Genomic DNA, 114127 nt, shown 5'->3' with positions numbered 1-114127 from the left:
CGGCGTAGGTGCGGCGGGCCCGCTCCGCGCCGCCGGGCGTGGCCAGCAGGGCTCGGTACAGCGGCACCAGAAACTTACGCCGGCCTACCCGCGTCAGGAACTGATGCAGGGCCGCCTCAGCCGGCGCGTATCCGGCCGCAATGGTTAGCGGAAACCAGGCCGCCAAAATTTCGGCATTGCCCGAGTGCGTAAACCCAAAAGCGCCGTCTAGCTCGGTTAGTTGCTCCGGTGTTAGCTTTGCAGGCAGGCCGTGCAGGAAGTGTACCCACTCGTGGCTGGTCCAGGCGGAGGTAGTGAGAGCCGAGGCCAGCGTGCCGGCTTGCCACTGCCGGAGGGCCACATCCACGGCCTCGAAGCGGCTGGCTGAAACCGGCGGGGCTACCGCCGGAATGCCCGGGCCGTTAATCCAAGCATCGAGCTGCATCTGTTCTTCAAGCCCCGGATGTCGGTCTAGCAGCTCCTGGCGCAGGTAGCTCACAAAGGAAGCCGTGTCCATGCTGCGGAAGCTATGGCGGGCAAAGTAGTCCTTAATAAAGGAGTCCAGAATTTCGCGGCCTACCAGCTGTTCGAGGGTAAGTAGGAGGTAGTCGCCTTTTTCGTAGGCAATTTCATTGAGCCCTTCGTCGGGGTCCCGGCCGGCTAGGTTTAGGTGCAGGTGGGTATCGGGGCTGGTGGCACCCAGCTCCTGCACGGTCTGGAGCAGGGCCGTGTGGCCAAGCACCTGCAGCATGTCGGCGTAGGGGCGGCCGTAGAGCTTCTCCATGATGCGCCGCTCAAAGTAAACGGTGAAGCCTTCGTTCAGCCAGAAGTCGTTCCAGGTGGCGTTGGTTACGAGGTTGCCGCTCCAGGAGTGAGCCAACTCGTGGGCCACCAAGCTGGTCAGGCTTCGGTCGCCTGCCAGAATGGTGGGGGTAACAAATGTTAGACGCGGATTTTCCATGCCGCCGAACGGAAAGGAGGGCGGCAGTACCAGCAAATCATACCGGTCCCAGCGGTAGGGCCCGTACAGGTCCTCGGCCGCGGCTACCATGTTTTCCAGATCGGCAAACTCTTCGGCTGCTCCGGGCAGGGTAGCTGGCTCCGCGTACACGCCCGTGCGCGGACTCAGGGCCCGGAATTCCACGTCACCGACGGCCAAGGCCATGAGGTAGGCCGGAATGGGCTGGCTCATTCGGAAGCTGTATTCCCCACTAGCCTCACGCTGCTGGGGGTTCTCGGCGCTCATCAGCGGAAGCAAGTGGGCCGGTACCCGCACCTGGGCTTCATACGTAAAGCGCACCCCCGGCGAGTCCTGGCACGGAATCCAGGTGCGAGCCAGAATGGCCTGTGATTGGGTAAACAGGAACGGTTGCTGCCGGCCGGCGGTCTGCTCCGGCGTCAGCCACTGCAGCGCCGCGGCCCCAGGTGTGGTGCGGTAGCGAATGGTAACGGCGGCTGTAGCGGGGGTAATCGTAATGCGCAGGGCCTGGCCTAGCACGGCGTCTTCCGGTCCGAGCGCAAAGACAGTTGGGGAGCCAGTAGGGCCGTCCAGCAGCACGGCTTCGATAAGGAGGGCGCGCGCATCTAGCACCAGCTCCGTTGCGCCGTGGTGGTTGCTGAGCTGCCAGGTGGCAACGCCCACCAGCGTGCGGGAGGCAAAGTCTACGGTTAGCTCAAGCGCCAAGTGATGCACGCTGACTTCCGCGGGGCGGGCGTAACTGTGCGGATCGGGAACGAAGGAGGCAGCAGGCAAGGAAGTATGCATAGAGAATAGGAGGTACTACCGACAGGGGTAGCGGAAAAGAAGAACACAAAAGTAGCCAAACTAAAAAAGCGGGTGGCGTAAGGCGGCCGCTCTAGCTTGAGGATTCGCCTACCACTGAAGAGGGAAGCGGGCCCGTTATTTCTACGTTTTGTAGTGTTCGGGAGTCAGGGTAAATGCGTTAACTTGCAGCAGCAGGAGAATGACAGTTCCGACAACTCAACGCTGTCGAAACCAGTACAACGTCCTGAATCAAATTTCTGCCGGACTTGGCGCGAAATATGTTTCAGTGCTGTTCTATTTTCTCTTGACTATTCGCATGAACGAAACGCATCGTCCCTTTTTTACTACCGTTTGCTGCTGGCTGCTGGGCCTGCTGCTGCTCACGTCTACCGTGTCGTGCAGCCAGGACCAGAAGGCGCAGCTGCGGGAGGCGTTACCCGCCGGCCTAACCAAGGCCGGGGGCGCTCAGCCCACGCTCGACAGCGTGTACATTGTGAAATACATGTCGGCCGAGCCTAAGTTTAAGGACCAAATTGAGTGGGCTAAGAAGTTCTACCGGGAGCGGAATTTCCGCTTGGGGTGGTTCCGCAACCACGAAATCGTGCCTCAGGCGAAGACGCTGATTTCCGTTATTAATAAAGCCGCCGACGAGGGCCTCGATCCGAAAGACTACAAAACCAAGGACTTCGATAAGCTTTTTGCCAGTCTGGAAGCGGCTCAGTCTGATTCTACCAAGCGTAATGCGCTGGAAAAAGAAATTGATGTAGCCCTTTCCGGGACGTACTTCAATTACGCGTCCGACTTCTACCGGGGTACGGTTGACCCGCGCGCCGTAAAGGCTATTGACTGGAAGGTAAAGCGGAACAAAATCAAGCTGCACAAGGCCCTGATGACCATTCTCCGGGAGCGGGAAAGCATCTACGGTTACTACGATTTCGAGCCCTTGCACCCCGAGTACGACCGGCTTAAAAAAGCCCTAGCTGACTACCGGGAGATGCAACGCAACGGTGGCTGGCCTACTATTCCGGCGGGTACTCGCCTGACGCCCGGTGCTTCGTCACCGGCCGTAGCAGCCCTGAGCACCCGTCTGCTCGGGCGGGAAGCAACCCCGGCTCCGGCCGCTACGCCGGCAGTTGTCGTAGCCAATAAACCCGGTCAGCCCGCCGCTGCACCGGCTCCAGCTGCCCAGCAATACGGCCCGGAATTGGTAGCTGCCGTGAAGGAATTTCAGCAGCAGAACGGCCTGAAAGCGGACGGTATAGTGGCTGGGGAAACCCTCCGCCTGCTCAATATTCCTGTCTCTCAGCGCATCGACCAGATCATGCTGAACATGGAGCGGTGGCGTTGGATTCCTAAAAAGTTTGAGCCCAATTACCTGTTGGTAAACATTCCTGAGTACACCCTGCACGTGGTAGAAGAAGGTAAGGAAGCCTTCAGCATGCCCGTGATTGTGGGCAAGACACTTAACGCTACCCCGGTCTTCAGCGACAAGATGGAGTTCGTAGTGTTGGCGCCGTACTGGAATGTACCCTACAGCATCATCGACAAAGAGCTGCGCTACAAGCTGGCTTCTGATCCGCACGGCACCCTCAACCGTCTCGATATGGAGGTTGTGAAAGGGTGGGGTGCTAAGGCTACGCCCGTTGACCCAAGCAGCATCGACTGGAGCAACCTCACGGAAAAGACCTGGAAGTACACCTTACGCCGTCGTCCAGGCCCGAAGAACGACCTGGGAGATGTGAAATTTATCTTCCCGAACTCCCAGGATATTTACCTGCATGATACGCCCCACGACGAACTGTTCAGCCAAACGAAGCGCGGCTTTAGCCACGGCTGCGTACGGGTAGCTGAGCCCATCAAGCTGGCGGAGTACCTCCTCCGTGACAAAGCCGGCTGGGACAGAACGGCTATTATGGATACTATTGCCAATCGTCGGGAAAAGTATGTTACCCTTCCCGAGAAGCTACCGGTGTACCTAGTATATTTCACCACCTGGGTTGACGAAGCTGGCAAGGTGCATTTCCGCGACGACATCTACGGGCATGATAAGGCCTTGGCCAGAGAGTACTTCGATTAACTCAAATTAGCAATTAGTTAGGCAGAGGTAGCATCAGCGAGTAGCTGAGCGTCTGCCTGCCATTTCCTGCATAGAACCTCAACGGGCCGGGCCGTGTCATCTTGCTGATGGCACGGCCCGCGTGCGTTAGGGCCCGTGTAAGCTTGAGCGCTCGTACTCACCAGCAGGCAGACATCATGAGGCAAAGCTATGATAGGGTAGAAGTAGCCATCGTTGATCATTCCCAAGGACTCATACAAGAGCAACGCGCTACACATTCTACCAGTGATGTTATTCCTGTAAAGTAACGCACCTGATTAATAATGGCAATTCACCCAGCTAGGAAAACGATTACTAACAACTAGACAACGCTAGCTCACGCGTTATGTAGTTGTTAGTAACAAAAGTAATTATAAATGTTATCAATGAGGTATGATTGCAATGTGTGTTTACATTTATATTAAACCCGTGAACCTTGTTTACCTTTGTATAGTATGTAGAGCATTTACCAATCTGAAAGTAGTATCAAGTACATTTGTAAACCATCTTGATCCTGCTCATGATTGAACAACGAATTAGGGAATTACTAGCAACACGGCAGCTAACTCCTACCCAACTTGCGGATACCATTGGAATTTCGCGCCCAATTGTAAGCCACATCCTAAGTGGGCGTAATAAACCCAGCTTGGAGGTAGTGCAGAAGATTATTGCTGCCTTTCCCGAGTTGTCTTTGCCCTGGCTACTGAGTGGTACGGGACCGATGACTGCAAGTGCACCTAGCCCGGCTCCAGAAGCGCCCCGTGTAAGGCCTGCTAAGGGTCAAGTGGAGCGAGTACCTGCTTCGCGGCCAGAAGATGCTGTAAAAGCAACAAAGCCAGTTGATGCGGCACCTGTAGTTAGCGTGCCTGTTCCCGCTGCCCCTGAGGAGACGCCACCGTCACCGCCCGTAGTGTCGGCCCAGCCCGTTACGACTCCTGGCTTACGAGAGCAAAATCCATCTGCTTTACCGTCTAGCAGTAACACCAGTGAAATGCTGCTCGGTAATGTTGGGAAAGAGAAGAGCATTCGACGTATCGTCATCTTTTATCAAGACGGCACCTTCGCTGATTTTCAACCCGAATCTCCAGCCCGATGAGTCATAAGGGCCAGGTAGTATAAAATTGTGAGAAGCGAAATAGGACAGATGCAATTTGTCAGGTCGATTTGAGGTGTGTAAACTAACAAACACTAGCCCTTAGCTAGTCATGGCCTATATGGACAAAAAATACAGCCATATGAATTTTATTTATTATAAGCTATACGCTGCTAAATACATTGTGAATTACACCATTGTTGATTTTATAAACAACTGTTTTTCAAAGGAATAAATATAGCAAAGTGAACTATGTGATAAGGTAATAACTTTTAGTCTGCGCCTATTAATATTAACGGTATCGTTATAATATGGATTAATATATTCTTGCTTAGAAAACAAGCGCGGTTCCTTCCTGCGAATGCTAAATAGATTACATCGTACCTAACTCCATAAAGTTAAAATCAAGATTTTGTGTAGCGCACTAATCTGATTAGCTCTAAGGTAGCACTGTACGTCGTCCAGCTTATGGCCCGAGTAAGCCTGCTGAACGCTTGGGCAAAGGGCTATAAAGAGTGGTTTACATTTTTTTGCGGGTAATAACTGATAGGTTTTTATCGATAGACTATCGTTGTGATAAGTACAATTGTAACGTATAGACTAAGCGCATTAACTGTGCTGAGTGCAGCCTTGCGGCGGTTACATATGTTGCCTAGTAAGTGGTTAGCCGTGTAGCTGCTACAGAAATAAGTGGCCCGAAAGTTACTTGCCCGTTTTCGGGGTGGTGCTTACCTTTGGGGTATGAAAAATTTCCGTCTGCCCTTCTTGTTCGCCGCCTGCGCTTCGCTATTCCTGTCGTCCTGCTCGCAAGCTCCCGATGCGGAGAAAGATCCGAACGCGGATGCTGCCTACAAGCGCAGCCACCGGACTGAACAATACCGCGAGGCCCAGCGCAGCGACGTTAACTACTAACGCAACTTGTTAGCTGAGCACCCGAGAATATATTTCGGCGTTTGAATAGCGCCTTCTTCCTATTGGGTAGCCCTTATACAGAAAGCCCCGCTGATACGTCAGCGGGGCTTTCTGCGTGTGATGACAATATGGTTTGCAGGCGTTGTTAGTTTAGGGCTACTACGGAACGACTAGGTGCCAGTTCCGGCAGCTGGATATCGGCCAGCAACTCATTTTCCAATAGGTCAGCCCAGGTGCGTAGGTAAAGTACCACATCATCGCGCTGATTATGACGCATGGCATTGCGCCGCTCGAACGGAATGGCCGCCAGAATAGCCGAATCGGAGAGCCGTTCCAGGTGGGTTAAATCCTGGCGGCTGAACCCGAGGGCTAGCATCTCATCAATCGTGGTGTCAATGGGGAGGCCACTGGTTGGGCAGTACTCAATGAGCTGCCGCTCCCAGTCGCCGTAGCGTTGCATAGCGCGGGCGTGGATTTCGCCTTTGGTAAGCTTAGTGATGGTTTGGGCCAGATGGCCGCAGTTGCAGCTACCCATGTGGCCCCATTGGTACGGAGCTTGGGCGGCCAGGCGCTGCGCCGTATCACGCAAAGCCTGAATGACGGGAAGGGTGCGATGAGCCATAACAAAACAAAAAGGGTGTTTTTACAAGAAGGCGTTAGCTGTCAGATAAGTTGCCGCCACGTCATTTTGTTTTGCCTCATGCCCTACTTCAGCCGTAACGATAAACCCCTCCGCTAAACCAAGCGGGTAGGCTCGGCTTAACAGAGGGGAAACAACCCGTTTAATATCAATGGGCCCTATGGTGGTGCCAGTGTCCAGCTTAGCGGCTACCGCCGCCATTGCCCCGGAAGCGGCGCTGACCGCTACCGCTCCGGCCGGCACCGCCAGCATTGGCGGTGCCCTCAGGGCGCGGGCCCGTTGCGTGGTTCCCACCACGTGGGCGCTGCTCGCCGCCGCGGTTCTGCTGCCGGCCACCTCCTTCGGAGCGGTTCTGGCCGCCCGCCTGGGGGGCGCGGGGGGGGCGCCCGGCCGGGCCTTTAGGCCGCTTGATGGCCGGACCGCCGGAAAGCGGAACCGGTGCCACTTGGCTGGAAGTATAAGGGTGCGACTGAACTACGGGCACCTGCCGACGAATCAGCTTCTGAATATCCTGCAGGTACGCGCGCTCCTCGTCGTCGCAGAACGACAGGGCGGTGCCGTCGGCGCCAGCGCGGCCGGTGCGGCCAATGCGGTGCACGTAGGTTTCGGGCTCGTTCGGAATTTCGTAGTTGATAACGTGGGTCAGCTCGTCCACATCAATGCCCCGGGCCGCAATGTCGGTGGCAACCAGCACGCGGGTAGTACCGGCCTTAAAGTTGCTCAAGGCCCGCTGGCGGTGGTTCTGCGACTTGTTACCGTGAATGGCTTCGGCCGGAATTTCGGCTTTGGCTAGCGTGCGCACTACCTTATCGGCCCCGTGCTTGGTGCGGGTAAACACCAGCACGCGCCGAATGTTCTTATCGGATAGCACATGCTCGAGCAGGGCGGGCTTGTCGTTTTTCTCGACCATGTACACAGCTTGAGTTACTGTATCGGCCGTGCTGGAAACGGGCGTTACGGTCACTTTCACTGGGTTAGGCCGCAGGATGCTGTTGGCCAGCTCCTGAATTTGGCCAGGCATGGTTGCCGAAAAAAACAGGGTTTGTCGGCGGGCCGGCAGCTTGGGCAGGATGCGCTTGATGTCATGGATGAAGCCCATGTCGAGCATGCGGTCCGCCTCATCAAGCACGAATATTTCAATGTTGCGCAGGTCGATGAAGCCCTGGTTCATCAGGTCGAGCAGGCGACCGGGGTAGCAATGAGTACCTCCACGCCCCGCTTCAGGGCCTGGACCTGCGGGTGCTGGCCTACGCCCCCAAAAATAACCGTAGAGCGTAATTTAGGCAGGTGGCGGCCATACGCGGCAAAGCTTTCCCCAATCTGAATAGCCAGCTCCCGGGTAGGGGTTAGCACCAGGCAACGAATCCGGCCGGGCGCGTGGCGCTCCACCTGGGCCGTTTGGTGCAGAATCTGGAGAATGGGAACGGTGAAGGCGGCCGTTTTGCCGGTACCGGTTTGGGCAATGCCCAGCAGATCGTGACCTTCCAGCACCTGCGGAATAGCCTGCTGCTGAATAGGGGTAGGGGTAGTGTACCCTTCCTCGCGCAAAGCGCCCAGGATGGGGTCAATCAGGTTTAGTTCGTCGAACGACATCAAAGAAAAAAAAGCAGCTGCCAACGGGCAGCGAAAATGGCACGGGAGATAATGAGCCCGCAAAGGTCGGGTTTTTATACGGATGCGCGTGCAGCGCGTAAAAGGAGCGGCTCAGAGGGCCTGGAAGTAGCTGCCAGGGCTCAGCGAGGCGCTTTACTAGCCTAGTAACACAGAGCCTGGGTAAAACCGTTTACTTTTCACGTATCCATTCAAAAACTTCCTTGCGCCCCATGCACATTACCGACCGCAAAATTGCTTACGACGGCCACTACAAGCTTAGCTTGCTGCAGGTGCAGGATGGCGACAACACGTTACGGCGGGAGCGGTTCGAACCCGGCACTGCCGTGGCCGCGCTGGTGTACGACACCCAAACCCACCAGTACATCCTTACCCGCCAGTACCGCATCGGCCCCGAAAAAGACATAGTAGAAGTGGCCGCCGGCATGGTAGACGGGCAGGAAGAGCCTGCGGCCGCTATTCGCCGGGAAATTCACGAGGAACTGGGCTACGAAGTAGACTATCTGGAGCAGATTGCCCGCCTGCTGCCCTCGCCCGGAACCAGTGCCGAGGTTATCACCGTCTTTTACGCGGAGGTAAGCCAACAAACCGGGCAGGGGGGCGGACTGGCAGCAGAAAACGAGCAGATTGAGCCTGTGTTCTTCCGGCCCGAGGAGCTGTGGCAAACCTCGTTTGAGGACGCCAAAACGCTAGTGGCCGTGCAGTGGGCCCAGCTACGAAAAAAGTAGTAGCGTGTATAACGTATTAAAAAGCCTGCTCCAGCACCCGGAGCAGGCTTTTTAAGAATGGCAGCAACCGGCGTAGTTACTGGGCTTTGATGATGTACTCGAAGTTCTGCTTGGTTTTCGCATCGTTAATTGTGAGGAAAACATCCTGCGGAACCTCGGCTTTGGTAAAAGGCACGGCGCGCTTGCTCATATATAGGTCGCGGTTCCAGAATCGGCCCTGACCGGCGGGTAGCTCCGCCAGATTCAGTACTTCCTTGCCGTCCTTGGTTTTGGCTACCAGGCTCAGGTAAGCCGGATCAGCGTTCTGGGCTCCCCGGCGGTACATGGTGATGGTAAGCAAGCCCCCAGCCGGTAGCTGCTGAAACCGGCGCTGATACGTGGTGTCGGCCCAGTTGTTCATGCGCTTAAGCTCATTGATTTCGGTGAGCATTTCGGCGTAGGGGCGGTAGGCTACGCGGGTTACGCAGGCATCTACTTCGGCGTCCTCGTCGGTGTTCTTGGTGACGTTGAGCACGTAAGGGCTCTCTTCGTCTTTCTTGGGGAAGGCGTATTTTTTGCGGGGCTTGCCGGGCATGTACTGCGCCGAGGCGGCCAGCGTACCAAGTAGAAGAGCCGAGAGGAGGAAAAATTTCTTCATAGAAGGAATAGCAAGCGGGTGAGAAGAGGGGCCGGAGTTCGGCAAGACAAAGATAGAGAATAGCCCGGCCCGTTTGGACATGATTTCGGCCAGCCGAGGCTAGGGCCCGGCAAACCCCGCACGCGAACAGGCTAACGCTAGTTCTCCCAGTAACTCCCGCTCACGCCAAGGTGGAAAGCTAGGCCAGTTGAAACGTTTCTAGTCAGAATATTAGGTACTCGAAGCACTTTAAAAATGGGTGTTGCAAGGGTGTATTCTCTGAATATTATATTAACAAATGGATATTACTGTTTTATTCTATTCATTTATCATATGTTAAAAATACCAGCTGTACATAGTTGGCAGCGGGTTAGTTAAGAATAAATATGCTTCATTTGATGTGTTAAAGCATTTTCAACCATTTGTATATAATGCATACCGTCTTCACAATTAGTCTCTTGGATTTCTCAAATGTTAAAGCACAACGTAATGCTAGTATCAGAAGGTTGCAAAGCGGGCGGCCAGAATGGCTTTGCAACCTCCCGCTGAAGCATAATCTATGACCTGAGCAAACGCGCGCTTCTTACTGCCCTTCGTGGTGTTGTCCCTGATTCTTTGTGACTCTTTATCTTGCTGGTCGCCTGTAAAGGTGTAGTGTACTATACATACTACCTAAGTCGATACGCCCATGCTGCTAACCATTACGACTACTCATCAGCCCGCCACTGACCTGGGCTACCTGCTGCACAAGAACCCGGCCCGCCTCCAAACCCTGGATGTGGCAGCTGGCCAGGCCCACGTTTTCTATCCCGAAGCCACTGCTGAACGCTGCACCGCAGCCCTGCTGCTTAGCATTGACCCAGTAGCCCTGGTGCGCAACCACCGCGGTCCGGCCGGGGAAGGCTTTGCCCTGGAACAGTACGTAAACGACCGTCCCTACGTGGCCTCGTCCTTCCTGAGTGCGGCGCTGGCCAAGGCCTTCAACACGGCCATGAACGGGACTTGCAAGGACCGCCCCGAGCTACCCGACGTCTTATTGCCCCTGGCTGCTACCATTGCCGTAATGCCCGCCGCTAGCGCCGAGCAGTTGCAGCGCCTGTTCGCCCCCCTCGGTTATGAGGTAGAAACGGAAGCCCACCTCCTGGACCCTACAGTGCCAGAATGGGGCAATAGCCGCTACTTCACGCTGCATTTGCGCCACGCCGGCGTGCGCTTACAAGATCTGCTGTCCCACCTCTACGTGCTGATTCCGGTGCTGGATAACAACAAGCACTACTGGATTGGCAGGGCCGAAGCGGAGAAGCTTCTGCACCGCGGCGGCGAGTGGCTACCCCGCCACCCCGAGCGGGAGTTTATTACGCGGCGCTACCTGCGGTTTAGCGCCTACGTAAACCCGACGCTGGAGCGCTTACTACGGAGTGAGGAAGATGTGACCGACGATACGGCCGAGCTGCCTATGCCACTGGCAGAAAATGCCACCCAGACGACTGAATTTGAGGAAAAGGTAGCCGCCGACAAGCACAGCCTGCACAATCTGCGCCTGGACCGCGTAGCCGAGGAAATCCGGCGCCTCGGGCTAAGCGCGTCCTCGACCTGGGGTGCGGGGAAGGCAAGCTAGTACGCCGGCTGCTGCAGATTCCGCACGTCGAGCACATTCTGGCCCTGGATGTATCGTGGCGGGAGTTGGAGCGGGCCCAGCAGCGCCTGCATGTGGCCGAAATGCCCCCGCGCCAGCGGGAGCGGCTGACTTTGGCCCAGGGTTCCGTGCTCTACCACGACCCCCGCCTGGCTGGCTACGATGCGGCCGCCGTGGTGGAAGTCATTGAACACCTGGACGAAAGTCGGCTGGTTACCTTTGAGCAGGTTGTGTTTGCCCGCGCCCGGCCCGGCGTCGTGCTCATCACTACCCCAACGCCGACTACAACCAGCAGTACGACACCCTGGCCGCCGGCCAATTCCGCCACCTCGACCACCGCTTCGAGTGGACCCAGGCGCAGTTTGCCGGGTGGGCCGCCGGCGTAGCAGAACGCCACGGCTACCGGGTGCGCGTGGAGCCGCTGGGCCCCGTGGTGGCCGAGGTGGGCGCGCCCTCACAGCTGGCCGTGTTTGAGCGGTAAGCCCAGGAAGCGGGCGTTCTGGTTGTGGGCGGCCCATGGCTGCTGGGATAGGGGCCATGAGCCGCGGCTTTTTTACCTTTGGGGCGGTGCTCTTCGCTTACTAATTGGCTTATGAAGGTTTTGCTGACGCTGGCCCTGGTGCTCTGCTGGCTGCAGCTCTACGCTCAGGAGCCGGCGGCGCGGCAGCTTTATACTGATACGGTGGCCCGCTACCAGCTCACTTACCCCGCATCCTGGCAGCTACAACCCGCCAGCCACCCGGCTGAAATACGGTTCGTTGCCCCCGGAGCGCCCGGGCTGGCCCGGGTAACAATTACCCGCCATTCCCTACCCGCTGAAGCGCACCCCGGCCTGAGTAGCCACCCGGCCCCCAACCCCCAGACTCGGTGTGGCAGGCCTTGCAACAACTGCCGCAGGGCCACGTTCAGCAGCTGCGCCGGCGCGCGGCCACTGGGTATCCGGAAGTGCAGTACCAGTATACCTACGCCGCGGCGCCGGCCCGGCGCCGCGCATTCGCGTGGTGGGCCGCCGCATCAGGCGCGCCGATGTTGAGTTTCGGCTGGAATATCAGGCCCCAGTTACCCAGGATGCCCGTCACCTTGCGGAAGGCGAGCAGGTGCTAAAGTCGTTTCGCTTCACTGCCGATGCTCCCGGCCACCCCGGCGCTACCCCTCAGCCCTGCGACGATAAAATGTACGGTATTGCCGCCCTGCGCTATACTAACGACATCTGGGAAGATGACTGCCAGACCATTCACGAGTTTGCGGGCGCCGATCTTTCCGCCCGGCCTAAGGTGCACCGGCGGGTATTGCCTTTCCAGTCGTACGCCCTGGCCAAGGGTTTCGATAACTGCCTCTACTCGGTCACCAAGTCGCCTACCAACGCGCCTGAGCGGGTGTACCGCTACAACCCCGCTACCGGCCAGGGCGAGTACACCCGCTGGCAACTACCGGCCCAGGGCCCCGAAAACGTCTGGATTTCGGCCGCCACCGACGAGCAGGGACACCTCTATTTCATGACTTCGGATGCCAGCAAGCTGGTGAAGGTAAACCCCACCGATGGGCTGGTAACGGTGCTCTGGACCGCGGACCCGCAGCGGCAGGCGCCGTTTTATCCCAAAATAGGCTTTGCTGGGGCGGGCTCTCACGGTAATTTCTGCCTCGACGAGGCCCAAGTTCTTTACCAAGTGTATAGCACCGACGGCTCCCTGATGAGCGTTGACCTTGCCACCCGCCAGCCCGGCCCCCAGCTGATTGTTCCCACGGGGCTACCGGAGCGGGGCGGCTACAGCGACCTGCTGTTCCAGAAAGACGAACGGGGCCGGCGCTGGCTGTATATGGCCGGCCCGAAAGCCCTGTACCGGGTGAATATGAGTCGGGGCGAGGCGGAGTTAGTGCGCCGGGGCATTTACACGGACCTGGCCGGCTGTAACGTGTTTCGCCGGGAGCCCCCGCTGGTCGGAGCAGCGCCGCCGTCAGCTGGCTTGCCTGCTACCGGCGTCTGGCGGGGCCGGGTGTTAGATGCCACTACGTATCAGCCCTTGCCCCAGGCCCGGTTGCGCCTCGGGCCGGCCGGGGCCGAAACGACGGTGCCGCTCACGGCCCAGGGCGCATTTTCGTATCTAGTGGAGCCTGGCCGCCCGGCCGCGGCCCAGGTGCGCCTGCCCGGCTACCTACCCCTCGACAGCACCTATGCCACCTACGCCGGCCCTACGGGCAGGACGTACTGCTGCAGCCGCTCACTGTTGGCACCACCCTGGGGCTGGATAAAGTCCGCTTTGAGCAGGGGAGTGCCCGGCTGCTCTCGTCCTCGTATCCGGCCCTGAAAAAGCTGCTGCAGCTGCTCACGGAAACTCCCAGCCTCACCATTGAGCTGCGCGGCCACACCGACAACGTAGGCTCTGCGGAGAAAAACGTGCAGCTCAGCGAGCGGCGGGTAGCTACCGTAAAAGCCTACCTCGTGCGCCACGGCATAGCGGCGACCCGTATTACGGGCCAGGGTCTGGGCGGGGCCGAGCCCCGGGCCAGCAACGAGCGGGAAGCTACCCGCCAACTCAACCGCCGCGTGGAGTTTCGGGTAACGGGGAGGTAGCAACTAGTGCCCACGAAAAGCTAGTTTAGGCTTCCCGTTTAGAAATTCAGTAGGATATTTCTCGGTTCACGCCCTTTTGTTCGATTTGGATATAGTTTCAGTATGCCAATAACAGATTGATGGTGAATGTGTTTGTGCTTGAATATATCCTTTTGTTAAATAGGCTTTCGATAGTCCATATGCTGCTAGTCTTCTCGGGCGCTGGCTCCAAGTTCGTATATCGTTCGTAGTTGCTTTATTCGGGCGTCTATTGATTACTATGCGCAGATATATCAGTCTAGGCTGCATTTAGTAAGCCGTAATTCCGTTTTCGCCATTGTATGCCCCTGACCTCCCTTAAACTTCCCGAACTCTCCCTGGTGTTGCTCATTGGCACTTCGGGCGCGGGCAAATCTACGTTTGCTCGTCGCCTGTTTCAGGCCACCGAAATTGTGTCGTCGGACTACTGCCGGGCCCTGGTGGCCGATGATGAAAACGACCAGTCGGCCACGCCGGAGGCCTTTGCCCTGCTGCACTACCTAGTGGGCCTGCGCCTAAAGCGTGGCCTCTTAACGGTAGTAGATGCCACCAACGTGCAGCCCGAGGCCCGCAAAACCCTCGTGCAGCTTGCCCGCGACTACCACGTGCTGCCCACGGCCATCATCCTCGACGTGCCCGACCGGGTGGCCGAGGACCGCAACCAAGCCCGCCCGAACGCCGGCACCTGGGCCGCCATGTAGTGCCCCAGCAGCGCCAGCAGCTACGCCGTAGCCTCAAAACCCTCAAGCAGGAGGGCTTCCGCCACGTTTACCACCTGCATGGTCCCGAAGAAGTGGACGCCGTACAAACCATCGTCCGCGACCCGCTGTACAGCAACCGCAAGCAAGACACGGGGCCCTTCGACATCATCGGGGACGTGCACGGCTGCTACGATGAGTTGGTGCAGCTGCTTACCCAAATGGGTTACGTCGTGCAGACCGAGCCCGCTCAGGACCCCGCGACTTGGGTGTGCGTGTAACGGCCCCCGCCGGCCGTCGCGCCCTGTTCCTGGGCGATTTGGTAGACCGGGGTCCCGCCTCGCCCCAGGTGCTACGGCTGGTCATGAGCATGGTGCAGGGCGGCCAGGCCCTGTGCGTGCCCGGCAACCACGACATCAAGCTGCTGCGCTACCTGAACGGCAAGCAAGTAGCCGAAAAGCACGGTTTTGCCGAAACGGTGGCCCAGCTGGCTCCCGAGTCGGAGGCGTTTAAAAGTCAGGTGCGACAGTTCCTAGATGGCCTCGTGAGCCATTATGTGCTCGATGGGGGCAAGCTGGTCGTCGCCCACGCCGGCATGCGCGAGGAAATGCAGGGTAGGGGCTCGGGTGCCGTGCGGGCCTTTGCGTTGTTCGGCGAAACCACCGGCGAAATCGACGAGTTTGGCTTGCCCGTGCGCTACAACTGGGCCTCGGAGTACCGCGGCCGCGCCATGGTGGTATACGGCCACACGCCCGTGCCCGACCCCGAATGGCTCAATAACACTATTGACATTGATACCGGCTGTGTGTTCGGCGGCCGCCTCACGGCCCTGCGCTACCCCGAGCGGGAGCTGGTAGCCGTGCCCGCCGCCCAGGTGTACTGCGAGCCGGTGCGGCCGCTACGCCCGGCCGAGGTAACTGCCGACGTGGCCCAGCTCACCGCCCAGCAGCAGCACGACGATTTATTGGACATCCGCGACGTGACGGGTAAACAGATTATTAAAACCCGCCTGCTGCCCTCGGTAACTATTCGGGAGGAAAACGCGGCGGCCGCCCTGGAGGTGATGTCGCGCTTTGCTCTGAACCCCAAGTGGCTACTCTACCTGCCGCCCACCATGAGCCCTTCGGAAACCTCGGCCCTGCCCGACTTGCTAGAGCACCCCGCCGAAGCCTTCGACTACTTCCGGCGTCAGGGCCTGGAGCGGGTAGTCTGCGAGGAAAAGCACATGGGCAGCCGCGTGGTAGTGGTGCTGGCCCGCGACGAGGCCGCGGCTCGCCGCCGTTTTGGGGTGGTGGGCGAGGGGCCGGGCAAGTGCTACACCCGCACTGGCCTCAACTTCTTCACCGATGCCGCCCTGGAAGCCGCTTTTCTCACCCGCTTGCAAGAGGCGCTGACCACTGCCGGGTTTTGGGAGCGGTTCCAGACCGACTGGCTCTGCCTGGATGCGGAGCTACTGCCCTGGTCGGCCAAGGCTCAGGAACTCATCAAGAGCCAGTACGCGGCCGTGGCCGCCGCGGCTACGGCTGCGCTACCCGAAACCGTAGCCGTGCTTAGTCAGGCCAGTTCTCGGGGCCTTGACGGGGTCGAAGCCTTGCTGGCCCGCGCCACGGCTCGCCAAACTGCCGCCGAGCACTACGCCCAGGCCTACCGCCGCTACTGCTGGCCCGTGGAAAGCCTCGCCGACCTGCGCCTAGCGCCCTTCCACCTGCTAGCCACCGAGGGCCACACCTATTTCGACAAGGACCACGCCTGGCACATGGAAACCCTACGCAGCATCTGTCTCGCCGACGAGGCGCTACTCCGTGCCACTCCCTACCGCGTGGTGAACCTTCAGAATATTGCCGACGTGGAAGCTGCTACCCAATGGTGGACCGACCTCACCGGGGCCGGGGGCGAAGGCATGGTAGTCAAGCCCTACGACTTCATCCCCGGCGGCCGCCAGCACTTGGTGCAGCCGGCCCTCAAGTGCCGCGGCCGCGAGTACCTGCGCATCATCTACGGCCCCGACTACCTGCTGCCCGGCAACCTGGAGCGCCTGCGCGAGCGGGCCGTCAAAGCCAAGCGCAACCTGGCCCTGCGCGAATTCGCCCTGGGAGTAGAAGGCCTGGAGCGCTTCGTGGCCGGCGCCCCGCTCCGGGAGGTACACCAGTGCGTGTTCGGGGTGCTGGCCCTGGAAAGTGAGGCCGTAGACCCACGGCTGTAGCATCATGCTGGAACCTGTGAAGCCCATTGCAGAGGAGTTTTCTTTACCCCGCCGACTGCTGTGCCCCCGTAGCCTGAGCGGCGTTCTGGCGCGGGCGTGGCTGCTGTGCCTGCTGCTGAGTTTGCTAGAATGGCTCACACCGCTAGCATTCAACAACCGTGGCATGAGCAGTGGGCTGCACTGCGGTATCTGGCTCCTTTCCCCATTTGTGGCGCAGCGGCTACCCAAGCTGAAGTGGCTTCCCCAGGTGCTTTGGGGTAGTTTACTACTGTCCTTGACGCTGGGCCTGCTGTTGTGCCTGTGGCTGTTCGGCTTGGGTATCATCTCCTTATCACATCAATACCACTTTTTCTTCGGTACCAATGACAGCCATGCTACCTGGAAAACCGAATACATCTACGCTCGCCGGAACGGGGCCGTGGTGGCAAGACAAGGCTGTCAATACTGGAGCTTGCAGGGAATAAACGCTCGGCACAGCCGTACCGTTAGGATTCGGCCCCTCACGCCCCTGATGAACTGGATAACGCCTGCCGAAGAAGACCATCCTACGGGCTGGACAGTGGTAGATAAAAAGGCGGTTTATTTCAGCCCCGACTCTACCCGGCAGTATCAGGCCGATGCTCAGCAAGCCGGGCAGCAACGGTGCTGGCAGGAGCAGCAGCGCCTTGATAGCACCGCCGGGCCTGCCCCACGACTTGAGCTGCCTGCTGCCACTCAACGCGGCGCAGGTACCCTGGGCTTTGAGCTGGCCGGTAAAGTGTGGCGCAATTTCGGCCACTGCTTCGATGGAAAAGTGTGTGCAGACTATTGCCCCGCTCGAGTCTCGGGCGTGCTTGAAAATGGTGACCCCGCTAACCCAATTTACTCGTTTCGAATCATGACGGAACTGCGTGCGGGCCCAGCCAGGCGCCAGCGGCTGTCCCTCTGGCTTACCCACGTGAAGGGCCCAGGCGTGTACGAGGCGAATTCACCCTCTGACGCGCGAAAAGATTACAACCTGGAGCTGTACGACGAAATTACCGACAGCTTGTATAGTCAAGCCAGCGCCTTGGGCAACCCTGAGCAATGGACAGGCCCCACTGCTCAGCCTAGCCAACTGCCCGATGTCGCCCGGGTAACCATCACCCGATTAGATGCCGACGCGCAGATTCTTTCCGGTACGTTCGAGGGACAACTGCGCACTACCGACCCACGAGCCAAGCCACTGCCGGTTCGTAAGGGCCGCTTCGATGTGCAGTACCACCTGTTTCGGTAGCTTGGCTGTGACGTGGTTCGGGGTGTGCTTGCGCATTCCTCTCTATGGTAGCACGAACACCTCATTGTTCAGTCTCTTTTACTTCTTTCGTGTATGAAACAGCTTCACTTCCTGCTGATTACCGTTCTACTGGGCCTCGGAATGAGTAGGAGCCAGGTGGCCGCTCGGGCCGTAGCAACGCGGCCCGCCTACATGGAACTCAAGGTGTACCACCTGAAAACCAGCCGGCAGGAGGCGGTAATTGACAGTTTCCTCCAGCATCAGTACATGCCAGTACTGCGCGCCGCCGGCATCACTACCATTGGCGTGTTTAAACCACTGGGTAACGACACGGCCGCTGACAGAAAAATCTATGTGTTGACTCCGTACGCATCCTTGAAGCAGTGGGAGAAAGTGAGTCAGGAAGCCACCACCAAACTGCTGGCTACCGGAGGCGCCTACGTGAATGCGGTTCACACTGCCCCGGCGTACAGCCGCTTGGAAACGGTTTTTATCAAGCCCTTTGAGCAAATGACGAGCCTGGCGGCTCCGCAGCTCACCGGGCCCAAAAACGAACGGGTGTATGAACTGCGGAGCTACGAGGGCGCCAGCGAGAAGCTATTCCGCAACAAAGTGCAGATGTTTAACGCCGGCGGAGAAATCAAGCTGTTCTCCCAATTAGGCTTCAATGCCATTTTCTACGGAGAAGTAGTTTTCGGCTCGAAAATGCCAAACCTGCTGTACATGACCTCTTTCGAGAACATGCAAGCCCGGGAAGCCCACTGGAAAGCCTTCGGCAACGACCCCGAGTGGAAGAAACTTTCCAGCCTGCCAGAGTACCAAAACAACGTGTCACACATTGATATCTTATTCCTGCGCCCGACTGCGTATTCGGGGCTCTGAACAAGGTAGGGCGCAACTAGAATTAAGAGTTCTGATTACTTGCCCATGCTCTTGTCCCGCGCGCCTTTGAACTCCGAGCCGGCCCGCCACTGCGGGAACGTAGTTTCGGCGGCTAGGCGCTGGCCCACGCGGAAGTAAAGCTGGGCGTCCTGGGCAATGCCTGCGAGGTCCCAGTTGGGGTCGAACTGGTCGGCGGGCTTGTGGTACATGTTCGTGGTGTAGTTCTGGCGCTGCTGGGCAATGTAGTCCTTGCCGCGGGTGCGGCTCTCGAAGCCGCCGCTGGCGTAGAGGGAGGGCACGCCCACGTGGGCGAAGTTGAAGTGGTCGGAGCGGTAGAACATACCGGTTTCGGGCTGTTGGTCAGGGAGGATGTAGCGGTCCTGCTCCCGGGCAGCGGCGCGGGCGTAGTCCTCCAGCTCCGACTGCCCGTAGCCGATAACCGTGAGGTCTTTCATCTGGCCATAGGGCCAGAGCATGTCCATGTTCAGGTCGGCTACGGTTTTGTTTAAGGGGTAGGGCGGGTGCTGGGCGTAGTAGGCCGAGCCCAGCAGGCCCTGTTCCTCGGCCGTGACGGCCAGAAACACGATGCTGCGCTCCGGCTTCTGCGGCGCTTTCTGGAACGCTTCGGCAATGCTGAGCAGGGCCGCCAAACCAGTGCCGTCGTCCACCGCTCCGTTGTATATGGAGTCGCCGGCAATGGCTTTGCCTACCCCAAAATGGTCCCAGTGGGCCGAGTAGATGATGTACTCATCGGGCGGGTGGTGCCGGGCAGCACGGCCAGCACGTTGCGCGAGGTCTGGCGGCGGAGCTTGTTCTGGATGCTACCCGAAAGGGTAAGCCCACCCAGCGGCAGGGGCCGGAAGCCTTTGGTATTGGCAGCGGCATAGAGCTGCTCGTAGCTCTGGCCGGCGGCCTGGAACAGCTTTTTGGCCGCGTCTAGGCTCAGCCAGCCTTCCAGGGCGCACTTGTCGGCGCCGTTGTTGGCGGTTTGGGCGCGCAGCTTGGGGCTGACGGCCCCGCTTAGTACCACCGACCAGGGGTAGGCCGCCGGCTTGGTGTCGTGCACGATGAGCACGCCGGCGGCGCCGTGGCGGGCCGCTTCCTCGTATTTGTAGGTCCAGCGGCCGTAGTAGGTCATGGCCTTGCCTTGAACAAGGTGGTGTCGTTGCCCGCATTGCCGGGGTCATTCACCAGCACCACCACCGTTTTGCCCTTCACGTCGAGGCCGGCGTAATCGTCCCAGCCGTACTCGGGCGCCACCACGCCGTAGCCGGCAAACACCAGCGCGGAGTTGCTGACGCTCACCTGCGGCTGCTCGCGCTGAGTAAACGTCACGAAATCAGTTTTGTACTGGAAGCTCAGGGGCTGACCTTTGCCCTTGATGTGGAGGGTAGGCGCGGGCGTACCGGTAATTTCGACCAGGGGTACGGGCTGGAAGTAGGAGCCACCCGGGCCGGGCTGCAACCCCAGGCGCTTGAACTCGTCGGCCAGATACTGGGTGCTGCGCTGCTCACCCAGGGTGAACGGCTTGCGGCCCAGCATCTCATCCGAGGAAACGGCCTGCAAATACCGGCCAATCGTGGCGGCGCTGATGGCTTCAGCGGGAGTAGCGGGGTAGTCGCGCCAGCTTCCGCCGTAGCCACTGCTGGCGTTGAGGAAGTGGTAGAGGCGTTCTGAGACTGACAGGCCGCCAGAACGAGGCCAAGCAGCAGGCCAGCCGGTAGGAGAGAAAAAGTAGAGAAGGGCATCATCGTTAGGGTGCTGGGAAGGCAGCAGTGGGAAATATAAAACATTGTTCGGGGAAGCATCACAAACGATTAGTCGGGTACCCGAACCAAATGGTGGCGCTAGTACACAGCCGACCCATTGTATGGCAGCAGAGAATTTGGTGATGGGTTTTCAGGTTAGCCGGAAGATTAAAACGAGTTGAATCGGCAAAATAGAACGGAAGCAGCGCCGAGCTTCCACTGGTAGCACCGTTCTTTGCGCACCCTGCTTACACCCCGGTAATTATCTTCCGATTATGCTCTCTCGCATCCAAAAAGCTATTACCCAGCTCGAAACCACCCACGGTATCCGCGTCCTCTACGCCTGCGAGTCGGGTAGCCGGGCCTGGGGATTTCCCTCGCCAGACTCTGACTACGACGTGCGCTTTATCTACAGCCACCCCGCCGAGTGGTACCAAACCTTGGATGAGGAACCCGATACGCTCAACTTTCCAGTGGATGAGGAGTTGGACCTAGCCGGCTGGGAGCTACGCAAAACCCTGAAGCTGCTGCGCGGCTCCAACGCGGCCCTGTTCGAGTGGCTTCAATCGCCGGTGGTGTACCGGGAGGCAACCGGGTTTCGAGCGGCGCTGGCGCCGCTGCTGCCGTCCTGCTGGAATGCGCGCGCTGGCTTTAACCACTACATCGGCCTGATGCGACGTGGGGTAGAAGAAGATCTACCTGCGGAAGACGTACGCCTGAAGCGGTTATTTTACGCCTTACGCTCCACACTGGCCGCCCGCTGGATTCAGCAGCGCCCCGCCGAAGTGCCCCCGATGGAATTTGGGCAGCTGCGGCAACTGCTGCCCTCCGCCCTAAACAGCACCGTGGAGGAACTGCTGGCTCGGAAAGCTACCGCCAACGAAAAAACTACCGTGGAGCGGCCTGCCGCGCTGGTCGCCTTCCTCCAAGCCGAGTACACCGTAGCCCTGGCGGCCCGCGAACAGTTGCCCATTAGTCGGCCGGCCAACCCTACGCCCTCCCTGAACGACCTGTTTCGGGCCTGGCTGTAGAACCCTGAAACGGCCGTAGAAACGCGGCATTTCACGTCTCGGTATCAGATTAATGCTTATCAGAGAAGGGCGCTGCTTACGCAAATTTCGCAACCAAGAGAAGTAGTAGTAGCGCATCTATATGACGCACAATACCACCAGTCCCGCCCCGCCTATTTATGACCATTGCCGACCTGCGCCAACGCGGCCTGATTTTATTTGAAGCCATTAGTGGCAGCCGCGCCTATGGCACCAACCTGCCCCACTCCGATACTGACCTGAAAGGCGTGTTTATTTTGCCCGAAGCGGAGTTTTACGGCCTCACGTACGTGCCTCAGGTAGCCAATGACACCAACGACGAAGTATTCTATGAGCTGCGCCGCTTCGTGGGGTTACTGCTCAAAAGCAACCCTACAGTACTAGAGCTGCTGGGTACTCCTGCGGATTGCGTAGTGTACCGGCACCCCCTTTTCGAGGCATTCCGGGCCGAGGACTTCCTGTCCAAGCTGTGCCGCCAGAGCTTCGCCGAGTACGCCGTGGCGCAGATCCGGAAGGCGCGGGGCCTGAACAAAAAAATCAACCACCCCGAGCCGCCCAGCGCAAGTCGGTGCTGGATTTTTGCTACGTAACGGTAGGCGCTGGGGCCCAACTAGTAGCTGCGTGGCTTAGCCGGCGCGGCTACGCTGCCAGCCAGTGTGGACTGGCCAACGTAAACCACCTCAACGATTTATACGCCCTGTTCGTGGATGAAACGCCCGACCAGCGCCACGGCTACCGGGGCCTGGTGCGCGACCCGGAAACTTCCCAGGATGTGCAGCTCTCGGCCGTGCCGAAAGGGGAAATGCCAGTCGCCTACCTCAGCTTTAATCGCAACGGCTACAGCACCTACTGCCGCGTGTACCGCGACTACCAAGAATGGGAGCAGAAGCGTAATCCGGAGCGCTACCAGAATACCGTGCAGCACGGCAAAAATTACGACGCTAAAAATATGCTCCACGTGTTTAGGCTGCTACGCATGGCCGAGGAAATTGCCACCACGGGCCAACTGCACGTGCGCCGCCCCGACCGTGCGTTTCTGCTGCAAATCCGCCGCGGCGAGTTTGCCTACGATGAGTTGGTAGCCGAAGCTGAGGCCCTGGTAGATCGGGTGGAGGCCGCTTTTGCCACCTCTGCGCTGCCCGACGCCCCCAACCAGGCCGCGGCCGAGCACCTGCTGCGCCAGGTGCGGCGAACCTGGTATGCCCAGGCCAGCCGCTAGCTCCAACGCCACGGCCCGTTTTCCGGTACCTCCGTTGCGGTAAGCATTGGGAAGTAGTGCCGGAAAACGGGCCGTGGCGTTGGGAGTGAAAAGTTACCGCGTCGAGTGCCGGCCTACTTTATAAGTGGATTGGGAGCGGGATTTCTGCCGCAGCAGCGAGAAACGCTTCTTACTGGTTTTGCGGCCCTTATAGCGCTTGTAGAAGGGGCGGTGGGTATAGGTTTTGCCGCGCATCTTAGCCCGGGCGTACCGGGTAGGGCGGGCGGCATCAACGGGTTCGGCCACGCCAATCATCAACAGCGCAACCAACAAAAGCACGATCCGGGTCATAGGCCAAACAGGTTAGGTCCAGCCTACTAACTCAGGCATCGGCAAAAAATTGTGCGGGCCGCCGGGCCGAACTAATGTTCTAGACCCCAGGTTACAAGAATCGGCCTTTCCCATCACGAAGATGAGAAAGGCCGGTTACTAGTGACTTATAACAGCTTGCCGCTAGCCTCCACCAATGGTTTGGTTGCGCGAGGGCTGCTTGGGGGCCGGAGTTGTAGTTCTTTTCCGTTTGCGCCAGATCTGGTACCACCGCTGCCGGTAGCGGGCCGTGCGCTTCTTGCGGGCCCGGCGGCCTCCTCCTTTATAGGTGCGGTAATTGGGGCGGTGCACGTAGGTTTTGCCGCGCATTTTGGCGCGGGCTGCCGGGCCGCCCTGACCTAGGGCTGGGCTCACATCAACCAATGCCATCAGCATCAGCCAGAGAAGTAGGAAAAGTCTAGGCATATCAAAAGAAGTAAAGCCGCAAATGGGGAGGCAAAAGTAGGACTCCGGACGGCAACTATTCGGCCAGAATACGGGCAGTACGCAAAAAAAGTCAGCAGTGGATTGTGGAATGTGCCCGATTAAAGCACCTGACTGGTAGAATTTATATTCTTCCTAGCCTATGTTCCAATTCTTGCGCGCCGGAGCGCTGCTCATTGCATAGGCCTGCTACCGTTCTCAGCCACGGCCCAGCAGTGCAGCCACCTCACCAAAGTGTTCTGCTCAACGGACGCCCTAACCGCCGCTTGTACGAAAAGGGGATGAGGCAGCGCGACCCAACTTCTTCACCCAGCCGGTTACCCCCATCCTGACAGGCTGGCTCGAGTGGGCCCGGGGCGAGTAGGGGCAAAGCTCCTACGCATCGGAGCCTTGCCGCTGAACCAGCAGCGCGCGACCAGCCTCTAAAGCAGCACTTTCGTAGTTGCTCAAAATCTAGAAGCCATCGTGCTCCAAGTGCTACTAGTAACCTTGTTCTGAGCAGCTGAATGATGATCCGTCTTGCCAGGGTAGGACGGTTTCTTCCCTTGGCAGCCTTCCACAAGATGCCTTCCCGTACTTTCGTGACGAATGAGCTACTCCCTGTTATTATTTGATTATGATGGCACGCTCTGCGATACCCGCAACGCCATCAAGTACTCCCTGCGGCGTACGTTTCAGGAATTTGGCTTGGTTGAGCCAGTGGAGCCGGCCCTGCAGGCGGTGGTGCAACAGGGGCTGCCCCTCGCCGAAACCCTGTTGGCACTGCACCCAGCCGGTACTAGCCCGCTACCCGCTACTTGGGTTGAAACCTACCGCCGCATTTATAGCGCCGAGGCCGAGCCGCTGGTTACTCCTTTTCCCGGCGCCCAGCAGGTACTGGCTACGGCCGTTGCCCGCGGGTGTACGGTGGCCATTATCAGCAACAAGGGATTAGCTATTCTAGAGAATTCGCTGGCGCGGCTAGGCTTGCGCGCGTACGCTGCCCTGGTGCTGGGCGACGACCCCACGGCTGCCACGCCGCTGCCACTCAAGCCCGATCCGGCCCTGTTTACCCAGCGCATTCAGCCCCAGTTTCCGCAGTTCACTTCTGCCACTACCCTCATGATTGGCGACACGGCTACGGACCTGCAGTTCGCCCACAACTGCGGCATTGCCGCCTGCTGGGCTTCCTATGGCTTCGGCCACGCCCTGATTATGCCGCCTTTAAACCCGCTCACCGCATTAGCAGCTTAGTCGAACTGCTACCTCTTCTGGCTCCATAATACTTAGCGCATTATGTCAACCCTCCCCGCACATTCCGTGGAATCCCAGCTCCGGGCGGCTCTGGTAGGCTTGGCCTTGCGCGACGCCCGGGGCGTACCGGTGGAGTTTCATATCCGCGCCGCTCGTCCTCTACTTGGGAACTTCAGCTCAACGCATGGTTGTCAGCTTATGGGGTAGGAGCCTGGAAAGTAAACCAGTATTGCATCAGGTTGGGCGTCCTCAAAATGCCACAAAACCGAAAAAGCCTCAGCATCATTTGATGCTGGGGCTTTTTGCGGTCCGGACGGGACTCGAACCCGCGACCTCCGCCGTGACAGGGCGGCATTCTAACCGACTGAACTACCGAACCGTTTACCTTAACTAAAAAGCCGGGTGCTTTCCGTTATTGTGATGCAAATATAGACGGGTGTTTTGGGCTGTGCAAATAAAAAAGCGCATTAACGGTCTGTTAAAGCCCTTTTTTAAGGGTAGTATACTGTTACTAAATGAAATAGGAGACAAAAATATTTTTCAACCTTCTGTCTTAATCATGTAAACCTAGGGCTATATCCGCCGGTATTTAGCCTGCGACAGATTTAGCCCACCAATATAGCCGAACCAAATACCACAATCTGTGTTGGGGGTAGGATAGAAGCTTGGAGCAGTTGAAAAAGCAAAAGGCCCTTCAGATGAATCTGAAGGGCCTTCGCGGTCCGGACGGGACTCGAACCCGCGACCTCCGCCGTGACAGGGCGGCATTCTAACCGACTGAACTACCGAACCAGGTTGTTCTACTTCGCGGCCCGAGTGGCGGTGAAGTGGTGCAAAAGTAGAGGTCCGGATTGGACTGCGCAACAGTGAAAGTAAAAAAAGCTGAAAAAAGCCGGCTCCGCTCGCGTTGATGGCTGTTGCTCAGGCAGAAAAAAAATCAAAGAAATCGACAGCAACCGGCAGTGCGCCGTGTCGGCCTCGTCGCTTACCTTTGCTTTCTTCTCATTCCCCCTCGTACCCTCCAAGACGTACCCTGCCGTGGCAATGCTCCTCGATTTCGAACAACCGATTGCCGCTCTCGAAGGCAAGCTCCGTGAAATGCAACAACTGGCCCTCGATAGCCAGGTGGATGTGTCGGATGCCGTGACGGCCCTCGAAGCCAAAATCAAAGCCCTCAAAAAGGAAACCTACGCCAACCTCACCCGCTGGCAGCGCGTGCAACTCTCGCGCCACCCCGACCGGCCCTATACCCTTGACTACATTGAGGGTATGACCGAGAAGTTTATTGAGCTGCACGGCGACCGGACTGTTGCCGACGATAAGGCTATGGTAGGCGGGTTTGCCGACCTTGATGGCCGCTCGGTGATGTTTATTGGGCAGCAGAAGGGGCGCAATACTAAGCAGCGCCAATTCCGTAATTTCGGCATGCCCAACCCCGAGGGCTACCGCAAGGCCTTGCGCCTGATGAAGCTGGCCGAGAAGTTCAACAAGCCTATTGTCACCCTGATTGATACGCCTGGCGCGTTTCCGGGCCTGGAGGCCGAGGAGCGGGGACAAGGCGAGGCCATTGCTCGCAACCTTAAGGAAATGTTCCTGCTGAAGGTGCCCGTTATCTGCATTATCATCGGGGAAGGCGCTTCCGGCGGGGCCCTGGGTATTGCCATCGGCGACCGGGTGCTGATGCTGGAAAACACCTGGTACTCCGTGATTTCGCCTGAGTCGTGCAGCAGCATCCTGTGGCGCAGCTGGGACTATAAGGAGCAGGCTGCCGAGGCCCTCAAGCTCACGGCGACCGACATGCTCAAAGCTGGCCTCGTGGATGGTATCGTGAAGGAACCGCTCGGGGGGCGCATACTGATGCCGCTACCATGATCAAAAACCTGAAGAAAACCATCCTCAAAACCCTCGACGAGCTAGAGGCTTTACCCCAGGATGAGCGCATTAGCCAGCGCATCGATAAGTTTTCGAATATGGGCGTGGTAGTAGAGTAAGTTCATCAAAACAAAACCAGAACGACATGCTCAGTGTGCCGAAGCATTCCTACCGGTGGCTAATCAATTAAGTTAGCTGCCGTAGAGATGTTTCGGCACGCTGAGCATGTCGTTCTGGTTTCTCTATAAACCAGAATAACCGCTACATCCCACCCCTCAATCCTACCCGATGACCGTTCATACCCTTGATACCGGCTTGTTTAAACTCGATGGCGGCGCCATGTTTGGGGTAGTGCCCAAAAGCATGTGGCAAAAGTTTAATCCGGCCGACGAAAACAACATGTGCACCTGGGCCATGCGCTGCCTGCTGATTGAGGACGGTCAGCGGCTGATTTTGGTGGATAACGGCATCGGCGACAAGCAGGACCAGAAGTTTCGGGGGCATTTTTACTTGCACGGCGACGACACCCTGGAAAAGTCCCTGCGTAAGCTCGGCTTCACCGCCCCCGACATTACCGACGTATTCCTGACCCACCTGCATTTTGACCATTGCGGAGGCTCAGTGGTGCGCACCCCGGACGATAAGCTGCACCTGGCCTTCCCCAACGCTACCTACTGGAGCAACCAAAACCATTGGGACTGGGCCGTAACGCCCAATGCCCGCGAAAAAGCTAGTTTCCTGAAGGAGAATATTTTGCCCATTCAGGAAAGTGGCCACCTGCGCTTTATCGACCCGGTGGGCGCTGTGCCGACGGAGCTGTCCTGCTTCCGGGAAATTATTCTGGCCGATGGCCACACCGAGAAGATGATGGTGCCCGTGCTACACTACAAAGGCCGCACCCTGGCGTTTATGGCCGACCTACTACCTAGCGCCGGCCACGTGCCCTTGCCCTACGTGATGGGCTACGACATGCGCCCGCTCATAACGCTGGAGGAGAAGGAGCGAGTGCTGCGCCGCGCCGCCGACGAAAACTGGGTGCTGGTGCTGGAGCATGACGCTCATACCGAGTGCATCACGGTGCAACATACTGAGAAAGGCGTGCGCGTAGCTGATACACTGAAGCTGACGGACTTATAGCCCGCGGGCCGGCGCGACTACCGGTTTTGTTGGGTCTAGCACAGCTGTAGGCATCTTTGCGGCGTTAAAGGCCACCATGAATGAGATAAACCAACCACAACAGCTGGGGCTGGCGTTTTCGGGGGAGGAGCGCGCGGCATTGCCCATTTGGGTGTGCTAGCTGCCCTAGATGAGTTGCAGTTGCCCATCGGCCACCTAGCGGGCGTATCCTCGGGAGCCATTGCCGCCACCTTCTATGCGGCCGGCGTGGCCCCCGTGAGATACTGCGCCTATTTCAGGAAGTGAGCCTGGGGCAGCTAACGCGCATTTCGCTGAGCCGGTACGGGCTGCTGCGCATTGACGGAATAGGTGAGCTTTTCAAACAGCACTTAGGCCTCGATGCTACCTTCGAGCAGCTGCGTATTCCGCTGACGCTGGTAGCAACGGATATTGCCGAAGGCACCAGTGTTCGTTTCTCCCAGGGGCCGCTAATTCCGCCCTTGCTGGCTTCCTCGGCCGTGCCAGTGCTCTACCGGCCGGTAGAATACCAGGGCCGCCACCTAGTAGACGGTGGCCTACTCAACAATTTGCCTACCGACGCTTTAGTCGGAATACCTGGCCTGCAGATAGTGGGCGTCCACTCCAATCCGCCCCACCGGGAGCCGCGCATTACTACCTTGCGCGGCCTGATTGAGCGGACCCTGAACCTGGCCGTGGGCGCCAACACCTTACCCAGCAAGCAGCACTGCGCCCTATTGCTGGAGCCGCCGGAGCTGGGGGCCTACCGCATGACCCAGTACAAGCGCGCCCCGGAGCTATTCGATATAGGCTACCGCTACACGTTGGGCCGGGCCGCGGAGCTGCGGGCCTTGCTGCAACCCCGCTAAGTGGGGGTATGCGGCCTTCCGGTACATTTCTCTAGCTTTGACATATGGTAGCTTCCTCTCACCCGGCTACCCGTTTATTTCCGCATGACTGCACGCAAAACCTCTACTTTTTGGTACCTGTTTTCGAAGTTCTGGTTCAAGATAACCGGCTGGCGACTGGGGCCTCAGGTGCCGGCTGACATCAAAAAAAGCATGATGATTGCCGCGCCCCACACCAGCAACTGGGACTTTATGTTTGCCCGGGCCGCGTTTTTCCTGATGGATGTGGATGTGAAGCTCACCATTAAGAAGGAGTGGACCACCATTCCGGTGCTGGGAGCCCTGGTTCGTTCCCTCGGGGCTTGGCCGTGGACCGCAGCAAGAACAACAGCCTCGTGGATGGCATGGTGCAGCTCTTTAAGGAGCGCGACGAACTGGTAATTCTCATTACCCCCGAAGGCACCCGTAAGTACCAGCCCAAATGGCGCAAGGGATTCTACCACGCCGCCGTGGGCGCCGGCGTGCCCATTTTGCTGGGCTACCTCGACTATAAAAACAAAGAAGCCGGTGTCGGACCAGCCTTCTGGCCCACTGGCGACTACGAAAAGGATCTGGAAGAAATTCAGGCTTTCTACCGCACCAAGCAGGCTCGCTTTCCTGAGCAGGGCGTGCGGTAAATTATAAGTAGAGTTGCGAGGGAGAAGGTGTGAACTAGCTCTGGTTGCCCAAATTTTCACAACTTCACTTTTCACCAGTTCACCTTTGGCGCATGGAAAAGCTGCAAACCCTAGCCTGGATTCTAATTGGGCTGGCTGTCTTCATCTGGCGGATGGTGCAAAAGGCGCGCGAAACCACGGCCCGGGAGCAGCGAGAACGGCGCTATTCCCGCCCCGACCCCGCCGGCCGTCCTCGCCCGGTGGCACCGGGGCTGCCCGCCACCTCATTTGAGGAACTGTTGCGGCAGATGCAAAACCAGAACCGCTCTGACCCATCCGGGCCGGTTTCAGAAACCGGTGAAACCACCCCAGCCGGCCGGGCACTACCCGCGAAACCACGGTAGCCGCCCGTACCCTCGAAGAAATAAATCGTCCGGCTCGCTCGCTGGAGCGAAGCGTTCCAGCCCGCTCCTTGGAAGCCCCGAGCCGGGAAATCCGCCGGGCGGCCGAGCTACCCCGGGCCAGGGCGCAGCAACCTCAGCAGGATTATTGGCAGCAGGAGCAAAGCCGCCGGGAAGCTCCCGCTTCGCTTGCGGAGCGGTTACGTAACCCCACCGACTTACGCACGGCCTTAGTGCTGGGCGAAATCCTGAGACGTAAGTTTTGAGAGTGAGAATTGAACTGAACGAGGGCCCTGCCGCGGAATATATTCTGCGGCAGGGCCCTCGTTCTGGTTGTTAGCGACTACCTGTTAGTCCTGGGTCAGGGCGTAGGTTACTAGGTTGGCCCCCATTTTTAGGGCAGCTTCGTGGGTAGCGGGCGTGTCCTCGGGGTAGGTGCCCAGGTCTTCCCAGCCGTTGCCTAGGTCGCACTCAAACGAGTAGTAGCATACCAGCCGGCCTTTGTAGAGCAGCCCAAAGCCCTGGGGGCGCTTGCCGTCGTGCTCGTGCACCTTGGGCAGGCCGCGCGGAAACTGAAACTTCTGGTGGTACACGGGGTGCGTGAACGGCAGTTCTACAAACTCTAGCTCGGGAAACACCTTCTTCATTTCCGGCCGGATAAACTTATCAAGCCCGTAGTTATCATCGATGTGCAGAAAGCCCCCGCCCGTAAGGTAGCGGCGCAGGTTGCGGGCTTCGGCATCGGTGAAGGATACGTTGCCGTGGCCCGTCATATGAATGAAAGGATAGGTCAGCAGCTCCGGCGAGTCTAGTTCCACGGTAGCTTCCTCCGGGTCGATGTTGGTTTTTAGGGCCTGATTACAAAAGCGAATCAGGTTGGGCAGGCTGGTTTTGTTGGCGTACCAGTCGCCGCCCCCGCCGTAGTGCAGCTTGGCAATGCGAAAGCTAGGCGCAGCTGGCGCAGCGGCCATCAGCAGTAAGGGCAGCAACAAAAGTCCTAGGAACGAGCGAATACGCATGTGGAATAGGTAGTTAAATCGACGCAGAAGGAAATACCAGGCAGCAACGCCTGCGGCTCAGGCGGAAAAAGCCTCGCCACGGAGACTACAAAAATTCGGCTACAGCAATTCCCGCACGACGTGCGCGGTGTGCAGGGCTGCCAGCGCGGCGGTTTCCGTCCGCAACCGGGAGGCGCCCAGCGTAACCGGCCGAATGCCGCGGGCAAAGGCAGCCGCTATTTCCTGCGGGGTAAAGTCGCCTTCGGGCCCAATGAGGATGCAGCACGCACTACCGGCCGCGGCCACGCGGGCCAGGGGCGTCCGTTCCCCGTCCTCGAGGTGGGCAATAAACGTGGTTTCAGATGGTGTGGTAGGCAAGAAGCGGGCAAAATCCGTTAGCTCCGTCAGGGTCGGTAGCCAGGCTTGGCCCGACTGTTTCAGGGCGCTGATGGCAATTTTCTCTAGCCGGTCCAGCTTCAGTTCCCGACGCTCAGAGCGGGCGCAACGCAGAAAGGTCAGGGTATCAACCCCAATTTCCACCGCCTTTTCCACGAACCACTCCATTCGGTCGAGGTTTTTGGTGGGCGCTACCGCTACGTGCACCTGGTAAGGGCGGCCTGGCACCAGCTGCTCCCGCACTACGCGCAGGCGGCAGCGCTTGGCATCGGCCGCTTCCACCTGAGCCTCGTACACGCTCCCGCGTCCATTCACGAGCGTTACTGCATCTCCGGCCCCGAGGCGAAGCACGCGCACCGCGTGCTTGCTTTCGTCTTCCGGCAAGGTGTAGGTAGGTAGGGTTACATCGGGGGCGTAAAACGTGTGCGGCATACGGCAAAGCTACGCCGAATCAAGCAGCCAGGCATGCGCCCGTGGGGTAGAGGCATGGGGGCCGCGGCTGTCGTGCGGCGCCCGGCAGGCGAATCAGCCCAAGAGGAAAGGCCAAAATTTTAAGCGAGCTGCTCTGATCCTGCGCTTACTATCCGCGTACTGTAGCTAGTCACTTACCACTAAAATCGGATACCCAGGATGGCAGTTACACTCAAAAAAATCAAGGACCAGACCATCGTTATTACCGGGGCTTCCAGCGGCATTGGGCTGGTTACGGCCCGCATGGCGGCCAAAGCCGGAGCCAAGCTGGTGTTGGCGGCCCGCAGCGAATCGGCTCTGCGCCAACTGACAGAGGAAATCAACCAAGCGGGCGGCCATGCCACCTACGTGGTAACGGATATGAGCAAGCCCGAGGACGTGCAGCGCCTAGCCTACGAAGCCTCCTACACCTACGGGGGCTTTGATACCTGGATTAATAACGCCGGTGTTTCTATTTATGGCAAGCTGGAAGAGGTGCCCATTCAGGATATGCGGCAGTTGTTCGAGGTTAACTTCTGGGGCCTCGTGCACGGTTCTCTGGAAGCAGCTAAACACCTGAAGGCTAAGGGCGGCGCAATTATTAACGTCGGCAGCATTCTCTCTGATATTACGGCCATTCTGCAAACCATCTACAGCGCCAGCAAACACGCCGTAAAAGGTTTCACTGATGGTCTGCGCATGGAGCTAGAAATGGACGGAGCCCCGATTTCGGTGACCCTGATTCAGCCAGCCGCCATCGATACTCCCTATCCCGTGCACTCCAAAAACTATATGGAGCGGGAAGCCAAACACGCGCCGCCTGCCTATGCGCCCGAAACAGTGGCCCGCGCCATTCTGCACTGCGCCGCTACCCCAGAGCGCTCCGTGGTAGTAGGTGGCGGCGGCAAGGCCATGATTGGCATGGAGCGCTGGACACCCGCCCTGCTCGATAAGTTTATGGAAAAGTCATTTTCCAAGCAGGAAAAGGCCGACTACGCCCCGCGGCCTCTTCAGCAAAATGCCCTCGACCGGCCTATGGGTGCCTTGGAGGAGCGTGGCAACTACCCCGGCCACACCCGCGAAACCAGCTACTACACCGAGGCCGCTACGGCGGGCAGCCCGGCTCTACGCACGGCCGTGCTGGTAGGAGCGGGGGTAGCTCTGGCTGCTTGGCTGGGTACCAAGGGCAAAAGAAACGGAAGCAACTCCAGTTCGAGCAATGCCGAGATAAAAGGTATTGCCTTCCACGACAACTAACCGTTCCTCTTCTCATAACGCACAACACCCTGACCACCAGCTCTGGCGGTCAGGGTGTTGTGCGTTATGAGAAGAGGAACGGCTAGCCCAACGTCTCGTTCAGGAGTCCAGCCAGACGGACACCCGCTTCCACAATGCGCTTCTTCATTAGATCAGCGTGGGCGGGGTAGTACTTGTAATCCACATCGGTGCCGGCGGGGGTTTCCTGGTAGAGCTTCTCCGACTCCTGGTACGACTCCCACAGCCACTGGTCGGGTGTAGAAGCTTGCAACTGCCGGATCTGCCGGTTGCGCAGCTTGTGGTCGTATTGCTGGGCCATTTCGGTGTACGTCAGGCCCTGGTAGTCCAGCAGGCCACTGTCCCACAGGCTGTGCAGGTTCGTGTCCTTGCCGCGGTACTTGAGTTTAATATCATTGCCGCCCTTGTCTTCGGCATGGCCCGTGTGCATGGGCTGGTGCACGTCGCCCACTATGTGCACAACAAATTTGAGTGCGGCAGCCCGTTCTTCCTTGGTCTTGTTGACATCCGCCAAAATGCGCATTTGTGCCTCCAGGGCACTGTAGGCGTTGGCCGTCGTCTGTGACTTAATAGCTTGTACGTACTGATCGTGAGGTAAGCCCGAGGGCGTATTCACGTAGTGCCAGGGCGCAGTTTCTTTGAACTCGGGGTAGTAGCGTATCTCGTCGGGCCAAGTGCTAACCAGCGTCAGCGTTTCCGTGCCCAGCAGACGCTGCACTTCGCGGCGGGCTTTACGGCTAAGATGATGTTCGGCAATTTTGCCCACGGCGCGATGACCATCAACGCCCCACGCCCACAGGGTGAGCGGCGACAACAGGCAAAACAGCAGCGGAAGAAGGCGCTTACGCATACAAGTAAAAGGAAAGAAGGATGTATAAACGCAAAAGTAGCGCGTTTGAAAAGGAATCTGGTACTATTCCGCGCAAACTTACTTCAAGTTAGAAAGCATCAAATTGCCAGACATTCTTAGCTATGCACGAGAGTTGAGACGGATTCTACAAACTTCAGTGGCTACCTCAGCTAGTCATCAACGTACTTGTTCAACGTAAAAAGCCCGGCTAACTTTTGTTAACCGGGCTTTCTAATGAGTTTAATAGCTACCTACTATACGCTTGCTGCAACTTCAGCCTTAGGTGCGCCGGCCAGAATTTCCTCATTGGCATAGTCAGCGTACTTTTTGAAGTTGGCTACAAACTTCAGGGCCAGATCAGCCGCCGTGCGGTCGTAGTCTTCCTTGTCGGCCCAAGTGTCGCGCGGGTCGAGGATTTCGGCGGGTACGCCGGGTACGGAAACCGGCATTTCCACCCCGAAAACGGGATGCTTGTGGAAGGCTACCTCGTCCAGCTCCCCGTTGAGGGCAGCCGTAATCATGGCGCGAGTGTAGCTCAGCTTCATGCGCGAGCCTACCCCGTAGGAGCCGCCCGTCCAGCCGGTGTTCACCAGCCACACGTTCACCTCATTCTCATCCATTTTCTTGCCCAGCATCTCGGCGTATTTCGTGGGGTGCAAGGGTAGGAAGACGGCGCCAAAGCAGGCCGAGAAAGTAGTCTGCGGCTCGGTAATGCCCATTTCTGTGCCCGCCACTTTGGCCGTGTAACCCGACATGAAGTGGTACATGGCGCGGCTCTTGTCGAGCTTGCTGATGGGAGGCAACACCCCGAAGGCATCAGCCGTCAGGAAGAAAATGTTCTTGGGCGCATCGGCCACGGAGGGCTCAATGGCATTCGGAATGTAGTTGATGGGGTAGGCGGTGCGGGTATTTTCCGTTACCGATTTATTGGCGTAGTCTACCGTGTGAGTGCCGGGCACAAAGCGCGTATTCTCCACAATGGAGCCGAACTTAATGGCATTCCAAATTTCGGGCTCTTTCTCGGCGCTCAGGTCAATAACCTTGGCGTAGCAACCGCCTTCGAAGTTGAAAATGCCCGCGTCCGGAGTCCAGCCGTGCTCGTCGTCGCCGATGAGGCCGCGGTTAGGATCGGCCGAAAGAGTGGTTTTGCCCGTGCCCGAAAGGCCGAAGAAAATGGCTGTATCACCGTCTTTGCCTACGTTGGCCGAGCAGTGCATGGGTAGGGTTTCCCGCTCGTGGGGCAGCAAGTAGTTGAGTACTCCAAAAATGCCCTTCTTCATTTCGCCAGCGTAGCCGGTACCACCAATCAGAATCATCTTTTTGGTGAAGTTCAGAATAGCGAAGTTTTTCTGGCGGGTACCATCTACTGCCGGGTCAGCCTCGAAGCCAGGAGCACAGATAATGCTGAAATCCGGGGTCCAGCTAGTGTCAGCTCCCTCAGCAGGGCGCAGGAACATGTTGTAGCAGAAGAGGTTGTGCCAAGCCAGCTCGTTTACTACCCGCAGCTTCAGCTCGTAGGTTGGGTTGGCGCCGGCGTAGGCGTCACGCACATAAATCTCCTTGTCTTCCAGATACTTCACCATCTTCTGGTGCAGCTGATCGAACTTGTCGGCCTCGAAGGGGATGTTGATGTCGCCCCACCATACACTATCCTGGGTGTTGGCATCGCGCACTACAAACCGGTCCTTGGGGAGCGGCCCGTGAAGGCGCCGGTGTCGGCCATCAGGGCGCCGGTGTCGGTAAGGGTGCCTTCGCCCCGGCGCAGGGCTTCCTCCACCAGTTCAGCGGGGGTGAGATTGAGGTGAACCTGGGTGGCGCGGGAAATGCCCAGGGGGGCGAGGCGGGCGTTGGCGGCGGAGTCCATCATAGGGCCGAAAACGGGGGTTGGGTGGGTGGGAAATTGGGGGAATTAAAGAACAAAAATAGACAAAAACCCGACTGGAGCACTGTTTTTACTGAAAAAAGAGCGAAAATTCGCTACTGGCGCGGGTTAGCCGGGCGTTGCTTTTGGCCTAACGAGCGTTAGTACGTCAGGGTTAATAATCTTTTGTAGCTTTACCAACCTGCCCTGCGGTTGCAGCCGCGGGTGTTTCCTCCTCACTTCTTTTCCTTCACCTTTCATGCAAACGACCTCTGCTGTGCAGGACCAGCCCATGCAGGCTGCCCAAACCAGCCACCCGAAGGGCCTCTACGTGCTCTTCGCCACCGAAATGTGGGAGCGGTTTAGCTACTACGGTATGCGGGCCCTGTTGTCGCTGTACATGCTCAAGGCCCTCCTGATGAATAAGGAGATGTCGTCGCTTATTTACGGCAACTATACTTCGCTGGTGTACCTGACGCCGCTGCTAGGAGGCTACATGGCCGACCGTTACTGGGGCAACCGCCGCTCCATTCTAGTAGGAGGCCTGCTGATGGCGGCTGGGCAGTTCAGTTTGTTTTTCTCGGCTTCGCTGTACTCCGCTGGCCAGACGGAGGTGCCTTCGGCGCAGTTGCTGCTGTTCTTTCTGGGACTGGGGTGCCTGATCTTCGGCAACGGCTTCTTCAAGCCCAACATTTCCTCTATGGTCGGCTCGCTCTACCCCAAAGGCGACTCGCGCATTGATGCGGCCTACACCATTTTCTACATGGGCATTAACCTGGGGGCATTCTTCTCGCCTCTAGTGTGCGGTACGCTCGGCGACACGGGCAACCCGGCTGACTTCAAGTGGGGCTTTTTGGCGGCCGGCATTGGCATGCTCATCGGTAGCCTCACGTTTGAGCTGTTGAAAAATAAGTACGTAGTAACGGCCGAGGGTACGCCCCTGGGCGCCCGGCCCGAGCGCACCGTGGAACACTCGCCCGTGGTACCTGCCCAAACCGACGCCCCGGTACGCACTGAAACCATTGCTCAGCCTACCAAAAGCTTCGCCAGTAAGCTGCCCATGCTTATTGGCTTGTTTGCCGTGGTGTACGCCGCCATTGCCTGGCTGATGGACCGTGACTGGATTGGCGCTCTGGTATTCTCAGCCATGATAGTGGCTCCCGTTACCATCCTGACTGACCCCACGCTTACCGCCCGCGAAAAGCAGAAAATCTACGTGATTTTCATCCTTAGCTTCTTCGTAATCTTCTTCTGGGGCACGTTTGAGCAGGCTGGTGCCTCGCTCACGTTCTTCGCCGATGAGCAAACCGACCGGACCTTTGGCTCTACGGTCGTGCCGGCTTCCTACTTCCAGTCGGCTAACGCCTTGTTCATCATCATCTTTGCCCCCATTTTCGCCGTGCTCTGGACGTGGCTGGGCAAGCGGCGCCTGGAGCCTTCTTCGCCCCTGAAAATGGCTATTAGCCTGATGCTGATGGCGGTGGGCTACCTCATTATTGCTTTTGGGGTACGCGGGGTAGATGCCAGCACCAAAGTGAGCATGTTCTGGCTGATTACCATGTATATGGTGCACACCTTCGCCGAGCTGTGCCTTTCGCCCATCGGGCTGGCACTGGTGAATAAGCTGGCTCCGGCCCGCTTTGCTTCCCTGCTCATGGCTGTGTGGTTCCTGGCTACGGCTGCTGGCAACAAGCTGGCCGGTGTACTGTCGGGCCTGTATCCTCCCGGCCCCGGCGAGTTTGCCAAGGCCGCCAAGGAAGGCATCAATCTGCCCAACATCCTGAACGGTACTACCCAGGCCACGGCCGATGTACTGACCAAGCTTAACACCCTGGAGTTAACTGCTCACTGGCCCACGTTCCTGGGCTTCCAGATTACCAGCCTTTACGACTTCTTCATGATTTTCGTGGGGTTGTCGGCCGTAGCTTCCCTCATTCTGTTTGTTATCTACAAGCGTCTTTTCACCATGATGCAGGAGCCGGCAACAGTTTAGTGCCACTCAGTAACTAAATTCAAAAACGCCCCCGGCAGCTTTTGCCGGGGGCGTTTTTGTGAGTAGGCTCCTACCTCGTGGGTGCTGATCAATACTCCGCTCATCACATCTGTCCGCTGCTTGATGGCTTTAGCGCGCATCGAATTGGCACTGGCAAGACTTGTTTGAGAAGTAGGTCTATACCTAGTACCCCTGGGTAAATAGAACGCCCCGCTGGATACAAGTCCAGCGGGGCGTTTTTACGTGGTCAGCGAAGCTGGCCGGGAGCTGATTACATCATGCCGCCCATGCCACCCATGGCGTTACCGGGAACACCGGCACCACCTTTGTCATCTTCCGGCTCGTCCGAAATCACGCATTCCGTGGTCAGGAGCAGGCCGGCAATAGAAGCGGCATTCTCCAAGGCCAGGCGCGTAACCTTGGTCGGGTCGAGGATACCAGCGGCCATCAGGTTTTCGTAACGGTCTTCGCGGGCATTGTAGCCGAAGTCGGCCTGACCCTCGCGTACCTTCTGTACTACTACCGAGCCTTCGCCACCGGCGTTGGCCACGATAGTGCGCAGGGGAGCCTCAATGGCTGTGCGAATGATGTTTACACCAGTGCGCTCATCGCCGTTCAGGGTATCTACGCCTTCCAAAGCATCCAAGGCACGTACCAGGGCTACACCACCGCCGGGCACTACGCCTTCCTCAACGGCGGCGCGGGTAGCGTGCAGAGCATCATCAACACGGTCTTTCTTCTCCTTCATTTCTACTTCAGTGGAAGCACCGATGTAGAGGATGGCAACACCACCCGACAGTTTAGCCAGACGCTCCTGCAGCTTCTCCTTGTCGTAGTCAGAAGTTGTCGTGCCGATCTGCGCTTTGATTTCGTTTACGCGGCTAGTAATACCATCTTTCTCGCCACGGCCGTTCACGATGGTCGTGTTGTCTTTGTCGATGATAACTTTCTCAGCCTGACCGAGGTACTCTAAGGTAGCGCTGTCCAGCTTGTAGCCGCGCTCCTCCGAAATAACCGTACCGCCCGTTAGCACGGCAATGTCTTCCAGCATGGCCTTCCGACGGTCACCGAAGCCGGGAGCTTTCACGGCAGCAATTTTCAGCGAGCCGCGCAGCTTGTTTACTACCAGGGTAGCCAAGGCTTCGCCATCTACATCTTCCGAGATGATAACCAGGGGCTTACCCGTCTGCACAACCTGCTCCAGTACGGGTAGCAGCTCCTTCATGGTGCTCACCTTCTTGTCGTAGATGAGGATGTAGGGGTTGTCGAACTCAGCCTCCATTTTCTCCGGGTTGGTCACGAAGTAGGGGGAGAGGTAGCCCCGGTCGAACTGCATGCCTTCTACCGTTTTCACTTCGGTTTCGGTGCCACGCGCTTCTTCCACCGTGATAACGCCTTCCTTGCCTACTTTGTCCATGGCGTCGGCAATCATTTTGCCGATTTCCATGTCGTTGTTGGCCGAAATAGCGCCTACTTGGGCAATTTCCGACGAGTTTTCAATCTTCTTGGATTGCGCTTTCAGGTTGGCAACCACAGCCAGCACGGCCTTGTCGATGCCGCGCTTCAGATCCATGGGGTTAGCACCAGCAGCCACGTTCTTCGAGCCAGCGGCGTAGATGGCCTGAGCCAGTACCGTAGCAGTAGTCGTGCCGTCACCGGCCTGGTCAGCGGTTTTGGAAGCTACTTCCTTTACTAGCTGGGCGCCCATGTTTTCAACGGGGTCAGCCAGCTCGATTTCTTTGGCTACCGTCACCCCGTCTTTGGTGATGCTGGGCGCTCCAAATTTCTTGTCGATAACCACATTGCGGCCTTTAGGACCTAGGGTTACCTTTACTGCGTTTGCTAGTTTGTCAACGCCGCGCTTCAGTTTGTCGCGGCCTTCGGTATCGAATTGGATGTTCTTAGCCATCTTGGTTTCGGATGTTTGGAATCAGGGAGGAAGGAAAAGCTTACAGTACGGCGAAGATGTCCGACTCCTTCATGATAAGGTAGTCCTGACCATCCACGGTGATTTCGGTGCCGGCGTATTTGCCGTACAGCACTTGGTCACCAGCTTGTACCTGAGGCTTGATAGTGGTTCCGTTGTCGGCCACCTTGCCTTCGCCTACGGCAACTACTTCGCCACGCTGGGGTTTCTCCTTGGCCGTGTCGGGGATGATAATACCCGATTTGGTTTTCTCCTCGGCAGCGGCGGGCGCGATGATAACGCGGTCAGCCAGCGGTTTGATGCTAAGCGACATATTGTACGTTTTGGTTAAAAGGTTTACTTGAAGTAAGACGGTGAGCCCGGTGCTGCACTTCTTGTGCCAGCCTGCCGTAACCTGACAGAATGAACGATTTAGGCCTTGTTTCGGTCAGGTTTGCACGCACAGGGTGTCAGAGCTGACAAAAAAGTTCCCCGTTCGTTCACTCCCGCGCCGCTGTACGCTACGCATGGGCCAGGGTTGGAAATAGACAGGTAGAAAATTCGGGGCTATGGGGGCTAGTGTGCTTCCATTCAAGAAATTGTCAGCAAACAAAAAGCCGGCGACCCTGGAAGGAGCCGCCGGCTTTTTGTTTGCTGACAGGTTATGCTACTGAGCTGGAGCTGGGGTAGGCTGCGCCGCGGGAGCAGTAGCCGGCGCGGCCGGGACACCAGCGGGGGCTGCAGCACCAGGGGTGCCAGGAGCACCCGCACCTGGACCAACCGGTGCCGATGTAGCTGGAATGCGTGTTTCCAGGGCTTTTTGCTGGTTTACGCTCCGGGCCGGACCAGCTTCGGAAGCACCGCCGATAACGTGGGTGCCCAGGCTCAGAATCATCAATCCAATGGCAAACCCCAGGTCAGCTTTTCCAGCAAGTCACCAGTGCGTTTTACTCCCATGAGTTGGGCAGCGCCACCAGCTCCAAACTGGCTGGAAATCCCGCCCCCTTTGGGGTTTTGAGCCAGCACCACGAGGGCCAGCAGCAGGCAAACAAGAAGAATCAGGGCAATAAGAGCGTAGTACATCTACTCCGAAGGTTGTTGCAGTTGTTGAATTTGCTCGGCAAAGTACGCCTTTTTTTCCGGCTGCCGTTCCATCAGGCGTTCATATATTTCAATAGCCTTATCCTTTTTGCCCTGCCGAACCATGATTTTGGCCAGGCTTTCAGAAGCCAGCGCCGGCGCCGGACTCGTACTGCGGACGGATAAGTCCATCTGTTCCTCGGCCGGTAGGGGGACGCCCGCCGGGGTTTTGATGCGGGGCTGCGTTTTCAGGAACCGATTAATCAGGTCCAGGGAAGAAGCGGAGGGTTTGGGCTGGTGCTGCTTCAGATGAGCCAGCAATAAGGCATCAGGCTCAAAAAACGCATCTAACGGTAAGTCAAGCGTATAGCCATCGTGGGCTTGCAGGTCGTAGCCCAGGCGGCTCCCCGCGCCTAGTGCATATCCCAGGTCCTCGTCGGCGCGGAAGGGCGCGGTAACCACGGGGGGCGCCGCAGCAAAAGCCGCCAGGGTTGGCAGTTCCGGCTCTTCGTCAGCTTCCTCATCCAGCTCGGGCAAGCGGTACCCAGAAGGGGCTGGTAGCTCCGGCTCAATAAGGCCAAACTCAAAGCGGGAAATCCCGGCTTCTACCGGCGGCCGAATGGGAGGCGCCACGGCCGGTAGTAAGCCGTCGGGAGAAGGTGTATCGTTTTCGGCTATAACTTCTTGCTCCGGTTCCGCCTCAAAACCAATGCTTCTGGACTCAGAAGAATTCTCAGCCTCGTCCGTTGCAGCAGGTGCCTTGGGGGTAGTTACAGGCGCGTCTGCTACGAAAGCTGAATTTTCTCCCTCCGATAGGACTGGAGTAGGCGCCAAATAAGAATCATCATCTACTAGCGAATCGGATTCTTTAGTAAGTTCTTCTTCGCCAGAAACTTCGCTGTAGACGCTTTGAGTTTCTGGCTCGTCAATTAACTCAGCATTTTGCTCCGGCGCGCTCCGCTCCTCTGTCTGAATAACTGCTACCTCGCCTCCGCTCTGAGCATCTGAGCTCGGCAAAATATCAGCACTGATACTGGCGGGGTCATCCTGCGTTGGCCTGTCTTGGGTGCTATCCTCGGTAGGGGTAAGCTGAGAAGTAACTAGCAAGGCCTCTGCCTGCACCTCGGCGGGAATATCTGCCGTTACGGCGGCTACGGCCGTTGTGCTGACGCTGGGCGCCACGGAATCCGGCACGGGCGCCGGGGCTGCAGCGGCGGGCTGCTCCAGCAATTGCCGCAGCAGTTCCCGGTCGGCGGCGTAGGTAGCCGCCCGACGCAAACGCTGGTTGGCCAGCATGCTGCCCCGGTCGTGGGCCGCCTTGGCCAGCAGCACATGCGCCGTTTGGCAGTACGGAAACGTGGCCGCCAACTGCTCCAGCTCCCGGACTTCGGTATCCGAAATCCCGTTAACGTGGTCCAGAATGTGCAGTAGCGACGCGCGGGTCATAGCAGGAAAAAGACTAAAGAGTGAAGCCAGGCGGAAAAGTCGAAGCTCTTTTGGCGTCAGCTAACGGGTAGCCAGGGGCCAAGTCGCCCGTAAACCGGGCTGCAAAGGTGCGCCAATTTCAACAGAAACCTACTTCCCGCCCTCGGCGCTGGCTGGGGAAGATACCCTGCGGGTGCGGGCTTACCAGTTGGCTACCGATTTGTTGAAGGCATCAGTAATAATGTTGCGGAACAGGAGCCGCAGGGCCGCTGGGTCGTTGTTGATGCTGGTGATGTCGCGGGTGGCGGGGAAGGGGTTCGTTGTTTGCAGAGTTTCCTCGAAGTCCTGCTTGGGGTCCTTGGTATTGGTGAATTTCACCCGCACCTGAATGGTGAGCTGGTTGGCACCTGCCAAGTCTTGGCCGTTCTGCTGCTGAATAGCAGCGGGGGCAAAATCATAGGCAATTATCTGACCCTCAAACTGCAAGTCGCCGTCGCGCGGCACCAGCTTAAGCGTGGTGTTCCGCTGAAAGTAATCCTTGAAGTCCTCAGTGAACCGCTGGGGTAGGAAGGACGGTCCGTTGTTCGAGTTGTTGGCGAACGTCGCAATGGAAATCGTCTCGACGTTCGGGTCGATGGAGGTGCCGTTGAACGAGTACACCCCGCAGCCGCTCAGCAGGGGCAGCAGGAGCAGAATCACCATTCCTGCTACCCAATTACGCTTGTTCCAGATCATACTGTTTGAGTTTGCGGTAGAGTGTGCGCTCGGAAATGCCCAAGTCGTGGGCGGCGTATTTGCGTTTGTTGTTGTGCTTTTTCAGGGCCTTGATAATCATTTCCTTTTCCTTAGCCTCCAGACTCAACGTTTCTTCCTCCGTTTCATGCGGAATATCCTCTACTCGTTGCGCTTCTTCCTCATAGTCAGCTGAGTCGTCCACTGTCAGGTCGCGCGAGTGGAGGATGTATTCGTTGCCTCCCGTGTCGGGGGAAGGCTGGCGCAACGGGCGGGCCGCAGCGCCTCCCTCGTAGGGCGCCACGTTCACGCTCGAGAACAGGTGACTGTTTTGGCGCAGCAGCTCCTGGGCCTCGTGGGGCCGGCCACCGCCGGCCAGGTCCAGGACCAGCTTCTTCAGGTCCGTCATGTCGCGGCGCATGTCAAAGAGGACCTTGTAGAGCAGGTCCCGCTCCGAGTAGGCGTTGCCGGCCCCGTCGGTGGCGGAGCCGGCCGCGTGCACTAGCATGGGCAGGCGGCTGCTTTGGTCGGCGGGCAGGTAGGTGCGCAAGCGGCGCGCATCCACTTCCCGCTCCGTCTCTAGCACCGACATCTGCTCGGCCACGTTCTTAAGCTGGCGAATGTTGCCGGGAAAGCGGAAGCGCTGCAATTCCTGCACGGCATCCGGGGTAAGATTGATCGGCTTTACCCGGTAACGATCAGCAAAGTCGGTAGCAAACTTTCTGAATAATAGATAGATATCATCGCCTCGTTCACGCAATGGTGGAACCGTGATGGGCACGGTGTTGAGGCGGTAGTACAGGTCCTCGCGGAAGCGGCCTTCGCGCACGGCATCCAGCAAATTCACGTTGGTAGCAGCCACTACCCGCACATCGGTCTTCTGTACTTTCGAGGAGCCCACCCGAATAAACTCCCCGTTTTCTAGCACCCGTAGCAGGCGGGCCTGGGTGCCCAGGGGCATTTCCCCAATTTCGTCGAGGAAAATGGTGCCACCGTTGGTTACCTCAAAGTAGCCTTTGCGGGCTTCCTGCGCCCCCGTAAATGAGCCCTTTTCGTGGCCAAACAGCTCAGAGTCAATGGTGCCCTCGGGAATAGCGCCGCAGTTGATGGCAATGAACTGCCCGTGCTTGCGCGGGGAAAGGGCGTGGATAATCTTTGAAAAGGACTCCTTGCCCGAGCCGCTTTCCCCAGTGATGAGCACCGTCATATCCGTAGGAGCAACCTGCGCGGCTACCTGGATAGCGTAATTCAGCGAAGGGGCATTACCAATAATGCCAAAGCGCTGCTTGATGGATTGTATTTCGGAAGGAGTCAAGGTCGAGGAGGGGTGTTCGTGGGGAAGACGAAAAGCGGCGCAGTTTATTTTGGAGAGGGCAGAACAAATAGCATCCTGAGCATGGCTGGGCACAGTTCGGTTCGCCGGCCAGCCGTACCGTAGTAACCGCAGGCCGGCAAGGAAGGCCCGGCGTTACGCCCAGGACGTCAGAATGTTATACCGCCTCGCCCAGCAGCGTATTGGTCGTGGATTCGTGCACGAGCACGTTCACGTAGTCGCCCTTCTTGTAGTGCTTCTTGGGGAAGATAACCACTTGGTTCTGGCTGTTGCGGCCGCTTAGGTGCTCCTGGCTGCGCTTGGAGAAGTTCTCGACCAGCACTTGGTGCACTTTGCCTACCCCGCGCAGGTTGCGCTGGCGGCTGTGCTGCTGCTGCAGGGCAATGACCTCGGCCAGGCGGCGCTTTTTCACCTCCAGCGGCACATCATCTTCCAGCTTGCGGGCAGCCAGGGTACCGGGGCGCTCGGAGTAAAAGAACATGTAGGCCATGTCATATTTCACGTACTCCATCAAACTCAGCGTATCCTGGTGCTCTGCTTCAGTTTCGGAGCAGAAGCCCGAAATCATGTCGGTGCTGATGGCGCAGTCCTCGCCCAGAATCCGGCGGATGGCCTGCACCCGATCCTCGTACCAGGACCGGTCGTAGGTGCGGTTCATTAGCTTGAGCACCCGCGAGTTACCGCTCTGGGCCGGCAGGTGAATGTACTTGCAGATGTTCTCGTGACGGGCCATGGTGTGCAGTACCTCGTCGGTAATGTCCTTGGGGTGGGAGGTAGAGAAGCGCACCCGCAGCTCGGGGCTTACCAGGGCCACGCGCTCCAGTAGCTGAGCAAAGTTCACGTGCTCCAGACCATCCTCAGAAGCCCACTTGTAGGAGTCTACGTTCTGACCCAATAGGGTAACTTCCTTGTAGCCCTGGGCCACCAGGTCGCGGGCTTCCTGCACGATGCTGTGGGCGTCGCGGCTCCGCTCCCGGCCCCGGGTGAAGGGCACCACGCAAAAGGAGCACATGTTGTCGCAGCCGCGCATGATGCTGATAAAGGCCGTAATGCCGTTGCTGTTCAGGCGCACCGGGGTAATGTCGGCGTAGGTTTCTTCCCGACTCAGCAGCACGTTCACGGCTTTCTGGCCGCCGTCCACCTGCTGAATCAGCTGGGGCAGGTCGCGGTAGGCATCGGGACCGACAACGAGGTCCACTAGCTTTTCCTCTTCCAAAAACTTGCTTTTCAGCCGCTCCGCCATGCAGCCCAGCACGCCTACCAGCAGGCCGGGGTTACGCTTTTTATGGCCATTAATCTGGGACAGGCGCATGCGTACGGTCTGCTCGGCTTTTTCGCGGATGGAGCAAGTGTTCAGCAGCACCAAGTCAGCCCCTTCCAACTCCTCTGTGGTATCGAAGCCCTGCTCAAACAGGATGCTAGACACGATTTCGGAATCGGAGAAGTTCATCTGGCAGCCGTAGCTTTCGATATAAAGCTTGCGAGTGCGACCCGTGCGGGTGGCTGGATTCACGCGCACTTCGCCCGAGGGCTCGTGGGCATGAGTAGCCGCGTCTACGGCAGGCACGGGCAGGGCGGGGGTATCGAGAAAATCGAGGGTAATCAGCGGTTGGGACATGAGAAAGGCCTGGCGGGCGTCAGCTTCACAGTTCAGAGACGAAGGGCAAAGGTAGCAGATTTACCCCTAAAATGACAGAATGGCAGGGACGTGGAAAGTGATTTAGCGAGTTTAAGGGTTAGCGCAATACTAAAGGGATAAGGCAGCGACTAAGTGATAGAGTCACTGTTAGACCAACTCACAACTTCACCTGTAGCACTTCTAGCAGGGCTTGGGCTTTGAGCAGGCATTCTTCGTATTCGCGCTCTGGTACCGAGTCGTAGGTAATAGCGGAGCCGACCTGGAAACTTAGGTAACCGGTGTCGGCGCGGTACTGCAAGCTGCGGATGACCACGTTCAGGTCGAAGTCGCCGGAGGGTAGTACGTAGCCGATGCTACCGCTGTAGAGGCCCCGGCGGCTGTATTCGTACTCCTCGATGAGCTGCATGGCCCGGACTTTGGGCGCCCCGGTCATGGAGCCCATGGGAAAAGTAGCGCGCAGGGCTTCCGCCATACCTAGGTCTGCCCGGACCTGGGCCTGCACCGTGGAAATCATCTGCCAGACGTGGCGGAAGGGGTAGAGGCCGAATAACTCAGGGACCTGCACGGTGCCGGGCTGGGCCACCCGGGCCAGGTCGTTGCGGACTAGGTCCACAATCATCAGGTTTTCTGCTCGTTCCTTCTCGTCGTGAAGCAAGGTCTGGCGCTGCTGCTCGTCCTGGGCCACCGTCGGCCCCCGCCGGATGGTGCCTTTGATGGGCTGGGAAAGCAGCGTGCTGCCCTGCCGCCGCAGAAACCGTTCGGGCGAGGCGCACAGCAAAAAGTGGTCGTGGTGGCGGTAGAAGCCGGCGAAGGGAGTAGGCGAGGCAGCATTAAGGCGCCAGAACATATCCACCGGGTCCAGCGGCACGTTTTCGGCGTAAAACTCCTGACACAGGTTCAGCTCGTACACTTCCCCGTTAAGAATGTCCTCCCGGATGGCTTCCACCGCCCCCAGATACGCGGGCCGAAGCATGCGGGGGCGGAGCGCGGGTACCTGCGGGGCGACGGAAGCAGGCAAAGGGGTAGCGAGAATCTGTTGGTAGAGGTCGGCCGGCTGCGGGGCGTGAATCTCCACGGCGTCTTCCTGCCAGGTCAGCCAGATATCGGGCTGGAAGAAATGCAGGTGCGGCCAGGATAAACCGGCCTCATTGCGGCTGTGCAGGGCTTCTATTTCGTTTTTGACATCGTAGGTAATAAAGCCGCAACGCGGGGCCGCAGTAGCGGCCCTCGCCAGCCACTCGTTCAGCTCCGGCAAGGTAGCTGGGGTAGTCGGCGCGTGGCGGGCTACGGCCAGCAGCCGGCGGAAGCCGCCGCCGGGGTAGGGTAACTCGTTCGGCTCGAAGTAAGCACAGTGCGCAAACCCGGCGGCCCAGCGTAGGGCACGGGCGCGAAAGTCTATCGGCAGATCAGAAAGCGGGACGGAAAGCACGGGGCAAAGGTACGGGATGCCGGTGGGGGTAGTAAACAGGTAATACCAGGGGCGGCGCTACTCTACCTCCCTCAGAGCCAGCTTGGCCTTGGTATCGGTGCTGTTTTTGTACTCGTGACGGGGGTAAGCCAGGGCTTTCTGGAAATACACTTTGGCCGTGTTACGCTGCCCTTCCACTTGGTAGAGGTAGCCCAGCTGCAGGGCCGATTGCGGGGCGAAGTAGTAAGGAGCATTCCCAGCCAGCGCAATGGTGCGGGCATAAAACAGACGGGCCGAGTCGGGGCGGCCGAGCAGGTGCCAGGCCCGGGCCCGGCGGTAAGGCTCCTCTAGCCGGTCGCGCAGGGGGGTAGCGGCGCCGGGCCGGAAGTTGTTGAGGGTGAGCAAGGCGGGCCGGTAGTAGCCCCCATCAATCTGGAGGCGGGCGCGGGTAAGGAGTTTGTTGAGTGGGAGTTGGTCCTCGAAAAAACGCTGGGCGTAGTTGTCTTCCTCCAGCACCGTGCGCCCACTGCGGCCAATCTGCTGGCGGTACTGCTCAGCGGCGGCCGCATCGCCACTGAGCCAAGCGGCCAGGTATAGCTTAAAGGCGGCATCCTTTCGGTAGTGCTGCCCCCGGTACTGCTGCAAAAACTGCTGGTTGGCCCGCAGCGAGGCGGCATACTGGCCCTGATAAAGCAGCAAGTCGGCGGCCATGTGCTGCAGGTAAGGTAGGGCCAGGTAGTCGGGCCCGGTGGGGCGGGTCCGGTAGGCGGCCAGGGCTGCATCGGTGTGGTGCTGCTTTTTATGCTGGCTAATGAGCAGGTAGCTGATAAGCAGGTTATCAGGCTGCTGGCGGTGCAGACCCTCGACCAGTTCCAGGGCCGCATCCGGCTTCTTGTAGTACGTTTCCTCCAGCAGGCCCAGAATCAGCCGCGCCTCCAACTGAAAATCGTTGGGCTGGGTAGCGGCCAGGCGCAGGTTGTGCAGTCCCGCCTCCACGCTGCCCGGTAGCCCCAGCAACTTCAGAAACCACCGGTACGACTCCGGCAGCGAACCAATAAAGAATTGCATCATGCCCAGCGTTTTACGTGCCGGTAGGTACCGGGGGTACTGGCGTACTACCTGCTGCATCTGCTGGTAACTCTGGCGCAGGCTCCAGGCTCCCTGCACCTCATGGCCAAACACTACCTGCGCCGCCGCTTGGTGCAGCCGAATTTCGGCGCGGGCGTAGGCTGGCAGCGCGCCCGGCGCGGCCTTCTCCAACACTTTCAGCCGCTGAGACTGAGCTTCTATTGTGACCTGGTAGCGGCTGGCATCCTGGCTAACAAGCAACTCCATAATGCTCAGGCAATCCTGCACTAGCAGAGTGCCCGCGGCAGTTGGCGCGGCTGCTCTCAGCAGCTGTTGGGCTGCGGTGGGCCGCATCTTTAGCACCTCAACGTAAGCCCGCGCCTGCACAGCGGTCAGGCTGGTTTGCGAGGTAGCCTCCGGGGCCACCTCCGTCTGCTGCGCTGCCGTAAGCTGACGCGGCCACGAGGTACTACTAGCCCTGCCGACCAGTAATAGCACGGCCAGCAACCCCGGCAGCAACTGCCGGAAAATTACGGAGCACACAAGCAGGAGGCGGTGAAAGTCCGCGTTGGGGTGGGGCATAAGCAAAAAAGGAACGGCACCGGGCCGTTCCTTTTCAATTCATCTGTTCATGAGAAGCCGAAGCTTACGCGTTGCGAGCTTCTACGTCGGCGAGTACGCGGCCGCAGTGCTCGCACACGATGATTTTCTTGTGGGCAATGATGTCGGCCTGGCGCTGGGGCGGTACGGTGTTAAAGCAGCCGCCGCAGGCGTCGCGCTTAACTGTTACCACGGCCAGCCCGTTGCGCACGTTGCCGCGGATGCGGGTGTAGGCCATCAGCAGGCGGTCCTCCACGGGCTGCACGGCGTTGCCGCGCTCGTCCATGAGCTTTTTCTCGTCGGATTCGCTTTCCCCTACAATGGTTTCCAGCTCGGCCTTCTTGTTGTCCAGGTCTTTCTTCCGCTCTTCCAGGCGCTGCTTGGTACCGCTGATTTCGGTGTTCTTCAGCTCGATCTGGTACTGGGCTTCTTTGATCTTCTTTTCTGAAATTTGAATTTCCAACTTCTGCAGCTCGATTTCCTTGGCAATAGCCTCGTACTCACGGTTGTTGCGCACGTTGGTTTGCTGGTCTTCGTAGCGCTTGATCAGGCCATCAGCATCCTTGGCGTTCTGCTTGCGCTGCTTGATCTGGTCGTTGAGGGCGGCAATTTCCTCGTCGAATTTGCCCACGCGCACCTCGTAGCCCGCAATTTCATCCTCCAGGTCACGAACCTCTTCGGGCAGGTCGCCGCGTACGCGCCGGATTTCGTCCAGTTGCGAGTCGATGCGCTGCAGGTTCAGAAGGGCTTCCAGCTTACTGGCAACGGGGGTTTCCGCGGAGGGATTAGAAATCATAACGGACGGGGTTGGTGATGGTCTCAGCAATTAAGAGCGCAAAAGTACTTCCAAAGTTGTCGGCAAGCAAATCCCGGAAAATTTCACCGGTAAACTGCTCGCTCTCAAAATGACCTACGTCGCAGAGCAGCAACTGGCCTTCCGCCCCAAAATATTCGTGGTATTTCAGGTCACCGGTAACGTAGGCATCGGCTCCGGCGGCGCGGGCTTTGCCCAGCAGAAAGCTGCCCGCCCCGCCGCACAATGCTACCCGGGTAATGGGCCCAGCAAACTCAGTGTGCTTAACCACGGGCACGCCCAGGGCCGTTTTCAGCAGCTGGCGGAACTCCTGTGGGTTCAGGGACGCGGGCAGCTCCCCAACCATGCCGGAACCCACTTCCTGGTTCACGTTTTCGAGCCGGATAATTTCGTAGGCTACTTCCTCGTAGGGGTGGGCCTGTCGCAAGGCCCGCAGTGCGGCGCCCTGCAGGTGCAGGGGCAGGAGCACTTCTACCCGGTTTTCGCGCACCGTTTCGGGCTCCTGAGGCTGCCCAATAAAGGGAGTAGTGTCGGCGCCGGGCGTAAAGGTGCCGATGCCCTCGGTGCGGAAGCTGCATCCGGCGTAGTCGCCCACCTGCCCAGCCCCGGCCTCATACAGGGCATCGAGCACGGCCTGGGTGTGGGTAGGCGGCACGTAGGTAATGAGCTTGGCCAGCAGCCCCGGCTTGGGGTCGAGGATGCGCAGATTCTGCAGGCCCAGCTTTTCGGCCAGCTTGCGGTTAACACCCTGGCGCACGTTGTCGAGGTTGGTGTGAGCCGCGTACAGGGCCACGTCGTGCCGGATGGCCTTGAGCAGGGTTTGCTCAACCTCGTTGGCCCCGGTCAGGCGTTTTAGAGGCTTAAAAATGAGCGGATGATGAGCCACTACCACGTTGCAGCCGCGGCGCAGGGCCTCATCGACTACCGCTGGGGTGCAGTCCAACGCAATCAGCACGCCCCGAACTTCCATCTGCGGGTTGCCGCACTGCAGGCCGGCATTGTCGTAGGATTCTTGGTAGGCGAGGGGCGCGGCCCGCTCTAGCACGCGGGCAAGGTCTTGGACGGTAGGCATGGAGGTAGTGAGGAATTAGGAATCAAGAATGAGGAATGGACAACGAGGCCGAAGGGGCATTTATCTGTGTCTAGGTGCTAAACAACACTCTGGCTATGATAATCGAGCCTCCCAACCTCAGGCGGGTGGCGCAGCTGGTGATGCGCAAATATGGGGCGCGGCAGCAGCTAATTCCTCACGACTCATTCTTCATTCCTAATTGACCTTAACACCTGCACGTAGCGCGCGACGTTCTCGGCCAGGTGCTTACGCTTGTACTGCATCAAATACCGTGGATGATCCAGCACATGAATCTGGTCGAAGAGCTGCAACTCCTCATTCAGACGGTTGAAATACAGTCCGTTGCGCCGGCCCAGGCAAATGGCCGCGTGCCGCGCCAGCCCTACCTCGTGCACCTGTTGTTGCAGCCCGTGCTGGATACCGGGCCAGAGCGCGGCCGTCACAGCCGGTGAATCATAGAAGTTGTAATTCAACTCGTTGCGCAGTAGCACCAGCGGATACAGGGAGCCTAGGAAGAAATGCTGATAAAAGGCCGCGGGTCCGTCCATGGCTTCCACTACGGCCTGAATGAACTCGCTGGAGGGTTCCCGGCGGCGGGGCAGCTCATTGGCAATGCCCCAGGCGGCCAGCGCTACCGGATCGGTGAAGGCTACCCCGGTGCGGCCGTTACCTAAGCGGCCGGGGTTGATGCCCAGCAGCGCTATTCGGGGTTGGTCGCCAGTATAGTACTGTTGAGCAAACTGCGTAAACAAGGCCCGCGGCGTCGGCTCCTGGTAGGGGCTAAAGGCCGTTACCCCATCGGGTAGCGGTGGCGGCGAAGGGAACTCCGTCAGGAAATGCAGCAGCCGGTCGGAAAAGGACATAGAAAACGAGTAGGGGCGGAATCTTCTACGACAAGTTTGCCCGCCAGGGAGGACAGCCGCCGACTTTACCTGTTAGCAATGATTGGCTCCAGTAGCCGAGGTAGCCGAACCTACGCGGTGGCCACATCATCCGTGCGCTTGAGCGGAGACTGGTTTTTTACGCATTTAATGTTGGTAATCAGAAGTATAGAGTGAGAAGTGCCTGCTAATGCCCCATTCCTTACTGGCCGGGCAGTTACACCCCGCCGAACCCGTTACTTTTGCAATTCGCGCCACTCTTCACGCATGCCCTCTTTCCTTACCCTGTTGCTGCTTCCCGCCAGCTGGCTGTATGCCGGTGTCATGGCCGTGCGCAACTGGCTGTACCGCACCGGGCTGAAGCCGCGCACTAGCTTTGCGCAGGTGCCCGTGCTGAACGTGGGTAATCTGCGGGTAGGGGGCACGGGCAAAACACCCCACGTGGCCTGGCTGGTAACCTGGCTGCAGAGCCGGGAGCAGCGGCCAGCCCTACTTAGTAGGGGCTACGGCCGCGCCACCCGCGGCTACCGCCTAGCCACGGCCGCCGACTCAGCCGCTACCATCGGCGACGAGCCCCTGCAGCAGTTCCGGCATTTCGCGGCGCAGGTACCGGTGGCCGTAAGCGAGGACCGGGTAGCTGGCATTCGGCAGCTGCTGGCACAGCAACCCGCCGTTACGGCCGTTGTGCTGGACGATGCCTACCAGCACCGGCGCGTGCAGCCGGCTTTCACCATGCTTCTCACGGAGCAGGCCCGGCCTTTTTACGAGGACTACGTGCTACCCGCCGGGCGGCTGCGCGAAAGCCGGGCCGGGGCCGTGCGTGCCGACGTGGTAGTGGTAACCAAGTGTGCGCCCCAGCTTTCCGCCACCATCCGGCAGGAAATAACCCGGCGCATCCGGCGCTACGCCCGCCCCGGCGTGCCTGTGCTGTTTTCCTGCTACGAGTACGGCGCGCCCGTGCCCGTTACGGCGGGCCCCTTGCAGCTGCCCGGAGCTGAGGTAGTACTGCTCACGGGCATTGCCCAGCCCGGGCCCTTGCTAGAGCATTTGCGGGCGGCGGGCTACCGGGTGGTGCATCACGCCAGTTTTCCCGACCACCACGTATTTCAGGCCGAGGAACTCCGGCAACTAGCCGCGCAATTACGGCCGGGCCAAAGCGTTCTGACCACGCAGAAAGATGCGGCCCGCCTGCTAGAACCGGCCGTAGCTGCAATTGTGGCCGCTATGCCCGTATTTTACATTCCAATTGAAGTGCGGTTTCTGGCCGACGGGGAAACCCGGCTGGCCGAGCTGCTGACCCCGTACTTTCAGCCCCACGCTGTTGTCTGAACCACTGCTGTTTTCGTTGTCACAAGCACCTGCCGTCCGTTTTTCTAATTCCGCCCCGGTAAGCTGCCGGGTGCGCCGGTCGCACCGGCTGTGTTTGGCGGCAGCCCTGCTCCTGGGTGCGGGCCTGCTGGCCGGTACGGCCCATGCCCAGGTCATCGACGATTCTACGAAGGTGCGCTACGGGGCGCATACCACGTTCATTCTGCGGGAGGCCGATATTTTCCGGGGCGATACGCTGGGGCGCATGGTGGATACCACGCTCACGCGCCTACCCCAAAACCGCTACTGGGTGCACGACAGCACCTACCAGCAAGACCTGGGCAACTTCGGAACGGCCTCGCGCCGCCTACTCTGGGAGCCAAACCTGCAGCTAGGCGCCCGCCTCGGTCGCAACGTGTTCGACCGGTACGTGCGCGACGCCGCTACGGTGCCCTACTACGATACCCGCTCGCCCTACACCTTCTTCCGCTTTTTCCAGGGCAACCCCTACGAGCAGGTGTTCGAGCTGTCCTACGCGCGCAGTGTCAAGAAGGCCTTCAACGTAGGATTCGCCTACGAGCGGTTCGGCTCCAACAAGTACCTGGCCGTTACCAGCACCCAAATTGGGCAAGTGGAGCACAGCAACTTTCTGTTCTTCGTGCGCTACCAGTCGCCCGACGACCGGTACCACGCCCTAGCCAACTTCAGCACGGCCCGGCACCGGGCCGTGGAGCAGGGAGGCATTCAGCCCCTGCCTACCGATACGTTGGAGGGCTCTGACGGCCGAAAGATTGATTTGTCCCGGCTATTTGATTACCAGCGGGAACAGGTGCGCCTAACCAACGCCGTGAACCGTGACTCCCGCGACCGGGTGCGCCTAGCCCACACCTACCGTTTGCTGGGTCGGGGCCTCACCGTATTTCACGTGTTCGACTGGAACCGTCAACTCAACAAATACACCGATGACCGACTGGTGCAGCAGGCAGGCGTCGTACAGTTTTACCCGGCCCTGCTGCTAAGCACCGCCGCCACCGATGACCGAGCCGAATTTCGGCAGCTGGAAAATACGGTAGGCGTAATGGGCAACAGCAATACCGTAGAATACCGGCTGTACGGCCGTCAGCGCACGTATTCGCTGGTAACCCGCGCCGCTTTCGGTGAGCCAGCGGTGCTAGGACAAGCCTTGGCTGAACGTAACGGAACCCAGCTGTTTCTAGGTGGTACGGCAGCTTTTCGCTACCGGCAATTCGCCATTGAAACCGCCGGGGAGCTACGGCCCGTCACCAACATTACGGACAGTGAGTACTGGGCCCGCGGCATTGCTCGGCTCGGGCCCCTGAGCGGAGAGTTGCTCCTGGCCAGTTATGCCCCTACACTCACGGAGCAAGAGTTGTTCGGCAACCACTACCGCTGGAACAACGATTTAAGCAACACCCAGGTGCAGCAGTTGAGGGTGCGAGTTGCCCAGCAGCTAAGCCGCCACTACCTGGAGGCCGTCGGGACCGTGGCCAACATCAGCAACCTGGTATACTACAACCAGCAGGCCTTGCCTACCCAGCGGGGCCAGGCCCAACAGCTCACTACCCTGATGGCCCGCTACCGCCTCAACGTAGGGCATGTTTTCTTTGATAATCAGGCTACCTACACGCTGGGCGCTGAAGATGATAAGCAAGGCATTCGGGTGCCGAAGCTCGTGGGTACGTCTCGGCTGTACTACCAGGGGTACGTGTTCAAAAAAGCTTTGCTGGGCCAGATTGGCGCGCAGGCCTACTTCCAGTCCCGCTGGAAGGCCTACGACTACAGCCCTAGCACGCAGCAGTTCTATCTTCAGGACCATTTCACCATTCGGAACACGCCCCTGGTGGATGTGTTTCTGAGCGGGGACATCAAAACGGTAGGCGTATTTCTGAAGATGGCCTACATCAACCAGTTCCTGCCCCAGTCAGGCTACTACACTACCCCATATTATGTCGGCCTGCCCCGTCGCTTCGAGTTTGGCATCCGCTGGCAGTTCTTTAACTAATAAGGGCTCGGGGTCTTAGGGACTTGGGGGCTTAGTCGATGTTTCTATAAGGAACAACGCAACTTATTGAACGTCAATTAATCCCCAAGCCCCTCAAGCCCCAAGTCTCCACAACCATGAAAGAGAAAACCATCCTGAAACTGAAGCTGAACTCTGACCCCGGTGGGTGGACATTGCCAGCAAGAACATTGTGGATATTCTGGTGGACCACGCCTACTGCGAGCAGAAGGCGGCCAGCACCGGTATTTCCCTGATTGTAAAATATCCCGAAAAAACCCGCTTAGTGGAGGAGCTTACGGCCTTGGTAGCTGAGGAGTGGGAGCATTTTGCGCGGGTGTTGCAGGAGCTGCGCAAGCGGGGCCACGAGCTCGGGCGTCCCCGCCGCGACGAGTACGTGGTGCAGCTCATGACCCATGTGCGGAAGGGTGGACCCCGCGAGCGGCAGCTCATGGATCAGCTTCTGGTAAGTGCTCTGATAGAGGCGCGTAGCTGCGAGCGGTTCAAGCTGTTGTGGAAGCATATCCCGGACCCCGAGCTAAGCCAATTCTACTACGAGCTGATGGCCTCCGAAGCTGGCCACTTCGTGAGCTACGTGGACTTGGCCAAGGAGTATTGCGACCCGCAGGAGGTAGACGCTCGGTTGCAGGAGCTGCTCAAAATGGAGGGCGAAATTGTTACGAGCCTACCGGTGCGCGACGACCGGATGCACTAGCTTTCCTAAAAATACGCAGCCTAACGTGCGCTTCTAATTCATCCGCACTTCTCGCCGCCTATATTGGCTTTGGAATTGTACGTGCGACTGAATGAAAAAACTTCTTCTGCTTTTTTTTCTGCTGGCCCCAGGCTGGGTCATAGCCCAAACAACTGCGCCGGCTGCTGGCCCCACCATTAACTTCTGTGGCCTCGACTTGGCTTTAACCCCTGGCTGCACCCCTGAATCAAAATATTCCGTGCGCTGCCAGGATTACCAGATGACGTGGATGTATCTGGATTACAACATGATGCGCACCTTTCCGGAGCAGTTCGCGCAGCAGATTCAGAAGAAGCACAAGCACACCGAACGGCAGCCCCTGGACTGCTTTATTATGAACTCGCCCAGCAAAGGGTTTCGCCTGAGTTACCCAACCGAAGCGGGCGGCATGGCCTACGAGCTAATTGCCTACGGAGTAGCTAACGGCCAGCCGGTTATGATCCAGCTGACTCTAACCACGGACCCAGATAAAACCGCCGACTTGCCCGAGCTACCCCGGCAGATCGTGCGTCTGTCGAAATAGCCCGGGCAAGTCGGCGGTTTTAGCCAGCGGTAGTAGCTTACGAGGCGCTATTGTCGCTTTTCGTTTCGTTAGGAAAAGGGCTTTGCGAGGCAAGTAGGCCCTCCGGCACCGACAGCTCTCCGGTGTGGGGGTCCAACAGGCCGTTTCGCTCGTCTTCGATGTTAGTGGCCTGGGTGTATACGTCGCCGGCAATGGGGCGCTTGCGCAGTTCTAGCTTAAACTGCCGGATACGCTCCGTCCGCTCTTCTGAGCTTTGCGGTCCGCCGTAATCGGCGAAACCGAATCCGCCCCACTCGCTGACAATCAGCGGCTTCTGCCGCCCGTAGAAGAACGGGTCACCTATCACAAGGGGTAGCACAGCCACGTTGTTTAGGTCGCCCTGCACCATGCGGTCCAGCAATTCCGACCAGCGTGTTAGCTCCGGCGTGTACACGTGAGCCGTCAACAGGTCGGATTTCAAACGGCCTTCTTGGGAAATATGCTGCCACCCATCGTTATCTACCACCAAAAACTGCGGGTGGTTGATGTGCATGTAGTGATACATGTCCACGATGTAGCGGCGGGTGCTGGCATTGGTGGCAATGTCCTGGGCACCCCAGTCCTCGTTATATAGGCTCCAAATAACCACCGACGGGTGAGACTCCGTAAGGGCCAACATCCGCAGCAGCTCGGCCCGGTGATTTTCCCGGCTCTTACTAGTAGAGGAGTGCGGGCTGGGTACTTCAATCCACAGCAACAAGCCTAGCTCATCGGCTAAGTTGTAAATGCGCGGATCGACACCGGCAATGTGCACCCGCACTAAGTTGCAGCCCAGGGCCTGCATGGCGTGCATGTGCCGCTGCATTTCCTCGTAGGTAGCCGTGCCCGGCTGGTAAAGGATGCCGTCCAGATAAATCGGTTCGTTATTGAGGTACACGTACGTACCGCGCGACTCAATTTTGCGCAGGCCGAAGTGAGTTTCGATTTCCGCCGAATACCCTTCGCTGTCGATAAGCTGGGCCACGAGGCGGTACAGGTTAGGCGAGCCGGGTGCCCAGAGCTTGGCGCCTGGCAGCTCCATCACTACCCGCTGCTGGCGCTGCCCAGCCTCCAGGCGGAGCGGAAAATCAGCGGTAGCCAGGGGCTGGGGGGTAGGCGCTACCCGGTCGAATACCTGCAAGCGCAGGGTGTACAGGCCGGGGTCGTGGATGCGGGTGGTCATGTTAAAGCGCACCATCTGGTCCTCAATGACGCTATCAACCCCCACGCGGGAGCGGAGGCGGTTACGCTCTACCATCTCCAGCCACACGCTGCGCACGGCGCCCGTGTAGGTCTGGTACCAAATGCCGCCTCGCTTGTACACGTGCGACTCCTGCTTCCCGCGGGGCGTCTCGGCATCCATTGTATCCACAATGCGCACGGTCAGGCGGTTGACGGGCCGTAGGTGTTCCTCGCGCAGCTCAAACGAAAAAGAAGTGTACTCGCCGTAGTGCACGTCTTCGCCCTCGATAGTGCTAAGCAGGAAGCCGTTAAGCCACACCCGGGTTTCGTAGCCGCAGGCCCCAAACGTGAGCTGGAACAGGGAGTGGGTGCCGTCGTCGCCGCGCTCGGGCAAGGTAAACTCTCGCTCGTACCAGACTACCACTTTATCCTGCCAGGCCGGAGCCTGGGCTGATACTTAGCCATGTGCTCCTCCACCGAGCCGGGCCAATTGGCTATTTGCTCATAAGGATGCGCCAGATACCAACCATCCCGCAGGCCAATATCCTCCGAGTCCAGGGCAAAATTCCATTCCCCATCCAGTAACAGGTAATTATTCGAGCGAAGAACTGCGCGCGGCAGCGGGTTAGCCGAGCGCACGTCTTTTTGAGCAGTTGAGAAACCGTAGTTAGAGGCAGAGGATGGCATAACAGCAAGTTTGGTGTGAGTGCTACAAACGAGTTTAGTAGGTAGCCGGATACTTTTAGCAGTGGATTAAAGGGAAAAAACCCCAGCGCAGGCTTTCCGCGTCGAGGCCTTTCAGCTTGAGTGTAAGTACGTAAGGAGGCAGAAGGTTAGGTTTTCTGCTTTTTCTTTTTCGCCGCCGGAAACAGAATATTGTTCAGAATAAGCCGGTAGCCGGGCGAGTTCGGATGCAGGGCCAGGTCGGTGGGCTCTTCCTCCACAAAGTGCTGGTAGTCCTCCGGATCGTGGCCCCCGTAGAACGTCCAGGTGCCTTTGCCCAGCGTGCCGTGCATGTAGCGGACTTCATTGGAGGCCTTATTGTCGCCCATTACCACTACGTCGGGCTTGATCAACGACTTTCGGAAAGCTGTGGTCTGGCCCATGAAGCCGTGCACGGTGCGCTCATGGTTCTGGGTAAGCATGGTAGGCACGGGGTCGTACTTGGCCGAGAAGGTGAACAGCTGGAAGTAGTCGTTGTCCTCGTACACGCGCCGCTCCCGTGGGTCCATGTCAATGTCGGAATACTCGTATTCCAGTGGGTCGCGCACCAGGTGAAAGTTCTGGAAGGCCAGCGTGCGGTTGAAATTGAGTTTGGCTTGCGCGGCCGGGTCGGCTGGGTCTCCGTCATACATGCCCTCTACCATGTCCACGCCCAGGCCGGCCAGGGCAATGTCGTAGGAGTCGGTGGCAGAGCACATGGCAAACTGAAAGCCCCCGCCGGCAATGAACTCCTGCATTTTCACCACCACGGCGGCCTTCATTAGGCTTACCTTATTGAAACCGTTGCGCTTAGCCGTGGCTTCTGATTCGCGCTGCTGCTGCTGATACCAGGGGCGGCTGCTGTAGTTGCGGTAAAATTTGCCGTACTGGCCCGTGAAGTCCTCGTGGTGCAGGTGCAGCCAGTCGTACTTAGGCAGGTCGCCGCGCAGCACTTCGTCGTCGTAAATCTGGGTGTAGGGAATTTCGGCGTAGGTCAGCACCAGGGTCACAGCGTCGTCCCAGGGCTGCTTGCCCTTGGGGGTGTACACCGCAATTTTGGGCACCTTCTCCAGCTTCATCACGTCCATATTGGCGTTAGGGTCGGCTATTTCGGAGAGGATGCTGGTGTACTGGGCCTCGCTGATGACTTGGTAGGTTACCCCGCGCACGGCCAGCTCGTTTTCGGCCCCGGCCACCACGTCGCAGGCAAAGGCCCCACCCCGGTAGTTGAGCAGCCAGTCAACCTCCACCTGCTTGCCCAGCAGCCAGTAGGCTACCCCGTAGGCTTTCAGGTGCTCCTTCTGGGTGTTATCCATCGGGATGAAGATGTGGTTGGCCCAGGCCGCGGCCGGCCGAAGCAGAGCCGTTGCCAGGAGCAGCACCAGCGCAATCAGACGAGAAATTGTCATAGTAAACAAGCGAAACAGGAAGCTTTCGACCTCATCCGCTGCCCCAGTACGCCTGGGAGCCAAAGCAGACAAGGAATCCGCGTCAACCGAAAAAAACGTCTAGATCTGTCCTTCTAAAGGTAGCAAATGCCAGTGGGAGTTTACGTGAAACCCGCTACCTTGCACGGCCGGGTGCTGCTGCCAATACGTTGCCAAGCGCACGTTTAGCCCGAGTCAACTTCTTCGCGTCCGCGTCTACTTGCTGTCCTTATGCATCTGCTGGAAAACATCAAAGAGGCATTTCGTTCCATCAACAGCAATCTGCTGCGGACCATCCTGACGGCCCTGATCGTAAGCATCGGCATTATGTCGCTGGTGGGCATCCTGACGGCCATTGACGCCATCAAGGCGTCGTTGAACACAACGTTTGCTAGCTTGGGGGCTAACTCCTTTGAAATCAAGGCCAAAGGCTATAATAACCGGTCTCGCCGCGGCGGGGTGCAGCAGAAAACGTACCCGGCTATTACGTATTTGCAGGCCCGGCAGTACAAGGCCCAGATCGGGGAGGAGGCCAAGGTGGGCGTGTCGGCCTTTATTGCGGGCGCCGTAGAAGTCAAGGCCAACGGCAAGAAAACCAACCCCAACATGCAGGTAGTAGCCGGCGACGAAAACTACCTCATGATCCAAAACTACAACCTCAAGGGCGGCCGGATGTTCTCACCGGCCGAGCTGGGTAGCGGGGCGAACGTGGCCATTGTGGGTGGGGAAATCAAGGACAAGCTCTACCCCAACCAAAGCCTGTTGGGCCAGTACGTGTACCTGCTGGGCCGGCGCTTTTTGGTGGTGGGCGAGCTAGAGAAAAGCGGCAGCAGCATGGGCGGCGGCGGGGCCGACCGGCTCGTGCTTATTCCGCTGGAAACCGGCAACCAGCTCCCCCGGCAGCGGGGCCTCACCTTCGACATCAAAACGGCCACGCTGGATGCCAACTACCTGAACTACCTCACGGGCGAGGCCAGCGGCATCATGCGCGCCGTGCGCCACGATGCCCTGGGCCAGGAGGACAGCTTCGAGCTGGAGCGCAGCGATTCGCTGGCCGGCAAGCTGGATTCCTTGTCGGGCAACCTACGCATGGGCGGCTTTCTGGTGGGCTTCATCACGCTGCTGGGGGCCAGCATTGCCCTGATGAATATTATGATGGTGTCGGTAACGGAGCGCACCCGCGAAATCGGCATCCGCAAGGCACTGGGCGCTACGGCCCTGCAAATTCGCCAGCAGTTCCTGATTGAGGCCATTGTCATCTGCATGATGGGCGGCACCCTCGGCATTCTGCTGGGGGTAGGCATGGGTAACGGCGTGAGCTTGCTGGTGGGCAGCGGCGGGTTCATTGTGCCCTGGCTTTGGATGATTGTCGGCCTGGTTATCTGCGTGACGGTGGGCCTGGCCTCGGGCTACTACCCGGCCAGTAAGGCCGCTGCTCTGGACCCCATCGAGTCCCTGCGCTTCGAGTAGATTCGAGCAAAGAGGCTACTGTTACGCAAAACCAATCTGGCAAGTGAAACAGCTGGCGTGGTGGCTGCTAGGGGTAGGGACCCTACTAAGCACAGGACTGGAAGCTCTGGCGCAAACCCACCCTGGTGAGCACGCGCAGGTATACACAATCACCGCTGGTCCGGTAGGCGGATCCTTGCAGGTACTTCAAATTCGGTTGCCTAATGCCGCCGTAGCCCGGCGTATTAACCGGCTTCCACTGGACCCTGTTACTGCTGGTACCGGCACAGTAGATTCAACCGCCAGCCCGCGCCGGCAACTAGCTCAGGTGGCGCGAGAGTGCTGCTACGATGAGGAGCTGAAGCGCTGGCGAACCAGTGGCGACGGCACGAGCGGCATTAGGTACGAAGTGCTTCTCAACCAAAATTATCTGCTTTCGGTCGGGTATCAACTGGAGTATCATGGCCTCGTGCACCCGTATACCGAGCATTTAACATTCGATCTGCGAACTAGCCGCTTGCTCACGCTAGCGGATCTAGTAGCGGACTCGCCCGCTCAGCTAGGTCGCCGGTTGCAAGCCGCCATCAGCCGCCGCCTACGCGACAAGATGGCTGAAGTAGCTGCTGATTACGGAGATTCTGCTCAGCTTGCCCGCGTGAGCGAGCTGTACGAGCTGTACGACTGGAATACCACCCCACAGCGCGGCCTGCGCCTTGATACGGCCAATGGGGCCGAAGCCAGCCTCACGAACTTTGCCCTACGCCCTGATGCGCTTCTGCTGTTCCATCACGTAAGCCTGAATCGTACTGAATTCGAATTCCTACCGGACGAAACGTACGTATTTCCCTTCGCGCGCCTACAGCCACGGCCGCTGTTGCAACCGGTAGCACAGGCAAAGAAGGACAAGAAGTAGCCGGCTGATTATCCGGTTGGTAGGATATATGTCTGTTTTGTATACATTTGCGTAAAATAGCATTTGGGTATATGGCGAATCCAGCAACTGTCGGGCAGCGCTTCACGGCACTTATTTCTCATTTGGGTATCAGCAAAAATGCGTTTGCCGCGTCTCTGGACAAAACGGCTACCGTTATTCAGCACCTTGTTGACGAGAGAAATAAACCAGGTTTTGACCTTTTGTGTAAAGTATTTGAAGTTTACCCAAGTGTTTCAAAAGAGTGGCTATTGCAGGGCATTGGACCAATGCTGACGGAAGAAATTTCTTCTCAAGCGCAGCCGAACTCGCTGCCCAGCAGCCCCGTCCGGCAGAATGAAAAGGTGGCCCATGCTACAGCGCCAGTTGCCACCTCGGTGGTAGCCTCAGCAGCTGCGGCCGTACCTGGTGCTATAGCTGAGGTAGTGCCAACAACGGCTCCTGAACCAGTTGCGCCACCAACTCCCGCGCCTTCCACGCCTGCACTAACTAGCAGTCCTACCGAAGTTTTGCCCGAAGCGCCCGCGACGACTAGCCCATTACCTGTAACTAGCCCCGCACTTAACGCATCAGCTGCGGCGCCGGTAGCCGATACCAGCTGGCAAACGGCCCTGTATACCCAGCAAATGGCCCACCAACTGGCTCTGGCCGAGTTGCGAAACCAGCATTTGCAGGAACAACAGCGTTTGATGCAACAAATGATGGACCTGATGCAACGTCAGCTTGCTCGATAGGCTAGCTTCTAGCCAACTTGCAAAAGCAAACGGCCGCCGCGTAGTAGTACGCGACGGGCTTTTCCTTTTGGGAAACACTGGGTTTATTTCTTAGTGCTGAAACACTTCAACGCCAAGCTCCTCGGCCTCCATCAGGTTTTGCGCATTGAGCGTTACCAGCCGCAAACGCTTTAGCTCACCTACCAGCAGCGGATCATATTTGGCAGTTACCCGGACGTAGTTGGGGGTAAACCCTTCCATCTGGCCATTGGTCACGTCGTCTTCGAACAGCACCGCGGTTTCGAGGCCCACGTGTTGCTCGTAGAAATACCGCTTCTTCTTTTCCGACAGGCTGCGCAGCTGGGTGGTGCGCTCGTGGCGGTGGCGGTCCTGGACGCGGCCGGGCAGGGTGGGCGCCAGCGTGTTCTCGCGCTCCGAGTACGGAAACACGTGCAGGTAGCTCACGTCTAGCTCGTTAAGAAACTGGTAGGTTTCCAGGAAGTCGGCTTCCGTTTCGCCGGGAAAGCCCACAATAACGTCGACGCCAATGCAGGCGTGCGGCATCACTTCCTTGATCAGGGCCACGCGCTCTTGGTACAGCTCCCGGCGGTAGCGCCGGCGCATAAGGCCTAGAATTTTGTTGGAGCCCGACTGCAGCGGAATGTGGAAGTGGGGCATAAACCGCTTCGATCGGGCCACGAAGCGGATAATCTCGTCGGACAGTAGGTTAGGCTCGCAGGAGCTGATGCGGAACCGCTCGATGCCTGCTACCTCATCAAGAGCCCGCACTAAATCGTAGAAATTCTCTTTTCGCTCCCGCTCCGGGCCCTGCAAGCCAAAGTCGCCGAGGTTTACGCCGGTCAGCACAATTTCCTTGACGCCGGTTTCCGCCAGTTTTTCTACCCGCTCCACTACGCTTTGCACCGAGTTGGAACGGCTCTTACCCCGCGCCAGCGGAATAGTGCAAAACGAGCAGGAGTAGTCGCAGCCGTCCTGCACCTTTAGGAAGGTGCGCGTCCGGTCGCCGTAGCTGTGGGCGGCGTGAAACTCGGTGGCTTCCGATATGGGGGAGGCAAACACCTGGCCCGGCTGCCCAGCCGCCGGCTTTTGGAAGCCCGCTAGCGTTTCTACCAGCTGAAACTTTTCGGCGGCGCCTAGCACGGCGTGCACGCCCGGAATTTCGGCAATTTCCTGGGGCTTGAGTTGGGCGTAACAGCCCACGATGGCCACGAAAGCCTCGGGGTTATGCTTTAGGGCTTCCTTTACTACCTTCCGGCACTTGCGGTCGGCGTGGTCAGTAACGGAGCACGTGTTGATGACGTAGATGTCGGCCGCATCTTCAAAGGCTGCTTTCACGAAGCCGTGCTCCTCGAACTGCCGGCCAATGGCCGAAGTCTCGGAGAAATTAAGCTTGCAGCCGAGCGTATAAAAGGCAACTTTTCTGGTTTCCATAAGCAAGACCACAAAGATACTACCTCCGCTCGGATACCACACGCTGTGAGCTGCTTCGGAAGCCTCGCGCAACTACTCCTGGGCGGCATGAATCCTCCTTCCGCACGACTCCAGCTAATTGCTAACCGGTAGGCGCTGCCGGACAAGTTGAATAAGGCCCGGTAAATCAAGGAACGATAGCTCCGCGGCGGCTATAACTACTTGCCAATCCGTGGCGGCCAGATTATCCCGTTGAAATACCGCTGGCAAGGGCTCCGTCAGCAGGGCCGGATAGCGCCGGGCCAGTTCGTTGCGGTGCAGAAAGGTAGCGCGGACCGGCAACGACTTCAGAAATTTCCGCCACTGGGGCCGCATGCTGGTGGTGCCGTAGGTAATGGCGCAGAGCGAACAAGCATAAGTAGCCGGCGACAGGGTTTTGTGCAAGCTGTCCAGCAGGCCATTCACTACCCCCGAATCGGCATTATAGACGAAGAGCAGTTCTGTCATGGGAGTATAAAGAACGTATGTTTCCTGGCGCTGGCAGTGGTAGGAGTCCAACGGCTACTTTTTCAGAAAGTCCCCAAAGGAAGTTTGCTCGTAGGCTTGCCCGAACCGCAGCTGCTGGGGCGAGACTGACCCGGTGCGCTCAATTTCGCGGCGAGCCACGTTATCGTAGGTCACTGTGCCGCCCGGAGCCGCTACCCCGAAACCATCGGTGAAACAATAGAAGGCCACGCCGCCGGGCCAGGCCACCGGAGCCGGGGCCAGCAGGTCGCGGCTCCAGGGAAAGGTAGTGGCAGGCAGCTTGAGCTGGGCCAAGAGGGTAGCCGCTACATCGGTTTGGCTGCCGAAGGTGCTGATCTGGCGGCCCTGGGTGCTGGGTAGTAGGGCCCCGCCCGTCAGCAACAGCGGAATCCGGAATTTGGCTGGTGCGTGATTAGGCGTGTCGCCGGGCTGGTGGTGGCCGTGGTCGGCTACCAGCACTACCAGCGTGGAATCCCACCAGGGCTGGCGGCGCGCCTGCGCCAGAAACTGCCCGAGCACGTGGTCGGTGTAATACACGGAGTTGCGGAACAGGGCCGCCTCCGTGGTGCCCGGGAAGCGCGGGCGCATGGGCACGTCAAAGGGCTCGTGGCTGCTGAGCGTAAAGGCGGTAACAAAGAAGGGCGGGCGCTGCCGGGGTAGCTCCTGCAGTAGCCGCGTTAGCAGCACATGGTCGTGGGCCCCCCACTTGGCGTTCTGGTCGCGGCGGGTAAAGTCGCTGCGTTCCGTAAATTGCTCATAGCCAGCCGTTACGAGGTAGCTTTTCATGTTGGCAAACGCCAGCTCGCCCCCGTGGTAATACGCCGTGCTATACCCTTGGTCGCGCAGGGTGCGGGCCAGGTGGGGGAGCCGTTCGGTTTTGCGCGGCGACTTAATAATGCTGGTTGTGGGCTGGTTGGGGTAGCCCGAAAGCAAGGCCACCAGCCCTTTCTGGCTTCGGTCGCCGGCCGCGTACAGGTTCTGAAACGACACTCCAACCTGGCTCAGGCTGTCCAGGGTGGGCGTTACGCCAGTTTCGCCGCCCAAGTGGCCCACCAGCTTGCCCGTAAAGCTTTCCAGAATAATGAACAGCACATTGGGCCGGCGGGTCCGCAGCAGGGCAACCGTATCCGGGCCGGTGGGAGCGTAAAGCTGCTGGGTCAGGCGTCGCGCGGTCGAGTCGGGCAGAAACTGGTACGGATTCGGTCCGCCGTTTTGCAGGCGCAGGGAGTTAACGACGTTCCAGGGCACATTTACAGCCGCATGGTTGGCAAATGGTCGGCTGGAGAAATAAACGTCGCTCTGGTTGACCGGAATTTGCTGCAGCCCCCCGCGCAGCGGCACTACCAGCAACGCCAGGTACAGCAGGCTAGCCAGGGCGGCCCGCCCCCGGCCAAAGCACGCCGGGAGTTCTGGCAACCGACCGACTATCTGCTTATACAGGAGCCAGCCGCCGCCCAGCAGCCCCAGCCACAGACTCAGCAACAGCAGCACGGGCGCGCTACCCGCTGAGGCTGCCATTTCCCGAGGAGTACTCAGGTACTGCAGGGGGTAGCATCGAGCCGGAACCCCCAGGCGCGGTACAGTTCCAAATCGGCTACGGTAAGTACGGCGACTACCAAGCTGAATACGGCCGTGAAAAAGCGGATGAGGCGCTCCAGCGGAAAACGGGAACTGGCCAAGCTACCCACCACGAACAGCAGAAACGGCACTATGCACAGGTACGCCGCCGCCGCGCCGTCCAGCCGCAACCCGTAGCCAAAAATGCCGGCCACCGTATCGCCCGACAACGTCTTGGTTTGCTGCCAGTGGTAGGCAACAAAAACGGCTTTTCCCAGAACGAAATAGAGCAGCCAAAACAAAAAGTAGCGCGGCTGAAACGCAAGGCGGTTTTTCACTCCGCAAAGGTAGTTGACCCGCCCCAGCTCCTTATTCCGTCAGGCAAATTTGAACATGTCCTGAACGGATACCCTATGTGGTAGGTGAGCGGCAATAGAACTAGGCGGTGCGAAAGCCAATGCCATACTTTCTAACGACAAGTATGTTTTTGCTGAAATGGTCTAGAAATTAGATGGGGTGACAGGTAAAATCTAGTCTTTTGTCGAAAGTGGGGTAAAAAATGAAGGGGGTATTGCGGAAGGTTGCCATTACCTTCTACCTTTGCCTTCGTAATCCTTGAAAGTTACTTCACGCCTAACTCTAGCATGGCAATTCTTCGCTTTAAAGCTCTTGAACTAGTAGATCAGCGCGAGCCGCTGGCCGTTACCATTGCCGGCGAGCGTCGTTCCGAGACGTTTGGCAAAAACGTTTTCAACCTGGATGCCATGCGGGCTACCATGCCCGGCGAGTACTTCAAGAAGTTGCAGGCTGCCATTAAGCAAGGCTCGCCCGTGGAGCGTAGCGTAGCCGACGCCGTGGCTTCGGCCATGAAAACCTGGGCCATGGCCAAGGGCGCTACCCACTACACGCACTGGTTTCAGCCCCTGACCGGCGCTACCGCCGAAAAGCACGATTCCTTTTTCGACCTGAACTCCGACGGTCGGCCAATTGAGAACTTTAAGGGCTCGGCCCTGGTGCAGCAGGAGCCCGATGCTTCCTCCTTCCCGAACGGCGGCATCCGCAACACCTTCGAGGCTCGTGGGTACACCGCCTGGGACCCCACCTCGCCCGCTTTCATCATTGAAACGGCCGGGGCCAAAACCTTGTGCATCCCGACCATCTTCGTGGCGTATACCGGCGAAGCCCTCGACTACAAAGCTCCGTTGCTGAAGTCGCTGGCTGCCCTGGAAAAGGCCGCCGTGGACGTGTGCCAGTACTTCGACAAGGACGTACAGCGCGTGCACACGACCCTGGGCATCGAGCAGGAATACTTCCTGGTAGACCGCGCCTTGTACAACGCCCGCCCCGACCTGGTGATGACCGGCCGCACCCTGTTCGGCCACGCGCCGGCCAAAGGGCAGCAGCTCGAAGACCACTACTTCGGCTCGATTCCGGCCCGCGTGCACGCCTACATGTTGGACTTCGAGGAAGAGTCTAACAAGCTCGGCATTCCGCTCCGCACCCGCCACAACGAGGTAGCGCCTCATCAGTTCGAGTGCGCCCCGACTTTTGAGGATGCCAACCTGGCCGTCGACCACAACCAGCTGCTCATGGACATCATGGAGCGCGTGGCCGACAAGCACAACTTCAAGGTGCTGCTGCACGAGAAGCCTTTCGCGGGCGTTAACGGCTCGGGCAAGCATAACAACTGGGCCATGAGCACCGACACGGGCGTGAACCTGCTGGCTCCCGGCCGCCGCCCTAAGGAAAACCTCCAGTTCCTCGCCTTCTTCATTACTACCATTAAGGCCGTACACCGCTACGGGGAGCTACTGCGCGCCAGCATCGCCTCCGCCAGCAACGACCACCGCCTCGGGGCTAACGAAGCGCCGCCCGCCATCATGTCGGTATTTGTGGGTTCGATGCTGGATTCGGTACTAGATGAATTGGAGCGCACGGCCAAAGTTCCCCTGGACAAAGGCGACAATATCTACCTCAAGCTCGGCATCGATAAGATTCCGGCCATTCTGCTCGACAACACCGACCGGAACCGCACCTCGCCCTTCGCCTTCACCGGCAACAAGTTCGAGTTCCGCGCCGTGGGCTCCTCCGCCAACTCTTCGTCGGCCATGACCACGCTCAACACCATCGTGGCCGAGCAACTCATCGACTTTAAACAGTCGGTTGATAAGCTCATTGAGCAGGGCAAGAAAAAGGAGGTAGCCATTGTAGACGTGCTGCGCGAGTACGTTATTAGCTCTAAGAACATCCGCTTCGAGGGCAACGGTTACTCCGACGAGTGGAAGGACGAGGCGGCCGCCCGCGGCTTGGCCAACGTGCCCACTACCCCCCAGGCTCTGGACGCTATTATTCAGGAAGATGCCGCCTCCTTGTTTGAGCGCCACCGCATCTTCTCCCACGTGGAGCTGCACGCCCGCCACGAGATTCTGCTGGAGGACTACATCAAGAAAATCCAGATTGAAAGCCGCGTGATGGGTGACCTAGCCGTGAACCATATCATCCCTACGGCGGTTGCTTACCAGACCAAACTGATTACCAACGTACGCGGTCTGCGGGAACTGGGCCTCGACGACGAGAATTCGGAAGTAACCGTAAACACCATCAAAGCCATTTCGCGGCACATTTCTACCATCAAAACCCAGGTAGATGAGATGACCAACGCGCGCAAAGTGGCTAACAAAATTGACGATACGCGCGAGCGGGCCGTGGCCTACTGTGACACCGTCAAGACGCATTTCGACACCATTCGCCGCTCCGTTGATAAGCTGGAGCTGATGGTGGCCGATGAGGACTGGCCCCTGGTAAAGTACCGCGAACTATTGTTCCGGCACTAAGTCCAGGGTCAGAATCGGGCCGGAGTTGGGTGGGAATTTTCTCCGCGCCACGATTTCAGAAAAGCCGTTTCCGGGTGGGGACGGCTTTTTTTGCGTTTTCGCTAGTCATCCACATTGGTTTTTCTTGATGAAAAGGTCACTTCAAATTTCTTACTTTCCTTTCTTTAGCTAACCGAATTAGTAAAATAATAGCTAAAATTATTAGCATGTCGTATACTTGCAGCAAACCAGTTTGTTGTTTGGTATGTGTGAAGTTCTTTTTGTCCCAGTTATTCGCCGGCCTCTGTGGCTAACGTTCTTTGATTCGATGGTGCCCGCGGGCTTTCCTTCCCCAGCCGAAGACCACCGCGGGGAGAAGCTCGACTTGAACCGCCTACTGCTACCCCATCCCGATTCCACCTACCTGGTGCGCGTGATGGGCGATTCCATGACGGGCGGCGAGTCCGGCATCCGCGACGGGGCCCTGCTGGCTGTGGACTGCCAACTACGGGCTCTGTCCGGCGACGTGGTTATTGCCGTGGTGGAAGGCCAGTTCACGGTCAAGCGCCTGGTGAAACGCGCGGGCGAGGCCTGGTTTCTGGTGCCGGATAATCCTAACTACCCGGAGCGCGCCATCACGGAGCCCGATTTGTTTGACGTGTGGGGTGTGGTCACGCACGTAGTAACCGAAATCCGGCGCGGCCGGCTCTCCGCCCATGTTCGCGTTAGTTGATTGCAATAACTTCGTGCGACGTGAAAAGTCGTATGCTGAACTGTTTTGCCGGGGGAAACCCCGGACAAAACCAGCCATTCCACTGGCTGTACGCTAGGAAGACGTGCGGCTGGGTAACCAGCCGTGCCAAGCCTTCTGACAATGGACCGAAACCCACTTGACCCGCGAGGGAACGGTGGTTCCGTGAGCATCACGCGGAATAGGACTAGCGTGAATGACAGGGCTAACACATGTGAACCTTCGCAAACGCCGTTATGCAGACCAAGCCAAAGGATGCCGACAGGCTTGACCCAAAAGGGACCGTGGTCGGTGTTGGGGCTGAAGTTTCCCCAACCGTGGACAAGAAGACCACCGGCGGAAAGAAGGAGCCTACCTCATTCGTTGTTCAACATATGAAACACGGTAAGCCCGTCGTCTTCCTTTCGGGGTAGGTCGGCCGTAAGGCCGTCCGACGAGGCGGCGGGTAAAGGATGGTGGAGAAAGCGAAGGCCGGGCTGTAATGGCTCGGATAGGGGTTGCAACCTCACCCCACGCGAAAGCGGGCCCACTTCCACCGGGTCTCACCTCACGAGAAAACTTGACAAACCCCCTTAGGAAACAAAGCAGATGACGGAAGAACCAACAAGTTCAACTGGTGCGGTTTCCGGCGTAGTGGCCGACTGGCATGCCATTGACTGGCAGCAGGCGACCCAACACGTCAGGCGGCTTCAGGCGCGTATCGTGAAGGCTACTCAGGCCGGCCGGTGGGGCAAGGTGAACGCCTTGCAACGCTTGCTGACCCGCTCGTTCAGGGCCAAAGCGTTGGCCGTGCGGCGAGTGACTGAAAATCAGGGCAACCGCACCAGCGGCGTGGACGGCCAACGATGGGCCACCCCCGTCCGCAAAGCGGCGGCCATTGGGGAATTGAGGCAACGGGGGTATTGCCCCCAGCCCCTCAAACGTATTTACATTCCCAAGCGCAACGGAAAACGACGACCGCTCAGCATCCCCACCATGAAAGACCGCGCCATGCAGGCCCTCTACCTGCTGGCGTTGCAGCCGGTGTCCGAAACCACCGCCGACCGCTCGTCGTTCGGCTTTCGGCCCGGCCGCCAGGTGGCGGATGCCGTGGAAAAGTGCTTTTCGCTGCTCAGTAAGCGTACCAGCCCCCAGTGGGTACTGGAAGCCGACATCGAAGCCTGTTTTGACCGCATCAGCCACGAGTGGCTTCTCCAACATGTTCCGATGGAGAAAGCGATTCTTCGGCAATGGCTGCAAGCGGGTTTCTTCGAGAAAGGCCATTGGTACCCGACCAGCGAGGGGACCCCACAGGGGGAATCATTTCCCCTGTGTTGGCAAACCTGGCACTGGATGGCTTGGCCCCGCTCCTCCAAACGACCTTCGCCAAAAGCCGCCGGAAACCTAACCGGGGCTTCAATCCAAAGGTACATGTCGTGCGGTACGCCGATGATTTTATCATCACTGGCCACAGTCAGGAAATACTCCAGGAGCAGGTAAAGCCCCTGGTCAGTGCTTTTCTGGCCGAACGCGGGTTACGCTTATCCGAGCAGAAAACGCACGTCACTTCCTTACAAGCAGGCTTCGACTTCCTCGGCAGCACGTTCCGGTCTTTCAACGGGAAGCTACTGATTACCCCTGCCAAAACGCGGCTACTGGCTTTTCTGCGGGAAATGCGTCAGCTCATCCACCAGCACAAAGCCACGGCCGCGGGCGAGTTAATCGCCTACCTGAATCCCCGATTAAAGGGATGGGCTTATTTCTATCGTCCCATTTGCAGTGCCAAGACCTTCCATCGGGTGGACGCGGAACTGTACCGGGCGCTCTGGAAATGGGCCAGGCGGCGACACCCGCGCAAAGGCAAGCGGTGGACCCAGCGGAAGTACTTTGCCCGAGTCGGAAAACGAAATTGGGTCTTTAGCGGCGAAGCAATCAAACAGGATGGCAGTCGAATTCGACCGCAACTGTTTGCTGTGTCAGACGTGAAGATTCGACGACACATCCGGCTGAAAGAGGAAGCTAACCCGTTTGACGTGCAATGGGAATTGTATTTCGAGCAACGGCTTACCCAGCAAATGCAGCAGACCCTTCGGGGCCGCAAGCAACTGCTCTATCTCTGGCAGCAGCAAGGCGGGCGCTGTCCCGTCTGCGGCGAGCTTATCACGGAGCAGACCGGGTGGCACAATCACCACCTGCAACTGCGGTCGCTCGGCGGCAAGGATACAGCAGAAAACCGGGTACTGTTGCACCCCGACTGTCACCGCAAGGTGCATAGTCTAGGCATTCAGTTAGAGAAACCGCGTCCGGTTAAAGCCGGGCGTTTGTGAGGCTTGAGCCGTATGAGGGGAAACTCTCACGTACGGTTCTTAGAGGGGTGGAGAGCAGCAATGCTCTCCGCCTACTCGACTACGTGAGCTGTGAGCAGGCCTTTCAGCCCCAGCTGGAGGGTAGACCCGTGGTAGTGTTGAGTAACAATGATGGCTGCTTGATTTCCCGTAGCGCCGAGGCCAAGGCCCTGGGCCTGAAAATGGGGGAGCCCTACTTCAAGATAAAACCCCTGATTCAGCAACACGATGTGCGCGTATTTTCCAGCAACTACGCTCTTTACGGCGACATGTCGGCCCGCGTGCTGCACTACCTGAGTTCCGTGGTTCCGGAGGTAGAGATGTACTCCATTGACGAGTGCTTTCTGGACTTGCACGGTATGGAAGCGTACCAGGGCGACTTGAGCAAATTGGCCCAGGCGTGGAAGCAGGAAATCAAGCGGCGCACCCACATCCCCGTCTGCATCGGCATTGCCCCCACCAAAACCCTGGCGAAGCTAGCCAACCGTTTGGCTAAGAAAACGCCCTCTCTAGAAGGAGTACTCTATTTAAATACGGAGCAGCGCCGGCAGTGGGCTCTAGAGCAGACCCCGGTGGAGGAGGTGTGGGGCATTGGGAAACAGCACACCCAGAAGCTTTGGAATCAGAGCATTATTACGGCTGCGCAGCTAGCGGGCCAGAGCGAGGGCTGGGCCCGCAAGCAGTTGGGTGGGGTTGTGGGCGCGCGCCTGGTGCGCGAGCTGCAGGGCACGCCGTGCCAGCAGCTGGCCTCAAGCGAGGACGGAGGCCCGAGCCGCAAGAGCATCGCCTACACCCGCACCTTCGGCCAGCCGCTCTCAGACTTTCATATTGTGCAAGCCGCCGTGGCGCACTTTGCCTCCAAGGCAGCCGAGAAGCTGCGCCGGCAAGGTTCGGCCGCCAACGTGCTGACGGTCTTCATCAGCAAAAGCCGGTATGGCACGGAACCGCCCCCGCACACGCGCTCGGCCGTGCTGACGCTACCTCTGGCTACTAGCGACACCACAGAACTGCTGCGCCACGCTCGGGTGGGCTTGAAGCGCATCTGGGAGCCGGGTGGGGTGTACAAGAAGGCCGGGGTGCTGCTGGACGGGCTGGAAACGGCGGGCCAGCAGCAACTTCTCCTGTTTGAGCCCAACGAGCAGGCCGAACGCCGGGCCACGCTCATGGCCGAGCTGGATAAAGTCAATCAGCGCTTTGGCAAGGGGGCCGTGCGCTTTGCCGCGGCTGTGCCCCGGGAGCGAGGCCCGGCGCCCTGGGCCGGACAGCATCAGTTCCAGACATCTGCCTACACCACCCGGTGGGAAGACTTGCTCTGGATTCGGGCTTGAGGAAGATAAGTCGGCTTGGACCGTTCCTGCTAACCTTGGTTGCAACTCGCAGAACAAATACGGAAGGCTCAGTAGGAGAAACGAGGTAGCCGTTAAGAGCTGGATGTTTTAACGTGTGTAAACGTCTTCCTGCTCGGTATAAGCACCTCCCGGGGGCACGCCCAGAGCCTTGAAGTGAAGCACCAGTTTATGGTCCGTTAACTCCATAATGGTGCAGGATAACCGCCCAAAAGTCAGGTTCTTGTCTTGGCGGAATAGCTTGTAATGACCGAGTGAATAATTGCCCACGGTGGCGCGGTAGCTGAGCGAATCGGACGTGATACGCAGGTAGAAGTTCGGCGTAACCGTGATGCTGGTTTTGCTCACGAAAGCACCCGTAGCGGAATAGTTATAATCAAAGGAACTGTCTGGAGTCCAGCGGCCTTCGAGCGGTGCTTCGGCCGGCTTGGCATCCTCTTTCTGACAAGCGGCCGTGAGTAAGGTCAGATTCAGTAGTAGGAAGGGTAGAAATCGGGGCATGCTACGGGTGATGAACGGTAAGCAATGGGAAAGGGGTAAGCGGCCCTATTGCGTTAAGGAAGAAAGCTGATCAGGCGCCTACCATTTGGTGGAACGACGGATCAGCTTTGCAAGCTAACAGCCTAACTCATAAAGTCCTGTTTTGGAAAACGGATTTTAGGGGTTAGGCGCTTACTAGGGAATGCATCATCAAGAGGTCGGTTTGCTCATCATCACACAACGCAAACACATGCTTACCATGTGTAACGAAGCCGTTTTCCTCATAAAACTGGATAGCTCGCAGGTTTTTCTCCCAGACTAAAAGCCATACTGGGCGACCCCTAGGCGACACAAGCAGGGGCTTATCAATGACTTTTTCCCAGCTGATGCGTTGCCTCAGCGGCCAGTACTTTATCCAAGACCAGCAACATCTGCTGCATGATCAATTGCCAATCGTGGGGCTGATTTAAGTGCAGGTGGCCTTGTTCTAACTGCTGATGCAAGGTGTCCAGGTGAGCAAACTGCTGTCGGAGGGCAGGCCCGTCGAGGTGCAAAAAACGCCCGTGCGGGAGGGAGAAAATCTCATCAATGAAAAACTGCATGGCATGTTGCAGTTGCTGCTGATCGGCCGGGCGGTCATTTTGTAAAGAGGGTAGCTCTGAGCGAAGCTGTTGAAGCTGAGCAATAGGCAGAGAATAGTCCATACAAACAGTAGCATTTAGGCAGAACAGTGCCTTCTGAGACTATAAATGATAGGCAAGGAATTAGTTACCTACGCAGGTTGACAGCTGAAGGGTTGCTTTCGGGGCCGCCGCTACCCTGCCAGCCCCGCGCGGTACGGATGACACTACACATAACCTGCTGAACCATAAAATGTTGCTGGCTAAGTAAAAGGCGCCAGCGCCGCCAGCACCATGGTGGCAACCCGCTGCCAACTGGCATACGACCACGGCACGGCGGCCAGCGCCGCCTCGCGTTTGGCCGCAGCCACCCAGGCCAGCAGTACGGAGCGGGAGGGCAAGGCCTGGCCCGAGTGCAGGGCCTGGGGCCACTCCTCGGCGGGCCACGCGTGCAGAAAATACTCGGCCTGATCGGCAATACGGGTTAGGCGGGCGGGGGCGTAGGGGTCGGTGAAATGCAGGCGGCGGGCCACCCGGTACAAGTCGCGCAGGGCTACTTTGGGAGCAATGGGGAGGTGGGTGGTTCCATCCTCTGGTAAGGCAGAATGCTGGTTCATAAGCGCCACGTACGGGCGCGCAATCCGGCCCGGATTGCCTTATAGAGCCATAAAATCAATAAAAATGAATAAAAATCAGGGGCGGAATCTTTTGAAATTCTCCTGCGTTTTTGGCCGGATCAGGCGGGCAACTGTCGCGGCAGTTCCGTGTCGTCGGGTAGCACTTCGGCCCCGCTGCCGTGGTCGGGGGAGAGGCGTTTCCAGGTAGCCCGCTTCAGTTCGTCCAGCCGCTGCAGGGTATCCTGCACCGTTTCCTGTTCGCGGAGCTTGTCGAAGAACCCCGACTTCCGACCGGCCTTCACCAGCTGTTCCAGCACCACCGGCAGAATCCAGCCTACTACATTCGAGGCCAGGGCACCCCGCAACCCCAGGCGTACGAGCAAGCGCGCAGTCATGCGCTCCAGCAGTAGGGTACGGGCGGCGGGCAACGCGGTGTTGGTGAGGAAGTCGCGCACGAGCTTGGCGTTGCCCTTCTGCACCTCGGCCCGCAGCACTTCCTGTACCGATTCCAGCGCGGATTGAGCTGCTTTGCGAAACAGGCGGCCGGTTTGCCACGCCGCCAGCCCCGTGAGCTGTCCGGCCGTGCGCAAAAAGTGAGGAAGCAGGGAAATGTTTTTCATAAAGCAAGAAACGGAAAAAGCCGGCCGGCGGACAGCCTTTAGCACCTTATTGAAGCGCAGCCACCAGAACTTCCGGCCCGTTGCGTAGTTGTTTGCCTACCTCTGTCCGTTATTCTTCCCTATGCAAGCACTGGTTATTACCCGCCCCGGCGGCCCGGAGGTGTTGGAAGTCCGGGAGATACCCCGGCCGGTACCCACCGCCCACGAAGTCCTGATCAAGGTGCACGCGGCCGGCGTCAACCGCCCCGATATACTGCTGCGCCAGGGTAAATACCGCGGCAGCGGCGACGTGAGCGGCCTGGTGCCCGGTCTGGAGGTAGCGGGCGTGATAGAAGCGTGCGGCGCTGAGGTTACGCGCTGGCGCCCCGGCGACGCCGTGTGTGCCCTGCTAGCCCAGGGCGGCTACGCTGAGTACGCCGCCGCAGACGCCCGCCACTGCCTGCCCTTGCCCGTCGGCTGGACCTTTGCGGAAGCAGCTAGCCTCCCAGAAACAGTGTTTACGGTGTGGCACAACGTATTTCAGCGCGGCCAGCTGCAGCCCGGCGAAACGCTGCTGGTGCACGGCGGAAGCAGCGGCATTGGGGTCACGGCCGTGCAACTGGCCCACCTGCTGGGCAGCCGCGTGGTGGCTACGGCCGGCTCCGAGGAGAAGTGTGCGGCCGTGCACGCCCTGGGCGCCAACCTCGTGGTGAACTACCGGGAGCAAGACTTTGAAGCGGTAGTCGCAGAAACGGGCGGGGTCGATGTCGTTCTGGACATGATTGGGGGCGACTACACGGCCAAAAATCTGCGCCTGCTGCGCGACGATGGCCGCCTGGTGTTTATTAACGCCATGCAGGGCGGCGCGGCCAGCTTCAATGCCTTGGAGGTAATGGCTCGTCGCCTCACCATTACGGGTAGCACGCTGCGGCCCCGCTCCGCCGAGTTCAAGGCCGGCTTGGCTGCGGCGGTCGAGCGCCACGTCTGGCCCTTGTTGCCCGACCGGCGCTTTCGGCCCGTCCTGCATACCACCCTGACGCTGGTTGAGGCCGCCGACGCCCACCGCCTGCTGGAAAGCAGCACCCACATTGGTAAGGTAGTGCTAACGGTGAATGACTAAGCCTGCGTTATGCCATTAGCCCGCGCCAGTGTACGGGTGTTTTTCAGCGGGCCGGGCTACCCTCCGTATGTTCTTCCAACCTTCTTTTCCTCCTGTGTATGCGTACTGCTCTTCTCATTGGCGCCACCGGCCTAGTCGGTGACCATTTGCTCCGTCAATTGCTGCTCGATAACCGCTTCGACCAACTGAAAGTATTTGTCCGCCGGCCTACCGGCTACCAGAACTCTAAGCTGGAAGAACACCTCGTCGACTTCGACCAGCCCCAGACCTGGCGCGAGCTGCTGACCGGCGACGTGCTGTTTTCCACCCTGGGCACTACCCTGCGGCAGGCGGGCAGCCAAGAGGCCCAGTACCAAGTAGATTACACCTATCAATACCGCACGGCCCAGGCGGCGGCGGCTAATGGGGTTGCCACCTTCGTGCTGGTGTCATCGGCCGGCGCTGATGCCGATTCCTTCGTGTTTTATAATCGGATGAAGGGCGAGCTGGAGCGCGACGTGAAGCGGCTGCCGTTCCACCGCATCCGGATTCTGCAGCCCGGAGTTCTGGCCGGGGGCCGCGCGCAGGTGCGGCTGGGCGAGAAGGTAGGACTAGTGCTGGCTTCCGTGGTAGGCGCGGTGCCAGCCCTGCGCGCCTACCGCCCCGTTCATGCCCGCATAGTAGCCCAAGCCATGATTAACGCGGCCCTGGATGAAACCCCCGGCATCAGCACCGACACCCTGGAAGGAGTGTTCACGCGAGCCGGGCAACCGGCGTAACTCTCTTCCAGCCACAAAAAAAGCCCGCTAGGTAGCGGGCTTTTTTTGTGGCTGGAAGCAAACAAGGCTAAGCCCGTTTCCACTTGATGGTGCAGCCGATGGCCTTCGTGGAGTTGACGGAGGCGGGTTTGCCGGCCATGATGTCGGTCATGGCGTTTTCCAGGTACTTGGTTTTCACCAGCTTGGCGTCCTCGGAGTTGTCATCAATGGCCCCGATGTAGCTCACCACGAAGTCGTTGCCCTGGCGGGTTAGCACGTAGAGGTGGGGCGTACGGGTGGCGCCGTACTGCCGGGCTACTTGCTGGGTTTCGTCCTGGAGGTAGGGGAAGGCGTATTTCTTGTCCTTGGCCCGTTTCTGCATGTCGGCGAAGGAGTCGCCGGGAGCTACGGCCGGGTCGTTGGGGTTGATGGCTACCACGGGGTAGCCCTGGGCGGCATACTTAGTATGCAGGTCGATGATGCGCTGCTCGTAGGCTTTAGCGTAGGGGCAGGTATTGCAGGTAAATACCACGATGTAGCCCTTGGCCGCCTTGTTATCGGCCAGGGATATGAGCTTGCCGTCCACGTTCTTGAGCTTAAAATCGGCGGCCTTGTCGCCTACCTGGTAGCCTTCAGCCGCCGGCCGCAGCACGATGAAACTGCTCAGGGCCAGCACCAGGCACGCGGCCAGAAAAGGAAGTAGCTTTTTCATAAGATGACTGGGAATGAGGTGAAAAATGGAAAACTCGTGTCATTCCGAGCCGGAGGCGAGGAATCTGGATTTGCCAATCAGGGGGTTAACTCAGATTCCTCGCCTCTGGCTCGGAATGGCAGCTTATTCTATAAAAGCCTGCAGCTGTTTTTGTAGCTCCTCGGCCGAAAGCTCCTGTTCAAACGTGACTCGTTTGCGCTGGGCGTTGTTAACGAAAATCGTAAACGGCAGCGCCCCGCTCCACTTGGTATCTACCTGATCAAGGTAGGTATTTGGGTCGGTTTCATTGAGCAGCACGACTTCCGATTTCAACGCGCGCTTCAGCACGAAGGGCTTGACTTTCTTTTCCAGCTGGGAGGCGTAGTCCATGCTCACCAGCAGCACTTTCACCTTTTGCTTGGCGTAGGTAGTCGTGAGCTGGTCGAAGTGGGGTAGCTCCTTCACGCAGGGCGCGCACCAGGTAGCCCAGAAGTTTACCACGTAGGTGGTGTCCGTGGAGCGATTCAGGCGCTTCTGCAGCTCCGGCAGCTTAATGACCTCTACCTTCTGGGCCTGGCCCGGCAAAGCCAGCAGAAAGAACGTCGCGGCCAGAACAAGAAATTTGAGTTGGTTCATGTGGGAAGGGGTAGGAGTTGGGATAAAGACAGAGGAGCCGGCCAGAGGTTGCGGAAGGCTTGTTCGGCCAAGCTAAAACTTCATACTTGGTCCAACGTCCGCTCATGAAAGTATTTTACGCTATTCTAAGCCGTCATGCAGAGCGTAGCGAAGCATCTCGCCTGCTGACGACTGCAACGATACCACGCGAGATGCTTCGCTGCGCTCTGCATGACGGTCTTTCAAATTCTTGTTTACAGCTCTACAAGTCAACCATCAACTCTGCAGACCTTTCCCAGCGAAATGACGTGAGTAGGCGTCTCGGCAGCTGGGTACCCTGCCTGGCCGGCGTGTAGTCTTTTTCCTAGCCCTACGTTGCGCACAATCCTTGCTTACCTTTGTTCTTCCTCTGAAAAACGCCTCCCCATTGGGTTATGAATAAGATCTATTGCCCCAGCCTGACCGAATACCAGCGCCGCCTGTCTCGCGAAGTTCAGCTCGGCGACCTGCCCATGGGTGGGCTCAATCCCATTCGGGTGCAGAGCATGACCACCGTGGACACCATGGACACGCTGGGCTCGGTGGAGCAAACCCTGCGCATGGTAGAGGCCGGCTGCGAGTACGTGCGCATCACGGCGCCCAGCGTGAAGGAGGCTCAGAACCTGCTGGAAATCAAAAAGGAACTGCGCAAGCGCGGCTGCTCGGTGCCCCTCATTGCCGACATCCACTTCACGCCCAACGCTGCTGAGCTGGCCGCCCGCATCGTGGAGAAGGTGCGCGTGAACCCCGGCAACTACGCCGACAAAAAGAAGTTCGATGTCATTGAGTACACCGATGCTACCTACGCCGCCGAGGTGGAGCGCATCCGGGAGCGGTTCCGGCCCCTGGTGCAAATCTGCAAGCAGTACGGCACGGCCATGCGCATCGGCACCAACCACGGCTCCCTATCCGACCGGATCCTGTCGCGCTACGGCGATACGCCCCTGGGCATGGTGGAGTCGGCCCTGGAGTTTCTGCGCCTCTGCGAGGAAGAGAACTACTACAACGTGGTGCTAAGCATGAAGGCCAGCAACACCCAAGTGATGGTGCAGGCCTACCGCCTGCTGGTGCAGAAACTCGATGAAGAAGGCCTGCAACCCTACCCCCTGCACCTGGGCGTAACCGAAGCCGGCGAGGCCGAAGACGGCCGCATCAAGAGCGCCGTGGGCATTGGCACGCTGCTGGAAGACGGCCTCGGCGACACCGTGCGCGTGAGCCTCACCGAAGCCCCCGAAGCTGAAGCCCCCGTGGCCCGCGCCCTCATTGACCGCTACACTCACCGCGCCCAGCAGGCCAAGCCCATTGCCCCACTGACCGCTGATTTTACGGCTTCGGCGGCCGAAGCTGCTTCGGATGCCCATGCCTTCAAGCCCGAACTGATTACCAACGACGCGAATCTGTCGCCCATTGACCCTTTCCAGTACCACCGCCGCGTTACGCGTGAGGTCCTGAACTTGGGCGGGCAGAACGTGCCCCGCGTGCTGGTGGACCTCTCGCGCCTGCCCGGCCTGGAGTACGCCGACCTGCGCGCCGCCGGCCACCTGTATTCCGCCTTCCTCGACAAGTTCCAGATGAACGACCTCGGGGCTGACTACGTGTACTCAGGCCAGCGCCCCATTCCGTTCATGCTGCCCAACGGCCTGAAGGAGGTAGTCGATTACGCGGCTTGGTTGGATGGGGGGCAGCGCCCGGAACACTACCCCGTACTCACGCAGGCTGAGTACGCCACCGCCACGGCCCGGCACCCGGAGCTGAACTTCGTGTTCCAGAACCTGGATTCGCTTACCGCGCCAACTCTGGAGCAACTGCGCGACGACGCCACGGCCGTTATCATTCTGTACACCGATAACGCCCACGCCATGCCGGAAATCCGGCGGGCCTTCTTCCGTCTGATTCAGAGCGGCCTCGCCAACCCCGTTATCATCAACCGCCAGTACCCCGCCTTGACGCCCGAGCAAACCCAGCTCTATGCCGCCACCGACGTCGGTGGTCTGCTGCTCGACGGCCTCGGCGACGGGGTAGTGCTGAGCACCGAGCTGCTGCCGGAGCGCCCCAAAACCGAGTGGCTCCAGACTCTCGACCAGCTCAACCAACTCAGCTTCGGCATTCTGCAGGCGGCGCGCACCCGCATGAGCAAAACGGAGTACATCAGCTGCCCCAGCTGCGGCCGTACCCTGTTCGATCTGCAGGAAACCACCGCCATGATCCGCAAGCGCACCGACCACCTGAAAGGCGTGAAAATCGGCATCATGGGCTGCATCGTGAACGGCCCCGGCGAAATGGCCGACGCCGACTACGGTTACGTGGGCGTGGGCAAAGGCAAAATTGCCCTCTACCGCGGCCAGGAAGTCATCAAGAAATCCGTACCCGAAGAACAAGCCGTCGACCAGCTCATCGACCTCATGCGCGAGGATGGCAAGTGGATTGAACCGGTGCGGCTGGAGGAGCCGGTGGTGGGGTAATTCTTTTTCGCACCTATCATGCTAAGCGTAGTCGAAGCATCTCTACCTCTGACTTCTGACGTGAAGACAAAGCGGTAAAAATGCTTCGACAAGTTCAGCATGACGTTCCGGCCTTCTACTATGTTTTCACAGTGAAGTAGGTAGATTAAACACAGGCTTGCTTCAGACAATTACTGATTCTGAAACCGCCTAAAACATCCGCGCCGCTTATCCGTCTGCCCCTCCATGAAACTACGCGCAATAGTAACCGGGGCAACCGGCATGGTAGGCGAGGGCGTGCTGCTGGAATGTCTGAATAGCCCCGAGGTGGAGCAGGTGCTGTCCGTGAGCCGCAAGCCCAGCGGCCTGCGCCACCCGAAGCTGCGTGAAATCCTGCACGCTGACTTCCTCAACCTAACGCCGATTCAGGATCAGCTGACGGGCTACAACGCCTGCTTTTTCTGTTTGGGCGTGTCGTCGGTGGGGATGAAGGAGCCGGAGTATCGCCGCCTCACCTACGACCTGACCCTGCACTTCGCCCAGACGCTCTTACCCCGCAACCCCAGCCTAACCTTCTGCTACGTGTCAGGGGCCGGCACCGATGGCAGCCTGAAAAGCCGCCAGATGTGGGCCCGGGTGAAAGGAGAAACCGAAAACGCCCTGCTGCACCTAGGTTTCCAGGCTGCCTACATGTTCCGGCCCGGCTTTCTGAAAGCCACGCCGGGCCAGCGGCACGTGCTGTCGTACTACAAGTATTTTAGCTGGCTGTATCCGGTGCTGCGAGCTGTAACGCCTAAGTTCGTATCCACCTTATCGGAAGTCGGGCAGGCCATGATTCGGGTAGCGCAACGTGGGTACCTCCGGAAGGTGCTGGAAGTGCCGGACATCGTGGCAATAGCCAAGATGCAGCAGCGCCAGCCTTTGCCGGCCTCGGAGGGGTAGGACCCCGGCAAAAGACTGTTCGTATATCTTCCCAGGCCTGACTTTCTGCCAAAGCGAAATAGAGGCAGGTCCGGAAGCATGAACCAGCGCCCCTTATACTTACCCGAACTCGGCCTGTTGCTTTACCTGCTGCGAGGCACACCAGGGGCCGAGCGGCTGCTAGCGGTATTGCACACGGCGCGGGTTACGGAACTGCAAGTCGGCGGAACCGGTAGCCTCCGCTTCCTCAGCGCTACCCCGAACCCGCGTCTCGGCGAGCAACTGGCCACCACCCAATTCCTCGACGAAGACGGCGTGCTGGTACTCGTGTCGTTGTATGCGAACCAGGCTGGGGAACTCCACGAGCTGGACTGCTGGAAAGTGGATGACACGCCTGTAAAGCGCATTCCTGCTTTCTAACTCTGTAAATTATCCTTCCGACCAGAGGGAGGAAGCTGGGTTCACCATTCAACGGATTAACTCAGCTTCCTCCCTCCGGTCGGAAAGACAACGGACCTTCAGTCACTGTAGCTACTTGCACTTCTCCTTGCGGCGTGTGTCGATGACGTGGGCGATTTTCCAGCCCTCCGTTAGCTTTACCAGCTGAAACGAGTTGTAGCCGCAGTGACTGAAGGTGCTGCCCACGTAAAACTCGTAGGGCGTCCAGACGCTGGCCAGGTTGGCATCAATCAGGATTTTATCGAAGGTGATGCGCTCGTCATACACCTCCTTGTGCGGGGTGCCCACCATCTTCACGAAACCCGCCGGATTTTCGGGCCGCAGCTGGGTCTGGCCGTTGCGGGTGCTGATGGTGTGGAACACCGCGCCGGGCGCCAGCGTGGTCCGCAGCAGGGTACTGTCGCCCTTGCGCATGCCCTCGAAGAAGGTCTGGATGGTTTTCTTGACGGCTTCTGTTTCGGTGGCTGGTTGCTGGGCCAGGGCAGGGGTAGTGGCGGCCAGCAAGCAGGGGAGTACCAAGTGCTTCATGGGGTAGGGAATTGAGTATGAGTAAGGACGCGGGTTGGGCGCTGATGTTGCGGGGGCAAAGGTGCTAGCTGAACGGCTGTAAAGACGCGAACCAAAGGTCGGCGTAGCCAAGTGTCGCGTCTTTACAGCCGTTGGGTGTGGGCTAGTGACGCTAAGTAGTACCCATAAACTGTAATACAACGCTGCCGAGCGACGCGAGGTAGGCTATTTTTGCGGGTGCAAGTAACCCAAACGTCATTCTTGCTCGTTTGCCTGTTCATGGAAATCCGCCGCACTTTCGACCTGCTACCCCACCTTATTGCTACCTCGCCCCAGGCCGATTGTCTGGTAGAAAAGAAGGCCGGCACCTGGCAGCCCCTGAGCACCACCCGCGTGCAGGAACTGAGCAACCACGTTAGCCTGGGCCTGCACCAGCTCGGCATTGGGCGCGGCGACAAAGTGGCCATCATTTCCGCCAACCGACCCGAGTGGGTGGTGGCTGATTTCGGCATTGCTCAGCTGGGGGCCGTGAGCGTGCCCATGTACCCTACCATTACGGTGGAGGACTACCGCCATATTTTTCAGGATGCCGGGGTGCGCGTGGTGCTGGTGCAAGACAAAAAGCTGCTGGCTCGGGTGCAGCAGGCCGTGGCGGGCCTGGCCCGTGGCCCCGAGCACATCTTCACCTTCGACAAACTGGAGGGGGTAGCCCATTTCGGGGAGTTACTTGCCTTAGGTCAGGGCGAAAACCCAGCGGACCTGGAACCCCTGAAAGCCGCCGTGCAGCCCGAGGATTTGCTGACGCTGATTTACACTTCGGGCACTACCGGGCGGCCCAAGGGCGTAATGCTCAGCCACCGCAACATCTTGTATAACTGCGAGAACCTGACGGGGCACCTGCCCATGCCCGCGGGCCAAAAAGCGCTGAGCTTTCTACCCCTCAGTCATATTTTTGAGCGCACGGCTACCTACCTCTATCTGCGGTTGGGTTTTAGCGTGTGGTATGCCGAAAGCGTGGAGCGCATTGCCGACAACTTGCGCGAGGTACAGCCCCAGGTGTTTACCACCGTGCCCCGTCTGCTCGAAAAAATCTACGACAAGATTGTGGCCCAGGGGCAGAAACTGACCGGCGCGAAGAAAAGACTATTCTTCTGGGCTTTAGACCTGGGCCTGCGCTACGACACCCAGCAAAACCAAGGTTTCTGGTACAACACCCAGTTGGCCCTAGCTAACAAGCTGGTCTTCAGTAAGTGGCGCGAAGCACTAGGCGGACAGGTGCGCTACATCGTGAGCGGGGGCGGCGCCCTGCAGCCGCGCTTGGCGCGGGTGTTCTGGGCCGCGGGCATTCCCGTGATGGAAGGCTACGGCATGACGGAAACCTCGCCCGTAATTGCCGCATCCCAGCCCGTGGCCGAGGGCAACTTCATTGGGGCAGTAGGACCAGCTATTCCTGGCGTGGAAGTGAAAATTGCCCCCGATGGCGAAATCCTGACCCGCTCGCCCTCCGTGATGCAGGGCTACTACAATCGCCCCGACCTCACGGCCGAGGTCATCGACCAGGAAGGCTGGCTGCACACCGGTGACATCGGCGAGTTTGTGCAAGGTAAATTCCTCAAAATCACGGACCGCAAAAAGGAGATGTTCAAGACCTCCAACGGCAAGTACGTAGCCCCTCAGCCTCTGGAATCGAAGATTTCGGAGTCGCCACTGGTGGAGCAGGTGATGGTGGTAGGCGAGGGGGAGAAGTACGCGGCGGCCCTGCTGGTGCCGGCCTTTGCCGAGCTGCGGGCCTGGGCCAAAAGCCACAACCTGCCCACCGACCTCTCCGACGCCGCCCTGGCCGCCCACGCCCAGGTGCAGCAACTCTACGAGCAGCTCGTGCAGCAGGCCAACGCCGCCTTCGCGCAGTGGGAGCAAATCAAGAAAGTGGCCTTGCTTCCCACGCTGTGGAGCGTAGAGTCGGGCGAGCTAACTCCCACCATGAAAGTCAAGCGCAAAATCGTCAGCCAGAACAATCAGCAGCGCATCGAGTCCCTGTTTCGGTAACCATTCAGGTCATTCCGAGCGGGGCAAAGAAGCTGGATTAATCGTTGGATGATAAACCCAGATTCCTCGCCCCACTCGCAATGACAATACCTACTTCTGGCCCCGGATATAGCTGAATGAATATCTTGCAAAATGTAAATCTTTCCGTCCCGATGGATGTTATTAAAGCGTACCAGACAGCACTTCAATCATGCGCAAAGACCTGTTTAACTTCGGTCCGGCTCTCGGTTACTTCTTCCGCAAGCCCGATCCTACCCGCCACACCAACTTCAACCTGCGCACCATGCACTTCATCAATAAGCTGAGCATGGCCATGTTTCTGGTGGGGTTTATTGTTCTGCTCTACCGCTGGTTCCTGCGCTAGTTTCCAGCCTCAGTTATAAAAGACCGCCGAGCTCCTCTCTCCAGCTCGGCGGTCTTTGTGCGTGTAATGGTTTACTTAGCGACCATGAACATTGAAGACTTCCGCGACTACTGCCTGTTGAAAGCTGGCGTAACCGAAGAAACACCCTTCGGCCCCGAAACGCTGGTGTTTAAGGTAGGAGGTAAGGTGTTTGCCCTCACCGATATAGAGACTTTCGCCAGCATCAACCTGAAGTGTGACCCGGAGCGGGCCCAGGAGCTGCGTGAGCAACACGACTACGTGCTGCCGGGCTTCCACATGAATAAAAAGCATTGGAACACGGTGCTAGTTGGCACGGGCATTCCCGGCCGGCAGCTGCGCGAGCTAATCGACCATTCCTACGACTTAGTCCGCGCTTCCCTACCCCGAAAGCAGCGCGAGGAGCTAGCCGCCGCTGAGCAAGTGGAGGAGTAGTGGGTTATGTCGTGAGGACGCTTATCAGCTTACGAGAATGTCATTCCTCGACAAGCTCGGAATGACATTCTTATAGCATTCTACGTCGAGAAGAGAAGGTATAGTGCGAATAAACTCACGGTATTAACAAACCTTGTTGTAACCACATTGGTTACAACCGTATAGTTGTCCTACCTTGCTGTGGTAGTTGCCAGAGCGACGACCCCGTTTGTTAGTAAGCATGCAGATCAGTAGCCGTTTTTCCGTTGCCGTACATGTTCTTTCCCTGCTGGCTTTGCAGCAGGCAAATGATGTATTGCTGACTTCGGAGCGAATGGCGGGCAGTGTCAATACCAATCCGGTTGTGATACGGCGGCTGCTAGGACAGCTCAAGAAGGCTGGCCTGGTGGAGGTGCGCCCCGCTTCGGGTGGCACCTTCCTGACGCGCCAACCGGCGGCTATTTCCCTGCTTGATGTGTACCGGGCGGTGGAAGTGGTGGAAGAAGGGCAGCTGTTTAGCGTCCATGACAAACCCCTGCACGCCTGCCTGGTAGGCCGCAACATTCAGTCGGCGCTTGATGCTACCCTGCAGCGGGCGCAAACCGCCCTGGAGCAGGTACTAGCCGGCGTAACCCTGCAGCAGGTAACCACCGAAATTCTGTTGCAGGATAAACAAACAACGTAAATTTTTTTGCCTCAGATTGTAACAATTGCGGTTACAACCATTTTGTGTTTCTCACTTCATGTTTACCCTTATGAGAATTGCCCTCATTGGTGCTACCGGTTTTGTTGGCCCAAAACTGCTGCACGAAGCCCTGACCCGCGGCCATCAGGTAACGGCCATTGTGCGCGACCCCGCCAAGCTCACGGAGCAACACGAAAACCTGACCGTGGTCGTCGGCGACGTGAATAAGGTAGAGGAGCTGGCCCAGCAGTTAGCCGGCCACGACGTGGTGCTGAGCTCCTTTAATGCCGGCTGGACCAACCCCAACCTCTACCACGATTTCCTGCAAGGCTCCCGCAACATAGAAGCCGCTACCGTGAAGTCGGGGGTGAAGCGCCTGCTTACCATTGGCGGGGCCGGCAGCCTTTACCTTAACGGTCAGCAGCTAGTGGACGGCCCGGAGTTTCCCGCCAACATCAAGCCCGGCGCCACTGCCGCCCGCGACTACCTCACGGAGCTCAAGCAGAACACCACCCTCGACTGGACCTTTTTCAGCCCCGCCATTGAAATGCACCCCGGCATCACCACGGGCCGCACTGGCCACTACCGCCTCGGCACCGAAAGCCCCGTGTTCAATGAGGAGGGCCGCAGCATGCTCTCCGCCGAAGACCTGGCTATCGTCCTCCTCGACGAAATAGAAACTCCCAAGCACATCCGTCAGCGCTTTACGGCCGCCTATTAGGTATTATCTGTCATGGCGAGGACGAAGGACGAAGCCATCCTTCCTCTGCTTATGACAAACCTGATTAACTGACAAGCCCTTGATATTCATACGACAAGGGCTTGTTGCGTTTCCAGGGGTAGCACTTCGGGAAGGACGGATGGCTTCGTCCTTCGTCCTCGCCATGACAGATACAAAAAAGACCCGCTGGACAACTCCAGCGGGCCTTTTCACTAACAGTGGGGGTAGGACTAGACTACTACGTTCACCATGCGGCCGGGCACTACAATTATCTTCTTGGCTTCTTTGCCGTCGGCGTAACGGGCCAGAATGTCGGTGGCGCGCACGGCAGCTTCGATTTCCTGGGCGGTGGCAGTGGCCGGGAACTGCAGCTGCTCACGCACCTTGCCGTTGATGGCCACCGGGTAGTTCACGGTGTCTTCCACCAAGTATTCCTCCTTGAACTCAGGGTAGGAAGCTGAGCTGATGGAACCGGCCTGGTGGCCGAGCTTCTGCCACAGCTCCTCCGCTAAGTGGGGGGCGTAGGGCGAAAGTAGAACAACCAGCGGCTCCAGAATAGCGCGGTTGTGCGTGTTCAGGGCCGTCAGCTCGTTTACCGTAATCATCAAGGCGCTGACGGTGGTATTGAACGAGAACTTCTCAATGTCCTCTTCAACCTTCCGGATAGCCTTGTGCAGGGCTTTCAGCTCGGCGGGTTTGGGCGCCTCGTCCGTTACGGCGAAGTTGCCATCCTGGGGATGGTAGAGGCGCCAGAGCTTCTTCAGGAAGCCCGCTACCCCGCTCATGCCGTTGGTGTTCCACGGCTTGAACTGCTCCAGCGGCCCGAGGAACATCTCATACAAGCGCAGTGCATCGGCCCCAAACTTCTCGATGAGCGTGTCGGGGTTCACCACGTTGTACTTCGACTTCGACATTTTCTCGACCTCGACGCCGCATACGTAGGTACCGTTGTCCTCTAGAACGAACTCCGCCGTAGCGTACTCTTCGCGCCAGTTTTTGAAGGCTTCGATGTCCAGCACATCGTTTTCCACAATGTTTACATCGACGTGGAGTGGTGTTATAGTATTGGGTGAAGAAAGGTGAAAACCAAGTCCACCTGAGTTACCATTCAACTCCCCGACTTGCTTACTGATCTTGCTTAATGCAATTTGTACTGGGTTTGATGGATCTTTGAGCGTTTTTAGGAAGTCTGCTTCCTCAAACTTTTTCCGCAAGCTATCCGAAACGAATATGGGTGGAGCTACAATAGTTGCCTCTGTAGTTACTTCATTCCCATCTTCCCCAACGCTCCAGTTCGAGCCATACCACGTCACGTTCAGCCGGTACACGAAGTTCGAGCGGCCCAGAATCATGCCTTGGTTGATGAGCTTCTGGAAGGGCTCATTCGCCGTTACCAAGCCGAGGTCCTTGAGGAAAAGGTGCCAGAAGCGGGAGTAAAGCAAGTGGCCCGTAGCGTGCTCTGCGCCACCGAGGTATAAATCTACCTGCTGCCAGTATTGCTCGGGTTCCTGGCCCACGAAACGCTCCTGGTTTTCGGGGTCCATGTAGCGCAGGAAGTACCAGGAGGAGCCAGCCCAGCCGGGCATCGTGCTCAGCTCGTAGTCGTACTGGCCCTTGTACTTCCAATCCTTGGCGCGGGCCAGGGCGGCTCGCCAGTTTCCGTGGGCTTGTATTCGTCGATTTCCGGGAGCACCAAGGGCAGGTCGGCTTCAGCTACGCCGTAGGCCACGCCATCCTTATAATAAATTGGGATGGGCTCGCCCCAGTAGCGCTGGCGGCCGAAAATGGCGTCGCGGAGGCGGAAGTTTACCTTGCCTTTGCCGATGCCGCGGGCTTCGAGCTCCTGAATCAGAGTTTGGGTAGCTTCCTTGTAGCCTTGGCCCTGAATGAGGCCGTGCAGGTAGGTGCCTTCCTTGGTGGGGTCGGCCTGCTCCTCAATCTGCTGCTGATCTACTACCTGCACAATGGGCAGGTGGAAGTGCTTGGCAAATACGTAGTCGCGCTGGTCGCCGCTGGGCACAGCCATTACGGCGCCGGTGCCGTAGCCGGCCAGCACGTAATCGGCAATCCAGATCTGGATGGGTTCGTTCGTGAAGGGGTTCAGGGCGTAGGCGCCAGTGAAAGCGCCCGACACGGTTTTGGTATCGGCCATCCGGTCGCGCTCCGAGCGGCGCTTGGTAGCGTCGATGTACTCCTGTATCGCTTCCTGCTGCTCGGGGGTAGTCAGCTCTTTAACCAGTTCATGCTCAGGAGCCAATACCAGGAACGTAGCACCGTAAATGGTGTCCACGCGGGTAGTGTACACCTTAATTTGCGCGTGCTCGTGGCCTTGCACCGCAAACGTCACTTCGGCCCCGATGCTTTTGCCAATCCAGTTGCGCTGCATTTCCTTCACGGCTTCGGGCCAGTCGATGGTATCGAGGCCCTGGAGCAGACGGTCGGCGTAGGCGGTGATGCGTAGGTTCCACTGCGGCATCAACCGACGTTCCACGGGGAACCCGCCGCGCTCCGACAAGCCATCCTTGACCTCATCGTTGGAGAGCACCGTGCCCAAGCCCGCGCACCAGTTCACGTAAGTATCTGACTGGTAGGCCAATCGGTAAGGGTGCACGGCCAACAGGCGCTGCTTCTCGCTCATCATCTGCCACTGGCCAGCCGTGAAGTCGTGGCGCTCCTCCTCGTCGCCGGCGGCGCGCACGCCCTGACTGCCACTTTCGGCAAACTTGTCGAGCAAGGTTTTCAGCGGCTCGGCGCGGTTGGTATCAAGGTTGTACCAGCTATTGAACAGCTTGAGGAAAATCCACTGGGTCCATTTGTAGTAGCTGGGGTCGGAGGTGCGCACCTCGCGGCTCCAGTCGTAGCTGAACCCCAAGGAGTTAAGCTGCCGGATATACGTGTCGATGTTCTGCTCCGTGGTAATGGCCGGGTGCTGGCCCGTCTGGATGGCGTACTGCTCGGCGGGCAAACCAAACGAGTCGAAGCCCATGGGATGCAGCACGTTAAAGCCCTGCAGGCGCTTGTAGCGCGACACAATGTCGGAGGCAATGTAGCCCAGCGGATGGCCAACGTGTAGCCCGGCCCCGGAGGGGTAGGGAAACATATCCAGCACGTAGTACTTAGGCTTTTCTGACTGATTTTCAGCCTTGAACGTGTTATGCTCTTTCCAGTGGGCTTGCCACTTCTTTTCAATATCTTGGGGATGGTAGCCGGGCATGGGCAGTCGGTAGTACAGTTAATCTGAACGGGCGAAATTACGGAAAAACAGCGGCGAGCCGCAGGTTATCGTCCTGCGGTTACGGTCTCTGCAGGGCGTCTCCTTCTTTCTTACCATCCAGACAGCCTAAGGTCGAGCAAGCATAACTGAGTCTTCAAGCGTAGGATGCCAGTTATGGAATAGCCGGGCGAGACACTGCCTACAGCGCCCGTCCGTCCCAGGTGCCTTCGGTACGCACTACCCGGAATCGGGCGAATAGCTCCTCGCCGTACCAGTTTTCCTGGCGGGTAAGTTTGATGACTTGCTTGTGTTTTTCGCTGCGGTAGGCGTAGTCCTGCATCGCTTGCTGCGATTCCCAGAGGCTAAACGTGGCTTGACGCACCACCGGCAGCTCACCCAGCCCAATGGCCGCCCGAACGCCCGGCGCCTGGGCCACCGTGGCGCTGGTGGGGCCACGTAGCGCCAGAAGCGGGGCGTTTTGTGCAGGCGGATAGAGGCACGGGTCAGCACGGCTACCGGGCCGGCACCTTCTGCGGCTTCAGTGGGGTAGGTGAAGGGGTTCACGCCGTCCCAAAGCCCGTGCGACTTGAGCGGAACCAGTTCGGCAGTCCAGATTTCTGAGGTGCGCTGCTGGTACTGCTGCCACAGCGGATGCTGCGCAAAAAAAGCCGCCGCGGCTTCCGCCGACTCCCACACCGCCATCAGGCCGTAGCGCTGGAGGTTGGGCAGGGCCCCAAAGCCGCCCGCGCCACTGCCCAGCAGTTTCTGAAACTGCAAGCCGGCTACCTGCCGGAGGGGGCGCTGGGCCGTGCCCATCTGCGCAAACCCCAACGCTGCTGGTCCGGCTGTAGGGTAAGGATAGAAAGGGTGGTGACTGGCAAAGCAAATAGGGTAGAGGAAACGAACAACGGCAAGCGCTGCCAGCAAACGTAAGAGCTGCTGGCACGAAACAACAAAAAAGGGCCGGAATTGCTCCCAGCCCTGTTCCTGATTCTTTACTCGGTAGCCTAGTTAGGGTTTACTTTGGCGTGTTCATCGCCGGTGGGCTGGTACCGTTCGCCGGTGGCCACGGCTTTCACGTAGCCAAAGGCACGCACCAGCACGCTGCTGGGCTGATCCCAATACTCGCCCCGGTCAATAGTGATTTTTAGCAGGGCAATGTTGGGGTCTTCGGGCCTTTTGGGAACCAGGCGCGCAGGCCTTCGCTCCACAGTTCCTTGATTTTAGCCTGGTCAGTCAGCACCGAGGCCGTGCCGGAAATTGACACGTACAGGTTGTCATCAGGCTTGGAGTAGCCTAGGTTAACGTGCTGGTCTTTGCGCACCTCGTAAATCTTGGCCGAGTCTTTTTCCGTGAAAAACCACAGCGTGCCATTGGCTTCCGGCTTGTGGGTATACATCGGACGACTATGCAGGCCGCCTTCGGCATCGGCCGTGGTCAGCATGGCAATTTTGATATCCTCGATTCTTTCGATCAGCTTGGTCACATCGTGACTTTGGGCAACATGCTCAGCCATTATCTTCGGGTTTTGGTGTAATAGGATGGTTCAGGAAATACGGCCGGCCGGCCCGAAGGTTCAGTTGACCGTCGTTGCTGCCCGTACAAGCGCCCATGAACTTTCTGGCCCACCTGCTGCTTTCCGGTTCCCCCGCCACCACTCCCCACTACGCCGATATTGTGGTAGGCAACTTTGCCGCCGAAGCCGTGCGGGGCCGCGCTGGTCTGCTGGCCTACCCCGCCGCCGTGCAGCAGGGTATACAGCTGCACCGCTTCATCGATTCATTTACCGATTCGCACCCGGTAGTGCGCCGCACCACGGCCCGCCTGCGTGCAGCGGGCCTGGGCAAGTGGGCCGGGGTAGTGGCCGACGTGGGCTACGACCACCTACTAGCCCGCGACTTCGCCCGCTACCACCCCGATGCGGCCGAACCACTACCCGTCTTTGCCCGGCGCCTGTACACCCTGCTCCACCAGCGCCGCCACGAGCTGCCCGAGCGCCTGCAGGAAATGCTCCACTACATGCGCCTGCACGATTGGCTGACAGGTTACGCGCAGCCGGCGGGGTTCCAAAGAGCCCTGCAGGGCCTTTCGCGCCGGGTGCCCGCCGCGGCAGTGCTGGCTACCGGAGCCGCCGCGTTTTTAGCGGAATTGCCGGCGTATGAGCAGGATTTTCAGGAATTCTGGCCGGAGCTGCGGGCGGCAGTGGAGGGAATGTTAACTAAGTAGACACGGTGTTTTACCAAGGAATAAGAAGGGAAAACATTGTTATTAGAGGCCTTAAAAGAAAATAAAAACGGGGCCAAGCAGCCCCGTTTTTACTATCAGAGGGTTCGTAATGCCTAGTGGTGGTGGCCGCCTTCGCCGTGGACGTGGCCGTGGTCGAGTTCTTCGCGGGTGGCGTCACGTACGCCGGCTACTTTACCGTCGAAGTGCATAACCATGCCGGCTAGGGGTGGTTGAAGTCCATCTTCACGGCGTCCGTGCCGATTTCTACCACTTTGCCTTGCATGTGGTGGCCCTGGTTGTCGGCCATGGGTAGGAAATTGCCTACTTGTAGCATTTCCTCGTCAATCTGCCCGTCGATTTCAAATACGTTTTTCGGAATTTCTACCACGGCCTGCTGGTCGTAGTCGCCGTAGGCCTGCTCGGGTGTGAGCGAAAAGGTGAACGTCTCGCCGGACTGCTTGCCTTCAAGTTGGCGCTCAAACTCTTCGGGAAGGCCGCTTTGGCCGAACAGAAATACCATCGGCGCGTCTTCCTCGGCCGATTCGACCAGGACTTTCTCTTGATTTTCGTCGGTTACACTCAGGTCGTAGGTGATGGTAACGACTTTGTTTTCGCTGATTTGGGCCATACTGCGGGGTGGACGAGGGCCGTCCGGGGCTGGAAATGGAGAATTGGGTTTCGCTAGGCTAGTTACGGAAATAGCCCGGATTTGTCGGTGCCGGCTGGGCAGGTAGTGCCGCTTGGGCAGCAGAAATGGCCTTTGTAAAATTTTGTCATGAACTAAATCGATGACAAATCAGGGCTTAAAGTAGCAAGCTACCGAGTTCTTACGCTGCGTTTTGAACTGCATTCCTACCCCAAAACGGATCTTGCACTTATCAGTCCTTCCAGGGTTGGGCTCACGTCTGGTGTGAGCTAGTATACCATGGAAGCTACGGCATCAGGAAAGCTCCTCGCGCCACACGGCCACGAAGGGTTCCTGCTCGCCAATGCGGTAGGCGCACCGCATGATATTGGTGTTGCTTTCAATGGCTATCTGGCCATCTTTATCAATGGCAATGAAGCCTTTATCACCCTTTAGGTCCTCCTCGCGCAGCTGGACGGCTTCCCGGCAGGCCTCAGGGGCCGAAAGGCCTTTGTATTTGACCAAGGCGTAGACTTCATGAGCCAGGGCACCGCGCAAAATTATTTCACCGTCACCGGTGCACGAGACGGCGCAGGCCTCATTGGCGGCGTAAGAGCCACCCCCGATGATGGGACTGTCGCCTACTCTACCCTTGAGCTGGCCCTCGATGCCGCCCGTGCTGGTGGCCACGGCCAGGTTGCCCTCCTGGTCCAGGGCCACGGCCCCCACGGTATCATGGCCCCGGGGCTGCTTTTCCTCGTCCTGAATGATTTCCAGCCACTCCTGGCGGGCTTTTTCCGTCTGAAAGTAGTGTACGGCTTCCATGGTTAAGCTGTGCTGCAGGGCAAATTCCAGGGCACCTTCGTCGGAGATATGCACGTGCTGGCACCGCTCCATCACGGTGCGGGCTAGGCTAACGGGGTTTTTCACGTACCGGACGCTATTTACGGCCCCAGCTTTCAGGGTGCGGCCGTCCATGATAGAGGCATCCATTTCCACCTCACCCTGCTTGTTAAGGCTACTGCCCCGGCCCGCATTGAAGTGCTCGTTGTTTTCCAGGCTGCATACGGCCGCCTCAACCGCATCGAGGGCCGAGCCGCCCCGGTGCAGGATTTCCCAGCCAGCCTGCAGCGCCTCCTGAAGTCCTTGGCGGATGGCCGCTTCTAGGTCGGGTGTCATCTGGGCGGGGTCCATGGTCACGGCGCCGCCGTGCAGGACAATAGTGTAGGTTTTCATAGAAGAGTGGAACAGGATGGTAGCCGTGGTACGCGCAAAAAAAAGCCCCGTTCATGGCGAAGGGGCTTTTCCGTGTTAGTACGACAAGGCGGGATAAATACGGAGGAAGCGGTGAACTAGTGAGATGGTGAGTTTGCTGTTAGGCCGGCGCAAGCGTCCTGGCGGGACGATGTAGTAGTAGCTGGACTACCCCCTCCGCCAAGCCAAAGTCCCAGCGGGGCACTTGCACGCCATACGCGCCGCTAGAACGCCAAACTCACCATTTCACCATCTCACTAGTTCACTACTTATTGCAGCTCCCAGGCCGTGCGGTAGGCCCCGATGCTTTCCACGTAGTCGAGGAAGGCTTTGTAGAAGGGGTGGGAGCCCAGGGTGCTGGAGTCGCCGACGAGTAAGAGCTTGCGGCGGGCCCGGGTCATGCCCACGTTCATGCGGCGAATGTCACTTAGAAAACCGATTTCTCCCTGAGGGTTGGAGCGGGTGAGGCTAATGGCAATGATGTCGCGCTCCTGGCCCTGGAAGGCATCCACGGTGCCGATGCTGAGCATGCGGTGCTCCAGCAGGCCGGCCAGCTCGTCGTTGTCCTCCACGGCGTCCTTGAGATAGTTGATTTGGGCGCGGTAGGGAGCAATGACCCCGATGGTGAGCAGGTCCTCGGTGTGGTCGGCGGCATCGTAGGGTTCCAGCAGCTGGGCCAGGCGCTTGAGCAGCAGGTCGGCTTCCTCGGGGTTGGCCGTGGAGCGGCTTTCCTCAATGGTCAGCTCCTGAAAGCTAAAGCCGGCCGTATCGAGGAACTCCACGGCCATGTCGGGGGCGAAGCGTAGGTCGTAGTCGGGCAGGTCGGCGTGAGCTACGCTAGGCGCGGCTTTCAGCCGGCCTTCGTAGAACTGCTCCGAACTGAACTCCATGATCTGCTCGTGCATGCGGTACTGCACCTCCAGCATGCGGGCTGTGTCGGGCTGGCGCCGGATGCACTTCTCGAACAACGTCTCGCGCAGGCCCTGGGCCGCCGCTTTCTCGCTTTTCACGGTGGGCGGCAGCTGCTGATGGTCGCCGGCCAGCACTACGCGGTTGGCCTTGGTAATCGGAATCCAGCAGCCCGGCTCTAGGGCCTGAGCCGCCTCGTCGATGAACACCGTTTCGTAGGTGAGGTGGCGAATAGCCCGGTTGCTAGCTCCCACCAAGGTGCACGTAATTACCTGCACCTGCTCCAGCAGGTCCTCCGTGATGTAACGCTCCAACTGATCCGACTCCTGCAGCAAGTCGTGGGCTTGCTGCTTGAGCAGGCGACGCTGCTCCCGCTCCTCCCAGCCGAAGTGGCGCTTGAACTTACCAGCCTCCTCGCGGTACTGCTCGGCGGTTTGGCGCATGCTGCGCAGCTCGGCGTAGCTCTTGTGGTTCATAATCTGCGCGTCGAGCGTGTGCTGAAGCAGCAGATCCGACACCCGGGAGGGGTTGCCCATGCGAATCACGTTGACGCCGCGCTCGGCCAGCTTTTCGGTAAGCAAATCTACCGCCGTGTTGCTCGGGGCGCACACCAGCACCCGCCGCTCCCGCCGGATGGTTTCCAGAATGGCTTGCACCAGGGTGGTGGTTTTGCCGGTGCCGGGCGGGCCGTGAATAATGGCCACATCCTGGGCCGCCAGCACGTGGCGCACGGCCGCCAACTGGCTTTCGTTCAGGGGCGAGGGGTAGTACAGCGTAGCTTCCGACTCGGGCTTATAGCGGGCCGGTTTGGCACCTAGCAGCACGTCGCGTAGCTCCGCCAGCCGCGAGTCGAAGGCGCCCATGACCTTACCCAGGGCGTACTCCATTTCGCGGTAGCTGACCTCGTCAAAGGTCAAGTCCACGCCCAGCTTGCCTTCGTCCACCCAGTCGGGCAAGTCTTCCTTGGTGGTAGCCAGCAGAATTTTATTGCGCTTGACGCTGGTAATAACGCCCGAAAGGGTCGGGCGGTCGGAGCCGGAGCGGCCGGGGATGTTGCCAAATAGCGCCGCGTTTTTGCCCACCTGAAACAAGTGGAGGCCGCCCGCCCCAGCCGGCCGTTCCAGCTCCAGGACGAGCTTGCCGCCGAAGCCAATGTCTTCGCTCGTGATTTTGACGGGATACCAGGTCAGGCCCCGCTTCTGGCGCTCGGCAATGGTGGCCTGGGCGCTCTTGATTTTGAATTGCTCCAGGTCCTCCTGCTGCTCGAGCTTCATGAGGGCCTGTACCTTGCGCAGCTCTTTTTCCAGCGCGTAAGGGTCAGTATAGGTAGGTTGTTCAGCCAACAGATTGAAATTTGGGATTCGTTGATAACAACGAAACGGGCAATAAGGTGGCCGAAGGTCGGGGAGAAATTTAACTTTGGTGGCTAGGCAGACTGCGTCTGCACACCGATCTGTATTGGCTGAAGCAGCACGGCATCTTTCTGTTTACAATGGCTTTGCGTGCTGTTAAGGGTTCTGATTGGGATGTCTTAAGGTTATTTCTGCCGCCCCTTACAGCTTAAAAATCTCCTTCACTCCTTCCTTCAGCGGGGTAGGCGGGCGGCCCAGCCAATCGGCCAGCTCGGCAGTGACGGTGGATTCCTGGCCGTTTTTGATGTCGGTGAGGAAGCCGGTGATGCGCTCCACGGCTACCTCGGGCAAACCCTGGGTACGTAGGCGGGCCATAAACTCGGGCTCCTCAACAGGGGTATACTCCACGGGCCGGCCGGATAGCTCAGTTAGGGCCTGGGCTACATCGGCAAAGGAATAGGTAGCGGCGCCAGTGAAGGTGAGGATGCGGTTTTGGCAGGAGTCGTCGGCGAGGACGTTGGCAATGGCCTCGCCCTGGTCGCGGCGGAGGGCGAAGGCCACGCGGCCCTGGCCGGCCGGGAGCTGGATGCCCTTTTCAAACACCTGCGGCCCACGAACTGTGGTAGCGTATCCATGTACAGAATGTTGCGAAACAGCAGGTAGGGTAGGCCGCTGGCCCGGATGTAGTCTTCCGTCCGGAAGTGGCGCTCCATGAGCTGGTTAACCAGGGTAGCGGGCTCCCGGAGGGCGCGGCTGGTGTAGGCTATACACCCTACGCCGGCCTTTTTGGCGGCATCCACCACGTTGTAGTGCTGTTGGAGGCCATCCTCGTCAGCCCCGCCGGAAACTAGCAGCACCTTGGTAATGCCCCGCATGGCCTGGTCTAGCGATGCTACGTTGCGGTAGTCACCTACCCGGATGTCTACACCTTGCGCTTTCAGGTGGGTGGCTTTGGCTTCGTCGCGGACCAGGGCGGCAAGCTGGCTGGCGGGAAGTTTGCGCAGGAGTTGTTCAAGTACAGCCGAGCCGATGTGGCCGGTAGCGCCGGTTATCAGAATCATAGGAAATGGAAATGAGTGACGGATACCCGGCAAAGGTGGTCCGTAACAAAGCCGCCGGAAAGAGCGAAACGGCGGGAAAGTTGGGCGAAACAGCGGAAAGCGGCGGCTGTGAAGTCTTTCTTAATAGGCCGTGTCCTGCTGAGCTGGTCGAAGCATCTCTCCCGCTTCGCCTGCATGATTGCGTTAGCCAGAGGTAAAGATGCTTCGACGAGCTCAGCAGGACACGATTACTGTTTTCAGAAGCCGTCACTCTCTGCCCGGCATACACCTAGCAACTATCCCGCCTGCTTGTAGGCGGTGGGCGAGAGGCCGAGGCTGTTGCGGAAAAACCGGCTGAAGGCCGACTGGTCGGTGAAGTGGAGCAGGTCGGCGACCTGGGCTACGGTGAGCTGCTGGTTTTGCAGCAGAGCCTTGGCTTCTAGCATCACGGCTTCCTCAATCCACTCGCCGGCAGTTTTGCCGGTGGTTTGCTTCACGGTTTCGGTGAGGTGTTTGGGTGTGATGCACAGACGGTCGGCGTAGAACTTCACGCTGCGCTCGGTGGTACTGTACCGGTTCACCAGGAGCTTAAACTCGGCCGTGAGCAGCTGGCCTCGCGTTTGGGTGGCCTGGCGCGCCGCCTGCTGCTGATCGTAGAGGCCTATTACCTCATAGAGCAGGCTGTTGATGAGGCTTTTGATGACCTGATTGCGGTAGGGAGCCGCGGCCTGAAACTTCTGCTGCAAGAGCCGCAACGACGCCGTGATGCTCATGGCCTCGGCCGCCGCGAGGGGCAACACGTGCCGGCTGGCATTTTCCAGGAACTGGAAATGATCAACTGGAATGTGGTTGCGGGTGGTAATAAACTCCGGGGTAAAGAAAACGGAAAGGCTGTCGTGGTCAGGGGAGAAGGACGTCCATTCCTTGATAATGTGGGGCGTAATGAGCATCAGGCTACCGGGCTCGATAACGTAGGTTTCCAGGTTGGCCTTCAGCTCCGCCGTGCCGCGCAGGCAAATGCCAATCTTGTAGTAGTTGCCCCGGTAGGGAGTTCCGAGGGGCGGACCGCCGGTGTGGGTATACTCGTCCAGGAAAAATACGTCCGCTACCTCATCATCAGGACGGGAGAAGTACTGCAGCCGGTAGGTCGGAATCAGGTGGCTCATGGGCGGGAGGAGAGGGAAGAAACAGCTGGGGCTCGGAGCAAGCCGGGTTGCCCGGCAAAAGGTCGGGAAAAGTAGACTGGTCGGCGCAACAAAGAGCGGGCAGCGTACGGACTATTTCCAGGTTCCTGCGTACTTGCCGCCCCAACGTCATCAGCTAACCGCAACCAACGCCATGCCCTACCAACCCAGCCCTACCCGCTATTCCTCTTCCATGCAGTACCGCCGCTGCGGCCGCAGCGGCCTGAAGCTGCCAGCCGTGTCCTTGGGCCTCTGGCACAACTTCGGCGACGTGGATGTGCTCCAGAACTTCCGCGCTACCCTGCACCGGGCCTTCGACAGCGGTGTAACCCACTTCGACCTGGCCAACAACTACGGCCCGCCCCCCGGCTCGGCAGAAACCAACTTCGGCCGCATCCTGAAGGAAGACTTCCGCAGCTACCGCGACGAGCTCATCATCTCCACCAAGGCTGGCTACCACATGTGGGAAGGTCCCTACGGGAGTGGGGCTCGCGCAAATACCTCATTTCCAGCCTCGACCAAAGTCTCCGGCGCATGAAGCTGGAATACGTGGACATCTTCTACTCGCACCGCCCCGACCCCGATACGCCCCTGGCAGAAACCATGGGTGCCCTCGACCAGGTAGTGCGCCAGGGCAAGGCCCTGTACGTGGGCATCAGTAACTACCAGCCCCAGGAGGCCGCCGAGGCCATCCGTATTCTGCGGGAGTTGGGCACGCCCTGCCTGATTCACCAGCCCAAATACTCCATGTTTGAGCGGTGGGTAGAAGGCGGCCTGCTGGATTTGCTGGGCGAGGAAGGGGTAGGGTGCATCCCGTTCTCGCCCCTGGCCCAGGGCCTGCTGACGGACAAGTACCTGCACGGCATCCCCGAGGACTCCCGCGTGGCCAAAGGGGTAGGCTTCCTCACCGAAAATCAACTTACTCCGGAGCGCCTCAGTCAGGTGCAGCAACTCAATACGCTAGCCCAGGAGCGCGGCCAAAGTCTGGCCCAAATGGCCCTGAGCTGGATTCTGCGCGACGAACGGGTGACGTCCGTACTCATCGGGGCCAGCAAACCCGAGCAGCTTTCCGACTCCCTGCGCTGCCTGGATAACCTGCAATTCAGTGGGGAAGAATTAGCGCGGATTGAAGGAATCTTGCAGGAAGTAAAATAATGTCTGGAAACGGTCGTCTGGCTGAGGTAGCCGCAGCCTAGTGAAGCAGCTTAGCGGCTGAGAATCTGCAGGGTTTTGCCGTCGGGGTCCCCACCGAAGAACTTGTCCAGCACTTGCTCAAAGACGGGGTCGGCGTTGGGCACGCAGGAAAACAGCGTCATGGAGGACTTTAGCTTCAAGTCGTCGGGGCTGCCGAAAATGGCGGTGGCGTTAGAGCTGGGTAAGGCTAGCAGCGCCCGGGATATTTCCAGCAGGCGCGGCCCAAGCACTGGATGCTGCAGAAAGGCCTCGGCTTCGGCGCGGCTCCGAATGGCGTAGAATCGAGAGGTTTCGCTAAACCCCAGCCCCTGGATTTGGGGAAATATATACCACATCCAGTGGCTGCGCTTGCGGCCATTTTGTATCTCGGCCAGCGCCACCGAATAATTGGTTTGCTGAGCGTCTAGGAAGCGTTGCAGGTTGTTGGTTGAGGCCATGTCCATGCCGTTATATTGGGTCCACACGTGTACGCGTGTACGGGTGCAGGGCGGGTAGCGCCGGAGTAGGCGGCGGTTTTGGCGGGTGAGAGGGGTAGGAACCGTAGCTTGTAAGTGGTAAGGCGCCGGTTATGGCTACTTCAGGAGCGTCATGTCGAGCTGGTCGAGACATCGCGCGTGCTGATATTGAAGTACTACCCCAACCTTAGCACGCGCGATGTCTCGACCAGCTCGACATGACGGTTTTCTAGGTTTTCCTTCACTTCTAACGGCTTACCACCTCAAAGCAGGTAGCGCCCCTAGTCGGCGTCGTCGCCACCGCCGGATTCCTGGCCGGTGGGGTTGGTTTGCAGGGCCGCTTTGTGCTGGCGCCAATCGGGCATGAACTGGTCCATCAGGCCCCAAAAACGGGCGTTGTGCAGACGCTCGTGCAGGTGCACCAGTTCGTGTACTACCACGTATTCCAGGCAGCCTGCGGGCTTCTTGGCCAGCTCCAGGCTCAACCAGATGCGCCGGGCTCGGATGTTGCAGGTGCCCCAGCGGGTTTTCATTTGCTTCACGCCCCAGGCCTCGGCCCGGGCCCCCACAACAGGTTCCCAGTAAGTTAACAAAGCCGGAATTTGTTCTTTTAGGCGGGCCCGGTACCAGGCATTGAGCACGGCGGCACGCTCGGCGGGGGTGCTGTCGGTTGCCGCGTACAGGTTTAGGTGTTCTTCGGAAAGAACTACCCGGGCGCGGCTGGTGGTAGCGTGCACGCGCAGCTCGTAGGGGCGGCCCTGGTAATAGTGGGTTTCGCCCGTTTGGTAGGTTACGGCCACGGGCTGGGGTAGGGCCGCAAACCGCGCCTGGTGCTTTTGAATCCAGGCCTGGCGAGAAAGCACGAACTGATGGATGGTTTCTTCGGGCAGGCGCAGGGGCACGGCCACGCGCACCCGGCCCGCCGGCGGATACACCGTGACGCGCATGGTCCGGATGGCTTTGCGCACTACTTCCACGGCCAGCTCGCCAATCTGTACAGTTTTACTCATAAGGGTGCCACTCAGTGGGGCCAGCTACCCGCGGCGGGGTGTCGAACGGGCTGCGTTTGGCCCGAGCGTTCTTCCGCATGATAACCGAACGGTGCCGCAAGTTACGCAAGCCCGCAGCGTACGAAAACCCGGTTGGGGCAGCATGCAGGTAGCGCGCTGCCCCAACCGGGTTTCGGAACCAGCCGCCGGCCTACTTACTCCGCCCCCGCTGAGCCGCCCAGGTTTTCTAGCTCGGCCATGTCGTCGAGGGTAAGGGCCAGGGAGGCGGCTTGCACGTTTTCTTCCAGATGCTTGACCTTGGAGGTGCCCGGAATCAGGAGAATGTTGGGCGAGCGGTGCAGCAGCCAGCTCAGGGCTACCTGCTGCTTGCTGGCGTTATACTTCTGCCCGATGGTAGCCAGCTTGCTGAGGGCCTGCTCGTTGCCGCCGGCTAGTGGGTACCACGGAATGAAAGCCAAACCATTTTTCTCGCAGAAGTCCAGCTCCGCCTCCCACTTGCGGTTGTCCACGCTGTACATGTTCTGCACCGACACAACCTTGACGTACTGCTGAGCCTGCTGAATCTGCTCTACGGTCACCTCTGACAGGCCGATGTGCTTGACCAAGCCTTCTTCCTGCACCTGCTGCAACAATTCCAGGGTTTGTTCAAACGGTACGTTCGGGTCGACGCGGTGGAGCTGATAGAGGTCAATCGTATCTAGTTTCAGGCGCTGCAGGCTGCCTTCCAGGGCTTCGCGCAGGTGGGCGGGGCTGGCGTTAATGGGCCACTGGTTGGGCCCCGTGCGCAGCAGGCCGCCCTTGGTGCCAATCACCAGTCCGGGCTTGTAAGGGTGGAGGGCCTCGGCAATAAGTTCTTCTGACACGTGCGGACCGTAGCTGTCGGCCGTGTCAATAAAGTTGACACCCAGCTCCACGGCCCGCTGCAGCACCCGGATGGCCTCGGCGTGGTTCTGGGGCGGGCCCCAAATACCGTCGCCGGTGATGCGCATGGCCCCGTAGCCCATGCGGTTGATGGTCAGGTCGCCACCTAGGCGGAAGATAGTGTCAGGAGTAGTGGAGGTAGCCATTAGTTGACGGAGAATGGGTGAGGATAGGCACTTGCCGGTAGTACGCGAGCCGGCGTAAACCGACGAAGCGAGGACAGCCTACAAGTAACATCCGGACCTCGTAAAAATCCAGGTCAACAGGTATAAATTCCTAGTAGCAGAACCGTAGTTGAATTGCTTTGCCAATAAGAAATCCTGGCGGTGCCTCGTGCATTTCACCGACCTACCCCTTCCCTGAGCCTTGCCTTGGACGCTATACCTTCAGCTCCTGCCCCTGAATGGCGGCGGCCATCAGTTGCGGGAACTGGCCGGGTGTGCAGGCAAAGCTCGGAATGCCCAGAGTGGCTAGCTGCTCGGCCACGCGGCGGTCGAAGGAGGGGGCGCCGTCGTCGGCGAGGGCCAGCAGGGCCACCATCGTCACGCCGGCAGCTTTGAGGGCGGCGGCGCGCTTGAGCATTTCCCGCTCGTTGCCGCCCTCGTACAAGTCGCTGATGAGCACCAGAATAGTATCGGTGGGGCGGGTGATGAGCTGCTGGCAGTAGGTGAGGGCCAGGTTGATGTCGGTGCCGCCGCCAAGCTGCACCCCAAATAGCAAATCCACCGGGTCCTGCAGGTTTTCGCTCAGGTTGACTACGGCCGTATCGAAGACCACCATGTGGGTTTTCACCGCCTTCAACGAGGCCAGCACCGCTCCAAACACGCCCGCGTACACCACTGAGGAGGCCATGGATCCGCTCTGGTCCACGCACAGCACAATTTCCTTGAGTGCCTGCCCGCGCCGCCCGTAGCCGATGAGCTTTTCGGGCACTACCGTTTTGTACTGGGGCTGGTAGTGCTTGAGGTTGGCCCGGATGGTAGCGGCCCAGTTGATTTCGTGGTAGCGGGGGCGCGGGTTGCGCACGGCCCGGCTCAGGGCCCCTTGCACGGCCTGGCGCAGCGGGTTGGCTAGCTTCTGCTCCAGCTCGCGCACTACCTTGCTTACTACCTCCCGAGCCGTGTGCTTCACTTTCTGGGGCATCACTCGGCTTAACGACAGCAGGGTACCCACCAGGTGCACATCGGCTTGCACGGTGCGCAGCACTTCGGGCTCCAGCAGCAGTTGGTGCAGGCCCAGGCGGTCCATGGCGTCCTGCTGCATTACGGCCACCACCGACGACGGGAAGTAGGTGCGGATGTCGCCCAGCCAGCGGCTAACCTTGGGGGCCGAGCCGCCCAGACCGGCTTTCCGTTCGCCATCTTGGTCGTAGAGTTGGGTAAGCACCTCATCCATGCGCCCATAGTCGGGGGAGAAGGGAATTTCATTGGCGACATCGGCCGGGGAGCCCAGCACCAGTTTCCAGCGGGCAGCAGAAGTTGAGGACACGATGGTAGAGTAAGAACGGAACGGTTTCCAAGTAACAAGATAATCTGCAATTGGCGGCGGTGAGGGTGAGCCCCGATTGGTGGAAAACTACCCGTGGCGTGAGTACTAGTTCCCTTCCTTGGAAAAGAAGGAAACTAGTACTCACACTAATCTGCATTGAAGAAGCGCTAAACTTGTGCCGTAGCTGCTGGCAACCTCGGCATCCCTTTCTACCTTCCGCCACCTTCACTACCTCTCCGCCGCATGAAAAAACTGTACTCGCTCCTGGTTGGCTCCCTGCTCGTTAGCTCCCAGCTGGTTTCGGCCCAAAGCCTGGCCGAGAAAACCAAGGGCATGCAAAAGTCCTCGGGCTTTTTCCCGTTTTACTGGGACGAGAAAACGGGCCGGGTGCTGCTGGAAATCGACAAGCTCGACCAGGAAATCCTCTACGTCAGCACCCTACCCAACGGAGTGGGCTCCAACGATTTGGGCCTGGACCGCGGCCAGATCGGGCAGACGCGCATTGTGAAGTTCGTAAAGAGCGGCCCGAAGATTCTGCTCTTGCAACCGAATTACGATTTCCGGGCCGTGAGCCCGAACGCCGAGGAGCGGCAGTCGGTGGAGAACTCCTTTGCCCAGTCGGTGCTGTGGGGTTTCAAAGCCGAAGCCCAGGAGGGAGGCCGGGTACTGATTGACCTGACGCCCTTTCTGCTGCGCGACTCCCACCAGCTCGGCGACAAGCTGGAGGACTTGAAACAAGGCACCTACAAGGCCGAGGAAAGCCGCTCGGCGGTATTTCTGCCCAACACCAAGTCGTTTCCGCAGAACACCGAGTTTGAAGCCGTGGTGACGCTTACGGGCAAGGGCAAAGGCCGCGAAATCAACTCCGTCACGCCCGACCCCAGCGCCGTGACGGTGCACCTGCACCACTCCTTTATTCAGCTGCCGGATGCGGGCTACAAGCCCCGCGCCTTCGACCCGCGGGCCGGCTACTTCGCCAACGAGTACATGGACTACGCCGCGCCCATTGATCAGCCCATTCAGAAGCGGCAGATTGTGCGCCACCGTCTCCAGAAGAAAGACCCCGCCGCGGCCGTGAGTGAGCCGGTGGAGCCCATTGTGTATTACCTCGACCGGGGCACGCCCGAGCCCGTGCGCTCAGCCCTGCTGGAAGGGGCCGCCTGGTGGAACCAGGCCTTTGAGGCGGCCGGCTACCGCAATGCCTTCCAGGTGAAGATGCTGCCCGAGGGCGTGGACCCCATGGACATCCGCTACAACCTGATTCAGTGGATTCACCGCTCCTCCCGCGGCTGGTCGTACGGCTCCTCCATCGTGGACCCGCGCACCGGCGAAATCCTCAAGGGGCAGGTGTCCTTGGGATCCTTGCGCGAGCGGCAGGACTACCTGATTGCCGAAGGCTTGCTGCAGCCCTACAAGGACGGCAAACCCACCAGCCCCGACATGCTGCGTATGAGCATGGCCCGCCTGCGCCAGCTGGCCGCCCACGAGGTAGGCCACACCTTGGGCCTCTACCACAACTACGCCGCCAGCACCCGCGACCGGTCGTCGGTGATGGACTACCCCGTGCCCCGCCTCAAACTCCGGCCCGATGGCACCGTGGACCTAAGCGAGGCCTACACCACCGAAATCGGCTCCTGGGACAAGCGCGCCATCCTCTACGGCTACCAGGATTTTGGCCCGCAGACTGATGAGGCCGCCGCGCTCAAGAACATCATCACCCAGACGCTCCGGGACGGTTACGTGTTCATGGCCGATGCCGACGCCCGGGCCCAGGGCGGGGCGCACCCGCTGGCCCACCTCTGGGACAACGGCACCAGCGCCGCCGACGAGTTGCACCACGTCATGGATGTGCGCCGGGCCGTGCTGGACCGCTTTTCCGAAAAAGCCATTGCTCCCGGCCAGCCCATGGCTACCCTGGAAGAAGTGCTGGTGCCCATGTACCTGCTGCAGCGCTACCAGGTAGAAGCCACCTCCAAGGTGCTGGGCGGCCTTTACTACACCTACGCCGTGAAAGGAGACGGCCAGACCGTGACGCGCCTGATAGAACCCGCCGAGCAGTGGAAAGCCTTCGATGCGTTGCTACGCACCATTTCGCCCCGCGAGCTGGCTCTCTCGGAGGAGCTGCTGGCTAAAATTCCGCCCCGCCCGGTCAACTACCCGCGCACCCGCGAAACCTTTAGCACCCGCACCGGCCTCACTTTCGACCCTACCGGCGCGGCCGAATCAGCGGCGGCTACTACCCTGGAGTTTCTGCTGAACCCCCAGCGCGCTGCCCGCCTCGAAGAGTACCACGCCCGCCACCAGGAGCAGCCCGGCCTGGCCGCCGTGCTCGACAGACTAGTAAAACAAACCTGGCAGGCCAAGCCCGAAGCCGGCTACCCCGGCGAGCTGCAGCGCCTAGTAAACACGCTCACCCTGCACCGCCTGCTGACTCTAGCCGCTACCTCGCAGGCACCCGCCGGCGTAAAGGCCCTGACCACTATGAAAGTGGACGAGCTGAAAACCTGGCTGCAAAAAGAGGTGAAATCGAACAAAGATGAGAACCGCAAAGCCACCATGTTTGCCGCCCTGCGCACCATCCAGCAGTTCGAAGAAACCCCGAGAAATTCCAGCCCGCCCCCGCCTTACCCATGCCCGATGGGGCGCCCATTGGCAGCGAGGATGGCTGCGCTGGATTCTAAAGTGGCAGGTAGCCTACGGATTTGCTCGATTCAATGTCCAGCAAGTTCATCTGCCTTCTGTATAGTAAACCTCCCGCGCGCGGGAGGTTCAACTGCTGGAAATAAAGACCTTCCTAAATACCATGTTTAACAAGAAACTGCCTTCTGCTACCTTAAATAACCTACTCAAAAAAGTCGCCGGGGTCGGCTTGGCTGAGGTACTTATTCAGGCTGCCGAGGTCGGCGAAGATGGGGTGAACGAGGCGTAGAAACTGCTGCGTAGCGGCCCGGCTGTCGGCGTAGGCCCGGAAGACTTCTCCTTCGCCCGCTACCTCAATGTGCTCTAGCAGCTCCGGTTCGTGCTCTTCCACGATGGTTTCGATGTGCTCGGCCCAGGATGCGCCGCTGCCGCTGAAGCCGTGCTTCTCGAATACGGCGTAGTAATCATCCATTTCCGACAAGTCGACCACAATCCGGTACTGGCGTTCCGGGTAGCATTTTCTTGCAGGTCGTAGACGAGGAAGGGGTAGTAGGGGCTGACCATGAGGCGCAAGGTAGGGGTAGTGGCTCGAAGCAGCGGCGCTGGCCTAAAGAAACCGGCTGTCATTCCGACGCAGGAGGAATCTGGGTGAAATCGTTGAAAGGCTTGCCCCAGATTCCTCGCTCCGCTCGGAATGACAGCCGGTTTGTACGCTTTGGCTACCGCCCGTAGGGGCTGTTGGCTTTAAACTGCCGCTCAAACTCCTCGCGGGAGCAGAGGGACTTCACGTCCACCATGCGGTCCAGGGAGAGGATGCCATCGAGGTGGTCGATTTCGTGCTGGAGTAGCTCGGCTAGGTCGTCTTCGCGGCCGGCGTGGGCTTCGTGCCACTGGCCCTGCTGGTCCTGGTAGCGCACCCGAATCCACTCGTAGCGCTCTACCTGCATGAATATGGAGAGGAAGGAGAGGCAGGCATCCCAAACAACCAGTTTCTCAGGGCTGTGGGCGATGATGCTGGGATTGATGAGCGGCCACACCGGCCGGCCCGGCAGGCGCAGCAGAATCACGCGCTGCAACTCCCCAATCTGAGGTGCGGCAATGGCCCGGCCGTAGCCGGTGGTGTCGCGCCAGTGGGCCACGGTGTCGGTCAGGTCCGTGACTAGGTTGGCTATTGCGGGAGCGCTAGGGTCGGCTACGGGCTCGGCCACGGCCCGGAGTAGTGGGTGGCCAAGTTGCAGGATGTCGCGGACGGGCATAAGAGGTAGGAGCGTTTAGAAACAGGAAGATAGCACGTTTCATTAGGGGCGGTAGCGGCCCTTGCTACCACAATCGATTACAGAGTTTATTTTCAGCAATAGTGGCGGCAAAGCGCGTCAGTCAAACTAGCAGGAATCTATATTTGGGGCGAACAGTGCAGTTGCCCCATCCAGTGGCCTGCCCCTCGTTCCTGGGTTTGCCGGCTCCGATGCTGCCGGCTGCCGCCCGCTCCTCCCGACTTGCTGTTTTCCTGCGGGCGCCTGCGCGACCCGTAGCTGGTTTGTCCACCTCCTAATTTCCCGCCCGTGCTGTTTAAGCGCCATCCCCACCTGCTCGCTGCCACCACCGTATCGGCCCTGACGCTGCTGCCCGCAGCCCTGCTGAGTTCCTGCCAGCAAAAGCAACCCGCCGCCGAAACCACCGCCACGCCGGCCGATGCGCCAGCCCCGGCAACAACGGATTCAGCTGCTTCCGGCAGTCGGAAATACCTGGCCCGGCCGCTGGTTAAGGATATCTACACCGCCGACCCGTCGGCCCACGTTTTCAACGGCAGAATCTACATTTACCCTTCCCACGACATTGAAACGGGGATGCCCGAAAACGACAATGGCGACCATTTTGCCATGCGCGACTACCACATCCTGTCGATGGATAGTATTGGCGGCAAGGTGACGGACCACGGCGTGGCGCTGGATACCAAGGACATTCCCTGGGCGGGCCGCCAGCTCTGGGCCCCGGACGCGGCCTACAAGAACGGAACCTACTACCTCTATTTTCCGGTGAAGGATAAGCAGGATGTGTTCCGGATTGGGGTGGCTAGCAGCACGTCGCCTACCGGTCCGTTCAAGGCCCAGCCCCAGCCCATTCCGGGCAGCCTGAGCATCGACCCAGCCGTGTTTACCGACACCGACGGCAAGACCTATATGTACATGGGTGGCATCTGGGGCGGGCAGCTCCAGCGCTGGCGCACCGGCAAATACGACGCCAGCAAGCCCAAGGAGCAGGAACCCGGCCCCCAAGAAAAGGCCCTCGGACCCAAAATGGCGCGCTTAACCGACGACATGCTCACCTTCGCGGAGCCCGTAAAAGAAGTCCAGATTCTGGGCCAGGATGGCAAGCCCTTCCTGTCGGGCGACAACAAGCACCGCTTTTTTGAGGGCGGCTGGCTGCACAAGTACAACGGCAAGTACTACTTCTCGTATTCCACCGGCGACACCCACCTGCTGGTGTACGCCACCGGCAACTCGCCCTACGGCCCCTTCACCTACCAGGGCGTCCTGATGAACCCCGTGGAAGGCTGGACTACCCACCACTCCATCGTGGAAGTAAACGGTAAGTGGTACATCTTCTACCACGACACGGAGCTGTCGGGCAAAACGTGGCTGCGCAACGTGAAAGTCACCGAGCTAAAACGCCGCCCCGATGGCAGCATTGAAACCATCAATCCGTAAGGTTCTAAGTGGTTGCTTGTTAGCAACTGCTCACATCTAACTCGCAGAACGTCATGTCGAGCTGGTCGAGGCATTTCGTGTGCTGACGCCTGATTAGTTTGGCAACATCAGCACGCGAGATGCTTCGCTACGCTCTGCATGACCGTCTTTGAGTGTTCGAAGACCCTGACTGCTAACACATTCTAGCTATTGGCTGTTACAGCATGTTCATCACAAAAGGCACCGGCAGAACCCCTCTACATGAGGGCTCAGCCGGTGCCTTTTTGTTAACAGTTAACAGCTAATTGCCAGCCGCTAACAGCCAGCTCAAATATCGAGCTTGAAAAACTCCGGCTTGCGTTTTTCGCCCTTGGCTTTCAGCGAAGATTGGCGAATTACTAGGTCGCCGGTGATGACGAAGGTGCGGGGCTGGAAGGCTTCTTTCTCCTGCACTTGCTCCAGAAACAGCCGGGCCGCCTGCTGCCCAATGCGGTAGGGGTGCAGGTTCACCGTGGTGAGGCCCGGCTCTATCATGGAGGCCATAAACTCGTCGCCGAAACCCACCACGGCAATGTCCTCGGGCACCCGGATGCCGCGGGCTTTCAGGGCCACCAGCAGGTCGAAGGCGTTGGTGTAGTTAATGGCAAAAATGGCGTCCGGGGCTGGGGGAGGGCCAGCCAGGCGTCCAGGGCGGCCACCGCCGACTCGGGCCGGAAGTGGATGTGGGTGCGCAACTCGTCGTGGGCCGGCAGGCCGTGCTTGAGCAGGGCGCTGAGGTAGCCCGCCAGTCGGTTGCGGCTGATGAGCAGGCCCTCCGGCCCGGCCAGAATGGCAATGCGGCGCGCGCCCTGCTCAATCAGGTGCTCCGTCACGTGAAAGGCCCCGTTCCAATCGTCCAGAATTACCTTGGCCGTATCCACTTCGTTGCACACCCTATCGAAGTGCACGATGGGAATGCCCCGGGTAGCGGACTGCTTCACGTGGTCGAAGTTTTCGGTTTCCCGGGAGTGACAGATCAGCAGGCCGTCTACGCGGCTGGCAATCAGAGCCTGTACGTTGCTGACCTCCATTTCGTAGGATTCCTTAGACTGGCAGATCATCACCCGGTAGCCCGCCTCGGCCACTACCTGCTGAATGCCGCTGACGGCGGTAGCGAAAAATGGCCGCTCAATATCCGGAATAACAACCCCTATAGTCTTGGTTTCGCTGCTCTTTAGACTCTGGGCCAGCAAGTTAGGCTGGTAGTCGAGTTGGCGCGCTACCTCCATAATGGCCCGCCGCGTGTTGATGTTAATGTCGGAGTGGCCATTCAGGGCCCTTGATACCGTGGAGGGTGCCACCCCAACTCCCGGGCCACGTCGCTGATGGTGGTTTGCCGCCGTTTTTTCTCCGGCACAACGGCCCCTTGTCATCCGTGAAGTGGTAGTTGCAGGCCTTGCAGTGGTAGCGCTGCCGCCCCGAATAAAGCCCGCCCGCATCACGGCGTCGGCCAGGTGGCACTTCGTGCATTTGATCATGGCAGTGAATTGAATTATTCCAAAGATGAGCAGGTGCATTGAGAAACCCAACTCAGCACCTGATTTTTGGTCAACGAGATTAAGCTACGTATTTTTTTTACTCTTCCGGGAAATAATTTCACCTACCGAAAACGTTTTCGAAAACGTTTTCGGTATTTTTTGTTGAAATACAGGCGTTTAAGCGGGTTTTTAGATTGCTGCCTATCCCGGTTGGTGCTTTATATTCGGTAGTAAGTACTCCCTAACCCTTCCTTTCAACAATAGCCTCACTACTGGCTTAAAAGGAGGGAGGATGGTAGAAAAATTGAATTTTACTAATCTGTAACGCCGCGTTTTTCCATGCTGCACACCATGCGCTGGTTCGGGCCCCAGGACCCGGTTTCTCTTTTCGCACTCCGGCAGGCAGGCTGCACGGGCGTCGTTACGGCCCTGCATCAGTTACCCGTGGGAGCCGTATGGAGCCGCGAGGACATCCGGGCGCGCCAGCAGCTTATCGAGCAGGACAACGACCAATATTCGCCCCTGCACTGGGCCGTGGTGGAAAGCCTGCCCGTGCACGAGGATATTAAGAAAGGCCGCCCGGCCCGCGCCGAGTACATCCGCAACTACCAGCAGAGCCTGCGCAACCTAGCCGCCTGCGGTATCAGCACGGTGTGCTACAACTTTATGCCGGTGCTGGACTGGTCGCGCACCAACCTGAACTACGAAATGCCCGACGGCTCCCGGGCCCTGCGCTTCGTGTGGGAAGATTTCGCTCTGTTCGACCTCTGCATCCTGCGCCGCCCCGGCGCCGAAAACGATTACGAAACCGACGTAGCGGCCGCCGCTCGCGCCAAGTTTGCTACCCTGACGCCGGAGGAAATTGCTACCCTCACCAACGTGGTGCTACTGGGGCTGCCCGGCTCCGAGGAGGCATTTGAGTTGGAAGGCTTTCAGGAGCTGCTCAACGAGTACGCCGCCATCGATGCCGACGCCCTGCGCGAAAACCTGTACCACTTCCTGCGGGAAGTAGGGCCGGTGGCCGAGGAAGTGGGCATTGGCCTCTGCATTCACCCCGACGACCCGCCGTTTCCGCTGCTGGGCCTGCCCCGGGTAGTCAGCACCGAAGCCGACCTGGTGGGGTTGCTGCAGGCCTACGACTCGCCGGCCAATGGCCTGACCTTCTGTACTGGTTCCCTGAGCGTGCGGCCCGATAATGATCTGCCCGGCATCGTGCGGCGCCTCGGGAACCGCATTCATTTTGTGCACCTGCGCGCTACCAAGCGGGAGGAAAATCCGCGCAACTTTCACGAGGCCGACCACCTCACCGGCGACGTGGACATGTACGCCGTGGTGCAGGAGCTGGTGCGCGAGGAGCTACGTCGGGCCCGCACCGGGGAGGGCAACCCCAGCCTGCCCATGCGCCCCGACCACGGCCACCAAATGCTCGACGACCTGGAAAAGCGCACCTACCCCGGCTACTCCGCCATCGGCCGCCTGCGCGGGCTGGCCGAGCTGCGGGGCTTGGAGCTGGGCATCCGCCGCAACTTGCAGGCCACCGAGGAGGCTACCTCCCCGCTTGCCGCCGAAGCCCCCGCTACCCGCTTCGTGTAACCACGCCCCGCCTCACCCGACCTTCTTTCTACCCCTTCCCACCTATGCTACCCCGCTTGTTACTGCTTGCCTTCCTCTGCCTCGGTGCCAGCCTCGGCTGCCGCGCCGATGACGGCTACCGTCTGTGGCTGAAGTACGATGAGCTGCCCGAGGCCAGCCTGCGCAAGGCCTGGCAGGACCGGGCCCGGGGATTGTGGTGGAAGGCAACGCAACTCCTACCCTGCAAACCGCCGCCCACGAGCTGCAACTCGGGCTGCAAGGCTTGCTGGGGCGCCCGGTGCCGGTAGGGGCGGCGCCGGGCGGCAAGGGCCGCATTCGGCTGCGCGTGGCCCCGGACCCCACGCTGGGCCGGGAGGGCTACCGCATCAGCAGCCAGAAAAACGGTCTGGAAATTACCGGTCCCACCGACGCGGCCGTGCTCTACGGCTGCTTTGCCCTGCTGCGCCAGGTGCAAACCGGTCAGCGCCCCGAGCAGCTCAGCCTCAGCAGCCAGCCCCGCATCGAGTACCGCCTGCTCAACCACTGGGACAACCCCAACGGCACCGTGGAGCGCGGCTACGCCGGTTCCTCCATCTGGAAGTGGCTGGAACTGCCCGACCGCCTCGACCCGCGCTACCAGGACTACGCCCGCGCCAATGCTTCCATCGGTATTAATGGGGTAGTGCTCAACAACGTCAACGCCAGCGCCCGCTACCTCACGGCGGAGTATCTGCAAAAAGTAGCCGCCCTGGCCGGCGTAATGCGGCCCTATGGCATCCGGGTGTACCTCTCGGTATTTTGGGCCGCGCCCAAAGTCATCGGCGGCCTGCCTACTTCCGACCCCTGGACCCCAAGGTGGCGCAGTGGTGGAAGGCCAAAACCGACGAAATCTACAAGGTCATTCCCGACTTTGGGGGCTTTCTGGTGAAGGCCAACTCCGAAGGTGAGCCCGGCCCCAGGACTACGGCCGCAACCACGCCGACGGCGCCAACATGCTGGCTACGGCCCTGGGCACCCACGATGGGGTAGTAATGTGGCGGGCCTTCGTGTACAAGGCCAACTCCAAGGGCGACCGGTTCAAGGAGGCCTTCGAAGAATTCCAGCCCCTCGACGGTAAGTTTTCGCCCAAGGTGCTAGTGCAGGTGAAAAACGGCCCGATTGACTTCCAGGCCCGGGAGCCGTTTCACCCGCTGTTCGGGGCCATGCCGCGCACCCCGCTGGTGCTGGAAGTGCAACTAACGCAAGAATACCTGGGTTTCGCTACCCACCTCGTATACCTGGGCCCCTTATCAAGGAGTGCCTCGACGCCGATACCCATTCACAAGGCCCCGGCTCGACGGTGGCCAAGGTGGTGGATGGTACCCTGGAAAAGCACTCTATTAGTGGCATTGCGGGGGTAGCCAACATCGGCTCGGACCGGAACTGGACCGGCCACCCGGTGGGCCAGGCCAACTGGTACGCCTACGGCCGCCTGGCCTGGGACCACACGCTCAGCTCCGCGGCCATTGCCGAGGAATGGACCAAAATGACCTTGA

108 protein-coding genes, 2 tRNA genes and 8 pseudogenes (2 of these 118 only partly in view) are annotated in these 114127 nt (G+C 59.0%); 59 read left to right on the top strand and 59 right to left on the bottom strand.

What is annotated here, in order from left to right; genetic code table 11:
- Positions 1–1744 carry the 5' portion of a M1 family metallopeptidase gene (locus MUN84_RS01715; protein WP_244696375.1) on the bottom strand. Its footprint begins 71 nt before the window's first position, so 1744 of the gene's 1815 nt are visible here — the first part of the coding sequence; it begins with the start codon at positions 1742–1744; its stop codon lies beyond the left edge, outside the window.
- 316 nt (positions 1745–2060) lie between these two features.
- Here MUN84_RS01715 and MUN84_RS01710 point away from each other — a divergent pair, with 316 nt between their 5' ends.
- The 3 genes from MUN84_RS01710 (at position 2061) to MUN84_RS01705 (ending at position 5844) form a co-directional block, all read left to right on the top strand.
- Positions 2061–3821 (top strand): murein L,D-transpeptidase, encoded by a 1761-nt coding sequence (locus tag MUN84_RS01710; RefSeq protein ID WP_244696374.1) that lies wholly within the window; start codon positions 2061–2063, stop codon positions 3819–3821.
- A gap of 538 nt (positions 3822–4359) precedes the next feature.
- Positions 4360–4935 carry a helix-turn-helix domain-containing protein gene (locus tag MUN84_RS24345; protein WP_410780066.1) on the top strand — a complete coding sequence of 192 codons (576 nt, stop codon included), beginning with the start codon at positions 4360–4362 and terminating at the stop codon, positions 4933–4935.
- Positions 4936–5673: 738 nt separating this feature from the next.
- Positions 5674–5844, top strand: a complete 171-nt coding sequence (locus MUN84_RS01705; RefSeq protein ID WP_188558993.1) for a hypothetical protein — start codon at positions 5674–5676, stop codon at positions 5842–5844.
- A 145-nt stretch (positions 5845–5989) separates the two neighbouring features.
- On the opposite strand, the gene MUN84_RS01700 is transcribed toward MUN84_RS01705, so the two are convergent.
- Together MUN84_RS01700 and MUN84_RS01695 are read right to left on the bottom strand one after the other, a co-directional pair.
- The gene (locus MUN84_RS01700; RefSeq protein WP_244696373.1) at positions 5990–6466 is read right to left on the bottom strand and encodes a hypothetical protein; all 477 of its coding nucleotides are present in this window, start codon (positions 6464–6466) and stop codon (positions 5990–5992) included.
- A gap of 199 nt (positions 6467–6665) precedes the next feature.
- Positions 6666–8077, bottom strand: a pseudogene (locus tag MUN84_RS01695) (DEAD/DEAH box helicase).
- A 230-nt stretch (positions 8078–8307) separates the two neighbouring features.
- Between MUN84_RS01695 and MUN84_RS01690 the strand changes: the two are divergent.
- On the top strand, positions 8308–8823 hold the full coding sequence (locus tag MUN84_RS01690; RefSeq protein WP_244696372.1) for an NUDIX domain-containing protein: 516 nt from the start codon (positions 8308–8310) through the stop codon (positions 8821–8823).
- A gap of 76 nt (positions 8824–8899) precedes the next feature.
- On the opposite strand, the gene MUN84_RS01685 is transcribed toward MUN84_RS01690, so the two are convergent.
- Positions 8900–9460, bottom strand: a complete 561-nt coding sequence (locus MUN84_RS01685; protein WP_244696371.1) for a hypothetical protein — start codon at positions 9458–9460, stop codon at positions 8900–8902.
- A 667-nt stretch (positions 9461–10127) separates the two neighbouring features.
- Here MUN84_RS01685 and MUN84_RS01680 point away from each other — a divergent pair.
- The 9 genes from MUN84_RS01680 to MUN84_RS01640 all read left to right on the top strand — a co-directional run bounded on the left by MUN84_RS01680 (position 10128) and on the right by MUN84_RS01640 (position 18703).
- Positions 10128–11057: a 3' terminal RNA ribose 2'-O-methyltransferase Hen1 gene (locus MUN84_RS01680; RefSeq protein ID WP_244696370.1), complete on the top strand. Its 930-nt coding sequence runs from the start codon at positions 10128–10130 to the stop codon at positions 11055–11057.
- Positions 11033–11461 carry a class I SAM-dependent methyltransferase gene (locus MUN84_RS01675; RefSeq protein WP_317239185.1) on the top strand — a complete coding sequence of 143 codons (429 nt, stop codon included), beginning with the start codon at positions 11033–11035 and terminating at the stop codon, positions 11459–11461. The genes MUN84_RS01680 and MUN84_RS01675 overlap by 25 nt, the downstream gene beginning before the upstream one ends.
- A gap of 612 nt (positions 11462–12073) precedes the next feature.
- Complete coding sequence (locus MUN84_RS01670) at positions 12074–13381, top strand: hypothetical protein (RefSeq protein ID WP_244696369.1); 1308 nt, start codon at positions 12074–12076, stop codon at positions 13379–13381.
- On the top strand, positions 13282–13647 hold the full coding sequence (locus tag MUN84_RS01665; protein WP_317239184.1) for an OmpA family protein: 366 nt from the start codon (positions 13282–13284) through the stop codon (positions 13645–13647). Before MUN84_RS01670 ends, MUN84_RS01665 begins: the two co-directional genes overlap by 100 nt.
- A 320-nt stretch (positions 13648–13967) precedes the next feature.
- A complete protein-coding gene (locus MUN84_RS01660; RefSeq protein WP_244696368.1) occupies positions 13968–14366 on the top strand; it encodes an AAA family ATPase in 399 nt (132 codons plus the stop codon).
- Positions 14366–14644 (top strand): hypothetical protein, encoded by a 279-nt coding sequence (locus MUN84_RS01655; RefSeq protein WP_244696367.1) that lies wholly within the window; start codon positions 14366–14368, stop codon positions 14642–14644. Before MUN84_RS01660 ends, MUN84_RS01655 begins: the two co-directional genes overlap by 1 nt.
- On the top strand, positions 14635–16566 hold the full coding sequence (locus MUN84_RS01650; protein ID WP_244696366.1) for a polynucleotide kinase-phosphatase: 1932 nt from the start codon (positions 14635–14637) through the stop codon (positions 16564–16566). Before MUN84_RS01655 ends, MUN84_RS01650 begins: the two co-directional genes overlap by 10 nt.
- Positions 16567–16570: 4 nt before the next feature.
- A complete protein-coding gene (locus tag MUN84_RS01645) occupies positions 16571–17821 on the top strand; it encodes a hypothetical protein (RefSeq protein WP_244696365.1) in 1251 nt (416 codons plus the stop codon).
- A gap of 93 nt (positions 17822–17914) precedes the next feature.
- Positions 17915–18703, top strand: coding sequence for an NIPSNAP family protein (locus MUN84_RS01640; protein WP_244696364.1), 789 nt, complete (start codon positions 17915–17917; stop codon positions 18701–18703).
- 35 nt (positions 18704–18738) lie between these two features.
- On the opposite strand, the gene MUN84_RS01635 is transcribed toward MUN84_RS01640, so the two are convergent.
- Genes MUN84_RS01635 through MUN84_RS01625 form a run of 3 tightly spaced genes read right to left on the bottom strand, consistent with a single transcriptional unit; the run spans position 18739 to position 20269 of the window.
- Positions 18739–19401, bottom strand: a complete 663-nt coding sequence (locus MUN84_RS01635; protein WP_244698584.1) for a M20/M25/M40 family metallo-hydrolase — start codon at positions 19399–19401, stop codon at positions 18739–18741.
- A gap of 8 nt (positions 19402–19409) precedes the next feature.
- Positions 19410–19841: a hypothetical protein gene (locus tag MUN84_RS01630; protein ID WP_244696363.1), complete on the bottom strand. Its 432-nt coding sequence runs from the start codon at positions 19839–19841 to the stop codon at positions 19410–19412.
- Positions 19838–20269, bottom strand: a complete 432-nt coding sequence (locus MUN84_RS01625) for a hypothetical protein (RefSeq protein WP_244696362.1) — start codon at positions 20267–20269, stop codon at positions 19838–19840. Before MUN84_RS01625 ends, MUN84_RS01630 begins: the two co-directional genes overlap by 4 nt.
- A gap of 457 nt (positions 20270–20726) precedes the next feature.
- Between MUN84_RS01625 and MUN84_RS01620 the strand changes: the two genes are divergently transcribed.
- From MUN84_RS01620 to MUN84_RS01610, 3 genes are all read left to right on the top strand, one after another.
- Positions 20727–21482 carry a DNA polymerase beta superfamily protein gene (locus tag MUN84_RS01620; protein WP_244696361.1) on the top strand — a complete coding sequence of 252 codons (756 nt, stop codon included), beginning with the start codon at positions 20727–20729 and terminating at the stop codon, positions 21480–21482.
- Positions 21483–21640: 158 nt separating this feature from the next.
- Positions 21641–22090 carry a DNA polymerase beta superfamily protein gene (locus MUN84_RS01615; protein WP_244696360.1) on the top strand — a complete coding sequence of 150 codons (450 nt, stop codon included), beginning with the start codon at positions 21641–21643 and terminating at the stop codon, positions 22088–22090.
- Entirely contained in the window at positions 22069–22719 is a 651-nt protein-coding gene (locus tag MUN84_RS01610; RefSeq protein WP_244696359.1) for a hypothetical protein, read from the top strand. The genes MUN84_RS01615 and MUN84_RS01610 overlap by 22 nt, the downstream gene beginning before the upstream one ends.
- 93 nt (positions 22720–22812) lie before the next feature.
- On the opposite strand, the gene MUN84_RS01605 is transcribed toward MUN84_RS01610, so the two are convergent.
- Together MUN84_RS01605 and MUN84_RS01600 are read right to left on the bottom strand one after the other, a co-directional pair.
- Complete coding sequence (locus MUN84_RS01605; protein WP_244696358.1) at positions 22813–23049, bottom strand: hypothetical protein; 237 nt, start codon at positions 23047–23049, stop codon at positions 22813–22815.
- A gap of 162 nt (positions 23050–23211) precedes the next feature.
- On the bottom strand, positions 23212–23493 hold the full coding sequence (locus tag MUN84_RS01600; RefSeq protein WP_188558976.1) for a hypothetical protein: 282 nt from the start codon (positions 23491–23493) through the stop codon (positions 23212–23214).
- 606 nt (positions 23494–24099) lie between these two features.
- Here MUN84_RS01600 and MUN84_RS01595 point away from each other — a divergent pair.
- Together MUN84_RS01595 and MUN84_RS01590 are read left to right on the top strand one after the other, a co-directional pair.
- Positions 24100–24744 carry an HAD family hydrolase gene (locus MUN84_RS01595; protein WP_244696357.1) on the top strand — a complete coding sequence of 215 codons (645 nt, stop codon included), beginning with the start codon at positions 24100–24102 and terminating at the stop codon, positions 24742–24744.
- Between the two features lie 42 nt (positions 24745–24786).
- Positions 24787–24951 carry a hypothetical protein gene (locus MUN84_RS01590; RefSeq protein ID WP_244696356.1) on the top strand — a complete coding sequence of 55 codons (165 nt, stop codon included), beginning with the start codon at positions 24787–24789 and terminating at the stop codon, positions 24949–24951.
- A 98-nt stretch (positions 24952–25049) separates the two neighbouring features.
- Here MUN84_RS01590 and MUN84_RS01585 read toward each other — a convergent pair.
- Positions 25050–25123, bottom strand: a tRNA-Asp gene (locus MUN84_RS01585).
- 339 nt (positions 25124–25462) lie between these two features.
- Positions 25463–25536 (bottom strand) — tRNA-Asp (locus MUN84_RS01580).
- 252 nt (positions 25537–25788) lie between these two features.
- Between MUN84_RS01580 and MUN84_RS01575 the strand changes: the two are divergent.
- The 8 genes and pseudogenes from MUN84_RS01575 to MUN84_RS01545 all read left to right on the top strand — a co-directional run bounded on the left by MUN84_RS01575 (position 25789) and on the right by MUN84_RS01545 (position 29921).
- Positions 25789–26735, top strand: a pseudogene (locus MUN84_RS01575) (acetyl-CoA carboxylase carboxyltransferase subunit alpha).
- Between the two features lie 169 nt (positions 26736–26904).
- The gene (locus tag MUN84_RS01570; RefSeq protein WP_244696355.1) at positions 26905–27753 is read left to right on the top strand and encodes an MBL fold metallo-hydrolase; all 849 of its coding nucleotides are present in this window, start codon (positions 26905–26907) and stop codon (positions 27751–27753) included.
- A 153-nt stretch (positions 27754–27906) separates the two neighbouring features.
- A complete protein-coding gene (locus MUN84_RS01565) occupies positions 27907–28038 on the top strand; it encodes a hypothetical protein (RefSeq protein WP_244696354.1) in 132 nt (43 codons plus the stop codon).
- Positions 28035–28619, top strand: a complete 585-nt coding sequence (locus MUN84_RS01560; RefSeq protein ID WP_244696353.1) for a patatin-like phospholipase family protein — start codon at positions 28035–28037, stop codon at positions 28617–28619. The genes MUN84_RS01565 and MUN84_RS01560 overlap by 4 nt, the downstream gene beginning before the upstream one ends.
- An 84-nt stretch (positions 28620–28703) precedes the next feature.
- Positions 28704–29039 (top strand): 1-acyl-sn-glycerol-3-phosphate acyltransferase, encoded by a 336-nt coding sequence (locus MUN84_RS23415; RefSeq protein WP_317239069.1) that lies wholly within the window; start codon positions 28704–28706, stop codon positions 29037–29039.
- The gene (locus MUN84_RS23410; RefSeq protein ID WP_317239068.1) at positions 29003–29275 is read left to right on the top strand and encodes a hypothetical protein; all 273 of its coding nucleotides are present in this window, start codon (positions 29003–29005) and stop codon (positions 29273–29275) included. The genes MUN84_RS23415 and MUN84_RS23410 overlap by 37 nt, the downstream gene beginning before the upstream one ends.
- A gap of 92 nt (positions 29276–29367) precedes the next feature.
- On the top strand, positions 29368–29658 hold the full coding sequence (locus MUN84_RS01550) for a hypothetical protein (protein WP_244696352.1): 291 nt from the start codon (positions 29368–29370) through the stop codon (positions 29656–29658).
- Positions 29659–29726: 68 nt separating this feature from the next.
- Positions 29727–29921 (top strand): hypothetical protein, encoded by a 195-nt coding sequence (locus MUN84_RS01545; protein WP_244696351.1) that lies wholly within the window; start codon positions 29727–29729, stop codon positions 29919–29921.
- 84 nt (positions 29922–30005) lie between these two features.
- On the opposite strand, the gene MUN84_RS01540 is transcribed toward MUN84_RS01545, so the two are convergent.
- Together MUN84_RS01540 and MUN84_RS01535 are read right to left on the bottom strand one after the other, a co-directional pair.
- Complete coding sequence (locus MUN84_RS01540; protein WP_244696350.1) at positions 30006–30674, bottom strand: DUF4159 domain-containing protein; 669 nt, start codon at positions 30672–30674, stop codon at positions 30006–30008.
- Between the two features lie 99 nt (positions 30675–30773).
- A complete protein-coding gene (locus tag MUN84_RS01535; protein WP_244696349.1) occupies positions 30774–31481 on the bottom strand; it encodes a 16S rRNA (uracil(1498)-N(3))-methyltransferase in 708 nt (235 codons plus the stop codon).
- A gap of 198 nt (positions 31482–31679) precedes the next feature.
- Between MUN84_RS01535 and MUN84_RS01530 the strand changes: the two genes are divergently transcribed.
- Entirely contained in the window at positions 31680–32756 is a 1077-nt protein-coding gene (locus MUN84_RS01530) for an SDR family oxidoreductase (RefSeq protein ID WP_244696348.1), read from the top strand.
- Positions 32757–32838: 82 nt separating this feature from the next.
- Here the strand turns inward: MUN84_RS01530 and MUN84_RS01525 are convergent, their stop codons facing one another.
- Both MUN84_RS01525 and pckA read right to left on the bottom strand, forming a co-directional pair.
- Positions 32839–33624, bottom strand: coding sequence for a S1/P1 nuclease (locus MUN84_RS01525; RefSeq protein WP_244696347.1), 786 nt, complete (start codon positions 33622–33624; stop codon positions 32839–32841).
- Between the two features lie 254 nt (positions 33625–33878).
- Positions 33879–35491: pseudogene (pckA, locus tag MUN84_RS01520) on the bottom strand (phosphoenolpyruvate carboxykinase (ATP)).
- Between the two features lie 253 nt (positions 35492–35744).
- Between pckA and MUN84_RS01515 the strand changes: the two are divergent.
- On the top strand, positions 35745–37478 hold the full coding sequence (locus MUN84_RS01515) for a peptide MFS transporter (protein WP_244696346.1): 1734 nt from the start codon (positions 35745–35747) through the stop codon (positions 37476–37478).
- A gap of 271 nt (positions 37479–37749) precedes the next feature.
- Here MUN84_RS01515 and groL read toward each other — a convergent pair whose 3' ends face one another.
- The 13 genes from groL to MUN84_RS01450 form a co-directional block, all read right to left on the bottom strand.
- Complete coding sequence (groL, locus tag MUN84_RS01510; protein WP_244696345.1) at positions 37750–39387, bottom strand: chaperonin GroEL; 1638 nt, start codon at positions 39385–39387, stop codon at positions 37750–37752.
- Positions 39388–39427: 40 nt separating this feature from the next.
- The gene (gene groES, locus MUN84_RS01505) at positions 39428–39718 is read right to left on the bottom strand and encodes a co-chaperone GroES (RefSeq protein WP_188558960.1); all 291 of its coding nucleotides are present in this window, start codon (positions 39716–39718) and stop codon (positions 39428–39430) included.
- A 333-nt stretch (positions 39719–40051) separates the two neighbouring features.
- Positions 40052–40279, bottom strand: coding sequence for a hypothetical protein (locus MUN84_RS01500; protein WP_244696344.1), 228 nt, complete (start codon positions 40277–40279; stop codon positions 40052–40054).
- A complete protein-coding gene (secG, locus tag MUN84_RS01495; protein ID WP_244696343.1) occupies positions 40279–40467 on the bottom strand; it encodes a preprotein translocase subunit SecG in 189 nt (62 codons plus the stop codon). Before secG ends, MUN84_RS01500 begins: the two co-directional genes overlap by 1 nt.
- Positions 40468–41910 carry a hypothetical protein gene (locus MUN84_RS01490; RefSeq protein WP_244696342.1) on the bottom strand — a complete coding sequence of 481 codons (1443 nt, stop codon included), beginning with the start codon at positions 41908–41910 and terminating at the stop codon, positions 40468–40470.
- Positions 41911–42090: 180 nt separating this feature from the next.
- A complete protein-coding gene (locus MUN84_RS01485) occupies positions 42091–42624 on the bottom strand; it encodes an LptE family protein (protein WP_244696341.1) in 534 nt (177 codons plus the stop codon).
- On the bottom strand, positions 42605–43936 hold the full coding sequence (locus tag MUN84_RS01480; RefSeq protein WP_244696340.1) for a sigma-54 interaction domain-containing protein: 1332 nt from the start codon (positions 43934–43936) through the stop codon (positions 42605–42607). Before MUN84_RS01480 ends, MUN84_RS01485 begins: the two co-directional genes overlap by 20 nt.
- Before the next feature lie 175 nt (positions 43937–44111).
- Complete coding sequence (gene miaB / locus MUN84_RS01475; RefSeq protein ID WP_244696339.1) at positions 44112–45572, bottom strand: tRNA (N6-isopentenyl adenosine(37)-C2)-methylthiotransferase MiaB; 1461 nt, start codon at positions 45570–45572, stop codon at positions 44112–44114.
- Between the two features lie 178 nt (positions 45573–45750).
- A complete protein-coding gene (locus MUN84_RS01470; protein WP_244696338.1) occupies positions 45751–47022 on the bottom strand; it encodes an anthranilate synthase component I family protein in 1272 nt (423 codons plus the stop codon).
- Positions 47023–47079: 57 nt separating this feature from the next.
- A complete protein-coding gene (locus MUN84_RS01465) occupies positions 47080–48651 on the bottom strand; it encodes a DUF3808 domain-containing protein (RefSeq protein ID WP_244696337.1) in 1572 nt (523 codons plus the stop codon).
- 64 nt (positions 48652–48715) lie between these two features.
- Positions 48716–49465 (bottom strand): zinc ribbon domain-containing protein, encoded by a 750-nt coding sequence (locus MUN84_RS01460; RefSeq protein WP_244696336.1) that lies wholly within the window; start codon positions 49463–49465, stop codon positions 48716–48718.
- Entirely contained in the window at positions 49455–50555 is a 1101-nt protein-coding gene (locus MUN84_RS01455; protein WP_244696335.1) for a Nif3-like dinuclear metal center hexameric protein, read from the bottom strand. Before MUN84_RS01455 ends, MUN84_RS01460 begins: the two co-directional genes overlap by 11 nt.
- A 182-nt stretch (positions 50556–50737) precedes the next feature.
- Positions 50738–51418 carry a uracil-DNA glycosylase family protein gene (locus tag MUN84_RS01450; protein WP_244696334.1) on the bottom strand — a complete coding sequence of 227 codons (681 nt, stop codon included), beginning with the start codon at positions 51416–51418 and terminating at the stop codon, positions 50738–50740.
- 285 nt (positions 51419–51703) lie between these two features.
- Here MUN84_RS01450 and lpxK point away from each other — a divergent pair, with 285 nt between their 5' ends.
- The 4 genes from lpxK to MUN84_RS01430 all read left to right on the top strand — a co-directional run bounded on the left by lpxK (position 51704) and on the right by MUN84_RS01430 (position 56041).
- Complete coding sequence (gene lpxK, locus MUN84_RS01445; protein WP_244696333.1) at positions 51704–52765, top strand: tetraacyldisaccharide 4'-kinase; 1062 nt, start codon at positions 51704–51706, stop codon at positions 52763–52765.
- A gap of 70 nt (positions 52766–52835) precedes the next feature.
- Complete coding sequence (locus MUN84_RS01440; RefSeq protein WP_244696332.1) at positions 52836–54767, top strand: putative porin; 1932 nt, start codon at positions 52836–52838, stop codon at positions 54765–54767.
- A 166-nt stretch (positions 54768–54933) separates the two neighbouring features.
- Positions 54934–55479: a tRNA-(ms[2]io[6]A)-hydroxylase gene (locus MUN84_RS01435; RefSeq protein WP_244696331.1), complete on the top strand. Its 546-nt coding sequence runs from the start codon at positions 54934–54936 to the stop codon at positions 55477–55479.
- Between the two features lie 91 nt (positions 55480–55570).
- Positions 55571–56041: a hypothetical protein gene (locus MUN84_RS01430; protein ID WP_244696330.1), complete on the top strand. Its 471-nt coding sequence runs from the start codon at positions 55571–55573 to the stop codon at positions 56039–56041.
- Between the two features lie 37 nt (positions 56042–56078).
- Here MUN84_RS01430 and MUN84_RS01425 read toward each other — a convergent pair whose 3' ends face one another.
- The 3 genes from MUN84_RS01425 to MUN84_RS01420 all read right to left on the bottom strand — a co-directional run bounded on the left by MUN84_RS01425 (position 56079) and on the right by MUN84_RS01420 (position 59352).
- The gene (locus MUN84_RS01425) at positions 56079–57665 is read right to left on the bottom strand and encodes a glycoside hydrolase family 2 protein (protein WP_317239067.1); all 1587 of its coding nucleotides are present in this window, start codon (positions 57663–57665) and stop codon (positions 56079–56081) included.
- A complete protein-coding gene (locus MUN84_RS23405; RefSeq protein WP_317239066.1) occupies positions 57659–57928 on the bottom strand; it encodes a hypothetical protein in 270 nt (89 codons plus the stop codon). Before MUN84_RS23405 ends, MUN84_RS01425 begins: the two co-directional genes overlap by 7 nt.
- 146 nt (positions 57929–58074) lie before the next feature.
- Positions 58075–59352 (bottom strand): asparagine synthetase B, encoded by a 1278-nt coding sequence (locus MUN84_RS01420; RefSeq protein WP_244696329.1) that lies wholly within the window; start codon positions 59350–59352, stop codon positions 58075–58077.
- Positions 59353–59601: 249 nt separating this feature from the next.
- On the opposite strand from MUN84_RS01420, the gene MUN84_RS01415 reads away from it, so the two are divergent.
- The 3 genes from MUN84_RS01415 (at position 59602) to MUN84_RS01405 (ending at position 62484) form a co-directional block, all read left to right on the top strand.
- Positions 59602–60840, top strand: coding sequence for an ABC transporter permease (locus MUN84_RS01415; protein WP_244696328.1), 1239 nt, complete (start codon positions 59602–59604; stop codon positions 60838–60840).
- Positions 60841–61336: 496 nt separating this feature from the next.
- Positions 61337–61732 carry a hypothetical protein gene (locus MUN84_RS01410; protein ID WP_244696327.1) on the top strand — a complete coding sequence of 132 codons (396 nt, stop codon included), beginning with the start codon at positions 61337–61339 and terminating at the stop codon, positions 61730–61732.
- Between the two features lie 47 nt (positions 61733–61779).
- A complete protein-coding gene (locus MUN84_RS01405; protein ID WP_244696326.1) occupies positions 61780–62484 on the top strand; it encodes a hypothetical protein in 705 nt (234 codons plus the stop codon).
- A gap of 90 nt (positions 62485–62574) precedes the next feature.
- Here the strand turns inward: MUN84_RS01405 and mtaB are convergent, their stop codons facing one another.
- From mtaB to MUN84_RS01385, 4 genes are all read right to left on the bottom strand, one after another.
- Positions 62575–63915 (bottom strand): tRNA (N(6)-L-threonylcarbamoyladenosine(37)-C(2))-methylthiotransferase MtaB, encoded by a 1341-nt coding sequence (gene mtaB, locus MUN84_RS01400; RefSeq protein ID WP_244696325.1) that lies wholly within the window; start codon positions 63913–63915, stop codon positions 62575–62577.
- A gap of 114 nt (positions 63916–64029) precedes the next feature.
- The gene (locus tag MUN84_RS01395) at positions 64030–64401 is read right to left on the bottom strand and encodes a hypothetical protein (RefSeq protein WP_244696324.1); all 372 of its coding nucleotides are present in this window, start codon (positions 64399–64401) and stop codon (positions 64030–64032) included.
- 54 nt (positions 64402–64455) lie between these two features.
- Positions 64456–65937 (bottom strand): LTA synthase family protein, encoded by a 1482-nt coding sequence (locus tag MUN84_RS01390; RefSeq protein ID WP_244696323.1) that lies wholly within the window; start codon positions 65935–65937, stop codon positions 64456–64458.
- 14 nt (positions 65938–65951) lie between these two features.
- Entirely contained in the window at positions 65952–66314 is a 363-nt protein-coding gene (locus tag MUN84_RS01385; protein ID WP_244696322.1) for a hypothetical protein, read from the bottom strand.
- Positions 66315–66620: 306 nt separating this feature from the next.
- Between MUN84_RS01385 and MUN84_RS01380 the strand changes: the two genes are divergently transcribed.
- From MUN84_RS01380 to MUN84_RS01360, 5 genes and pseudogenes are all read left to right on the top strand, one after another.
- A complete protein-coding gene (locus MUN84_RS01380; RefSeq protein ID WP_244696321.1) occupies positions 66621–68810 on the top strand; it encodes a glutamine synthetase III in 2190 nt (729 codons plus the stop codon).
- Between the two features lie 307 nt (positions 68811–69117).
- Positions 69118–69522 (top strand): LexA family protein, encoded by a 405-nt coding sequence (locus tag MUN84_RS01375; RefSeq protein ID WP_244696320.1) that lies wholly within the window; start codon positions 69118–69120, stop codon positions 69520–69522.
- Positions 69523–70128: 606 nt separating this feature from the next.
- Positions 70129–71502 (top strand): annotated as a pseudogene (locus MUN84_RS24340) (group II intron maturase-specific domain-containing protein); the annotation flags it as partial.
- A 92-nt stretch (positions 71503–71594) separates the two neighbouring features.
- The gene (locus MUN84_RS24335) at positions 71595–71846 is read left to right on the top strand and encodes an HNH endonuclease (RefSeq protein ID WP_410780089.1); all 252 of its coding nucleotides are present in this window, start codon (positions 71595–71597) and stop codon (positions 71844–71846) included.
- 47 nt (positions 71847–71893) lie between these two features.
- A complete protein-coding gene (locus MUN84_RS01360; protein ID WP_244696318.1) occupies positions 71894–73192 on the top strand; it encodes a Y-family DNA polymerase in 1299 nt (432 codons plus the stop codon).
- A 108-nt stretch (positions 73193–73300) separates the two neighbouring features.
- Here MUN84_RS01360 and MUN84_RS01355 read toward each other — a convergent pair whose 3' ends face one another.
- From MUN84_RS01355 to MUN84_RS01340, 4 genes are all read right to left on the bottom strand, one after another.
- A complete protein-coding gene (locus MUN84_RS01355) occupies positions 73301–73711 on the bottom strand; it encodes a hypothetical protein (protein WP_244696317.1) in 411 nt (136 codons plus the stop codon).
- Between the two features lie 344 nt (positions 73712–74055).
- Positions 74056–74394 carry a hypothetical protein gene (locus tag MUN84_RS01350; RefSeq protein WP_244696316.1) on the bottom strand — a complete coding sequence of 113 codons (339 nt, stop codon included), beginning with the start codon at positions 74392–74394 and terminating at the stop codon, positions 74056–74058.
- A 179-nt stretch (positions 74395–74573) separates the two neighbouring features.
- On the bottom strand, positions 74574–74927 hold the full coding sequence (locus tag MUN84_RS01345) for a hypothetical protein (protein ID WP_244696315.1): 354 nt from the start codon (positions 74925–74927) through the stop codon (positions 74574–74576).
- A 119-nt stretch (positions 74928–75046) separates the two neighbouring features.
- Entirely contained in the window at positions 75047–75547 is a 501-nt protein-coding gene (locus tag MUN84_RS01340) for a hypothetical protein (RefSeq protein WP_244696314.1), read from the bottom strand.
- 121 nt (positions 75548–75668) lie between these two features.
- Here MUN84_RS01340 and MUN84_RS01335 point away from each other — a divergent pair, with 121 nt between their 5' ends.
- Positions 75669–76646 carry an NAD(P)H-quinone oxidoreductase gene (locus MUN84_RS01335; RefSeq protein WP_244696313.1) on the top strand — a complete coding sequence of 326 codons (978 nt, stop codon included), beginning with the start codon at positions 75669–75671 and terminating at the stop codon, positions 76644–76646.
- A gap of 98 nt (positions 76647–76744) precedes the next feature.
- Positions 76745–77404, top strand: a complete 660-nt coding sequence (locus tag MUN84_RS01330; protein ID WP_244696312.1) for an NAD(P)H-binding protein — start codon at positions 76745–76747, stop codon at positions 77402–77404.
- A gap of 67 nt (positions 77405–77471) precedes the next feature.
- Here the strand turns inward: MUN84_RS01330 and MUN84_RS01325 are convergent, their stop codons facing one another.
- Together MUN84_RS01325 and MUN84_RS01320 are read right to left on the bottom strand one after the other, a co-directional pair.
- Positions 77472–78095, bottom strand: coding sequence for a thioredoxin family protein (locus MUN84_RS01325; RefSeq protein WP_244696311.1), 624 nt, complete (start codon positions 78093–78095; stop codon positions 77472–77474).
- Between the two features lie 123 nt (positions 78096–78218).
- Positions 78219–78710, bottom strand: a complete 492-nt coding sequence (locus tag MUN84_RS01320) for a TlpA disulfide reductase family protein (RefSeq protein ID WP_244696310.1) — start codon at positions 78708–78710, stop codon at positions 78219–78221.
- A gap of 413 nt (positions 78711–79123) precedes the next feature.
- On the opposite strand from MUN84_RS01320, the gene ispG reads away from it, so the two are divergent.
- The 3 genes from ispG (at position 79124) to MUN84_RS01305 (ending at position 82510) form a co-directional block, all read left to right on the top strand.
- A complete protein-coding gene (gene ispG, locus MUN84_RS01315; protein WP_244696309.1) occupies positions 79124–81190 on the top strand; it encodes a (E)-4-hydroxy-3-methylbut-2-enyl-diphosphate synthase in 2067 nt (688 codons plus the stop codon).
- Between the two features lie 225 nt (positions 81191–81415).
- A complete protein-coding gene (locus MUN84_RS01310; protein WP_244696308.1) occupies positions 81416–82111 on the top strand; it encodes an epimerase in 696 nt (231 codons plus the stop codon).
- Between the two features lie 78 nt (positions 82112–82189).
- Positions 82190–82510, top strand: coding sequence for a DUF6984 family protein (locus MUN84_RS01305; protein ID WP_247976969.1), 321 nt, complete (start codon positions 82190–82192; stop codon positions 82508–82510).
- Between the two features lie 111 nt (positions 82511–82621).
- Here the strand turns inward: MUN84_RS01305 and MUN84_RS01300 are convergent, their stop codons facing one another.
- On the bottom strand, positions 82622–83077 hold the full coding sequence (locus tag MUN84_RS01300; RefSeq protein ID WP_244696306.1) for a nuclear transport factor 2 family protein: 456 nt from the start codon (positions 83075–83077) through the stop codon (positions 82622–82624).
- 258 nt (positions 83078–83335) lie between these two features.
- Between MUN84_RS01300 and MUN84_RS01295 the strand changes: the two genes are divergently transcribed.
- The 5 genes from MUN84_RS01295 (at position 83336) to MUN84_RS01275 (ending at position 87304) form a co-directional block, all read left to right on the top strand.
- Positions 83336–85102: an AMP-dependent synthetase/ligase gene (locus tag MUN84_RS01295; protein ID WP_244696305.1), complete on the top strand. Its 1767-nt coding sequence runs from the start codon at positions 83336–83338 to the stop codon at positions 85100–85102.
- 190 nt (positions 85103–85292) lie between these two features.
- Positions 85293–85466 (top strand): DUF6728 family protein, encoded by a 174-nt coding sequence (locus MUN84_RS01290; protein WP_244696304.1) that lies wholly within the window; start codon positions 85293–85295, stop codon positions 85464–85466.
- Between the two features lie 84 nt (positions 85467–85550).
- A complete protein-coding gene (locus tag MUN84_RS01285; protein ID WP_244696303.1) occupies positions 85551–85919 on the top strand; it encodes an MmcQ/YjbR family DNA-binding protein in 369 nt (122 codons plus the stop codon).
- A gap of 220 nt (positions 85920–86139) precedes the next feature.
- Entirely contained in the window at positions 86140–86583 is a 444-nt protein-coding gene (locus tag MUN84_RS01280) for an Rrf2 family transcriptional regulator (protein WP_244696302.1), read from the top strand.
- 70 nt (positions 86584–86653) lie between these two features.
- Entirely contained in the window at positions 86654–87304 is a 651-nt protein-coding gene (locus MUN84_RS01275; RefSeq protein WP_244696301.1) for an NAD(P)-dependent oxidoreductase, read from the top strand.
- Positions 87305–87534: 230 nt separating this feature from the next.
- On the opposite strand, the pseudogene MUN84_RS23400 reads toward MUN84_RS01275, so the two are convergent.
- Both MUN84_RS23400 and MUN84_RS01260 read right to left on the bottom strand, forming a co-directional pair.
- Positions 87535–90518: pseudogene (locus MUN84_RS23400) on the bottom strand (leucine--tRNA ligase).
- A 199-nt stretch (positions 90519–90717) separates the two neighbouring features.
- Positions 90718–90954 (bottom strand): hypothetical protein, encoded by a 237-nt coding sequence (locus MUN84_RS01260; RefSeq protein WP_244696298.1) that lies wholly within the window; start codon positions 90952–90954, stop codon positions 90718–90720.
- Positions 90955–91169: 215 nt separating this feature from the next.
- Between MUN84_RS01260 and MUN84_RS01255 the strand changes: the two genes are divergently transcribed.
- A complete protein-coding gene (locus tag MUN84_RS01255) occupies positions 91170–91451 on the top strand; it encodes a hypothetical protein (protein WP_244696297.1) in 282 nt (93 codons plus the stop codon).
- A gap of 176 nt (positions 91452–91627) precedes the next feature.
- On the opposite strand, the pseudogene MUN84_RS01250 reads toward MUN84_RS01255, so the two are convergent.
- Positions 91628–91962: pseudogene (locus MUN84_RS01250) on the bottom strand (pyridoxamine 5'-phosphate oxidase family protein); the annotation flags it as partial.
- Positions 91963–92129: 167 nt separating this feature from the next.
- Here MUN84_RS01250 and MUN84_RS01245 point away from each other — a divergent pair.
- Entirely contained in the window at positions 92130–92744 is a 615-nt protein-coding gene (locus MUN84_RS01245; RefSeq protein WP_244696296.1) for an ACP phosphodiesterase, read from the top strand.
- Positions 92745–92964: 220 nt separating this feature from the next.
- On the opposite strand, the gene MUN84_RS01240 is transcribed toward MUN84_RS01245, so the two are convergent.
- The 6 genes from MUN84_RS01240 to MUN84_RS01215 form a co-directional block, all read right to left on the bottom strand.
- On the bottom strand, positions 92965–93372 hold the full coding sequence (locus tag MUN84_RS01240) for a peptidylprolyl isomerase (RefSeq protein WP_244696295.1): 408 nt from the start codon (positions 93370–93372) through the stop codon (positions 92965–92967).
- A 312-nt stretch (positions 93373–93684) separates the two neighbouring features.
- Positions 93685–94605 carry an isoaspartyl peptidase/L-asparaginase family protein gene (locus tag MUN84_RS01235; RefSeq protein WP_244696294.1) on the bottom strand — a complete coding sequence of 307 codons (921 nt, stop codon included), beginning with the start codon at positions 94603–94605 and terminating at the stop codon, positions 93685–93687.
- Positions 94606–94892: 287 nt separating this feature from the next.
- Positions 94893–96875, bottom strand: coding sequence for an AAA domain-containing protein (locus MUN84_RS01230; RefSeq protein ID WP_244696293.1), 1983 nt, complete (start codon positions 96873–96875; stop codon positions 94893–94895).
- A 210-nt stretch (positions 96876–97085) separates the two neighbouring features.
- Positions 97086–97292, bottom strand: coding sequence for a hypothetical protein (locus MUN84_RS01225; RefSeq protein ID WP_244696292.1), 207 nt, complete (start codon positions 97290–97292; stop codon positions 97086–97088).
- Positions 97293–97324: 32 nt separating this feature from the next.
- Positions 97325–97945 (bottom strand): NAD(P)H-binding protein, encoded by a 621-nt coding sequence (locus tag MUN84_RS01220; protein WP_244696291.1) that lies wholly within the window; start codon positions 97943–97945, stop codon positions 97325–97327.
- A gap of 275 nt (positions 97946–98220) precedes the next feature.
- A complete protein-coding gene (locus MUN84_RS01215) occupies positions 98221–99090 on the bottom strand; it encodes a helix-turn-helix domain-containing protein (protein WP_244696290.1) in 870 nt (289 codons plus the stop codon).
- Positions 99091–99262: 172 nt separating this feature from the next.
- On the opposite strand from MUN84_RS01215, the pseudogene mgrA reads away from it, so the two are divergent.
- A pseudogene (mgrA, locus tag MUN84_RS01210) lies at positions 99263–100263 on the top strand (L-glyceraldehyde 3-phosphate reductase).
- A 50-nt stretch (positions 100264–100313) separates the two neighbouring features.
- On the opposite strand, the gene MUN84_RS01205 reads toward mgrA, so the two are convergent.
- The 4 genes from MUN84_RS01205 to MUN84_RS01190 form a co-directional block, all read right to left on the bottom strand.
- Positions 100314–100766, bottom strand: coding sequence for a DUF1810 domain-containing protein (locus MUN84_RS01205; protein ID WP_317239065.1), 453 nt, complete (start codon positions 100764–100766; stop codon positions 100314–100316).
- Between the two features lie 272 nt (positions 100767–101038).
- On the bottom strand, positions 101039–101767 hold the full coding sequence (locus tag MUN84_RS01200) for a M48 family metallopeptidase (RefSeq protein WP_244696289.1): 729 nt from the start codon (positions 101765–101767) through the stop codon (positions 101039–101041).
- Positions 101768–101961: 194 nt separating this feature from the next.
- Entirely contained in the window at positions 101962–102834 is an 873-nt protein-coding gene (locus MUN84_RS01195; protein WP_244696288.1) for an aldo/keto reductase, read from the bottom strand.
- A 232-nt stretch (positions 102835–103066) separates the two neighbouring features.
- On the bottom strand, positions 103067–104176 hold the full coding sequence (locus MUN84_RS01190) for a VWA domain-containing protein (protein WP_244696287.1): 1110 nt from the start codon (positions 104174–104176) through the stop codon (positions 103067–103069).
- A gap of 243 nt (positions 104177–104419) precedes the next feature.
- Between MUN84_RS01190 and MUN84_RS01185 the strand changes: the two genes are divergently transcribed.
- Entirely contained in the window at positions 104420–106987 is a 2568-nt protein-coding gene (locus MUN84_RS01185) for a zinc-dependent metalloprotease (RefSeq protein WP_244696286.1), read from the top strand.
- Between the two features lie 31 nt (positions 106988–107018).
- Here MUN84_RS01185 and MUN84_RS01180 read toward each other — a convergent pair whose 3' ends face one another.
- Complete coding sequence (locus MUN84_RS01180) at positions 107019–107306, bottom strand: Imm51 family immunity protein (protein ID WP_244696285.1); 288 nt, start codon at positions 107304–107306, stop codon at positions 107019–107021.
- Between the two features lie 229 nt (positions 107307–107535).
- Positions 107536–108072 carry a peptide deformylase gene (locus MUN84_RS01175; RefSeq protein WP_244696284.1) on the bottom strand — a complete coding sequence of 179 codons (537 nt, stop codon included), beginning with the start codon at positions 108070–108072 and terminating at the stop codon, positions 107536–107538.
- 306 nt (positions 108073–108378) lie between these two features.
- Here MUN84_RS01175 and MUN84_RS01170 point away from each other — a divergent pair, with 306 nt between their 5' ends.
- Positions 108379–109524 carry a glycoside hydrolase family 43 protein gene (locus tag MUN84_RS01170; RefSeq protein WP_244696283.1) on the top strand — a complete coding sequence of 382 codons (1146 nt, stop codon included), beginning with the start codon at positions 108379–108381 and terminating at the stop codon, positions 109522–109524.
- Positions 109525–109830: 306 nt separating this feature from the next.
- On the opposite strand, the gene MUN84_RS22690 is transcribed toward MUN84_RS01170, so the two are convergent.
- Both MUN84_RS22690 and MUN84_RS01165 read right to left on the bottom strand, forming a co-directional pair.
- Positions 109831–110115: a substrate-binding domain-containing protein gene (locus MUN84_RS22690; RefSeq protein WP_410780065.1), complete on the bottom strand. Its 285-nt coding sequence runs from the start codon at positions 110113–110115 to the stop codon at positions 109831–109833.
- Positions 110106–110843 carry a LacI family DNA-binding transcriptional regulator gene (locus MUN84_RS01165; RefSeq protein ID WP_262920610.1) on the bottom strand — a complete coding sequence of 246 codons (738 nt, stop codon included), beginning with the start codon at positions 110841–110843 and terminating at the stop codon, positions 110106–110108. The genes MUN84_RS22690 and MUN84_RS01165 overlap by 10 nt, the downstream gene beginning before the upstream one ends.
- A 516-nt stretch (positions 110844–111359) precedes the next feature.
- On the opposite strand from MUN84_RS01165, the gene uxuA reads away from it, so the two are divergent.
- The 4 genes and pseudogenes from uxuA to MUN84_RS23375 form a co-directional block, all read left to right on the top strand.
- On the top strand, positions 111360–112613 hold the full coding sequence (gene uxuA, locus MUN84_RS01160) for a mannonate dehydratase (RefSeq protein WP_244696282.1): 1254 nt from the start codon (positions 111360–111362) through the stop codon (positions 112611–112613).
- 44 nt (positions 112614–112657) lie between these two features.
- Complete coding sequence (locus MUN84_RS23395) at positions 112658–112900, top strand: hypothetical protein (RefSeq protein WP_244696281.1); 243 nt, start codon at positions 112658–112660, stop codon at positions 112898–112900.
- Positions 112807–113958, top strand: a pseudogene (locus MUN84_RS24330) (alpha-glucuronidase family glycosyl hydrolase); the annotation flags it as partial. The gene MUN84_RS23395 and the pseudogene MUN84_RS24330, both read left to right, overlap by 94 nt.
- Positions 113932–114127, top strand: partial view of a hypothetical protein gene (locus MUN84_RS23375; RefSeq protein ID WP_244696280.1) — the 5' end (the start) only. 632 nt of this gene lie beyond the right edge of the window; only the first 196 of its 828 coding nucleotides appear in the window; its start codon is at positions 113932–113934; the stop codon falls past the right edge of the window. The pseudogene MUN84_RS24330 and the gene MUN84_RS23375, both read left to right, overlap by 27 nt.

The sequence above is a fragment of the Hymenobacter sp. 5516J-16 genome (assembly GCF_022919335.1).
In the GTDB taxonomy this organism is placed as follows: domain Bacteria; phylum Bacteroidota; class Bacteroidia; order Cytophagales; family Hymenobacteraceae; genus Hymenobacter; species Hymenobacter sublimis.
Note: the sequence above shows the minus strand (reverse complement) of the source record. Positions and strands in the feature narration are given on the sequence as shown.

Bases quoted from the DNA above. Each gene is read 5' to 3' on its own strand.
- MUN84_RS01710 (WP_244696374.1), top strand. From the start codon at position 2,061: ATGAACGAAACGCATCGTCCCTTTTTTACTACCGTTTGCTGCTGGCTG.
- MUN84_RS24345 (WP_410780066.1), top strand. From the start codon at position 4,360: ATGATTGAACAACGAATTAGGGAATTACTAGCAACACGGCAGCTAACT.
- MUN84_RS01705 (WP_188558993.1), top strand. From the start codon at position 5,674: ATGAAAAATTTCCGTCTGCCCTTCTTGTTCGCCGCCTGCGCTTCGCTA.
- MUN84_RS01700 (WP_244696373.1), bottom strand. From the start codon at position 6,466: ATGGCTCATCGCACCCTTCCCGTCATTCAGGCTTTGCGTGATACGGCG.
- MUN84_RS01690 (WP_244696372.1), top strand. From the start codon at position 8,308: ATGCACATTACCGACCGCAAAATTGCTTACGACGGCCACTACAAGCTT.
- MUN84_RS01685 (WP_244696371.1), bottom strand. From the start codon at position 9,460: ATGAAGAAATTTTTCCTCCTCTCGGCTCTTCTACTTGGTACGCTGGCC.
- MUN84_RS01680 (WP_244696370.1), top strand. From the start codon at position 10,128: ATGCTGCTAACCATTACGACTACTCATCAGCCCGCCACTGACCTGGGC.
- MUN84_RS01660 (WP_244696368.1), top strand. From the start codon at position 13,968: ATGCCCCTGACCTCCCTTAAACTTCCCGAACTCTCCCTGGTGTTGCTC.
- MUN84_RS01645 (WP_244696365.1), top strand. From the start codon at position 16,571: ATGCTGGAACCTGTGAAGCCCATTGCAGAGGAGTTTTCTTTACCCCGC.
- MUN84_RS01640 (WP_244696364.1), top strand. From the start codon at position 17,915: ATGAAACAGCTTCACTTCCTGCTGATTACCGTTCTACTGGGCCTCGGA.
- MUN84_RS01630 (WP_244696363.1), bottom strand. From the start codon at position 19,841: ATGACCTACTACGGCCGCTGGACCTACAAATACGAGGAAGCGGCCCGC.
- MUN84_RS01620 (WP_244696361.1), top strand. From the start codon at position 20,727: ATGCTCTCTCGCATCCAAAAAGCTATTACCCAGCTCGAAACCACCCAC.
- MUN84_RS01615 (WP_244696360.1), top strand. From the start codon at position 21,641: ATGACCATTGCCGACCTGCGCCAACGCGGCCTGATTTTATTTGAAGCC.
- MUN84_RS01605 (WP_244696358.1), bottom strand. From the start codon at position 23,049: ATGACCCGGATCGTGCTTTTGTTGGTTGCGCTGTTGATGATTGGCGTG.
- MUN84_RS01600 (WP_188558976.1), bottom strand. From the start codon at position 23,493: ATGCCTAGACTTTTCCTACTTCTCTGGCTGATGCTGATGGCATTGGTT.
- MUN84_RS01595 (WP_244696357.1), top strand. From the start codon at position 24,100: ATGAGCTACTCCCTGTTATTATTTGATTATGATGGCACGCTCTGCGAT.
- MUN84_RS01590 (WP_244696356.1), top strand. From the start codon at position 24,787: ATGTCAACCCTCCCCGCACATTCCGTGGAATCCCAGCTCCGGGCGGCT.
- MUN84_RS01570 (WP_244696355.1), top strand. From the start codon at position 26,905: ATGACCGTTCATACCCTTGATACCGGCTTGTTTAAACTCGATGGCGGC.
- MUN84_RS23415 (WP_317239069.1), top strand. From the start codon at position 28,704: ATGACTGCACGCAAAACCTCTACTTTTTGGTACCTGTTTTCGAAGTTC.
- MUN84_RS23410 (WP_317239068.1), top strand. From the start codon at position 29,003: ATGGTGCAGCTCTTTAAGGAGCGCGACGAACTGGTAATTCTCATTACC.
- MUN84_RS01550 (WP_244696352.1), top strand. From the start codon at position 29,368: ATGGAAAAGCTGCAAACCCTAGCCTGGATTCTAATTGGGCTGGCTGTC.
- MUN84_RS01540 (WP_244696350.1), bottom strand. From the start codon at position 30,674: ATGCGTATTCGCTCGTTCCTAGGACTTTTGTTGCTGCCCTTACTGCTG.
- MUN84_RS01535 (WP_244696349.1), bottom strand. From the start codon at position 31,481: ATGCCGCACACGTTTTACGCCCCCGATGTAACCCTACCTACCTACACC.
- MUN84_RS01530 (WP_244696348.1), top strand. From the start codon at position 31,680: ATGGCAGTTACACTCAAAAAAATCAAGGACCAGACCATCGTTATTACC.
- MUN84_RS01525 (WP_244696347.1), bottom strand. From the start codon at position 33,624: ATGCGTAAGCGCCTTCTTCCGCTGCTGTTTTGCCTGTTGTCGCCGCTC.
- MUN84_RS01515 (WP_244696346.1), top strand. From the start codon at position 35,745: ATGCAAACGACCTCTGCTGTGCAGGACCAGCCCATGCAGGCTGCCCAA.
- groL (WP_244696345.1), bottom strand. From the start codon at position 39,387: ATGGCTAAGAACATCCAATTCGATACCGAAGGCCGCGACAAACTGAAG.
- groES (WP_188558960.1), bottom strand. From the start codon at position 39,718: ATGTCGCTTAGCATCAAACCGCTGGCTGACCGCGTTATCATCGCGCCC.
- MUN84_RS01500 (WP_244696344.1), bottom strand. From the start codon at position 40,279: ATGATTCTGAGCCTGGGCACCCACGTTATCGGCGGTGCTTCCGAAGCT.
- secG (WP_244696343.1), bottom strand. From the start codon at position 40,467: ATGTACTACGCTCTTATTGCCCTGATTCTTCTTGTTTGCCTGCTGCTG.
- MUN84_RS01490 (WP_244696342.1), bottom strand. From the start codon at position 41,910: ATGACCCGCGCGTCGCTACTGCACATTCTGGACCACGTTAACGGGATT.
- MUN84_RS01485 (WP_244696341.1), bottom strand. From the start codon at position 42,624: ATGATCTGGAACAAGCGTAATTGGGTAGCAGGAATGGTGATTCTGCTC.
- miaB (WP_244696339.1), bottom strand. From the start codon at position 45,572: ATGTCCCAACCGCTGATTACCCTCGATTTTCTCGATACCCCCGCCCTG.
- MUN84_RS01465 (WP_244696337.1), bottom strand. From the start codon at position 48,651: ATGCCCCACCCCAACGCGGACTTTCACCGCCTCCTGCTTGTGTGCTCC.
- MUN84_RS01460 (WP_244696336.1), bottom strand. From the start codon at position 49,465: ATGATTTCTAATCCCTCCGCGGAAACCCCCGTTGCCAGTAAGCTGGAA.
- MUN84_RS01455 (WP_244696335.1), bottom strand. From the start codon at position 50,555: ATGCCTACCGTCCAAGACCTTGCCCGCGTGCTAGAGCGGGCCGCGCCC.
- MUN84_RS01450 (WP_244696334.1), bottom strand. From the start codon at position 51,418: ATGTCCTTTTCCGACCGGCTGCTGCATTTCCTGACGGAGTTCCCTTCG.
- lpxK (WP_244696333.1), top strand. From the start codon at position 51,704: ATGCCCTCTTTCCTTACCCTGTTGCTGCTTCCCGCCAGCTGGCTGTAT.
- MUN84_RS01430 (WP_244696330.1), top strand. From the start codon at position 55,571: ATGAAAAAACTTCTTCTGCTTTTTTTTCTGCTGGCCCCAGGCTGGGTC.
- MUN84_RS23405 (WP_317239066.1), bottom strand. From the start codon at position 57,928: ATGCCATCCTCTGCCTCTAACTACGGTTTCTCAACTGCTCAAAAAGAC.
- MUN84_RS01420 (WP_244696329.1), bottom strand. From the start codon at position 59,352: ATGACAATTTCTCGTCTGATTGCGCTGGTGCTGCTCCTGGCAACGGCT.
- MUN84_RS01415 (WP_244696328.1), top strand. From the start codon at position 59,602: ATGCATCTGCTGGAAAACATCAAAGAGGCATTTCGTTCCATCAACAGC.
- mtaB (WP_244696325.1), bottom strand. From the start codon at position 63,915: ATGGAAACCAGAAAAGTTGCCTTTTATACGCTCGGCTGCAAGCTTAAT.
- MUN84_RS01395 (WP_244696324.1), bottom strand. From the start codon at position 64,401: ATGACAGAACTGCTCTTCGTCTATAATGCCGATTCGGGGGTAGTGAAT.
- MUN84_RS01390 (WP_244696323.1), bottom strand. From the start codon at position 65,937: ATGGCAGCCTCAGCGGGTAGCGCGCCCGTGCTGCTGTTGCTGAGTCTG.
- MUN84_RS01380 (WP_244696321.1), top strand. From the start codon at position 66,621: ATGGCAATTCTTCGCTTTAAAGCTCTTGAACTAGTAGATCAGCGCGAG.
- MUN84_RS01375 (WP_244696320.1), top strand. From the start codon at position 69,118: ATGGTGCCCGCGGGCTTTCCTTCCCCAGCCGAAGACCACCGCGGGGAG.
- MUN84_RS24335 (WP_410780089.1), top strand. From the start codon at position 71,595: ATGCAGCAGACCCTTCGGGGCCGCAAGCAACTGCTCTATCTCTGGCAG.
- MUN84_RS01355 (WP_244696317.1), bottom strand. From the start codon at position 73,711: ATGCCCCGATTTCTACCCTTCCTACTACTGAATCTGACCTTACTCACG.
- MUN84_RS01350 (WP_244696316.1), bottom strand. From the start codon at position 74,394: ATGGACTATTCTCTGCCTATTGCTCAGCTTCAACAGCTTCGCTCAGAG.
- MUN84_RS01345 (WP_244696315.1), bottom strand. From the start codon at position 74,927: ATGAACCAGCATTCTGCCTTACCAGAGGATGGAACCACCCACCTCCCC.
- MUN84_RS01340 (WP_244696314.1), bottom strand. From the start codon at position 75,547: ATGAAAAACATTTCCCTGCTTCCTCACTTTTTGCGCACGGCCGGACAG.
- MUN84_RS01335 (WP_244696313.1), top strand. From the start codon at position 75,669: ATGCAAGCACTGGTTATTACCCGCCCCGGCGGCCCGGAGGTGTTGGAA.
- MUN84_RS01330 (WP_244696312.1), top strand. From the start codon at position 76,745: ATGCGTACTGCTCTTCTCATTGGCGCCACCGGCCTAGTCGGTGACCAT.
- MUN84_RS01325 (WP_244696311.1), bottom strand. From the start codon at position 78,095: ATGAAAAAGCTACTTCCTTTTCTGGCCGCGTGCCTGGTGCTGGCCCTG.
- MUN84_RS01320 (WP_244696310.1), bottom strand. From the start codon at position 78,710: ATGAACCAACTCAAATTTCTTGTTCTGGCCGCGACGTTCTTTCTGCTG.
- ispG (WP_244696309.1), top strand. From the start codon at position 79,124: ATGAATAAGATCTATTGCCCCAGCCTGACCGAATACCAGCGCCGCCTG.
- MUN84_RS01310 (WP_244696308.1), top strand. From the start codon at position 81,416: ATGAAACTACGCGCAATAGTAACCGGGGCAACCGGCATGGTAGGCGAG.
- MUN84_RS01305 (WP_247976969.1), top strand. From the start codon at position 82,190: ATGAACCAGCGCCCCTTATACTTACCCGAACTCGGCCTGTTGCTTTAC.
- MUN84_RS01300 (WP_244696306.1), bottom strand. From the start codon at position 83,077: ATGAAGCACTTGGTACTCCCCTGCTTGCTGGCCGCCACTACCCCTGCC.
- MUN84_RS01295 (WP_244696305.1), top strand. From the start codon at position 83,336: ATGGAAATCCGCCGCACTTTCGACCTGCTACCCCACCTTATTGCTACC.
- MUN84_RS01290 (WP_244696304.1), top strand. From the start codon at position 85,293: ATGCGCAAAGACCTGTTTAACTTCGGTCCGGCTCTCGGTTACTTCTTC.
- MUN84_RS01285 (WP_244696303.1), top strand. From the start codon at position 85,551: ATGAACATTGAAGACTTCCGCGACTACTGCCTGTTGAAAGCTGGCGTA.
- MUN84_RS01280 (WP_244696302.1), top strand. From the start codon at position 86,140: ATGCAGATCAGTAGCCGTTTTTCCGTTGCCGTACATGTTCTTTCCCTG.
- MUN84_RS01275 (WP_244696301.1), top strand. From the start codon at position 86,654: ATGAGAATTGCCCTCATTGGTGCTACCGGTTTTGTTGGCCCAAAACTG.
- MUN84_RS01255 (WP_244696297.1), top strand. From the start codon at position 91,170: ATGCTGCGCAAAAAAAGCCGCCGCGGCTTCCGCCGACTCCCACACCGC.
- MUN84_RS01245 (WP_244696296.1), top strand. From the start codon at position 92,130: ATGAACTTTCTGGCCCACCTGCTGCTTTCCGGTTCCCCCGCCACCACT.
- MUN84_RS01240 (WP_244696295.1), bottom strand. From the start codon at position 93,372: ATGGCCCAAATCAGCGAAAACAAAGTCGTTACCATCACCTACGACCTG.
- MUN84_RS01235 (WP_244696294.1), bottom strand. From the start codon at position 94,605: ATGAAAACCTACACTATTGTCCTGCACGGCGGCGCCGTGACCATGGAC.
- MUN84_RS01220 (WP_244696291.1), bottom strand. From the start codon at position 97,945: ATGATTCTGATAACCGGCGCTACCGGCCACATCGGCTCGGCTGTACTT.
- MUN84_RS01215 (WP_244696290.1), bottom strand. From the start codon at position 99,090: ATGAGCCACCTGATTCCGACCTACCGGCTGCAGTACTTCTCCCGTCCT.
- MUN84_RS01200 (WP_244696289.1), bottom strand. From the start codon at position 101,767: ATGAGTAAAACTGTACAGATTGGCGAGCTGGCCGTGGAAGTAGTGCGC.
- MUN84_RS01195 (WP_244696288.1), bottom strand. From the start codon at position 102,834: ATGGCTACCTCCACTACTCCTGACACTATCTTCCGCCTAGGTGGCGAC.
- MUN84_RS01185 (WP_244696286.1), top strand. From the start codon at position 104,420: ATGAAAAAACTGTACTCGCTCCTGGTTGGCTCCCTGCTCGTTAGCTCC.
- MUN84_RS01175 (WP_244696284.1), bottom strand. From the start codon at position 108,072: ATGCCCGTCCGCGACATCCTGCAACTTGGCCACCCACTACTCCGGGCC.
- uxuA (WP_244696282.1), top strand. From the start codon at position 111,360: ATGCTGCACACCATGCGCTGGTTCGGGCCCCAGGACCCGGTTTCTCTT.
- MUN84_RS23395 (WP_244696281.1), top strand. From the start codon at position 112,658: ATGCTACCCCGCTTGTTACTGCTTGCCTTCCTCTGCCTCGGTGCCAGC.